Here is a 113,769-nt window from a genome sequence, read left to right as displayed (position 1 = left end):
GGAGCGGGAGCGGCAGCCGCGCGGCGAACCCGCCGAGGGCTGTCACCATGGCCGGGATGAGCGCGACCAGGCCCAGCACCACCAGAACACCGGCGGGGAGGAGAAACGCGTCGGCGAGCGCGCCGTACGAGCGCCCGCGGCGCAGCGCGTACACGGTCGCGGCAAGCCCGCCCACCAGCAAGAGAACTGCCACCACGGGAAGCCGGGCACGCCGCGAGCCGGCGAGCACGCCACGCCGGGCACCACGCGGGGCGGCGCCGGCTGCCGCGCTGTCGCTCATGTTGTCTCCCGCGTTGTTCTCGCGGTCGGCCAACACGCAGGCCGGGTCCTGGCGCGCGGCTGACACGGCGGGGACGAGGGCCGCGACGAGCGCTCCCGCCACGCCGAGTGCCGTCACGCCGAGCACCGGGCCCCAGGGCACGTCCACCGGGCCGGACGGGCCCAGCAGCCGCTTGAGCAGCGGCATGAGCGCCAGCGTGCCGCCGGTGCCGAGCGCCGCGCCGAGCAGGGCGGCCACACCGCCCAGCACCAGCCCGTCGGCCAGCACGATCGCCTTCAGATGGCGGGCGGAACCGCCTTGCGCGGCGATCAGCGCCAGTTCCCTGCGCCTGCGCCGCAGCCCGACGGCGAAGGCCGGGCCCGTCAGCAGGGCCATCTCCATCACGACCAGCACCACCATGGCGGCGAGCGTCATCAGGGCGGGCGTGCCGAGTGCACGCTTCAACGGGTCACCGTACGCGCCGGCCACAGGCGGGCCGGTCAGCACGGCACGGGAGGTCACGAGCATGCCGACGCCGTTCAGCCGCCGCACGTCCTCCCACAGGACCGGCCGCGCGGAGTCGGCGAGCCACCCGGGACCGTGCCCGCCGCGCTTGTCCAGCAGGAGCGTGTGCTGGAGGCCGACCACCTCCCGGATCTTCAGGTTGTGCGGGTGCTCGACCACGCCGACCACGCGGACCCGCCGGTCCCGGGCCGTCACGGTGATCGTGTCGCCGACGCGCAGGCCCAGCTCCCGGGCCAGGGCAGGTGTCACGGCCACCTCACCCGCGGAGGCGGGGAAACGCCCCTCGGTCAGGAGGCGGATGCCATGGGTCATCGGGTCGCGCAGGTCCAGCTCCAGCGCGCTGACCTCCTGGTAGCGATCGGTGTCGCGGATCTCCACCGATCCCACGTCATAGGGGATGAGCCGGGCGTCCAGCAGCGCGGTCACCTCGTCCGCGCTCCGCACCGCGGCGTCCCTCGCGGAGCTCCCGGACTCCAGGGAGAACCGGCCATGCACGGGCTGGGTGACGCGGCCGTCGTGGGCCGTGGTGACGATCCGCGCGTCGGCGGCGCCCAGCTCGGCCGTGATGTCCTCGCCGGGTGCGACGTCCACGGTGGCGTCGTAGGTGAGCAGGGCGGTGAAGACCAGCACGGGCAGCCCGATCATGACCATGACGAGCGCGGTGCGGCCCTTGGCTCGCAGCGCCTCCCTGCGGGACAGGCGCAGCGCCGCCAGGAACGCGCTCATCTCGCGGTCTCCATGAGTTCCGCGGTCGAGTCGGCCACCCGGCCGTCGCGCAGGTAGACCACGCGGTCGGCCCAGGCCGCGTAGCGCGGCTCGTGCGTCACCAGCAGCACGGCCGCGCCCGCGTCGCACCGCTCGCGCAACAGCCGCAGGATGTCGTCGCCCGTCGCGGTGTCGAGCGCGCCGGTCGGCTCGTCGGCCAGTAACAGGCGTCGCTCGCCGACCAACGCCCTGGCTATCGCCACCCGCTGGCGCTGGCCGCCGGACAGCTCGCCGGGAAAGCGACCGGCCACCTTGCCCGCGCCCACCTCGCATAGCACGGCCTCGGCCTCCTCGCGGGCCCGCCCGGCGCGTACGCCGTCGAGTTCGCGCGGCAGCATGACGTTCTCGGCGGCGGTCAGCGACGGGATCAGGTTCAGGTCCTGGAACACGTACCCGACGCGGCCGCGCCGCAGCGCGGCCAGGTCACGCACCGAGGCCAGATCGGCGCCCTCGACGGACACGCTCCCCGAGGTGGGCCGGTCGAGCCCGCCGGCCAGGTTGAGCAGGGTGGACTTGCCGGACCCGGACGGGCCCATCACGGCCAGCAGCTCGCCGCGTCCCACCGCCAGGGTGACGCCGCGCAGCGCGCGCACGTCCCCGAAGGCGCGGACGACCTCCCGCATCTCCAACACGCTCATGCGTTCCTCTCCTTGAGTACGGCCTCGCAGTGGTCCAGCCAGCGCTGTTCCGCCTCGGCCTTGAAGATCATGGAATCCAGGACGAGCCGCTGGGCGGCCCCGTCCGTGGCGCCGCGCTTGGCCCTGGTCAGCTCCTGCAGCGCGCGCATGGTGGCCATGCACTGCGCGAGGATCACCTCGGCCACGTCCACGTCGGCGGCGGCGACCGCCATGGCGATCTTGATGACCAGCTCGTCCCTGGGCCGGTCGGTCTGGCCGACAGGGGTGGCGAACCACGTCGACAGCTCCTCCCGGCCCGCCTCGCTGATCGCGTAGAGGGTGCGGCCCTGCTCGTCGGCGCCGCCTGGGGCGACCACTCCGTCGCGTTCCAGGCGGGAGAGCGTCGTGTAGACCTGGCCGATGTTCAGGGGCCAGGTCGCACCCGTGGACGCCTCGAACTCCACCCTGAGCTGGTAGCCGTAGCGTGGCCCGTTGCTCAGGAGGGCGAGCAGTCCGTGTCTGATCGACATGGATACTCAGTATGCATACTCGGTATGCTCCCAGCAACAGATCCGCGTATTCTGGACAGCGCGCGCTCTTCAGGCCGATACTCGGAGGATGAGCTCGACGCCTCGACCGTTCCGCGCGTCTGACGATGAGCGGGACCGCGCGATCGACGAGCTCCGGGAGCGCGCCGTCGAGGGGCGGCTCTCTCACGACACCTTCGTGGTGCGCGTGGACCAGGCATTGCGCGCCCGCAACCAGCAGGAGCTCGACGCGCTCGTCGCCGACCTGCCGCGGCGGCCGACGTTCCGGGAGCGGGCGACGCGCGCGCTCACCGGCGCGGTGTCGGCCGTCTCCGACTTCACCACCGCCCTGCAGTCCGCCTGGCGCAAGCCCCGGCTGCCCCGCCTGGCCCTGCCCGACGACCGCCGGCGGTTCGTGGTCGGCCGCGGCTCGGCCTGCGACCTGGTCCTGGCGGACCTGACGGTCTCCCGCGTCCACGCCGAGCTACGCCGCGAGGACGACGGCGGGTGGATGCTGGCCGACCTCGGCTCGCTCAACGGCACCCGGCTCAACGGCTGGCGGCTGCTCGCCCCGGCCCGGGTCAGGGCGGGCGACGAGGTCGCGTTCGGCGACTGCGGCTTCCTGGTGAGCGACGAGGGCCCGTAGCCCCGTCTCCGTAAATATACGGATATTTGCGGATTACACCGTGCGCCGGTCGGCCTCATGATCACAGGCGAGACCCTGTCGCATCCCCTTGGAGACCCCCTATGCGGCGCACCTCAGCATCCCTCGTCGCGGGCGCGCTCGTCGCGGCCCTCGCCTGGGCGTCCGGCCCCTCCTCCCCCGCGGTCGCCCTCGACCCCACGCCCGGCGTGGCCGACCTGACCCAGGACCTCAACCAGATACTCGCCGACTCCCGGCTGACCATCGCCCAGGCCGGCGTGATGGTCAGGAGCGCGGCCAACGGCGAGGAGCTGTACTCGACCGACGCGGGCAAGCTCCTGGTGCCGGCGTCCAACGCCAAGCTGTTCACCTCGGCCGCGGCGGCGGAGGTGCTCGGCCTCGACTACCGGTTCACCACCGGCGTGCTGAGCTCGGGACGCAGGTCCGGCCCGGTGCTCAACGGCGACCTAGTGCTGCGCGGCACCGGCGACCCGACTCTGCTGGCCGAGGACTACGACGCGCTGGCCGCCGAGGTCGCCGCCAAGGGCGTCAGGCTCGTCACCGGCAAGCTGGTGGCCGACGACACCTGGTTCGACGACGTACGGCTCGGCCAGGACTGGGCGTGGGACGACGAGACGGCGTACTACGCGGCCCCCATCTCCGCACTCACCGCCTCCCCCGACCGCGACTACGACGCGGGCTCGGTGATCGTCTCCGTCGCGCCCGACGGCGACGGCGTCAAGGTGTCCACGACGCCCGAGACCTCCTACCTGAAGATCGTGAACAACGCCCGTGCGGGCTCGGCCACCGACGTCCTCATCGAGCGCAGGCACGGCACGAGGACCGTGGTCATCACCGGCACGGTCGCGTCCTCGTACAGCGAATACGTCTCGGTGGACGACCCGGCCGCCTACGCCGCGACGCTGTTCCGCGACGCGCTGGGCAAGCGCGGCGTGCGGGTGCTGGGCAAGACCGTGGCCGGCGCGGCCCCCGAGGGCGCCGCGGAGCTGGCGAAGAGGGAGTCGATGCCGCTGAGCGAGCTGCTCGTGCCTTTCATGAAGCTGAGCAACAACATCCACGCCGAGATCCTCACCAAGGCCATGGGACGCAAGGTCGCCGGCCGGGGCACCTGGGAGGCGGGGCTCAAGGCGAGCTCCGACTTCGCCCGCGCCAACGGCGTGCAGGTGCTCAACCTGCGCGACGGCTCCGGCCTGTCGCGCCGCGACGGCATCACCCCCTCCTCTATCGCGCAACTGCTCATCGGCGTGCGCGACGAGCCCTGGTATCAGACCTGGTACGACTCGCTGCCGGTCGCGGGCGACGCCGACCGGTTCGTCGGCGGCACGCTGCGCAGCCGGATGCGGAACACCCCGGCGGCCGGCAACGTGCGCGCCAAGACGGGGTCGCTGACCGGCGTCACCGCGCTCTCGGGGTACGTGACGAGCGCCGACGGGGAGCCGCTGGTGTTCTCCATCATGCTGAACCAGTATCTGTCGTCCGCGCCCAGGGACATCGAGGACAAGATCGCGGTCCGGCTCGCGCAGTTCTCCAGGACCGCGCCGGTGGACGCCGCGGTCCAGCTCAAGTCGGCCACCCAGGAAGGACCCGACCTGGAGTGCTCGTGGCTCAAGCCCGTGCAGTGCTAGCACGACCGCTTCGCTGACCGGGTGCGCCTCACGGGGCGCACCCGGATTTTTTTCCGCCCTGACGCGTGGACGTGGAGCTGGGTTTACCGAGGTCACCGGGTTAATTGTTACGATTGCGACACGCGGAACTCAAGATATAGACGCGTTTTTCAGGACATAGCAGACGTATACGGGCCAGAATGCGGTCTCGACGCAGCGTCTCACCTCATCGGAGGACAGCAATGCGCAGACGGCTCCAGGCACTGGCCTGCCTCGGAAGTCTCGCGGCGATGAGCATCCCCGCGTCGAGCCCCGCCTCCGCGTCCCAGACGGCCCGGCCCACGCGCACCCAGACGGCACCAGCGCAGTCCGCCCAGACGGTCCGCGCGGTCCAGGCGGAACAGGCGGGTCTCGCGGGCCGGGCGGCCCAGCGGTCCGCGACGACCCAGGAGCCCCCGACGCAGATGGCGCAGGCGGTGCGGATCGCCCGGAGCTTGCCGGCCACCGGCGAGGCGGGTGAAGCGCTTGAATCGGCGGGGGCGGCGTGCCGGGTCCTGGTCGCCAGGCCGGTCGTGGACGCCGGCGGGATGCTCAGAGCCGCGGCCACGCGGACCGGCTGCGACGACCCCGCCCGGCTCCGCGTACGGGTCAAGCAAGCCGTCACCGGCCCCGACCGCACCCTGAAGAGCGGCTCCCGGGTGCTGCGGAACGGCAGCGTCTCGCTCAGGCTGCGCTGCTCCGCCACCCCGCGCCGCTACTACGTCACGGCCCTGGACTACACGGGCGGCTCCGGCTCCTCACGCACCGTGTCGCTGTCCTGCGGCGGATCGGCCAGAACCGGTCAAGGCGCCTCGACCGCCGAGTCCGAGGTCGTCAGGCTCACCAACCAGGCCCGCGCCCGCAACGGCTGCCGGCCGCTGACACACGATCCCCAGCTCCGCAGGGCGGCCGAAAGGCACTCGGCGGACATGGCGACCCGGGGCTACTTCGACCACACCGGCAGGAACGGCAGCTCCGTGGGCGACCGCATCCGCGCCGCCGGCTTCTCCCCGGTCCGCGCCTGGGGCGAGAACATCGCCATGGGCCAGAGCACCGCCGCCCAGGTGGTGCGCGGCTGGCTCGACAGCCCCGGACACCGCCAGAACATCATGAACTGCTCCTTCACCCACATCGGCGTCGGCCACCACTCCAGAGGCCCTCACTGGACCCAGGTCTTCGCCACCCACTGAGCCGATCCACCAAGGCCACCCGCTGAAACCATCCACTGAGCCCATCGGCCGGCCCGTCACCCCGAGCCGGTTACCACCGCATCCGGCGCTCCCTTCCGGCGGGTCCGGCCACACCTCCCTCTGCGTCGAACCGTGGCCGGGCCCGCACCCGGGCCGTACTCCAGGCGCGTAAGGGCTGGTCGAGCGTCCGGACGCCGAGCACCGTCACCGACGCGCGCAGCGTGCGGTCCCGAACCTTCGGCATGGTCACCGTGGGCGCAGACGAAAGGCCTCGTACGGTGACAGGCACGCCGGGCGGGGGGTGGAAGCAGCGGGGAGAACGGCGGCGCGGCTGCCAAATCGACCGGTGAACCCGGAGGAACAACCCCGCTCCGCGGGGGTCTCACGAGATCTCGCACGGCGCACGGCTCGCGCGGGGAAAGAACAACGCCCTCAGGTCGCGCGGGGAAGGAGCCGCAGTGAAGGGGCGTGGGTGGAGGAACGTGGAGGACCAACGGGGAAAGGTCCCGTAAAACGGTGGTGGGGCCCACCTCGTCGCCGAGATGGGCCCCCCAGTGCTCCCGCTAGCCCGAGCGGCGGGCCGTGAGGATGTCGAGGACGTCGTTGAGGACGTCGACATCGACGAGGTCGTTGTCGGAACCGTTGTTGGTCCACTCGCCGTCCTGCGACCTGTTGTACCTGATGTCGTCGCCCTCGCCATCGTCGTGGTACGTGCTGACCAGTACCGGCGCGGTGCTGTAGCTCTGGGCGAGCGCGGGAGCGCCGCCCAGCATGACCATCCCGCCGATCAGGCCGGCCAGGACAAGTCCCGTCTTGTACATCGGATCTCCTCTGTTACCTCTTGACTACTCTCCGTGGTAGCGGTCCAAGTCTCCCCGATGGCCAGACCGAGCACACGCCGGATTCCCTTCCTTGACGTGGGAGGGAGTGTCTCTTAGGTGAACCTCGACGAAGGCGGGGGCGGTCATGGCGTTCCGTGTACCGCCGCAGGGTGCCGGCGTGGCACCGCGGCCGGTGATCCTGACCGGCGCCGACTCTGGCGATTGCCGCAAACGACGCGACCCCGGCGGGGAGGATCACTCCCGCCGGGGTCGCGTGAGGGCGTCGCGCGACGCCCGGGAGGCTCAGGCCTTGAGCCAGCTCATCATCGGGCGGAGCTCGGCGCCGGTCTTCTCGATCGGGTCGTTCTCCAGCTCCTCACGGTGGCGCTGGAACTCCTTCTGGCCGCCGTCGAACTCCTCCACCAGCTCGCGGGCGAACCTGCCGTCCTGGATCTCGGCGAGGATCTCGCGCATCGCCCGGCGGGTCTCTTCGGTGACGACGCGCGGGCCGCGGGTGTAGCCGCCGTACTCGGCGGTGTCGGACACCGACCAGTACATCTTCGAGATGCCGCCCTCGTACATGAGGTCGACGATGAGCTTCATCTCGTGCAGGCACTCGAAGTAGGCGACCTCCGGCTGGTAGCCCGCCTCGATGAGGGTCTCGAAGCCGGCCTTGATCAGCTCGGAGACGCCGCCGCACAGCACGGCCTGCTCGCCGAACAGGTCGGTCTCGGTCTCCTCGGTGAACGTGGTCCTGAGCGCGCCGGCGCGGGTGCCGCCGATGCCCTTGGCGTACGAGAGCGCCAGGGCGAGGGCGTCGCCGGAGGCGTCCTTCTCGACGGCCACGAGGCAGGGCACGCCGCGTCCCGCCTCGAACTGGCGGCGCACCAGGTGGCCGGGGCCCTTGGGGGCGACCATGCACACGTCGACGCCCTCGGGCGCCTCGATGAGGCCGTAGCGGATGTTGAGCCCGTGGCCGAAGAAGAGCGCGTCGCCCTCCTTGAGGTTCGGCGCGACGTGCTCGGCGTACAGGTGGCGCTGGACGTGGTCCGGCGCGAGGATCATGGTGAGGTCGGCCTCCTTGACCGCCTCGGCGGGGGTGACCACCCGCAGCCCGTCGTTCTCGGCCTTCTCGCGGCTCTTGGAGCCCTCGGGGAGGCCGACCCGCACGTCCACGCCGGAGTCACGCAGGGAGAGCGCGTGGGCGTGGCCCTGGCTGCCGTACCCCAGCACGGCCACACGGCGCCCCTGGATGATCGACAGGTCGGCCTGGTCGTCGTAGAAGATCTCGGTCACGTGCGAAAAACCTTTCAGGCGGTACGGTCCAGTGCCCTGAGGGACCGGTCAGTGATGGAACGGGCGCCGCGGCCGATGGCCACCATGCCCGACTGGACGAGCTCTTTGATCCCGAACGGTTCGAGCACCTTGACGAAGGCGTCGAGCTTGTCGGGGGTGCCGGTGACCTCGATGGTCACGGCGTCGGCCGCGACGTCGATGCAGCGGGCGCGGAAGAGCTGGACGAGCTCCAGGACGTGCGAGCGGCTGTCGGCGTCGGCCTTGACCTTGATCAGCGTCAGCTCGCGCTGCACCGACTGGGACGGGTCGAGCTCCACGATCTTGAGCACGTTCACCAGCTTGTTGAGCTGTTTGGTGACCTGCTCCAGCGGCAGCTGGTCGACGCTGACGACGATCGTCATGCGGGAGATGTCGTCGTGCTCGGTGGGGCCGACGGCCAGCGAGTCGATGTTGAAACCACGCCGGCTGAACAGCGCGGACACCCGCGCCAGGACACCCGGCTTGTTCTCCACGAGCACGGACAGCGTGTGTCTGCTCATTCCTCGTTCTCCCACGTAGGCGCCATGTCACGGGCGATCTTGATGTCGTCGTTGCTCGTCCCGGCCGCGACCATGGGCCAGACCATGGCGTCCTGGTGGACGACGAAGTCGATCACCACCGGGACGTCGTTGATCTCCATGGCCTTCTTGATGGTCGCGTCGACGTCCTCGGGACGCTCACATCTCAGGCCAACACAACCATAGGCGTCCGCCAGCTTGACGAAGTCGGGGATCCGGCGCGTCGCCTGCAGGTCGGTGTTGGAGTAGCGCTGGTCGTAGAAGAGGGTCTGCCACTGGCGGACCATGCCGAGATTGCCGTTGTTGATGACGGCGATCTTGATCGGCACCCCTTCCAGGGCGCACGTGGCCAGCTCCTGGTTGGTCATCTGGAAGCAGCCGTCGCCGTCGATGGCCCACACCACGGCGTCGGGGACGCCCATCTTGGCGCCCATCGCCGCCGGGACGGCGAAGCCCATGGTGCCGGCGCCACCGGAGTTGATGAACGCGCCGGGACGCTCGTGCGCGATGAACTGGGCGGCCCACATCTGGTGCTGGCCGACCCCGGCCACGTAGTAGGCGTCGGGCCCGGCGATGGCGCTCAGCCGCCGCATCACGTACTGCGGGGCCAGCGAGCCGTCGTCGAACTCGTCGTAGCCGAGCGGGTAGGTCTCCTTGTAGCCGTTGAGCATCGTCCACCAGTCGGCGTAGTCGCCCTGCTGGCCTGACGCCTCCACGGCGGCGGTCAGGTCGCTGATGACCTCCTTGCAGTCGCCGACGATCGGCACGTCGGCGTGGCGGTTCTTGGAGATCTCCGCGGGGTCGATGTCGGCGTGCACGATCTTGGCGTACGGGGCGAAGGTGGAGAGCTGCCCGGTGACCCGGTCGTCGAAGCGGACGCCCAGGCCGATGATCAGGTCGGCCTGCTGCAGGGCGCCCACCGCGGCGACCGTGCCGTGCATGCCGGGCATGCCGAGGTGCTGCGGGTGGCTGTCGGGGAACGTGCCGCGCGCCATCAGCGTGGTGACCACCGGGATGCCGGTCAGCTCGGCCAGGCGGTACAGCTCCTCGGAGGCGCGGGCCTTGTGCACGCCGCCGCCGACGTAGAGCACGGGCCGCCGCGACTCGGCCATCAGCTTGGCCGCCTCGCGGATCTGCTTGGAGTGCGGCCGGGTGACCGGGCGGTAGCCGGGCAGCTGCATGACCGGCGGCCAGGTGAACGTGGTCTCCGACTGCAGCGCGTCCTTGGCGATGTCGACCAGCACGGGGCCGGGGCGGCCGCTGGCGGCGATGTGGAAGGCCTCGGCGATCGTCCTCGCGATGTCGGCCGCGTCGGTGATGAGGAAGTTGTGCTTGGTGATCGGCATGGTGATGCCGGAGATGTCGGCCTCCTGGAAGGCGTCCGTGCCGATGGCCGCGCTGGCCACCTGCCCGGTGATCGCCACGATCGGCACGGAGTCCATGTAGGCGTCGGCGATCGGGGTCACCAGGTTGGTCGCCCCCGGCCCGCTCGTCGCCATGCACACGCCGACCTTGCCGGTGGCCTGGGCGTATCCCTCGGCCGCATGGCCGGCGCCCTGCTCGTGCCGTACGAGCACATGCCGGACCTTGATCGAGTCGTACAGCGGATCGTAGGCGGGGAGGATGGCGCCGCCAGGGATCCCGAACACGGTGTCGACTCCCACGTGCTCCAGCGCCCTGACCAGGGCCTGTGCACCTGTCATCCGTTCGGTCATCGGCTCGTTCCTTGTGTGATCACACGTGAGGACATAAAAAATGCCCCTCCCCACGAGAAGTGGGAGCGGGGCGGCGCGCAGGTCGGAGTGCTTCGCTAACGGCCTGCGCGCCGGCGAAGTACTACGAGAATCTCACTGCGAAGCATGGATTACACCATAGCCGCTACGAACGCCCTAGTGTCAACTTGGTGGGACACAGGTCTCATACGGTGAGACTGGTTCTTCTCAGCGAGTCGACGCCCCTGGCCGCCATCGGCCGGGCCACGAGGAAGCCCTGACCGCGCGTGCAGCCCATCTCGCGCAGCAGGTCGAGCTGCTCCGGCCGCTCGATGCCCTCGGCCACCACGACGAGCCCGAGGTCGTGGCCGAGCCGCACGATGGTCCGGGTGAGCAGGGTCAGCGTGTCGTCCTGGCCGAGCCCGGACACGAACGACGGGTCGATCTTGATCATGTCGACCGGGAGCTGCCGCAGGAACGCCAGTGAGGCGTAACCGGTGCCGAAGTCGTCGATGGCCAGCCGCACCCCGAGGGCGCGCAGTTCGGACAGCCGTTTGACGGTCTCGTCGGCATCCTCGACGAGCATCTCCTCGATCACCTCGAGGGTCAGCGCGGAGGCGGGCAGCCCGCTGTCGGCCAGCGCCTCCTCGACCACCTGGACGAACCTGGGGGCGGTGATCTGGCGGGCGGACAGGTTGAGCGACAGCCCGATGTCCCATGACTCGGCCCGCCAGGCGGCCACCTCGCGGCACGCCTCGCGCAGGATCCACTCCCCCAGCGGCACGATGAGGCCGGTGTCCTCGGCCGGGCCGAGGAACTGGTCGGGCGGCACGAACGTGGAGCCGCGGCACCACCGCACCAGCGCCTCGACCGCGGTCACCCGGGAGGTCGCCAGGTCGACGACGGGTTGGTACTCGATCGCGAACTGGTGCTCGATCAACGCCCGCTGCAGGTCGGCGGCGAGCTCCAGCCTGCGGACCACGTCGGCGTGCATCTGCGCGGCGAACACCTCGACCCGGCGTCCGCCGAGCTCCTTGGCCCGCGCCATGGCGACGTCGGCGTTGCGGATCAGGTCGCCGGCGGGCACGTCGTCCTCGGCGAAGGCGACCCCGACGCTGCCGGTGAGCGCCACGTCGCGGTCGGCCACCCGGAACGGCTCCTGCGAGACCGCGCGCAGCAGCCGCTCGGCCAGGTCGACGGCGAGCTGCGCGTCGCCGCCGGTCTCGATGAGCACCGCGAACTCGTCGCCGCCCCACCGGGCGAGCGTGTCGTCGGGGCGCACCGCGCCGCGCAGCCTGCGCGCGGCCTGGCCGAGGAGGTAGTCGCCGCTGGCGTGGCCGACGGAGTCGTTGACGGAGGTGAACCCGTCGAGGTCGAGGAAGATCACCGCTACGTGCCCGGAGCCGCCGAGCATCTCGCGGGTGCGCTCCTCGAAGTAGGCGCGGTTGGGCAGTCCGGTGACACCGTCGTGGAAGGTCAGGTGGGCGACCTGGTTGCGCAGCGCCTCCTCGTCGCTGATGTCGCGGGTGGTCACCAGGATCTGGTCCTCGCCGGTGGCGTGGCGGGTGGCGACGGACTCGGTGGGCCGCCAGGTGCCGTCGGCGGCGCGCACCCGGCAGGCGATGAGGCAGGCGCCGGGGGCGGGCTCGTCCTCGTCGTCGAGGCCCATCGCGCGTAGCGACGACTGGATCTGCGGCACGTCCTCGGGGTGGATGTAGTCGAAGATCGAGCCGCCGACGATCTCCTCAGGGCGGTAGCCGTAGGTCTCCTCCACCCCGGCCCCGATCTCGTGCACGGTGCCGTCGTAATCGCAGATGAGCACCACGTCGCCGGTGCTCTCGGCCAGGTCGCGCAGCTGCCTCTCGCCGCGCGAGAGCAGCGTGCGCAGCCGCAGGTTGACTCCCGCCAGCACGAACAGGCGCAGCAGCAGGAGCAGCACCATCGAGGCGGCGATCACCACGACGCCGGTGACGGGCGGCTCCTGCCCCCCGCTCGACAGGTGGATGACCATGATCACCGTGGCCACGCCGACCAGCGCCAGCGGCAGCAGCGCGACGAGGCTGCCCATGACAGGCCAGGCCGTGGCCTCCCGCGGCCGGGCCCACGGGACGGCGCTCAGCAGCAGGAAGGCGGCGGGCGCGAGCGCCAGGCTCCAGCCGGGCTGCCCGCCGCCGTCGAGCCTGGCAACCGCGCCGGCCATGGTGAAGGTCGTGGTGGCCGCGAGCACGCACAGGCCCGCCACGCCGAGCGGCAGCGCCACCGCCCGTCCGGTGACGATGGACGGCACGACCGTGCACGTCACGAGCAGCGCGAGCATGGGCGGCAGCATCGAGAAGGTGAACAGCGCCGGGTCGGCGGTGGCGTCGTAGACGTGGCGCAGCGCGACGACCCACCCGATGACGAACAGCGCCGCGGCGCACAGGTAGGAGTCGGTGACGTGGCGGAGCACGACGAGGGCGGGCGGGCGGCGCCCGCCGGCGATGAGCGCGCCCCCGCCGATCAGCACGGTGCCGATCAGCACGAGCAGGTCGGCGAAGCTGACCATCAGGCTGGAGCTGTCGGTGAGCGGGCGCACGGCCACGCCGACGGCCCAGAAGGCGGCGCCGCCGCCCATCCAGCGGACGCCGTGCGCCATGGACCGGCGCTCGCCCGGCCGCCCGGAGGCGAGCAGCAGCGACGCGGCGGCGAGCATGGCCGCGCAGAATCCGGCGATCGCGCCGATGGGGAGGGCCGGGCCGCCCGCAAGGAGCGCAGCCGCGACCCCGGCCGCGCCGATCGCCGCTCCGGCGGTCAGCGATGCCCGTGGATCACGCCAGCGGATCACAGTCGTTGCCATCCCGTCCTCGAAACCTGCTCCCGTGGCCGCCGAAACCCGGCGCGTCCACATCGCCAGTGTGTGCGGTCACGGGTGCGCGGGTGGTGACAACGCCGATGTCGTCACCGATCTGATAACCACACGGACCAATTGCCACCAATTTTTCCTTGACGAGGAGTCAGGAAACCTTGGATAGAAGCAACGGTACGCACCGAAGGTCACGACCCAGCCACGGTCCGGATTCTCCTCAGTACGCGTCGGTGATGACGTTGTCGAGCGGCTCGCCGCGGAGGTAGCGAGTCATTTGCGCGTGGATGAGCTTGAGCATGCGCCGGACGGAGGCGGGCGTGCTGCCGGCCACGTGCGGAGTGATCAGCACGCCGGGCGCGGTCCACAGGGGATGGTCCTCGGGCAGCGGCTCCGGCGCGGTCACGTCGAGGGCCGCCCGCAGCCTGCCCGCCTTCAGCTCGGCGACCAGGGCGCCGGTGTCGACCACCGTGCCCCTGGCGGCGTTGACCAGCACGGCGCCGTCCTTCATGCGCGCCAGGAACGCGGCGTCGACCAGGCCGGTGGTCGCCGGGGTGGAGGGCACGAGCAGCACGACCGCGTCGGCGAAGGGCAGCAGGTCGGCCAGCTCGTCCATGCCGTGGACCGGCCCGTACTCGGTGTCGCGGGCGGTTCTGGCGACCCGTACGATCTCCACCTCGAAACCGGCCAGGCGGCGCTCCAGCGCGGCGCCGATGGAGCCGTAGCCGATGATCAGCACGGTGGAGTCGGCGAGCACGCCGGTCTGGCGGTAGGTCCACTCCCCGCGCCGCTGGGCCTCGGCGAACTCGGGGAACTCGCGGACGACCGCGATCATCGCGCCGGCCGCCCACTCGGCGGTGCCGGCGTCGTGCACGCCGCGCGCGTTGCACAGCACGACGCCCTCGGGCAGGTGGGGCCGGTAGGCGTCCACGCCCGCGGTGACGGTCTGGAGCAGGCGCAGCGAACGCATGCGGGCCAGGATCCCGGGCACGTCGGGGACGAGCATGAGAGGCGGGACCCAGACCTCGACGTCCTCGATCCCGGCCGGCTCCGGCACCTCGCGGTGGAACACCGCGCACTCGACGCCGGGCAGCTCGGACAGGACTTCGGCGACGGCGTCGGAGGGCACCCAGATCTTCATGCGGGAAACCTTAAGGGTCGGGGGCCAGTATGGAACACATGAGGCGCATCTGGATGATCATGTTGCTGGCGGTGCTGACGGCCTGTTCCGGCGCGGGCGGGGTGGCGACGACGCCCACGGCCTCCGTCGTTCCCGAGCGGTCCCCGGGCGAGCCGACGACGGTGGCGGAGAACCTCGAGGTGCCGTGGTCGATCGCGTTCCTGCCCGGCGGCGACGCGCTGGTGACCGAGCGCGACACCGGCCGGCTGGTCCGCCTGGACGGCTCCGGCCGGGTCACCGAGGTGGCCAGGATCGAGGGGGTGGTCCCCGACGGCGAGGGCGGGCTGATGGGTCTGGCGGTCAAGGACGACCGGCTGTTCGTGTACTACACGGCCGCCGACGACAACCGGATCGTGCGCTACCGGTTCGACGGCGCCACGCTGTCCGACCCCCGGGTGATCGTCGAGGGCATCCCGAAGGGGGGCATCCACAACGGCGGCAGGCTGGCCTTCGGCCCCGACGGCCACCTGTACGCGAGCACCGGCGAGATCGGCGACCGGGAGCTCGCGCAGCGGCGCGACTCGCTGGCGGGCAAGATCCTGCGCATGACCCCCGACGGCGAGCCCGCCCCGGGCAACCCGTTCGGCACGCTCGTCTACAGCCTCGGCCACCGCAACGTGCAGGGACTCGCCTGGGACGAGCGGGGCAGGCTGTACGCGTCCGAGTTCGGCGCCAACACCTTCGACGAGGTCAACCTGATCAAGCCGGGCGGCAACTACGGCTGGCCCGAGGTCGAGGGGCGGGGCGACAACCCGGAGTTCGAGAACCCGATCGTCACCTGGGACACCTCCGAGGCGTCACCGTCCGGGCTGGCCTACGCGAACGGCTCGCTGTGGATGGGCGCGCTGCGCGGCGAGCGCCTGTGGCAGATCCCGCTGGCCGAGGACGGCGCCCCCGGCACGCCCGTCGCCCACTACTCCGGCGTCCACGGCAGGCTGCGCGCGGTCGCCCAGAGCCCCGGCGGCGAGCTCTGGGTGGGCACCAGCAACAGGGACGGCAGGGGCGACGTGCGCGCCGGCGACGACCGGATCATCGCCGTGACGCCGTGACCGGTCAGCCTCCGGACGCGCAGACGACCTCGGCCCGCGGACGGTACTTGGTGGTCAGCTTCTTGTCGCGCTTGACCACCTTGCCGCCCTCGTAGAAGACCCGGGTGACGTCGATGGTGAAGCCCTGCTGGCCCGGCACGGGCTGGCAGTCGGCGGCGTCGCTGGTCTCGCGGCGGAACGGGGTGAAGTCCCGCTTCTCCGACTCGACGGCCTCGACCTTCTCGTACCGCCTGGTGCTGTAGAGGGCGACGGTGACCGACGTGCCGGTGGACGACGCCTTGATCAGCACGCCGTGGTCGGAGTCGTTGCGCCACTTCAGGTCGAGGTCCGGATAGAGCAGCGCGGCGTCGCGGCCGGCCGGGAAGCGGGACGAGTGGTAGTCCATCGGCGTGTGCGCGACGTCGACGAAGCCGCCGAAGAAGACGGCGTTGTAGAGGGTGGTGGCGAGCTGGGAGGCGCCGCCGCCCATGATGGTGACCAGCCGGCCGCCGACGACCTGCGGCGCGGGCACGTAACCGCCCTCGGCGGTGCGCTCGCCGATCACGTCGTTGAGCGAGAACGTCTGGCCCGGCCTGACCAGGTGGCCGTCCAGGTCCGCGGCCATCTGCCGGATGTTGGTGACCCGCGGCTGGCAGCAGTCGAACTCGGAGGTGAACGAGCCCACGGCCTCCTTGATGCCGAGCCCGCTCACCTCTTCGGTGGTGACGTCGGGGGGCGCGGCCGACAGGGTGACCGGGAGGACCCGCTCGCCGCCGCGCCGCAGCAGGGCGGCCACGTCGCGGCTGAGGCGCCTCTCGTCGACGCCGCGTCCGGCGCGGGAGGGGATGAGCCGGGCCCGGCCGTCGACGATCTCGTACGTGGCGTCGCGGGGCGCCTGGGCGGCGTCCACCAGGACGGTCTCCACCGGGCGGAGCGCCTGGGCGGCGTCGAACTCGGGCGTCAGCGCGCCGTCACCGTCGGGGTCGGCGACGAAGGTCAGGCTGGCCGCGATGGTCTCCGGGGCGAGCTGGGCCTGCTTGCCGTCGAGGGTCAGCGTGATCGGGCCCTCGACGGCCCGGATCGCCTGGGTCCTGGCCCGGTTCACGGCCGCCCGGGTGGTGGTGGGCTCGGCCGGCTTGAGCGAGAGTGACGCCTTGCCGGCGCCGGTGAGGAAGGCGTCGCTGATCGCCTTGACGGCTTCGCCCCGGTCGAGCAGGGCGCCGCCGCGCGGCTGGGTGACGACGGGCCGCAGGCCCTTGAACGTCACCTTGCCCTCCACCGGCGGCTGGTCGACGGTCTCGGCCAGCCCTTCGACGGTCCGGGAGAGCTGGGAGGCGTCGACCGTGACCTTGGGCTCCAGCTCGGTGGTGCCGGTCAGCCCCCGCCACACCTCGGCTGGGCTGGGGAAGCCGCTGGGCACCTGGTTGATCGTGCTGACCACGTCCAGTTCCAGGCCCGCCTCGTCGGGCTGGATGGTGTCCTCGTAGTCGCCGACGCGCACCACGACGGGCTTGCTGAGGTCGGCGGCCAGTTCGTTGCGGAGCTTCTCGGCCGCCTGGGTGACGGTCAGGCCGCCGATGTCGACGCCGGCGACGCGGGTGCCGCGCAGCACCGAGCCGGACATGAGAACGGCCGGCACCAGGTAGGCCAGCAGGGCGACGAGGAGCACCAGCACGCCGACGGCGGGCAGCAGCCGGCGGCGGCGGGACGGCTCGCCATCGGTGAAGGAGGGCGGCGGTGACGGGTCGGTGAAGGCCGGCGACGGCTCCTCGCGGACCGGCCACGGCTGTGACTCGGGCGCCGCCGACGGCAGCGCGCCGTTGCCCGCGGGTGGCCGGCCGGCGGGCCGCGTCTCCTGGCGTCCGGTCGTGGGACCGAAGATGTCCCTGGACACACCGGGAGGAAGGCCCTCCACCTTGGGTTTGCGGGAGGTGGCGCGCTGGGGTAACGGCACCGAGGCGAACGGGTCGGTCGGCGATTCGATCGGTCCGGCGTTACGCACGCCTCAATCTCCTCCCGCTCCGCAGCCACTTCTCAGGAAACAGTAAGGCACGCGGGTCCGGATATGTCACGGGATAAGGCTACGGAAGTGTGTCAGCCGATCCAGCGGTATCGGTGTTCCGGCCTGCCCGCCGTCCCGTACCTCGGCCGCAGTTCCGCCCGGCCCGTCCCGCAGAGGTACTCCAGATAACGGCGGGCGCTCACCCGCGACAACCCCGTCAGCGCGGCCGTCTCCACGGCCGACAGGTCGCGGCCGGCCTCCCGCAGCGCCTGGGCGACCAGCGCGCAGGTCGCCGGCGACAGGCCCTTGGGCAGCGTACGGGGGACGCCGGAGACGCCGAACAGCCGGTCCACGTCGTCCTGGCGGGCCTCCGGGCCGATGGCGTTCAGCTGCCTGCGGGTGTGGGCGTACTGCTGGAGCCGTTCGGTGAGCGCGGCGGCGGCGAACGGCTTGATCAGGTAGTTGACCGCCCCGCCGCGCATGGCCTCCCTGACCGTCGGCACGTCGCGGGCGGCGCTGATGACGAGCACGTCGACGCCGCTGAGCGCCTTCAGCACCGCCAGACCGGACATGTCGGGCAGGTAGAGGTCGAGCAGGACGAGGTCGGGCCTGACCTCGTCCGCGGCGGCGATCGCGGCGGCCCCGCTGTGGGCGGTGGCCACCACCTCGAACCCGGGCACCCTGGAGACGTAGCCGCCGTGGATGCGGGCCACCATGAAGTCGTCGTCCACGACCAGGACCCGGATGTCGCTCACGTCGCCGCCTCGGCGGGCAGCAGGGCGGTGAACACCGCGCCGCCGGAGTTGCGAACCTTCACCCAGCCGCCTCGGCGCAGGCACGCCTGCCGGGTGAGCGCCAGCCCGAGCCCGCGCGGCCCGGAACGGGCCGCCTTGGTGGTGAACCCCTCCCGGAAGACCTCCTCCACCAGCTCGGGCGTGATCCCGGGCCCCGAGTCGCGCACCCGCACGCGCAGCCCGCCGGCGTCGGCCACGACCGAGACCTCGATCGTGCCGCCGCCGCCGTCGAGCGCGTCGATGGCGTTGGCCACCAGGTTGCCGACGACCAGGACGGCGTCCTGCGGGTCGCCGAGCACCCCCTCGGGCACCGCGGAGTCGTCGGACAGCACCAGGCGGGCGCCGCGCTCGGCCGCCTCGGCCGACTTGGCCAGCAGCAGCGCTGCCAGCGTGGGATCGCCGATCCGCTCGCGCAGCTCACCGGCCCGCACGCCGGGGGTGGTGCTGGTGATGAACGCGATGGCCGCCTCGTGCTCGCCCAGCTCCAGCAGCCCGACCACGGTGTGCATCCGGTTGGCGAACTCGTGCGCCTGGGCCCGCAGCGCCTCCGTCGCGCTGCTGGTCGACTCCAGCTCGCGGGCCAGCCGGACCAGCTCCGTGCGGTCGCGCAGGGTGATCACCCAGCCGCTCTGCCGGCCGCGTACGGACACCGGGGTGCGGTTGAGCACCAGCACCCGGTCGCCGTGCAGGACCACCCGGTCCTCGCCCTGGTCGGCGCCGCCGAGCACATCGCGCATGCGGGCGGAGACCGGCATCCTCGTCAGGTCGTCGCCGACGTCGCCGAGCAGCTCGCGGGCGGCGTCGTTGACCAGCGTCACGCGGCCGTCGAGGTCGAGCGCGAGCACGCCCTCCTTGACGCCGTGCAGCACGCCCTCGCGCTGCTCCAGCAGGGCGGCGATCTCGCGCGGCTCCAGCCCGAACGTCTGCCTGCGCACCCTGGCGGTGATCAGCGCGGCCGCGCCGAGCCCGGCCACCAGCACGGCCACCGCGGTCCACAGCAGCGGCGGCAGCGCGGCCGCCACCTCGCCGATGACCGTGGTCTCCAGCACGCCGACCGAGACCAGGCCGATGACGTCGCCGTACTCGTCGCGGACCGGGGTCTTGCCCCGCACCGTGGTGCCGATGGTGCCCTTCTGCGTGCCGACCCAGTCGTCGCCGGTGGTGAGCACGTAGCTGCCGTCGGTCGACAGCCTGTGGCGGATGAGCGAGGCGTTGGGGTGGGCGTAACGGACCTGGTCGGTGTTGGCGATCACCACGTAGTCGGCGCCGGTGGTCTGCTGCACGCTCAGCGCGAGCGGCTGCAGCACGCTCTCCGGACGCCGCAGCTTGAACGCCTCGCGCACCTGCGGCAGGGCCGCGACCGACTGGGCGATGGCCAGGGCGCGCTGCTCGTAGCGGGAGTCGTACTGGTTGCGGGTGTGCTGTGCCCACACAGCGGCGGTGCTCCCGACGGCGAGCAGCACGATCGCCGTCTGGAGCGCGAACAGCTGGGTGCCGAGTCTCACGCAGCACATGGAAACAGCGCCAGGTCACGGCCCGGTCGCGACCGATACGACCATTACGAACGCTACCTGCGCAGTCTCGACGCGGCGGCTCCCGGCCCGCACGATCCAGGGTCCAGAGATGTGAGAACCCCCTGGAGTGATTCATGCGTATGCGCGTCCTCGCCGCTCTCGCGGCGCTCTCCCTCGCCGCGCTGACCGGCTGCGGCGGCAGCGGCGGCGCCGGCACCAGCACCCTGCGCATCATGGCCCCCGCCTCGCCCGGCGGTGGCTGGGACCAGACGTCCCGCACCGCGGAGCAGGCGTTGAAGTCCGTGATGCCGGACCGCGGGGTCGAGGTCTTCAACGTCCCCGGCGCCGGCGGCACGATCGGGCTGGCCCAGCTCGCCGGCGAGAAGGGCAACGGCAACCTGCTGATGACGATGGGCCTGGTCATGGTCGGCGCCATCGAGCAGAACAAGTCCAAGGTCACGCTCGCGGAGACGACCCCGATCGCCAAGCTGACCGAGGAGTACGAGATCGTCGTCGTTCCGGCGCAGTCCCCGCTCACCTCGCTGCAGGACCTGGTGGCCGCCTGGAAGGCGGACCCGGCGAAGGTGTCGGTCGCGGGCGGCTCCGCCGGCGGCACCGACCACATCGTGGCCGGGCTCATGGCCAAGGCCGCGGGCATCGACCCCAAGCAGGTCAACTACATCGCGCACTCCGGCGGCGGCGAGGCGCTCAACGCGCTGCTCGGCGGCAAGGTGACCATCGGCGTCTCGGGCGTCGGCGAGTTCGCCGAGCACGTCAAGTCCGGCAAGCTGCGGGCGCTCGGCGTCACCTCGGGCGAGCGGCTGCCCGCGCTGGACGCGCCCACACTCAAGGAGGGCGGCCTGGACGTGGAGCTGGCCAACTGGCGCGGTTTCGTGGCCCCCGGCGGGCTCGCCGACGCCGACAAGAAGGCGCTGACCGACCTGGTGACCCAGATGCACGCCTCGCAGCCCTGGAAGGACGCGGTGGCCAAGAACGGCTGGATCGACTCGTTCATGACCGGCCAGGAGTTCGCCGACTACCTGCGGTCCGAGGAGACCCGGGTCAAGGGCATCATCGCCGAAATGGGGCTCGTGTCCTGATGTCCTCTCCTGAGGAGGCCGCGGACAAGCGTGGCCGGTGGCGGCCCGAACTGGGGCTGGCGCTCGTGGTGCTGGGCCTCGGCGTGCTCGTCGTCGTGGGCACGCTCGACGTGTCGGCAGCGGCCTCCCGGCTCGGGCCGGGGCCGCGGTTCTTCCCCATGCTGGTCGGCGGCGCGATGATCCTGATCGGCCTGTTCTACGTGGCCGACGTGCTGCGCGGCGGGCACGGCGACCCAGAGGAGAGCGAGGACGTGGACGCCGCCGCGCCCGCCGACTGGCGCGGCGTCGGCCTGGTCAGCGGCGTCTTCCTGGCCTTCACCGCGGTGCTGGACGTGCTCGGCTGGGTCATCGCGGGAAGCCTGCTGTTCTTCGGCCTGTCGGTGGCGCTCGGCGCCGAGCACAGGCTCCGCGCCGCCGTGATCGCGATGGTGCTCGCGACCGGCACGTACCTGGTGTTCGTCAAGGGGCTGGGCGTCACACTGCCCGCCGGGCTGCTGTCGGGGGTGATCTGAGTGGAGTCCCTGGGGCTGCTGCTCGACGGGTTCGCCGCCGCGCTCACGCCCGTCAACCTGCTGTACGCGCTCGTCGGCGTCACACTCGGCACCCTGGTCGGCGTGCTGCCCGGCATCGGGCCCGCGATGACCGTGGCCCTGCTGCTGCCGATCACCTTCACGGTGCCGCCGGCCAGCGCGTTCATCATGTTCGCCGGCATCTACTACGGCGGCATGTACGGCGGCTCGACCACCTCCATCCTGCTCAACACGCCCGGCGAGTCCTCCTCCATGATCACCGCGTTGGAGGGCAACAAGATGGCCAGGCGCGGGCGGGCCGCGCAGGCGCTGGCCACCGCGGCCATCGGCTCGTTCGTGGCGGGCACGATCGCCACCGCGCTGCTGGTGTTCGCGGCGCCGGTCGTGGTCGACTTCGCCATCTCCTTCGGCCCCGAGGACTACTTCGCGCTGGCGGTCCTGGCCTTCACCGCGGTGTCGTCGGTGCTGTCCCGGTCGGTCGTGCGCGGGCTGGCCTCGCTCGGGCTGGGCCTGGCGATCGGGCTCGTCGGCATCGACCAGCAGACCGGGCAGGCCCGGCTCACGCTGGGTATCCCGCAGCTCCTCGACGGCATCGACGTGGTGATCGTGGCGGTCGGGCTGTTCGCGGTGGGCGAGGCGCTGTACGTGGCCTCGCGGCTGCGGCACGCCCCGCCGGACGTGGTGCCGGTGGGCAGGGCCTGGATGGGCCGCTCCGACTGGGGGCGGTCGTGGCGGCCGTGGCTGCGCGGCACCGCGCTCGGCTTCCCGTTCGGCGCGCTGCCGGGCGGCGGCGCCGAGATCCCCACGTTCCTGTCGTACGCGGCCGAGAAGAAGCTGGCGCGCGGGGTGGCGCGGGAGGAGTACGGCAGGGGCGCGATCGAGGGCGTGGCCGGGCCGGAGGCCGCCAACAACGCCTCGGCCGCGGGCACGCTCGTGCCGCTGCTCACGCTCGGGCTGCCGACCTCCGCCACCGCCGCGATCATGCTGGCGGCCTTCCAGCAGTACGGGCTGCAGCCCGGGCCGCAGCTCTTCGACCACAACCCGGCCCTGGTGTGGGCCATGATCGCGTCGCTGTTCATCGGCAACGCCATGCTGCTCGTGCTCAACCTGCCGCTCGCCCCGCTCTGGGCCAAGCTGCTGCGGATCCCGCGCCCGTACCTCTATGCCGGGATCATCATGTTCGCCGCGCTCGGCGTCTACGCGCTGAACGCCAGCGCGGTGGACCTCGTGGTGCTGTTCCTGCTGGGTCTGCTCGGGTTCGCCATGCGGCGGTTCGGGCTGCCGATCGCGCCGGCGGTGATCGGCATGATCCTCGGGCCGATGGCGGAGATCCAGCTCCGCCGGGCGCTGGCCATCGGCGCCGGCGACGTGACGGTGCTGGTGCGCAGCCCGGTCGCGGCGGCGCTGCTCGTGCTGGCGCTGCTGGCCCTGCTGACGCCGCTGCTCCGCCGTCACATGGCCCGGCGGCGGATGCCGCCGCTGCCGGTCTCGCGGGAGGATTGACCGCCCCGGCCCCGGTGACGCCCGGGGCCGGGCCGACCGCTTGAGACCGGCCGTGTCACGCCGTCGGAGCGGCCTGGCGGGCCGCCCCGGCCGGCGCGCCGCTGGACGGCGCGCCCACGGCCCGGCGCACGATCAGCAGCCCGGACGCCGCCATGACCAGGGCCGCGGCGAACACCGTCCAGTACGCCGAGTCCGTCGCGGTGAACAGCGCGGCGGTGACGGCGACCGCGGTCACCGAGAACACCGACTCGCCCAGCTGCAGCGCCGCGCTGTTCTCGCCCTGCTCGGCGGGGGCCGACAACTCCAGCGTGAGCACCGACAGCGTCGGGTAGATCAGCCCCATCCCGAACCCGGCCGCGATCCACGCCGGGTAGGCCAGCGCCAGCGGCACCCCGGGGATCGCCACCGCCCCCATCGCCAGGATGCCGGCCGACAGCGCCGCCGAGCCCAGCCACAGGTTCGTGCCACGGCCGAACACCTCACGCCCCTGCAGCCAGGAGGCGAACGACCAGGTCAGCGCCCCACCGGTGAGCGCGATCCCGGCCGTGAAGGGCGACATGCCGCGCTCGTCGTGCAGCATGAGCGGCACCATCACCTCGGCCGCGAAGAACGCCCCGGTGGCCAGCCCGCGCAGCCCCACCACCGCGGGCAGTCCCCTGACCGCCCTGAGCGTCCCGGCGGGCAGCAGCCTGGGCAGCGCCACCGCCAGCACCAGCAGGCCGATCGCCAGCAGCGGGAACCGGTCGTCGCTCCCGTACTGCATGAGGACCGCGGCCACGGCCGTCACCGCGGCCCACGCGATCTTGCCCAGGAGTCCCCGGGCCTGGGCGGCGTGGCCGCCGTGCACCGGCTGCCCGGCCAGCCCGCGCACCAGCACCAGCCCGGCCGCCACCGTCAGGAACGGCACCAGCAGGAACACCCAGCGCCACCCCACGGTCTCCGTGATCAGGCCGACGACCGCGGGCCCCACCATGGACGGCACCACCCACGCGGTGGCGAACAGCGAGAACACCCGTGGGTGCAGTTCCTCGGGATAGACCCTGGCCACCACCACGTACAGCGCCACGTTCACCAGCGCCCCGCCGAACCCCTGGATCAGCCGCCCGGCGATCAGCACCTCCATGACGGGCGCCAGCCCCGCCAGCGTCAGCCCGCCGATGAACGCGGCCACGCCGGTCCACAGCGGCGCGAGCGGCCCGCGCAGGTCGGCCCACCGGCCGCCGAGCACCGTGCCCACCACCCCGGCCGCCAGCGCGCTGCTGAACGCCAGCCCGTACAGCTCCCGGCCGCCCAGCTCGGCCGCCACGACCGGCATCGCGACCGCGACCGCCACGTATTCGAAGGCCACCAGTGACACCATCGCCACCAGGCCCGCCGTCAATGCGGATGTCTTCTTCACAGCACGGAACCGTAGGGCACGGCCCGGGCCGGCCGCCTCCAGCGCCGGTCCTAGGTCCCGCCCGGCAGATCGTCCTAGGCCGCACGCCCCAAGGCCCGCACGCCCCAAGGCCCGCGCGCCCCAAGGCCCGCGCGCCACGGCCCCGCGGCCCGGGGCGGGCGGCGGGGCCGTGAGCGGCCGGAGCCATCGGCTGGAGTTATTCGGAGACGCCGAGCTTCTCCAGGATGAGCCGGCGGGCCTGGGCCGCGTCGGCCTTGCCCCGGCTGGCCTTCATCACGCCGCCCACGAGCGCGCCGACGGCGGCGATCTTGCCGGAGCGCACCTTGTCGGCGGCGTCGGCGTTGCTCGCCAGCACCTCGTCGATCATGGCCGACAGCTCGCCCTCGTCGTTGACGATCTTCAGGCCGCGCCGGTCGACCACCTCGTCGGGGGAGCCCTCGCCGTCGAGCACGCCCTCCAGCACCTCACGGGCCAGCTTGTCGTTGAGCGCCCCGGAGGCGACCAGCTCGGTCACCCGGGCCACCTGGGAGGGCGTGATCGGCAGGTCGGCCAGCGCCCGGCCGGACTCGTTGGCGCGGCGGGCCAGCTCGCCCATCCACCACTTGCGCGCGTCGGCCGCGGGCGCGCCCGCGGTGACCGTGGCCTCCACCAGGTCGATGGCGTCGGCGTTGTGCATGGCCTGCATGTCGAGGTCGGACAGCCCCCACTCGGCCTGCAGCCGCTTGCGCTTGACCGACGGCAGCTCGGGCAGGGCCGCCTTCAGCTCCGCCACCCAGGTCGAGTCCGGCGCGATCGGCACCAGGTCGGGCTCGGGGAAGTAGCGGTAGTCCTGCGCCTCCTCCTTGGACCGGCCGGACGTGGTGGTGCCGGTGTCCTCGTGGAAGTGGCGGGTCTCCTGCACGATCCGGCCGCCGTCGGCGAGGATCGCGGCCTGCCGCTCGATCTCGCCGCGCACCGCGCGCTCGACGCTGCGCAGCGAGTTGACGTTCTTGGTCTCGGTACGGGTGCCCCACTCGGAAGAGCCGCGGGGCATGAGCGAGACGTTCACGTCGCAGCGCAGCGAGCCCTCCTCCATGCGCACGTCGGAGACGCCCAGCGAGCGCATGATCTCCCGCAGCTCGGTCACGTATGCCTTGGCCACCTCGGGCGCGAGCCGGTCGGTGCCGGGGATCGGCTTGGTGACGATCTCGACCAGCGGGATGCCGGCCCGGTTGTAGTCGACGATCGAGTAGTCGGCGCCGTGGATGCGGCCCGTGGCGCCGCCCACGTGGGTGGACTTGCCGGTGTCCTCCTCCAGGTGGACCCGCTCGATCTCGATCCGCACGGTCTCACCGCCGACCTCCAGGTCGAGGTAGCCGTCGAAGCAGAGCGGCTCGTCGTACTGGGAGATCTGGTAGTTCTTCGGCATGTCCGGATAGAAGTAGTTCTTCCGGGCGAAGCGGCACCATTCGGCGATCGAGCAGTTCAGCGCGAGGCCGATCCTGATCGTGGACTCGATCGCCTTCGCGTTGGCCACGGGCAACGACCCCGGCAGCGCCAGGCAGGTCGGGCAGACCTGCGAGTTGGGCGGCGCCCCGAACGTGGTCTTGCAGCCGCAGAACATCTTCGACTCGGTGCCCAGCTCGACGTGCGTCTCCAGCCCGAGCACCGGCTCGAAGCGCTCGAGCGCCTCGTCGTACGGCATGGCCGTCTCGACAGTCATGATGCAGTCCTTCGTTCAAATCGTCGCGTTCGAAACATCAACCGGCCGCTCACAAGAAGCCCTCGCTTCTCAGCACCCGCGTGGTCGCTTCGACCCACACTCCGTAAGCCGGAAGCTGGGCGAGCGTTTCAAGAGAGACGTGGTCACCGGCGAAGGCGAAGTACTCGCCGACCTCACGATGGGCGATCCCGGCCAGCACCTTTGGCCGGGGGGCGAAGTCCGTGAGGGCACGGAGCTGACGCGCGATGACCCTGCCGAGGAAGACCTCGTCGGTGTCGCCCTCGGCGACCAGCCCTGGCACGAGAGGCCGGCTCATGGCGGCCCCCCCACCGTGCTGAGATAGGCGCGCACCTGCCTGGGCGACACGAACGTGCCCGGCTCGCCCTCGTTCCGCACCGGCTTGGCCACCGTGACCCGCGAGCGCGGGCCGCCACCGCCGGTGCGCCAGGCCGAGTCGAGGAAGACGAGCGCGCCCGGCGCCGACTGGTAGAGCGCGGACACGGCCACCGGCGAGTGCGTGGTCAAGATCACTTGACGCCAGGCGTTCCCCGTCGCACCGACCCGCCGGGCCAGCCGCCGCAGCAGCTCCCCGAGCCTGCTCGGGTGGAGGCCGTTCTCGACCTCCTCCACCATGAGCAGCCCGGACGACGCCTGGTCGTACAGCGCGGCCAGGAGCGCCAGCACTCTCAGGGTCCCGTCGGAGGCCAACCGGCCCGGCACCGGCTCGTGGTCGACCAGGATGTCGAACGACCACTCCTCCTGACTCTCGTCTAGCACCGGCCTGACCCCGGTCACGTCGGGCACCAGCGCGGACAGATCCACCATGAGGTCGTCCAGTTCGCCGGTGTCCGCCATGCGCCCGAGCACCGCGGCCAGGTTTCCGGCGTTCTCGGCGAGCGGCCGACGGTCGAAGGCGGTCACCGGCCTTCGCATCGCGGCCGGCTCCGGCACGTGGAAATGCCAGGAGGCGGCCTCCTTCGGCCAGATCTTCTGCACCGCGTCCAGGGGGAAGGCCAGCGCGTCCAGCAGGTTGGACTTCCCGCTCGAGTTCGGCCCGACCAGCGCGAGGAACGGCGGCACGTCGAGCTCGAAGTCCAGGAAGGACTTGAACCCGTCGATCTCGATCCGAGTCAGCACGCCGCCGTCCCCCTTCCCTAGAGCGCCGGGGCCTTGGCCAGGAGGCTGCCGCCCCAGCGGCTCTCCAGGGCCCGCTCCACGGCGGCGCCGACGCGGTAGCAGCGGTCGTCGCCCAGCACCGGGGCCATGATCTGCAGTCCGACCGGCAGGCCGTCCTCGTCGGCCAGGCCGCACGGCACCGAGATGGCCGCGTTGCCGGTCAGGTTGGACGGGATCGTGTAGAGGTCGGCGAGGTACATCGCCATCGGGTCGTCGGCCCGCTCCCCGATCGGGAACGCCGTCGTCGGCGTCGTCGGCGAGATCAGCACGTCGACCTGGTGGTAGGCGGCCTCGAACTCGCGCGAGATGACCGTGCGGACCTTCTGCGCCTGCCCGTAGTAGGCGTCGTAGTAGCCGCTCGACAGCGCGTACGTCCCCAGCATGATGCGCCGCTTGACCTCGGGGCCGAACCCGGCGGCCCGGGTCAGCGCCATGACCTCCTCGGCGCTGCGCTCGCCGTCGTCGCCGACGCGCAGGCCGTAGCGCATCGCGTCGAAGCGGGCCAGGTTGGAGGAGCACTCGGACGGCGCGATCAGGTAGTAGGCCGGCAGGGCGCTGGCGAACGACGGGCAGGACACCTCGACGACCTTGGCGCCGAGCGACTCCAGGAGCTGGACCGTCTCGTTGAAGCGCGCCAGCACGCCGGGCTGGGCGCCCTCGCCCTCGGCGAACTCCTTGACGACGCCGATCCGCATGCCGGAGACGTCGCCGTGGCGCGCGGCCTCGACGACGGAGGGCACAGGCGCGTCGATGGAGGTGGAGTCCATCGCGTCGTGGCCGGAGAACGTCTCGTGCAGCAGCGCCGCGTCGAGCACGTTGCGGGCGAACGGGCCGGGCGTGTCGAGCGAGCTGGCGAACGCGATCAGGCCGTAGCGGGACGAGCCGCCGTAGGTCGGCTTCATGCCGACGATGCCGGTGACGGCGGCAGGCTGGCGGATCGAGCCGCCGGTGTCGGTGCCGGTCGCCAGCGGCGCCTCGTACGCGGCCACGGCGGCGCTGGAGCCGCCCGACGAGCCGCCGGGCACCCGGGTCAGGTCCCACGGGTTGCAGGTGACGTGGTAGGCCGAGTTCTCGGTGGAGGAGCCCATGGCGAACTCGTCCAGGTTGGTCTTGCCCAGGATGACCAGGCCGGCCTCGCGCAGCCGCCGGGTGACGGTCGCGTCGTAGGGCGGGCGCCAGCCTTCGAGGATCTTGGACGCGGCCGTGGTCGGCATGTCGCGGGTGGCGAAGATGTCCTTGTGCGCGATGGGCACCCCGGCCAGCGGCCCGAGCCTCTCCCCGGCCCGCAGCCTGGCGTCGACGGCCCCCGCCTGCTCCAGCGTGGTCTCACGGTCGACGTGCAGGAACGCCTTGACCTGAGGCTCCACCTCCGCCATCCGGTCGAGATGGGCCTCGGCCACCTCGGTCGCCGTCACCTCGCGAGCGGCGATCATCGCGCCGAGCTCGGCCGCGGTCTTGCGGATCAGGCTCATGCCTCCTCCCCGAGGATGCGCGGCACCCGGAAGCGGTCGTCCTCGACGGCGGGAGCCCCGGAGAGGGCCTGCTCGGGCGTCAGAGACTGTCGCACCTCGTCGGGACGGAAGACGTTGGTCAGAGGCAGAGCGTGCGACGATGGCGGCACGTCCCCGGCGGCGACCTCGGCCACCTTCGCGACCGACTCGATGATGGCATCGAGCTGCGTGGCGTAGTGGTCGAGCTCGTCGTCGGTGAGCGCCAGCCTGGACAACCGGGCCAGATGCGCGACCTCGTCGCGGGTTATGGCGGACATGAGTCGTTGAACCCGTTTCGTGGATGGAGTTGGGACACTCACATCCTAGGGGCGTCGACGGATCGCCTCAGAATCGTTAACCACCTGGAAACACGCGCCGTGTCGCGGGCCGGTCAGACGCTCTGGGTCACCTCGGGCCGCAGGCCGTGGCCGAGCTCCTGGACGGCCGCGAGGCGCTCGCGGAGCCAGGCGGTGGCGTCGGCGGCCGGCATCGGCTCGCAGAACAGCCACCCCTGACCCAGGTCGCAGCCGATCTCGGCGAGGCGCAGGGCGACCGCCTCGGACTCGACGCCCTCCGCCACGGAGCGCAGCCCCAGCGAGCGGACCAGGTCGACGATGGAGCGGACGATGCGGTCGTCGGCGGCGGAGTCGGCCATGCGGCGCACGAAGGAGGAGTCGATCTTCACTTCGGAGATCGCCAGCCGCTGCAGCCGGATGAGCGAGGAGTAGCCGGTGCCGAAGTCGTCGAGCGCGAGCGGCACCCCCAGCGCGGCCAGCGCCTTGATGGTCTCCTGGGTGTACGCCTGCTCGCCGGTCAGAATGCGCTCCGTGACCTCCAGCTGGATGGCCGCCGGCGGCAGCCTGAGCCTGGCCAGCCCGGCTTCGAGCTGCTCGGGCAGGGCGTGGCCGAGCAGGTCGCGGGCGGAGATGTTGACTGAGATCTGCACCCGCAGGCCGGTGTGCCACCAGCGGGCGGCCTGCTCCAGCGCCTCTTCGATGACGTACGCGGTGAGCTGGCGCATGAGGTAGGACTGCTCGGCCAGCGGGATGAAGTCGGACGGCCCGATCGCCCCGTGGATCGGATGGCGCCAGCGCAGCAGCGCCTCGACCCCGTACACGGCGCCCCCGGCTCCCCCGGCTCCCCCGGCGTCACCGGCCAGGGCGACCTTGGGCTGGTAGTGCAGGCACAGCTCGCCGCCGTCGATCGCGCGGCGCAGGTCGCCCAGCAGGTTGAGCCGCTCGGGCGAGTTGCGGTCCTTGTCCGGCTGGTAGATCTCGACGCCGGTGCGGCCCTCCTTGGCCAGGTACATCGCCACGTCTGCGCGCTGGAGCAGCAGCTCGAAGTCGGGCGCGTGGTCGGGGAAGAGGGCGATGCCGACGGAGCCGTCGAGGTCGAACGACATGCCTTCGAGCCGCACCGGCTCGGTGAGGGCGGCCCGCAGCCGGGCGGCCACCTCGCGGGCGGCGTGCGCGTCCCTGATGGACGGCAGCAGCACGGCGAACTCGTCGCCGCCGAGCCGCGCCACCACGTCGCCCGGCCGCACCGAGTGGGTGAGCCGGTGGGCGACGAGCTGCAGCAGCCGGTCGCCGACCGGGTGGCCCATCGTGTCGTTGACCTCCTTGAACCGGTCGAGGTCGATGAGGAACAGGCCGACCCGCTCGTCCTGGCGGGACTCGGCCAGCGCCTCCTCGGTGCTGACGATGAGCATCTTGCGGTTGGGCAGCCCGGTCAGCTCGTCGTGCAGCGCCTGGTGGTCGCGGCGCATGGAGAGCGTGGCGGTGAAGTAGACGGCCGCGAGCGGGGCCACGAAGAGCGGCACCAGCCCGGGTGAGTGGTTCATCACGACGACGACCAGCGGGGCCAGCCCGAGGAGTCCGGCGTACACCAGGGCCTGCGGGCCGACCGAGGCGCGCAGCACCCGCAGGATGGACCGGCGTTCGTGCAGCGCGACGGCGCCGCAGACGAGGGCGGCCCTGATGGTGAAGTAGGCGAGGCCGGACAGCACGATGGCGGGCAGGTCGTCGCCGCTCGGCACCCACGGCACGGCGGGGCTGGGCACGTGGCCGAACGCGCCGATCACGACGGCCGCGGCGGTGAGCGCGAGCGTGGACTGGGCGACGTTGAACATCGCCCGGTGCCAGGCCTTGCGGGTGACCATCGCGTTGACGGTGATGGCCACGGCCTGCATGAGCACCGCCACGGGCAGCCCGAAGTAGAGCAGGACCGCGAAGGTGAACATGGCCGAGGGGTACGTGCCGCCCACCGCGGTCGCGGAGGACACCATGACCGGCCGCAGCTCGCCCAGGATCACCAGCACGGCGAGCATCCAGAACAGCGGCGTGCGGACGAGCTCCGTCGACGGGCCCGGATCGAGCCTCAGCACGGCCACGAGGAGGGCGGTGAAGCCGATCACGGTGACGCCCGCGAGGAACGCCCACAGAGGCGTGCCGGCGCGCGGCCCGGTGTCGCGAGTGTCGGTTGGGTCAGTCATCGTAACGAAACCCCCATTAGGTCCCTATGGGAGGGTACGACCATAACCCACTTCGTGAAGCCAAGTGCGTACGTTCCGTCACATCTCCTCCCCGGCAGACACCCACCCTCCGTAGTTACCTGGTCAACGCCCTGTATCCGCAGAAACTTCCCGACAATTACGGTTCGGGGGTGACCGCCAGCTCCGCCGCCGCCTTGGGCCCGCGGTCGAGCAGGACCGCGAAGCCCTCGCCGGTCAGGATCGGGACGCCGAGGCTCACCGCCTTGTCGTACTTGGACCCGGCGTTCTCGCCGGCGATCAGGAACGAGGTCTTCTTCGACACCGAGCCGGTCACCTTGCCGCCCCTGGCCGTCAGCGCCGCGCCCGCCTCGTCGCGGGTGTGGGCGGGGAGTGTGCCGGTGACCACGAACGTCAGCCCCGCCAGCGTCTGGGGCAGCTCGGAGACGGCCGGCGCCTCCTCCTCCATCCGGACGCCCGCGGCCCGCCACCGCTCCACGATCTCGCGGTGCCAGTCGACCTGGAACCACTCCCTGATGGTGACCGCCATCCGGGGGCCGATGTCCTCGACCGCGGCCAGCTCCTCCTCCGTGGCGTTCATGACGGCGTCGATGGAGCGCAGCTCGGCGGCGAGCTTCTGTGCGGTGGGCGGGCCGACGTGGCGGATCGACAGCGCGACCAGCACCCGCCAGAGCGGCGCCTCCCGCTTGACCCGGTCGAGCTCGGCGATGAGCTGGTGGGCGGCCTGGCTGGGGTTGCCGTCGGCGTTGGAGAACAGCGAGACGATCTTCTGCTCGCCGGTCCTGGGGTCGAGCTTGGGCAGGCCGGACTCCTGGTCGCGGACCACCGACCTGATCGGCGCCAGCCTCTCGATCGTGAGGTCGAACAGGTCGGCCTCGGTGCGCACCGCCGGCTCCAGCGGCGGCACCGGCTGGGTGAGCGCGGTCGCGGCGACGTAGCCCAGGCCGCGGATGTCGAGCGCGTTGCGGTGGGCGGCGAAGTAGAGGCGCTCGCGGATCTGCGCGGGGCAGCCGCGGGCGTTGGGACAGCGCAGGTCGGCGTCGCCCTCCTGCTCGTAGGCCAGCTCGGTGCCGCACTCGGGGCAGTGGGTAGGCATGACGAACGGCCGCTCGGCGCCGTCGCGCAGGGCGGTGACCGGCCCGATGATCTCGGGGATCACGTCACCGGCCTTGCGCAGGATGACCGTGTCGCCGATGAGCACGCCCTTCTTGGCCACCACGGCGGCGTTGTGGAGCGTCGCCCGGGTGACCGTCGAGCCGGACACCACCACCGGCTCCATCACCCCGAACGGCGTCACCCTGCCGGTGCGGCCCACGCCGACGTGGATGTCGAGCAGCCTGGTGTTGACCTCCTGGGGAGGGTACTTGTAGGCGATGGCCCAGCGCGGCGCCCGCGAGGTCGAGCCCAGCTCCCGCTGGACGCGGAACCGGTCGACCTTCACCACCACGCCGTCGATCTCGTAGGCGGGGTCGTGGCGGTGCTCGCGGTAGTGCTCGATGTAGGCGTCGACCTCGTCGACGCCGTCCACCACCCGGTAGAGGTCGCTCACCGGCAGCCCGAACGCGCGCAGCCGGTCGTAGACCTGCGACTGCGACTGCGGCTCCGCCGCGCCCTCCCAGACGCCCACGCCGTGGACCAGCATGCGCAGCGGCCGCCTGGCGGTGACGCGCGGGTCCTTCTGCCGCAGCGTGCCGGCGGCGGAGTTGCGCGGGTTGGCGAACGGCGGCTTGCCCTCCTCGACGAGCTGCTCGTTGAGCCGCTTGAAGTCCTCGACCGGGATGTAGACCTCCCCGCGCACCTCGACCAGGCTGGGGACGTCGTCGCCGGTGAGCCGGTGCGGGATGTCCCTGATGGTGCGCACGTTGGCGGTCACGTCGTCGCCGATCCGCCCGTCGCCGCGGGTGGCGCCGCGCTCCAGCCTGCCGTCGCGGTAGACCAGCGCGATGGCCAGCCCGTCGATCTTCAGCTCGCAGAGGTAGGGGCCGGGATCGCCTTCGGCCAGCCGCTCCGCCCTGGCCTGCCAGGCGGCCATGCCTTCGGCGTCGAAGACGTTGTCGAGGCTCTCCATCCTGGCCAGGTGGCGGACCTTGGCGAACTCCCCAGAGACCGGAGCGCCGACCTTCTGCGTGGGCGAGTCGGGCGTCTGCAGCTCCGGGTGGGCCTTCTCCAGCCCCAGCAGCTCGTTGAACCAGGTGTCGAACTGCGCGTCGCTGACGGTCGGCGCGTCCTCCACGTAGTAGCGGTAGCGCGCCTCCTCGACCAGCTCGCTCAGCTCGGCGTGCCGCTCCCGCGCCGCCGCGGGCGCCTCCTCAAGCTCGCTCGGCTCGCTCACGGCGTCTCCTTCCCGTACGGACCCCCAGGCAGAACGGTATCGCGGAGGACCGTCAATCCTTGAGGTCGCGGGCGGGGTCGTCCTTGACCACCTGGGCGGCCTCCCTGCAGGCGGCGAGCGCGGCCCTGGCGTAGCGGGGCGAGGCGGCGGCGAGCCCGCAGGCCGGGCTGAGCACGACCTTCCCCGCCAGGTCCTCGGGCGCGAAGCCGAGCCGCCGCCACAGCTCCAGCGCGGGCCTGGCGACCGCCACCGGGCCGGGCAGCCGCGTGTCGGTGGCGGGCACCACGCCCAGGAGCAGCCCGACGCCCGCCTCCACGAGCTCCCCGATCGCCTCCTCGTCCCTGCGCCTGATCAGTGACGCGTCCGCGGACACCGCCCGCACCCCGGCCCGGCGCAGCAGCGCGTACGGCACGGAAGAGGCGCAGCAGTGGACCACCGGCTCGGGGAAGGCGCGCAGCGACTCCTCCACCCGCCACTCCTCCACGGCGGCCAGCCGGCCGAACCCCGAGGCGGTCGGCACCGTGCCCGCGAGCACGCCGGGCAGGCCGGGCTCGTCGAGCTGGAGCACGAGGTCGGTGACGCCGGGCATGCGCCGGCGCACCTCGGCGCAGTGGTCGGCGACGCCCTGCGCGAGCGAGGCGGCCAGGTCGCGCACCGCGCCCGGGTCGGACAGGACCTTGTCGCCGTGGCGCAGCTCGATCGCCCCCGCGAGCGTCCACGGCCCGCAGACCTGGAGCTTCAGCGGCCCCTCGTAGCCGTGGCCGACCTCCTCCAGGCCGTCGAGGTCGCGCCGCAGGTGGTCGACGGCGCGCCGGTGGTCGCGTCCCGGCCGCCCGGCCAGCCGCCACCCGGACGGCTGCACCTCCACGGGCAGGTCGACGAGGAGCCCCGCCGTCCGCCCCACCATGTCGGCGCCGACCCCGCGCGCGGGCAGCTCCGGCAGGTAGGGCAGCCCCGGCACCTCCCCGAACACGACCCGCAGCGCCTCAAGATGATCGTCACCTGGGTGCGATCCGACCCCAGTGGCTTCCCACGTCAACATGGGCACCAGCGTAGGCTCTGCGGAATGAAGCTCACGAAGTACGGGCACGCCTGCGTACGCCTGGAGAAGGACGGCAAGGTCCTGGTCGTCGACCCCGGCGCGTTCACCCGCGATCCGGTGCTCGACGGCGCCGACGCGGTGCTCATCACCCACGAGCACTTCGACCATCTGGACGTCGACAGGCTCGCCGCCGCCTCCCCCGGCCTGGAGGTGTGGACGTGCGAGGCCGTCGCGGCCAAGCTCGCCGACCTGCCGGTGACGGTCAACGTGGTACGGCACGGCGACGACTTCGAGGCGGCCGGTTTCCGGGTGGACGTGGTCGGTGAGTGGCACGCCAAGAACCATCCCGACCTGGCCATCGTGCAGAACGTCGGATTCATGCTCGACGGCGCGCTGTTCTACCCGGGCGACGCGCTCACCGTGCCCGACGCCGAGGTGGAGACGCTGCTGGTGCCGACCAACGCGCCGTGGCTGAAACTCGTGGAGATGGTCGAGTACCTGCGCGCGGTCCGGCCCTCGCGGGCGTTCTCCACGCATGACGGACTGCTCAACGACCTCGGGCTCGGCCTGGTGGACAACTGGCTGCGGATGGAGTCGGAGAAGCAGGGGGCCGAGATGCGCCGCGTCCCCGTAGGCGACTCGGTCGAGCTCTAGGCCGCTCTAGGCCGCCGACGCGATCGTGGCCGATCCGATGACGGTCGGTCCCGAGTAGAGCACCGCGGCCTGCCCGGCCGCGACGCCGGTGGCCGGCCGGTCGAGCTCGATGACCAGGCCGCCGTCGCGCTCCTCGAACGCGCACCCGTAGACCTCGCCGTGCGCGCGCAGCTGCACGGTGAGATCGTCGCGGACCTCCGGGCCGTTCCACACCGGGCGCAGGCAGGAGATCCGGGTGACCTCCAGCGCCGAACGCGGCCCGACGGTGACGGTGTTGGACACCGGCTCGATCGACAGCACGTAGCGGGGCCTGCCGTCGGGGGCTGGCCGGTCGATGCGCAGGCCCTTGCGCTGGCCCACGGTGAACCCGTGAGCGCCCGGGTGGCTGCCGACCACCGCGCCGGACTCGTCGACGATCGGCCCTTCGGCCGCGCCGAGCCGCTCGGCCAGGAAGCCGCGGGTGTCGCCGTCGGCGATGAAGCAGATGTCGTGGCTGTCGGGCTTGTCGGCGACGGTCAGCCCGCGCCGGGCGGCCTCCGCGCGCACCTCGGCCTTGGTCGAGTCGCCCAGCGGGAAGATGGCGTGGCCGAGCTGCTCGCGGGTCAGGACCCCGAGCACGTACGACTGGTCCTTGGCCGGGTCGGCGCTGCGGGACAGCACGCCGTCGACGAGCCTGGCGTGGTGGCCGGTGGCGACCGCGTCGAAGCCCAGCGCCAGCGCCCGGTCGAGCACCGCGGCGAACTTGATCTTCTCGTTGCACCGCAGGCACGGGTTGGGCGTGCGGCCGGCCGCGTACTCGGCCACGAAGTCGTCGATCACGTCACGCTGGAACCGCTCGGCCATGTCCCAGATGTAGAACGGGATGCCGATGACGTCGGCCGCCCGCCTGGCGTCGCGCGAGTCCTCGATCGTGCAGCAGCCCCTGGCCCCGGTGCGGTGGGACTGGGGGTTGGCGGACAGGGCGAGGTGGACACCAGTGACGTCGTGACCGGCCTCGGCGATCCGGGCGGCGGCCACGGCGGAGTCGACGCCGCCCGACATGGCGGCAAGCACACGCAGTCCCATGACCGTTCCAGCGTACTGTCCGCGCGGAGATGCCGGCGCAGTGCCCGGGCGACGCGGGTGACGACCGGGGCCCGGGGTCTGCGAGGATTCAGCCATGCGACTGTTCGGGCGCAAGAGCGATGACGGGGGTGCCGACCCGGCTGAGCGGGTGGCGGGGTTCTGGCAGTGGTGGGAGAGCGCCAGGCCGGAGCTGGACGCGGCGGTCGCGGCCGGAGAGCGCGACAAGCAGGCGGAGCTGCTCGGCCCCGCGGTGGCGGCGATCCACCCCGACCTGGTGTGGGAGCTGGCCCCGGGCACGGAGGCGGCGCACGCGCTGGTCGTGACGGCCGCGGGCGACGCCGAGCTGCGCCCGCTGGCGCACCGCTGGGCCCGCGCGGCGCCGCCCGCCGACCTGCTGTGGGAGTTCCATCCGTCGCGCCGGGCGAGCGCCAGGCCCGGCGACCTGACGCTGGAGGCGGGCGGGCTCGCGTTCGGGCTCGACAAGCTGGTGCTGGGGCTGCGGGTGCCGCGCGGGGGGCTGCGGGTGGACGTGTCCGCGTACCACCCGGTCTTCGGCGAGCTGGACGAGGACGCCCGGATGGACGCCACGCTGCTGGCGCTCGACCGGCTGCTGGGCGAGGACGACGTGGCCCGGTGGGTGGGCGAGATCACCCCTGCCGCGTCGGCGCCGATCGACGCCGTGCCCGCCGTCCACCTGCCCGCGGTGGTGGCCGACGTGGCCGCCGACCACGAGACCGGCCAGTGGGCCACGCTGGAGGGCCGGACGGCGACCGGCGCCCCGCTGGCCGCCGCCACCCGCTACCCGCTGCGTCCCGTCGACCATCCGCTGCTGGACCAGCACATCGCCGTCACGCTGCCGTACCGCGACAAGGACGGCGGCGGCCTGCCCGTGGGCGGGTCGCTCGCCGCGCTGCGCGCGTTCGAGGAGCGGCTGGACGAGCGGCTGCGCGCGCTGGGCGAGGAGGCGGTGCTGGCCGCCCACCTGAGCGCCGAGCGCCGCCGCGTCATGCACGTGTACGCGACCGCGGAGAGCGGCGCCGCCGCCGCGATCAAGGAGCTGGCGGCCACCTGGAAGGAGGGCAGGGCGCGGGTGGACGTGAGCGCCGACCCGGCCTGGAGCGCGGTCGCGCCCTTCCTGGCCTGAGTCCTCCGTCCCGTCGCGGGCGCTCAGCCGAGGCCGGCGCGGCGGGCGCGGTCGACGGCGGCGGGCAGCACCTCGACGAGCCGGTCGACGTCGGCCTGGGTGGAGGTGTGGCCCAGCGAGAAGCGCAGCGAGCCTCTGGCCGCCGCCGCGTCGGCGCCCATCGCCAGCAGCACGTGGGACGGCTGCGCCACCCCCGCCGAGCAGGCGGAGCCGGTCGAGCACTCCACCCCTCTGGCGTCGAGCAGCATGAGCAGCGCGTCGCCCTCGCAGCCGGGGAAGGAGAAGTGGGCGTTGCCCGGCAGGCGGTGGTCGGGGTCGCCGTTGAGCACCACCCCGGGCACGGCGTGGCGGACGCGGGCGATGAGGTCGTCGCGGAGCGCCGTCAGGTGGCGGTGCTGGGCCGTCTGCTCCTTGACCGCGGTGCGGACCGCGGCGGCCAGCCCGGCGATGGCGGGCGCGTCGAGGGTGCCGGAGCGCACGTCGCGCTCCTGGCCGCCGCCGTGCTGCACGGAGACCGGCGTCACGCCGCGGGCCAGCAGCAGCGCGCCGACGCCCATGGGGCCGCCGATCTTGTGGCCGGTCAGGGTGAGCGCGTCGGCGCCGGACTCGGCGAACGACACGGGCAGCTGGCCGATCGCCTGCACCGCGTCGGTGTGGAACGGGACGCCGTGGTCGCGGGCGATGGCCGCCAGGAGGTGGATCGGCTGGATCGTGCCGACCTCGTTGTTGGCCCACATGACGCTGACCAGGGCGACACCGCCGGGGTCGCGTTCGATGGCGGCGCGCAGCGTGTCGGGGGCGACCCTGCCGTGCTCGTCGACCTCCAGCAGCTCGACCTCGGCGCCCTGGCTGTCGGCCAGCCACCGGGCGGGGTCGAGGGCGGCGTGGTGCTCGACCGAGCTGATCAGGACGCGCTTCCTGGGGTGACGGGCCCAGAACATGCCCTTGATCGCGAGGTTGTCGGCCTCGGTGCCGCCCGAGGTGAACACGACCTCGCTGGGCCGGGCGCCGAGCGCGTCGGCGATCGTCTCGCGCGACTCCTCCACCACTTTGCGCGCCTCGCGCCCGGTGGCGTGCAGGGAGGAGGCGTTGCCGACCCGGCCGAGTTGCTCCGTCATGGCCTCGATGGCTTCCGGAAGCATCGGCGTGGTCGCCGCGTGATCGAGATACGCCGACGGTCTGCTCACCCCGCAAGGGTATCTTGTTTGCCACTGTACCGTCCGGACGGTACAGTAAGACGCATGAGACGTGACGAGCTACTGGACGCGGCAGAAGACCTGCTCAGCGACCTCGGCTCGACCGCGCTCACCCTCTCCGCGGTGGCCGACCGGGCCGGCGTGAGCAAGGGCGGGCTGCTCTACCACTTCTCCACCAAGGAGGCCCTGATCAAGGCCATGGTGGAGCGTCTGGTCGCCGAGTTCGACGACCTGGTGGCCGCCCAGCCCGACGCCACCTACACCGAGCGCTACCTCGGCGCCACGCTCGCCGCCGTCCGCTCGGGCCGGCTGCGACGCTGGGCCGTCGTCACGGGCGCGTCCGGCAACACCTACCTGCTGGCGCCGCTGCGCGAGGCGATGGCCCGCTGGCATCGCGAGGGCCTGGCCGACGAGCCCGACCTGGTGGCGTCGCAGATCGTACGCCTGGCCTGCGAGGGTCTCTGGGACGTGGCCAGCCACGACCCGTCGCTCAACGGCGACGACGAGCTGCGCGAGCTCGACACCCGGTTGAGAGCCCTGCTGAAACCCCCTTCATGAGGTCCCGGGCTGTCAGTGTCCGGCCGCGGCCGTTACGGCCGGTCCGGTAGGACGCGCTCCCAGGAGACAGCACCGGGCCGCGTGCGCGGCGGACGGACTCCGTCCGCGCCCCGGGGCGTCGTACCGCCTTTCACGGAAGCGGCGGGTCAGCGACTCCGGCCCGGAGGCGTGCCCTCTCCCCTTTCCAGGCCCGGCTACGGCCGGGTCTTACTTCTGCCCTTTTGAATGAACGCTTCTGCGAGGTATGCCCACATGAACCGTGATCTGAGGATCGCGCGCTACGGCGCCGTTCTCACCTTCGCCCTCGCCGGCCTCATGGTCGGCACCATGACCGTGCGCATCCCCGCGCTGACCGACAAGCTCGGCCTGTCCGAGTCGGAGGTCGGAACCGTCCTGCTCGCCTGGGGCCTGGGCGCGCTGGTGAGCATGCAGTCGATGCGCCGCGTGATGGCCAGGGCCGGCAGCCGCACCGTGCTGCGCGTCGGCGGCCCGCTGACGGCGCTCTCCCTGGTCGCTGTGGCCCTCATGCCGAACCTCCCCACGCTGCTGGCCGCGTCAGCGGTCTTCGGCATGGCGTTCGGCCTGTTCGACATCGCGATGAACGCCCAGGGCTCCACCGTCGAACGCGCCCACGGCCGGCCGCTGATGAACGGCATGCACGCCGGCTGGTGCGTCGGCGCCATGGCCGCCGGCGCGACGGGCAGCGTGTCGATCGCCCTGGGCCTGTCCTTCACCGCGAACCTGGTGCTGGTCAGCCTGATCTCGCTGCCCGTCCTCTCGGTGCTCGGCCGGGCGTACCTGCCGGACGCCCCCGCGCCCGAGGCCACCGCGGGGCCGCGCCGCCGGATGCCGCCGGTCGTGTACCTGCTGGGCGCGCTGGCCTTCTTCGCGTTCATGGTCGAGGGCGTGGTCGCCGACTGGAACGGCCTCTACATGCGCGACACTCTGGGGGCGCCGGAGGCGCTGGCCGCCCTGGGCTACCCGATCTTCGAGGCGGGCATGCTGATCGGCCGGCTCACCGGTGACCGGCTGCGCTCGCGGTTCGGGGTACGGGGCATGCTGACGGTCGCGGGGCTGGCCACGGCCGTCTTCTTCGGCGTGGTGCTGGCCGCCCCGGTGCCCGCGGTGGCGCTGGCCGCGGTGTTCTTCGTGGGTCTCGGCGTCGCGACGATCTCGCCGATGACGCTCTCGCTGGCCGGCACCGCCACCTCCACCCCCGGCCCGGCGATCGCCCAGGCGGGCGCGATGGGCTACGCGGGGCTGCTGCTCGGGCCGGTCGCGATCGGCTTCCTGTCGGACGCGACCTCGCTGCGCACCGCGCTCGGCCTGGCCGTCGTCCTCGGCCTGCTGATCGCCGTGGCCGCCCGCCTGCTGCCGCGCGAGGAGCCCACAGTGATCATCCCGCTGCGGCCCGCCGGAGAGAAGCAGCCCTTGGCCGCCTGACCGCCCCCGAGGTGCCCCCGGCTCGGCGGAACCCGAGGAGAACGGGAGACGGCGCCGCACAGGAGTGCGGCGCCGTCGTCCCTCATGCGAGCGGAGTCGTTACTTGCGCTTGTCGACCTCTTCGGTGAGCTGCGGGACCACCTGGTGGAGGTCGCCCACGATGCCGTAGTCGGCGAGCTCGAAGATCGGCGCCTCCGGGTCCTTGTTGATCGCCACGATGGTCTTGGCGGTCTGCATGCCGGCCCGGTGCTGGATGGCGCCGGAGATCCCGGCCGCGATGTAGAGCTGCGGCGAGACGGTCTTGCCGGTCTGGCCCACCTGGAACTGGTGCGGGTACCAGCCGGCGTCCGTGGCGGCGCGGGAGGCGCCCACGGCCGCGCCCAGGGCGTCGGCCAGGCCCTCGATGACCGAGAAGTTCTCGGCCGAGCCCACGCCACGGCCGCCGGAGACCACGATCGCGGCCTCGGTCAGCTCGGGGCGGGCGCCCTTCTCCTGCTTGACCCGCTCGACGATGCGGGCGGACTTGGCGGCGTCGGACAGCGAGACCGACACCTCCTCCTCCGCGCCGGCGCCGGCGGCGGCCTCGGGGGCGGTGGAGTTGGGGCGCACGGCCACGATCGGGGTGCCCCTGCTCACCTTGGACTGGACGTTCACGCCGCCGCCGAAGATGGACTGCTCGGCCACGAAGCCGTCGCCGAGGCCCACGGCGTCGGTGATGACGCCCGAGTCGATCTTGACCGCCAGCCGGCCGGCCACTTCCTTGCCCTCGGCGGTCGCGGCTACCAGCACGGCCGCGGCGGACTTGTCGGCGACGAGCTGGGCGAGCAGCTCGGCCTTGGGCCCGACCACGTAACCGGTGATCTCCTCGGACCCGGCCACGTAGATCTTCTCGGCGCCGTACTCGGCCAGCTTGGCCTTGGCGTCCGGGGTGTAGCCGGGGCCCGCCCAGACCGCGGCGGGCGTGCCGAGCCCGCGGGCCAGGGTCAGCAGCTCCAGCGTGACCTTCTTGACCTCGCCGTCGACCTGCTCGACGAGAACGAGAATCTCCGACATATCAGTAAAACCCCCGTTCTCAGATGAACTTCTTGGACGCGAGGAACTCGGCGACCTTGGCGCCGCCGTCGCCCTCGTCCTTGACGACCGTGCCGGCGGCGCGCGGCGGGGCCTGGGCGAAGTCGACGACCTGCGACCAGGAGGAGTCGAGGCCCACCTGGGCGGCGTCGATCTCGGCGTCGGCCACGCCCAGCGTCTCGACCGGCTTCTTCTTGGCCGCCATGATGCCCTTGAAGGACGGGTAGCGCGGCTCGTTGATCTTCTCGACCACGGAGACGACGGCGGGCAGCGAGGCCTCGACCCGGTCGAAACCGTAGTCGGTGATCCGCTGGATCTTGATGGACGAGCCGTCGATCTCGACCTTGTTGGCCAGGGTGAGCTGCGGCGCGCCGAGTCGCTCGGCGAGCATCGCGGGCAGCACGCCGGTGCGCGCGTCGGTGGACTCCGAGCCCAGGATGACCAGGTCGAACCCGATCTTCTTCAGGGCCTGCGCCATGGCGTGGGAGGTGCCCAGCGCGTCGGAGCCGTGCAGCGCGTCGTCCAGGAGGTGGACGGCCTTGTCGGCGCCCATGGCCAGGGCCTTGCGGATGGTCTCGGTGGCCTTGCCCGGACCCATGGTGAGGACGGTCACCTCACCGCCGTGGGCCTCCTTGAGCTTGAGCGCCTCCTCGACGGCGTACTCGTCGAGCTCGTTCACCACGCCGTCGACCGCGTCGCGGTCGAGGGTCTTGTCATCGGACCTCAGCTTGCGCTCGGTCGCCGTGTCGGGGACCTGCTTCACGCAGACGACAATGTTCATGGCCGGTGGCCGACCTCCCATGTTCGCGTGCGCCGCCGCGAGCGGTCGGCGCCGGATGTCCTGTCCAGACTGCCAGGGCCCCATCGGCGTGATGACAGCGGGTGCCCCGACGCCATGTTACCCACGGGTAGCTTACGCGCGAAGATACGGTTCCGCGCGCAACCCCTCCCCTGCCCACCATACCGAGCTTTGTTCCGCTGGTTCAGCGCGGCCCTGGTCACCCGCCTCAGGCGGTGAACAGGAACACCAGGCCGAGAACCAGCGCCGTGCCCGCGAACAACGCCAGCACGGGAGTGCTGAAGAACGCGCTCAGCCCCACCGCCAGCCCCACCGCCCCGGCCACGCCCAAGGCGTCCGCGACGACCCTGCCCTTGGTGAGAGGGCCGCGCGAGAACAGCGCGAACCCCGCGTCCACCACGACTGCCAGGGAGAACGTCGCGAGCAGGAACAGCGCCACCTCCGGCAGCGGCTCGGTGGTCGCGGCCGTGAGCAGCGCCACGAACACCGCCGAGCCGGCCAGCCAGCGCCTGCGCACCTTCTCCCGGTGGCGCGCCCTGGCCTCCTCCGCCGAGCGCTCGCGACCTGCCCTGGCGGGCTGCCACGCGCGCGTCTCCATGTGGTGGACATCACGGCCGGAACCGCGCGCCGTACCCGCCGGGAGCCGGGACAGCCGGCGTGGCCGCTCCGTCACCTCGACGCCCAGCCGCGCGCACACGTCGGCGGCCGACGGCCGCGCCGCCGGATCGGTGGCCAGGCACTGGGCCAGCAGCGGCTCCAGCCAGCCGGGCACGCCCTCCAGGTCGGGCTCGTGGTGGACGACGCGGTAGGCGACCGCCGACGCCGGCCCCGTCCCGTACGGGTGACGCCCGGTGGCGGCGTAGGCCAGCGTCGCGCCGAAGGAGAACACGTCGGCCGCCGGGCCCGCCTCCCCGCCCTCCAGCACCTCCGGGGCTAAATAGCCGGGGGTGCCGACCACCGCGCCGGAGGCCGTGACGGACAGCGAGTCGAGCGCGTGCGCGATGCCGAAGTCGATGACGACCGGCCCGCCCTCGCTCATCATCACGTTGGCCGGCTTGAGATCGCGGTGCACCACCCCCGCGCCGTGCATGGCCGCCAGCGCCTCGGCCAGCCCCGCGGCCAGCGGGCGCAGCTCGGCCACCGGCACGGGCACCGCGCTGAGCGGCCTGCCCTGCACGTAGCGGGTGACGAGGTAGGGCCGGTCGACGTCGAGCGAGGCGTCGAGCACCTCCGCGACGTTCCTGCCGCCCACCCGCCGCATGGTCTCGACCTCGCGGGCCAGCCGGGCCAGCGCCGCCGAGTCGGCCGCGACGTGCGGGTGGAGCACCTTGACCGCGACCGTGCGGCCCTCGGGGTCGAGGGCCAGATGCACTGCGCCGAACCCGCCCGATCCCAGCCGGGACAGGAGCTGGTACGGGCCGAGGTGCTCGCTCATACCCCTACTTCTCCCCACGACGGCCGCGGGGGACACTCACGACCAGGGTGACAGGAAGCCCAGCCCCAGCTCCCTCATGAGGTCGTCGACCAGGCCGGTGATCAGCCCCGTCGCGCCGTCCTGGGCGCGGGTGGTCAGCTCCTCGATGACGGTCTCGGGAGCCCGCCACGGCTCCCACGACGGCGTGCCGCCCACCGCGTACATCACCGCGAACAGCGCGACCGTGCCCATCACCAGGGCCGCCACCGAGGCCGCTCCCGGCGAACGCAGCACGCCGGTGAGCGTGCGGGTGACCGCCTTGCGCGGCGCGCCGCCGCCGGGCAGCACGAACAGGCCGGCCACGAACGCACCCGCCGCGTAGGCGGCCGCCTCGTTCACCCCCATCCCGCCGCCCCAGCGCAGCACGCCCCAGACGCACACGCCGAACAGGATCGCCAGCGGCACCTGCACCACGCTCACCAGCGCGGCCTTGACCAGCGCCCACGGCGTGCCGACCAGCACCAGCAGCGGGTCGGCGGCGCTGCTGCCGCGCACCTGGCGCCGCTGCACCATGTCGCCGAACAGGTTCTCGCCCACCCGCAGCACCAGCGCCAGCACGATGGCGATCGCGCTCACCATGACCGGCATCATCACCGCGAGCGCGACCAGCGTGACCAGGGCGAGCAGCGCGACGAACTGGCTGCCCACGAGATACCGCTTGCGCTCGCCGGACGGCGTGTGGGCGGGCGGCGGCGCGTAGGAGCGGGGCTTCGGCTGGGCCTGGGCCCGCTGCTGCGGCTGCGCGTACGGGGGCGGCGGCGCGGGATAGCCCGCGACCCGCTGGTCGGGCCACGGCGGCCGGGCCGTGACCGGCGCGGGCACGTACGGCGGCGGCTTCTCCTCGCGGGACGGCCGGCTCGGCCGCTCGTACTGGACGGGCGGCAGCAGGTCGGAGAAGTTCTCCATGACCTTCGTACGGCCGAACAGCCGCTTGGTCATCCCCTGCCGCTCCTCGGGCGGGGACTCGTTGAACGTGGTGACCGCCGGGTCCAGCGCCCTGGCCATGCGCAGCAGCTCGCGGGCGTCGGGCCGGGCCTCGGGGTCGACCTGGAGCGCGCGGGTCAGCCAGCCGCGCAGCCACGCGGGCGCCTTGTCGAGCTGCGCCCGCCCTTCCATGATGTTGAAGCACACCGCCTCGAACGAGCCGGTGCCGAACGGCGGCACCCCGGTCGCGGCGAAGAACACCGTCGAGGCCAGCGAGTGCACGTCCGCCCGCTGCGTGATCTCGCTGTCCCGGATGATCTCCGGCGCCAGATAGCCCGGCGTGCCGACGAACATGCCCGTCTGGGTCAGCCGGGTGGCGTTGACCAGGTGGGCGATGCCGAAGTCGATGACCAGCGGCTCGCCGTCGACGAGCATCACGTTGGACGGCTTGAAGTCGCGGTGGATCACGTCCGCCGCGTGGATGGCGACCAGCGCCTGGCACAGTCCCTGCGCGAGCCTGATGAGCTCACGCGCGCCGAGCGGCCCGTCGGACAGCACGGTCTCCTCGAGCGTGCGGCCCGGCGCGAACCGGGTCACCACGTACGGCTGGCCCCCCACCAGCTCCGCGTCGAGCACCTCGGCGACGTGCGGGCTGCGCACCCGGCGCATCGTCTCGACCTCGCGGGTGAGCCGGTCGCGCGCCTTCAGGTCGGCGGCCACGTGCGGATGCAGGACCTTGATGGCGACCTCGCGGCCGTCACCGTCGATGCCGAGGTGCACCACGCCCATGCCGCCTTCGCCGATCTTCCTGACCAGCCGGTACGGGCCGAGCCGCTCTGGCGTCTGGGTGTTGCCCGCGCTCATCGCCATCGTCCCCGTGTCATCCCCCCGTGTCCCCCTTCAGCTCTTTCAGCAGATCGACCACGGGCTCGACGTTCACCGGAGTCCATATGGCTCTCCTCGCGTTGTCCCCGAATGTGCCGTAAGCGAGGATCAGCGAGAGTGCGGCCACCGCCGCGAGCGCTCCCGCCATCACCATCGCCGCTGTTCTCGAGGGTACGAGCGATGAGAGCGTCCTGCGCATCTGACGCCCCGGGCCCTCGACCCCGGGACCCGCGCACACCGTCCACAGCGCCACCGCCGCGCCCCAGGCCAGCGCGTTGTCCGGGCTCATGCCGGCCGCCACCGTGAGCAGGAGCGTCACGGGCAGGCCGAGGATGAGCGCGTACAGGCCCAGGGCGAGCGTGATGCCCGCCGACTTGGCCAGCGCCTTCGGATGGGCGAACACCCTGACCACGTCCAGCGCGGCGGCGCCCGTCGAGCGGCGGGCGGTCAGCTCCGGCTGGGCCAGGTCGGCGGCGCGCAGCAGCACGGCGACCGGCAGCGCCACCACGGCCACCAGCACGGGCGCCCGCGCGGCCAGCACGATCATGACGACGAGCAGCATCGCGCCCGCGACCCCGTACGCTGCCGAGCGCTGCAGCGCCTGGCCGGGGCGGGCGCCGGGGATGAACGGCTCCCGCTTGGTCTGCGGGTCGGGAGGGTACTGGGCCTGCGGCGGGATGTAGGGAGGCGGCGGCACGGGGGCGCCCCTGCCGTAGTCGGGGGCCTCGGGACGCACCCTCCTGGTGGGCACGTCCTGCGCCTCCGGCCGCACCCGCCGGGTCGGCACGTCGGCCTCCGGCACGTGCTGCCCTGCCGGGGCCTGCTGCTGCCAGGGGGCGGGCGGCTGGGCGTCGCGCTGCATCTGGCGCAGCTCCTCCGGGCTCACCCTGCGGGTCGGCCACGGGTCGCCCTCTCCGGGCAGCAGGGAGACGTACTGCTGGTCGGAGGCCGGGGGCGGGACGCGGGGGTCATGCCCTTCGACGAGCTTGCGCGGCGTCACGGCGGGTGTTGAGACCTCCCACGCGGGCTTGTCGCCGCCGCCCGTGCCGCTGAGCAGGCTCTGCGCCGGTCCCTGCGGCCCGCCGCCCGATCCGTACGGGGCGCCCGCGCCCTGCGACCCGCCGCCCGGGAGGACGGACTGAGGGCCGCTGCCGGCGGGGAAGGCGGACTGGGGGCCGCTGCCGGGAAACGCGGACTGGGGGCCGCCGGCGGGGAAGGCGGACTGAGGGCCGCTACCGGCCGGCGGGACGGAGGGCACGCCGCGGAGCCCGCCGGGCGCGGGCGTGGTGGGCCCTTCGTACGGAGGCCGCACGGTCGCGTCGGGGTGTGGCACCGTGGAGATCTCGTCGGGGACCGGCAGCCCCGCCTTGGGCATCAGCCTGGCCACCTGCTCGGCCAGCTCCGCCGCCTTCGGCCGCTTGGCGGGGTTGCGCTGGAAGGCGGCCTTGAGCAGCGGCTGGAGCGCCGCCGGGGCGGCCGCCACGTCGGCCTTCCCCGCGGTGATGTTGTAGAACACCATCTCCAGCGTGCCCTTGCCGAACGGCGGCTGGCCGGTGCCGGCGTAGAGCAGCGTGCCGGCCCAGGCGTGCACGTCGACCTCGGGCCCGGCCTCCTGCCCTTCGATGATCTCGGGCGCGAGGTAGCCGGGGGTGCCGATGAACATGCCGGTCTGGGTCAGCCGGGTCGCGTCGACCGCCTGCGCGATGCCGAAGTCGATCAGGACCGGCTCGCCGTCGAGGATCAGCACGTTGCCCGGCTTGAGGTCGCGGTGGATCACCCCGACCGAGTGGACGGCGGCGAGCGCGGCGGCCACCCCGTGGCCGACCTTGAGCAGCGCGGGCAGGTCGAGCGGGCCGTCGTCCTTGACGATCTCGTCGAGCGAGCGGCCGGCGACGTAACGGGTGACGATGTAGGGGCGGTGGCCGGTCACGTCGGCGTCGATCACCTCGGCGATGTACGCGCTGCGCACCCGCCGCATGGTCTCGACCTCGCGCGAGAGCCGGCGCCTGGCGACCTCGTCACCGGCGACCTCGGCGCGCAGGACCTTGACCGCCACCTGCCGTCCCTGGGGATCGACGGCGAGATGGACAACGCCCATGCCGCCCTCGCCGAGCCGTCTGAGCAGCCGGTAGGGCCCTAGTCGGTCATCGTTCATGGCATGAAGCACCATATCGGCTTAATCCCCGCCCACGAGATGAACCACGAGGCCACATTCCCACTCGTACAACGTCCAGATCGGGGTCATTGGTTTCCCCTCCAACGGTCTCGGTTCGGAAACGGGCCTGCCGCCTGCGTCTCACCTCCCGACCGATCGGTCACCGCCCCGCGGCGCCGTCAGACGGTCAGGGAGAGCACCTCCGCTCCCTTCAGCCCGGCCAGGGCGGCTCCTGGGACGGCGAGCTTGGACCGGCGCACGCCGCTGCCGATGACCACCTCGGGATGCTCGGCGACCCGGGTGTCGACCAGGATCGGCCAGTCGGCGGGCAGGCCGATCGGGGTGATGCCGCCGTACTCCATCCCGGTGAGTTCGACCGCCTCGTCCATCGGGGCGAAGCTGGCCTTGCGGGCGGCCAGATGCCGCCGCACCACGCCGTTGACGTCGGCCCGCGTCGTGGCCAGGACCATGCAGGCGGCGTAGCGGACCTCGGCGCCGCGCCTGCCGGCGACGACCACGCAGTTGGCCGAAACGTCCATGGCCACGCCGTAGCGCTCGCAGAACGCGGCCGTGTCGGCCAGCTCAGGGTCGATCTCCGCGACCCGCGCCCCCTCCACCTGTCCGATCGCCCGCGCCACCGGGTCGGCCAGCAGGTCGGTCCGGCCGGCGGCCGGAACCCAGTGCAACGTCATCCCATCTCCTCGGTCGCTCCTCCCAGGACCCTACGTCGGTCCCGCGAGCAGCGGGTGGCGTCACGATGACTGCAGCACGCGTTTGTGCAGCTCAGTGACGACGCCACGGGCTGATTCCATCGCTCCGGCCAGCCAGGCGGTCAGCCGGGTGAGCCAGTCGCCCGCGAAGTAGACCCTCCCGCTGGGACGTTGCAGAAGAGTGAAGGACGAATCAAAGGCGGGCCAGCTCGCCCAGCCGCCCTGGATGTGCTCCTGCCGCTCCCAGGCGATGGAGACGGAGGACAGGACGCCGGTGCGGTACTTCTCGCCGTGGACCTTCTTGCCCTGGGTGAGCGCGCGGCGGCGGCGGTCGTCGGGGGTGAGCGCGCCGTACAGCTCGGCGTCCGGCCCGTGGTTGTAGTAGCCGACCAGGACGCCGCGCTCGCCGTGGTAGCCGTACGAGGGGTACCAGATGCGGGCGATGTCCAGGTCGGTCTCGGTGACGCCGCCGTAGATCCGGTCCTCCAGCTCCCACCAGCGGCGCTCGTACTCCAGGCCGATCTTCCCGGTGGACATGGGCGTGGGCAGCCGCAGCGCGGCGGTGACGTCCGCGCCGAGGTTGTGCGGGATCTTGGCGAGCAGGTGGGGCGGCAGGGTGGCGATGCAGTAGTCGGCCTTGATCCGGCCGCCGTCCCAGGTGACCTCGACCCCGTCGGGCAGGTCGGTGATCCGGGTGACCTTGGCGCCGGTGGTGATCCGGTCCGCGCCGATAGCCTCCACCAGTCTGGTGACGATCGTGTCCGTGCCGCCGACGACCTGGAACATGGGGCTGGCCTGGTCGTGGCCGAAGTCGTTGGTGATGGCCCTGCCGGTGCCCGCGGCGAGCACCTGAGCGAGGCTGCCGGGCTGGGGGAACGGGACGCCCTCGTCCAGGCCCGGGTAGTCGAAGAAGCCGCGGCGGGGGGAGCCCTCGTAGTCGAGTTCGGGGCCCAGGTCGCCGAAGCGGCGCAGGAAAGTGAGCAGGCGTTCCCTGTCGTCGGCGGTGAGCTTGCGGTCGAGCGCGCCGGTGTCGGTGGCCTTGGCGAGCAGTTCGGCGACATATCCGTACATGTCGGCGCGGGCGGTGCGCTGGCGCACCGACTGGCCGTTGGTGTGGATGTACGCCTGGGCGTTCCTGTTGACGAACGTCTCGATGGGGACGCCCAGCTCACGGCAGTAGTCCAGGGTCACCATCCACTGCGCGATCCGGGCCGGCCCGGCGTTGAAGTACAGGCCCTCGCCCAGCTTGACCTCCTGGGCGGGGCCGTTCAGCTCGGTCAGCCGGTCGCCGCCGCGCAGGGTGAGGTTGCGCCCGCCGGCCTTGGCCCTGGCCTCAAGCAGCGTGCAGTCGTAGCCCGCCTTGCCCAGCTCGTAGGCGGCGGTCAGCCCCGTCACGCCGGCGCCGAGTATCACCACCTTGGCCGCGCCGCGCCCCCGCAGGGAGAAGTCGCCCGGCCTGGGCGGGGTGAAGGTCTTGTCCTGCCCGTCGGGGGCCAGCCCGAGCGCGCCCATGGCGGCGTACATGGCGCCGGCGCCGCCCGCGGCCCCGATCCCCACCAGCAGCCCGCGCCTGGTCAGCTCCGCGCCTTCCATGCCACCCGCCTCCAGCCCTGGCCGCGCTGTCGAACCGGCGCGACGTCACGAACCCGCCCATGCTGCCGCCCCGGACCCCGGACCGGCCGATCCCGAACCGGCCCGGAGCCCTGCGAACGCTGGAACCCTACGACTCCCCGCCGCCGGTCCTCACGCGAGGGCCCTCACCCGTACGGGCCGCTGCCGCACGCCACCTGACCGCCGATCGTCGCGAAGACGCCGAAGAGCGCCATGATCTGCGTGAAGTCGTCCGTCGTGAACTCGGTGTGCCGCGACCCCACCGTCTTCACCCCGGGAATCAGCGCCACGGCCGCCGCGATGGCCGTCGAGTTCCACTCAACCCCCAGCGTGTACGGAGGATCGACGGTGTAGGGCGTGAAGTCGGTCAACCGGTTGAGCGCCCTGGCCATGGCCTCACGGATCCGTCCCTGGGCCACGCGCGGCGGCAGCAGCTCGGCGGAGAACTTGTCGATCCCCTTCTTGACCGCCACCGTCTCCACGTCGCCGAGCAGCTCGCGGGCCTCCTCGCCGACGGCCTCGTCACCGGTGACCAGCACCACCGGCACACCGTGGAACCCGGCGCAGGCGGCCACCACCCGCGTCTCCCCGGCGACCTCGCCGTTGAGGTAGACGTTCTGGATCTCCTTGCCCATCCACGTGTGGTTGAGCACCCCGTGGCTCACCCCGGCCCGCGCGTGATAGCCGACGAAGGCGGCGGCCTGGAAGGACCCGTCGAGCCCCTGCGCCATCCGCTGCGCCTTGCCCGGCCCCCTGATCAGGGTCGCCCTCGGGTCCAGCAGGTCGATCCGCAGGTTCTTGGTCGAGCCGTGGGCGTCGTTGACCAGGACCTTCCCGGCGCCCGCGGCGAACGCCCCCTCGACGGCGGCGTTCGCGTCGGCCGTCATCAGCTCGCAGCCGCGCTCGTACCCGCGCTTGCCCGCGTGCATCTCCTCGGGGTCGGTCAGGCCGGTGACCCCTTCCATGTCGACGGAAAGGTAGACCTTCATACGCTCACTCCCTCGCTGATCACCGGGCGAGACGCTATCGGGTTCAGGAGCCCCAGGTCTCCACGCGGTGGATCTCCTTCTCCGTCATGAGCCCGACCTGGGCGGTCATGAAGGAGACGGCCTGAGCACGCCACGGCTCCGGGATCTCGGCGAGCGCCGGGGGGTAGCAGTGGTCGAGCCAGCTGGTCGACTCCTCACTGGCCTCGAAGTACTCCAGGCAGTCGGCGAAGAGGGTGTCCTCGATCCCGGGGATGCGGGCCAGGCCGTACTCGACCATCTCCTGCCCCCCGTACGGCGGCGGGCGGAGCCACTTCCTGGCGCGCGGGTGGTCGGCGGTGAGCGGGGTGTCGAGCGGGCGGCGCTCGACGGCGGCCTGGATGAGCTCCTTGTAGAGGCACTTGGCGCAGGTCCGGCAGGGGCCGCCGGTGCCCTGGAGGCACCAGCGGACCTGCGCGGCCAGCTCCGAGCCCAGCGCCAGGCGCATGGTGACGGCCTCGCTCACGCCGCCGACGGGCAGGACGATGTGCACGCCCGCCGCGGCGAAGAGCCGGCCCCACATCCCGTGCGGGGCCCACATGGGGTTGTCGGGGGTGAAGCGGTGCAGGTAGCGGCCGCCGCCGAGCCAGCGCGAGCCGATCTCGTACCCGAAGGCCAGCCCGCCCAGGCCCAGCCGGTCGGCGTTGAGCAGCGCGCCGGCCGCCACCGCGTGGTGCTCCGGGTAGCCGGGGCGGGGCTCGGCCAGCGTGTACTCCAGGTCGGAGCGCACCTCGGTGAGCGGCCGGCCCGTCTGGCGGGCGAGCCTGGCCAGGACGTCGGAGCGGTAGTGCGGCCACCGGTTCGGCACCCGGGGGTGCGGCGCCCGGCGGAAGTGGACGAACGGGGCGTCGGGATAGACCACGGCCGCCGCCACGGAGTCGGCTCCGCCGCTGTACGAGATCGCCAGCGTGCCGCCGGCGGGCCGGGGGTCCGCGCCGACCGGGCCGGCCTCGACGCCCCAGCCGTCGTGGAGCGCCCGCGCGAGCTCGGCGGAGACGGCCCGGTCGAAGACGATCCGCCGCCTGGTCCAGGGCGCGACGACGGTCCAGGCGGCGACCGCGAACAGGTCGGGGTGGGCGTCGTCCGGCACGTTCGTGATCGTGCAGGAGTTCGTGGCCAGCTTGACGGGATACCCGTCGGCGGCCTTGCCGGTGATCTCGTCCTCGGGATCAAGCCGGAACGTGAGGGTGCCTGCGGCCCAGGTCACGCGCACGGCTGCTGGTCCTCACGCGGACGGGACGCGACGCCCGTGGAGGTGCGGTCCCTGAGGTCGTCGATCGCCTGCCAGATGAGGACCTCGTTCTGCAGCAGGCCGTCGAGGGCCTGGGCGGTCTCCCTGGCCAGGCGGTGGGCGTCGCCGGCGAGCCGCTGGGCGTCCGCGACCCCGGCCTGCGCCTTGTCGGGCGGCTGCCGCTTGACGGCGGTGCGCAGGCGTTCGACCTCGCCCTGGAGGGCGGCCATCTCGCGACGCAGCGTCCGCACCTCCCAGAGGGCGTCCCTGATGTCCTGGCGATGGTCCGCGATGGAGATGTACCGGGAATCGAACCACGAACGCACGGCCTGACGCAGCCGCGCGGGAACGAGGACGCGCTTCATGAAAATTCACCATAGTCGTTTGCATCCCGCCCATCTGGGCCCGGACCGGGCTGTGGCTGGATCGGTATGGGTCCGGCATCGATTCGTCCCGGGCCGGCTCCTGACACAGGTGTTGACGAAGCCGCTTGCGCCCTTTACGTTTCCGGCTGGCGACGAAATATATCGTCGCGATTCCGAAAAGTTTCGGAGGCGCCATGTTACGCGGCGTTGTCGCGGTCACCCTGCTCGGACTCACCGGCGTGAGCCCCGCGCCGCACCACGGGGACCCGCCGGCCGTCACCGTCCGGGAACACATCCGCCACCAGGAGATCGACGGGTTCGGCATCTCCCAGGCCTTCAGGCGCAACGAGCTGCTGGAGGCGCTCACGCCCGCCCAGCGGCGCGAGATCCTCGACCTGTGGTTCCACCCGCGCAAGGGCGCGGGCCTGAGCATCCTGCGCCTGGGCATCGGCTCCTCGCCGGCCGGCAGCCCGTACGACCACATGGTCTCCCACCAGCCGGAAGACCCCGGCGGCCCGGACGCCCGGCCGCGCTACGTCTGGGACGGCGACGACAACAGCCAGGTGTGGGTCGCCAAGGAGGCACAGCGCTACGGCGTCGAGCGGTTCTACGCCAACGCCTGGAGCGCGCCCGGCTACATGAAGGACAACGGCGACGACAAGAACGGCGGCACGCTCAAGCCGGAGTGGGCCGAGGCGTACGCCCGCTACCTGGTCGACTACACCAGGTTCTACAAGAAGGAAGGCATCAGGATCACCGACCTGGCCTTCACCAACGAGCCCGACTACACCGCCGTGTACGCCTCCATGCGCTTCACCCCCGAGCAGGCCGCCGCGTTCGTCAAGGTGCTCGGCCCGATCGCCCGGGGCATGAACGTGGTCTGCTGCGACTCCTTCGGCTGGGACGAGGCGCGCGCCTACACCCGGGCCATCGAGGCGGACCCGGAGGCCCGCCGCTGGGTCAAGGTCCACACCGGTCACACGTACGCCAGCCCCGTGGACGGCCCGCTGCCCACCGGCCGCAAGGTCTGGATGTCGGAGTGGAACCCCGACGGCACCACCTGGAACGAGAACTGGGACGACGGCAGCGGCTACGACGGCATGACGATCGCCCTGGCCGTGCACGACGCGCTGACGCTCGGCCGGGCCAACGCCTACGTCTACTGGTTCGGCGCCTCACGCGGCGCGACCAGGGCGCTGATGCAGATCGACGACACCGCCGGCACCTACCGGGTGGCCAAGCGGTTCTGGGCGCTGGCCGCGTACGGCAGGTTCATCCGGCCGGGCGCGGTCCGGGTCGACGCCGCGAGCGGGAACCCGGCGCTGAAGGTCTCCGCCTTCCGCAACCGTGACGGGTCCACGGTCACGCAGGTGATCAACACCGGCGCCGAGCCGGTCGTCTGGCACGGCGTGCGCGGGCGGGCGACCGCGTACCTGACCGACAGCACGCACGACCTCGCCCCCGTCCCCACCACCGGCGGGAGCGTCACGCTCCAGCCGCGCTCGCTCACCACCGTCGTCGTCGGAGGCCATCGATGAGATCCCGGCTCGTCGCGCTCGCACTGGTGCTCGCCGTGCCCGCGCTCGCCCTGCCCGCGTCCGCCGCCCCCAGCGGGCAGGACGCCCCCAAGGGCCACCACCACGTGCGCGACCTGCGCGACCTGGCCCGCAAGAACGGCATCAGGATCGGCAGCGCGGTGGACGCGGCCGTGCTGCGGTCCGAGGCCGACTACCGCCGGGTGCTCAACCGCGAGTTCACCCACGTCACCGCCGAGAACGCGATGAAGTGGGAGAGCGTCGAGCCCGAGCGCGGCGTCTTCACCTGGGACGACGCGGACGCGGTGGTCGAGAACGCACGCCGCAACGGTCAGAAGGTGCGCGGCCACACGCTGATCTGGCACAACCAGCTCCCCGCCTGGCTGACCAGCGGCGTGGCGGACGGCTCGATCGGCCCGGCCGAGCTCAGGACGATCCTGCGCGACCACATCCGCACCCAGGTCGGCCGCTACAAGGGCAAGATCAGGGCCTGGGACGTGGCCAACGAGGTGGTCGACGACGAGGGCAACCTGCGGCAGAGCATCTGGCTGGAGCACCTCGGCCCCGGCTACCTCGCCGACGCCTTCCGCTGGGCCCGCCAGGCCGACCCGCGCGCCAAGCTCTACCTGAACGACTACAACGTCGAGTGGAACCAGGGGAAGATCGACCGTTACCTGGCCCTGGTCAAGGAGCTGCAGGCGCAGCGGGTGCCGATCGACGGCATGGGCTTCCAGGGCCACCTGGGCATCCAGTACGACTACCCCGCCGGCTGGGCCGACGTCATGCGGAGTTTCGCTGACCTGGGCCTGGAGATCGCGGTCACCGAGATGGACGTGCGCATGGTGCTGCCCGTCACGCCCGAGAAGCTCGCCACCCAGGCCGAGTACTACAGCAGGGCGCTGGCCGACTGCCTGAGCGTCAAGGCCTGCCGCGAGTTCACCGTATGGGGCTTCACCGACCGGCACTCGTGGGTCCCGGGCTGGTTCGAGGGTGAGGGCGCGGCCTGCATCCTCGACGAGGACCTGCGGCCCAAGCCCGCCTACCACGCCCTGCTGGCGACCAGGCGGCGTTAGCGCCCGGTGAAGGTGGGGGTGGACTTCTCGGCGAAGGCCGTCATGCCGTTCTTCGCGTCCTCCGTCGCGAACAGGCCGGAGAAGTGGAGCCGCTCGATCTCCAGGCCGGTGTCGAGGTCCACCTCCAGCCCCCGGTCGACGGCCTGCTTGGCGGCCCGCAGCGCGATCGCCGGGCCGCCGGTGAAGGTGGCGGCCCAGTCGAGGGCGGCCTGGTGGACCTCGGCGTCGGGCACGACCCGGTCGACCAGGCCGATGGCCAGCGCCTCGGCGGCGGACACGTGGCGGCCGCTGTAGATCAGGTCCTTGGCCCGGGACGGGCCGATCAGACGCGGCAGCCTCTGGGTGCCGCCGGCGCCGGGGATGATGCCGAGCTGGATCTCAGGCTGGCCCAGCTTGGCGGACTCCCCGGCGACCCGGAAGTCGGCGCACAGGGCGAGCTCGCAGCCGCCGCCGAGCGCGTATCCCGTGATCGCGGCGATGACCGGCTTGCCGACGCGGGCCACGGCGGTGAAGCAGTCCTGGAGGGTGCGCGAGTGGGCCGACATGTCGGCGTACGACATGACGGCCATCTCCTTGATGTCGGCGCCCGCGGCGAACACCCGCTCGCCGCCGTAGATCACCACGGCGCCAACCCCCGGGTCGGCGTCCACCTGGCGGGCCGCCTCGGCGATCTCCAGCTGCACCTGGGCGTTGAGCGCGTTCATCTTCGGACGGTCCAGTCGGATCGTGGCGATCTGGTCGGCCACCTCGACGCGTACGTACTCAGCCATGCTGCGCACCCTATCGCCCGCCTGTTCACCGGCCCCGGGAGGTCCGCACCGGGGAAAGGGTGAAGAATTCCTTCGCAAAGCTATCGCCAGAGAAGGAAAATGTTGAGACGCTGACTCCGTTCCGAACAGCCCCTCACAAGGAGCGGCACATGCGCAGAGCGCTGGCGATCGCCGCGGTCGCCATCCTGCCCTTAGTCGACGTCACGGCCGCGCGGGCCGCCGAGCCGGGCGACCGCCAGGCGGCCTTCTCGGCCGCCGCCGAGGAGTTCCAGGTCCCCGAGAGCGTCCTGCTCGGCGTCTCCTACCTCGAGTCACGCTGGGACTCCCACGCCGGGACGCCCAGCAACAACGCGGGCTTCGGCCCCATGCACCTGACCGACGCGGCCGCGTACTCCGGCTCGAACCACCACGGGGAGAGCCCGGAGGACCCGCGCGGCGACGAGAGCAGGCAGGCCCTCCCGCCCGCCGAGGCCCCGGAGGCGCCGGAGATCCCCGCCGCGCTGCGCACCCTGGAGCGGGCCGCCGAACTGACCGGCGAGAGCCGCGACCGGCTGCGCGCCGACCCGGCCGCCAACATCAGGGGCGGCGCCGCGCTGCTCGCCGACTACCAGAAGTCGATCGGCGCGCCGCTCAGCGACGACCCCGGCCAGTGGTACGGCGCGGTCGCCAAGTACTCGGGCGCCGACCAGGAGGAGGCCGCCCGGTTCTTCGCCGACGAGGTGTTCGCCACGATCGAGTCGGGCGAGCGGCGGGTCACCGACGACGGCCACCGGGTCACCCTCGACCCCGTCACCGGCCTGGACAAGGTGACGGCCTGGCTGAAGAAGCTCGGGCTGCGCCCGCCGCGCCGCGACGGCGTCGAGTGCCCGCCCACCGTGTCCTGCGAGTGGATCCCGGCCGGGTACGCCGAACTGCCCGGCGGCGGCTACGGCAACCACGACCTGGCGGACCGCCCGGCCTCACAGAAGATCGACTACATCGTCATCCACGACATGGAGGGCTACTTCGGCCCGTCGATCGGGCTGGTGAAGGACCCGGCCTACCGGGCGAGCTGGCACTACTCGCTGCGCTCGTCCGACGGGCACATCGCCCAGCACATCAGGCCGAGGACGTCGGCTGGCAGGCCGGCAACTGGTACATCAACGCCAAGTCCATCGGGCTGGAGCACGAGGGATTCCTCGCCGAGGGCCACACCTGGTACACCGAGGCGATGTACCGGACGTCGGCCAGGCTGGTGCGCTACCTGGCGCTGCGGCACGGCGTGCCGCTGGACCGGGCGCACATCATCGGCCACGACAACGTGCCCGGCACCCTCCCGACCACGGTGCGCGGCATGCACGAGGACCCCGGCCCGTTCTGGGACTGGGCGCACTACTTCAAGCTGCTCGGCGCCCCGCTGCACCCGTTCGGCGGCCCCCGCTCCGGCGCGGTCATGATCAGGCCCGACTTCGAGACCAACAAGCCGTATTTCTACGGCTGCGACCGGCAGAACCCCGAGGCCGCCTGCCCGCCGCTGCCCGCGCACACCGTCTGGCTGCGCACCGAGCCGCGCGAGGACGCGCCGCTGGTCAAGGACATCGGCAAGCACCCCACGGGCGAGTCGCTCTACAGCGTGTACGACCACAGCGCGCGGGCCAGCACCGGCCAGCGGTACGCGGTGGCCGGCCGGCAGGGCGACTGGACCGCGATCTGGTATCTCGGCCAGAAGGCGTGGTTCCACAACCCGGCCTCCGCCCCGACCGCCGTGCCGTCGATGGGGCTCGTGGTCACGCCCAGGCCGGGCCTGGCGACGGTCCCGGTGTACGGCAGGGCCTACCCGGAGCAGGAGGCCTACCCCGAGGGCGTCCCGTACCAGGCGGTCACGCCGCTGCAGTACGCCTTCTCGGCGGGCGAGACGTACACCCTGGCCGGACCGGCGGCGGCCGAGTACTACCGCGCGGTCACCTTCGACCCGGCAGGCCACCAGGTGGTCAGGGGCAGGACGAAGTATCTGCAGATCCAGTTCGGGCACCGGATCATGTTCGTCAAGGCTGACGACGTGCGGGTGACGTTCTCCGGGTGAACTCCGAGACCGCGCGTTTGGTGCGGGCCAGCGCCTCCTGCGAGGAGTCGTAGGTGCGCTGGGCCACGCCGACGAACACGCAGTCGACGACGAGGAGCTGGCTGATGCGGCTGGCCAGGGCGCCGGGACGGAACTCCGTCTCGCGCCCGGCCGAGATGAGCACGTGCTCGGCCAGCTCCGCGATGGACGAGCGGGGGTTGTTGGTGATGGCGACGGTCGTCGCTCCGGCCTCCCCCGCCCGCCGCAGCGGCTCGATCACGTCGGGCGTCTCGCCCGACGTGCTGATGCCGATGGCCACGTCGCCATCCTGGAGCAGGACGGCGCTGGTCAGCGCCAGGTGGGCGTCCTGGAAGGCGTGGCTGGACAGGCCGATGCGCAGCAGCTTCTGCGCCATGTCCTCGGCCACCAGCCCGGAGGCGCTCACCCCGTAGGCGTCGACGCGGCGGGCGCCGGCGATGGCGTCGACCACCAGGCCGAGCCGCTCGGAGGTGAGCTGGGCGACCGTGTCGTTGATCGCCTCGGACTCGGCCCTGGCGACCTTCTGGATGACCTCGGACAGCGGGTCGTCGGGGGCCAGGTCACCGGGCACCAGCCGGTCGGGCTGGGCGGCGGCCGCCGCCAGCGCCAGCCGCAGCTGCGGGTAGCCGGCGAAGCCGAGCAGCCTGGCGGTGCGCACGATCGTGGCCTCGCTCGTGCCCGACGCCGCCGACAGCTCCGTGATCGTGCTGCGGGCGACCGTCGCCGGATCCTCCAGGATCAGCTGGGCGACGGTCCGGGCAGCGGGCGTCAGGGACGGCAGCACCCCACGGACCGTTGCCACCAGGGTGTCGGCTCGCATGCCGGTGCCGGTGTCGTCCACGCCCCCGATTATGCCGCTGGTCGAGCCTATTTCCACACCGTGTGATCAGCGGAGCGTGCCGTTCGTCATGCCGACCGGTTCCTCGGGCACGGCCATGAGCCCCACCTCGGCCCGCGCCGCCACCAGAGGATGGTTCGGCACGACCCTGACGGTGTAGCCGAAGGCGCCGGTCCGGCTGAGCGGAACCACCCCGGTGTAGTGGGCCCGGCCGTCGTCGTCGACCCCGCCGGCGGTCAGCTCGACGTAATCCGGATGGATCAGCTCGTCGTGCGGTCCGACCTTGCCGTACGCGGCCTCCACCAGCACGTCGCCGGGCCCCAGGTCGCCGAGCGTGATCGTGGCCCGCAGCTCCAGCGCGGCCCCCACCTCGGGGGTGTCGCCGACGCCGGAGGCCTCCACGTGCTCCACGCGCACGCCCGGCCACTCCTTGGTGACCTTGAGCCGCCAGTCGGCGAACGCCCGCGCGGACGCGTACCCGTCGGCGGACAGCGCCCGCGCGGCCCTGGCGGCCGGCAGGTAGAGGTCCACCACGTAGTCGCGGAGCATCCGCCCGGCCAGCACCTTGGGCCCGAGCGAGGCGAGCGTGTGCTTGACCATCTCCATCCAGCGGCGGGGCAGCCCGTCGGCGGCCCGGTCGTAGAAGCGGTCGGACACCTCGTGCTCGATCAGGTCGTAGAGCGCGGCGGCCTCCAGCTCGTCACGCCGGTCGGGGTCGGTCACGCCGTCGGCCGTGGGGATGGCCCAGCCGTTGGTGCCGTCGTACCACTCGTCCCACCAGCCGTCGCGGATGGACAGGTTGAGCCCGCCGTTGAGCGCCGACTTCATGCCGGACGTGCCGGACGCCTCCAGCGGGCGCAGCGGGTTGTTGAGCCACACGTCGCAGCCCTGCACCAGCAGCTGGGCCAGGGCCATGTCGTAGTCGGGCAGGAAGACGAGGCGGTGGCGCACCTCGGGCCGGTCGGCGAACTTGACGATCTGCTGGATGAGCTTCTTGCCGCCCTCGTCGGCGGGGTGGGCCTTGCCGGCGATCAGGATCTGCACCGGCTTCTCGGGGTCGAGCAGCAGCTCGGTCAGCCGCTCGGGGTCGCTGAGCATGAGCGTGAGCCGCTTGTAGGAGGGCACCCGGCGGGCGAACCCGATCGTCAGCACCTCCGGGTCCAGCACGTCGTCGATCCAGCCCAGCTCGGCCGGCGAGGCGCCGCGGTCGAGCCACGACCGGCGCAGCCGCTCCCGCGCGCCCTCCACCAGGCGGCGCCGGAGCGTGCGCCTGATCTCCCAGATCTCGGCGTCGGAGATCTTCTGCACGCCCTCCCAGCCGCGCGCCCGCTCCAGCAGCGACGGCAGCTCGCGTCCGGCCAGCTCCATGAACTCGCGGCCGACCCAGGTGGGCGCGTGCACGCCGTTGGTGATCGAGCCGATCGGGACCTCGTCGACGTCGAAGCCCGGCCACAGGTCCTGGAACATCTCGCGGCTGACCTCACCGTGCAGCCGGGAGACGCCGTTGACGCGCTGGGCCAGCCGCATGCCCATGACGGCCATGTTGAACCGGCCGGGGTCGGACTCGGCGCCGAGCGCCAGAATGCGCTCGACGGGCACGGTCGGCCAGGCGTTGTCGCCGCCGAACTGCCGGGCGATCATGTCGACGGGGAACCGGTCGATGCCGGCGGGCACCGGGGTGTGGGTGGTGAAGACCGTGCCGGCCCGCACCGCCTCCAGCGCCTCGTCGAAGGAGAGCCTCGACTCGGTCAGCTCGCGGATGCGCTCCAGGCCCAGGAAGCCCGCGTGGCCCTCGTTGGTGTGGAACACCTCGGGTTCGGGGCTGCCGGTGATGCGGCAGAAGGCGCGGATGGCGCGCACCCCGCCCACGCCGAGCAGGAGCTCCTGCATCAGCCGGTGGTCGCTGCCGCCGCCGTAGAGCCGGTCGGTGACGTCGCGGGCGGCGCTGTCGTTGTCGGCCACGTCGGAGTCGAGCAGCAGCAGCGGCACCCGCCCGACCTGCGCCACCCACACCTGGGCGTGCAGCACCCGCTCGCCCGGCAGGGAGATGCGGACCTTGACCGGGGCGCCGTCGGGCTCCTTGAGCAGGCTCAGCGGCAGGCCGCCCGCGTCGAGCGACGGGTAGTGCTCCAGCTGCCAGCCCTCGGGCGAGAGGGACTGGGTGAAGTAGCCGTGCCGGTAGAGCAGGCCGACCGCGAGGATGGGCACGCCCAGGTCGCTGGCGGCCTTGAGGTGGTCGCCGGCCAGGATGCCCAGGCCGCCCGAGTACTGCGGCAGGGCGGCGGCGATGCCGTACTCGGGGGAGAAGTAGGCGATGGCCCGCGCCGCGTCGGGCAGCGTCTGGTACCACCGCGGCGCGGTCATGTACTCGCGCAGGTCGTCGGCCGCGTCGGCGAGGCGTCGCCGGAAGCGGCGGTCGGCGGCCAGCTCGGCCAGCCGGTCGGGCCCCACGGCGCCGAGCAGGGCGACAGGGTCGTGACCCACCTGCTCCCAGAGGACGGGGTCGACCTCGGCGAAGAGATCCAGTGTCTCTGGGTGCCACGACCAGCGCAGATTGTGGACGAGCTCGCCGAGTGCGGCCAGCTCCGCGGGCAGGACGGTCCGGACGGTGAACCGGCGGATAGCTCTCACAATAGGAACCCTACGGGCTAGGAGGAACGTCTCTTTCCTTCACCCCCAGCCCGGGCGTTCAAACCCCTTCCGGGACGAAGCATGAATGAGGACTATCGGGGCAACTTTCTCCACTGTCAGGTGTTCCCGGGGACACTCGGGAGGTCTATCCACTGCTGCCCGCAATCCACGTGCAAGGATCGATCCTGCCAGGAAAGCCTCCGGCGGTACCGAGTGCCGTCGCAACCCTGAAATGCGATGATCGGACGAATTCCCATCACGGACATCTCCCCCGTCGTCGACTGCGGGCAGTGGCCCGCCAAGGCGGTCGCAGGCGAGACCTTCGAGGTCTCGGCGACCGTGTTCCGGGAGGGCCATGACGCCGTGGCCGCCGGAGTCGTGCTCACCGCGCCCGACGGGCAGCGGGCCCGGCTGAGACCGATGCGCGAGACCGCCCCCGGCACCGACCGGTGGGCCGTGGACGTCTGCCTGCCGAGCGAGGGCGACTGGCTCTTCCGCGTGGAGGCCTGGAGCGACCCCGTCGCGAGCTGGCTGCACGACGCCGAGATCAAGATCCCGCGCGGCCTCGACACCGACCTCATGTGCGAGGAGGGCGCCCGGCTGTTCGAGCGCGCGGCCAAGGCCGTGCGGCAGGCCGACTGCCCGGCCCCGAACGGCGGCGAGAGCGCCTGCGGACACCGGGCGGCCCTGCTCGGCGTCGCGGCCAAGCTCCGCGACGCCGACCTCGACCCGCGGGCCCGGCTGTCGATCGCGCAGTTGCCCGAGACCGCCTCGCTGCTGGCGGCCCACCCGCTGCGCGACCTGATCACCAGGGCCAAGCAGTACAAGGTGCGGGTGGCCAGGCGGCGGGCCCTCTACGGATCCTGGTACGAGTTCTTCCCGCGCTCGGAAGGGGCCGTGGTCAGCGACTCTGTCATCAGCAAATCCGGAAATTTCCAGACTGCGGCCAAGCGTCTGCCCGCCATCGCCAAGATGGGCTTCGACGTCGTCTACCTGCCGCCCATCCATCCGATCGGCCACACCTACCGCAAGGGCCGCAACAACACGCTCAGCCCCGAGCCCGACGAGCCCGGCTCGCCGTGGGCCATCGGCTCGGAGGACGGCGGGCACGACGCCGTCCATCCCGACCTCGGCACCATCGAGGACTTCGACGACTTCGTCGGCCGCACCCGTGAGCTCGGCATGGAGGTGGCGCTCGACTTCGCCCTGCAGTGCTCCCCCGACCACCCGTGGGTCAAGGAGCATCCCGAGTGGTTCACCATCCGCGCCGACGGCACCATCGCCTACGCCGAGAACCCGCCCAAGAAGTACCAGGACATCTACCCGCTCAACTTCGACAGGGACCCCGAGGGCCTGTACGCGGAGATCAAGCGGGTGCTGCGCCACTGGATGGACCACGGCGTGCGGATCTTCCGGGTCGACAACCCGCACACCAAGCCGGTGGGGTTCTGGGAGCGGCTCCTGGCCGACATCCACGCCACCGACCCGGACGTGCTGTTCCTCTCGGAGGCGTTCACCCGGCCGCCGATGCTGCGCACGCTGGCCAAGGTCGGCTTCCACCAGTCCTACACGTACTACACGTGGAAGAACTCCAAGTGGGACGTCGAGGACTACCTCATGGAGCTGGCCCACGCCACGTCCCATTACCTGCGGCCCAACCTGTTCGTCAACACGCCGGACATCCTGCACGAGTACCTCCAGCACGGCGGGGTGCCCGCGTTCAAGATCCGGGCCGCGCTGGCGGCGCTGGCCTCACCGACGTGGGGGGTGTACTCGGGGTACGAACTCGCGGAGAACGTTCCGGTGCGCCCGGGAAGCGAGGAATACCTCGACAGCGAGAAATATCAGTACCGGCCGCGCGACTGGGCGGGCGCGGAACGGGAAGGCCGCAGCCTGGCGCCCTTCATCACCCGCCTGAATTTGTTCCGAAGAGCCCATCCGGCGCTTCAGGAATTGCGTAACCTACGGTTCCACAGGGTCGACCAGCCGGACATCGTCTGCTTCTCGAAGCGGCTTTCCGGCGCCTACGACACTGCCACCCGACGGCACGGACTGGGCGACGTCGTCATAGCGGTGATCAACCTCGATCCGCACCACACCCACGAGGCCACCGTCGACCTCGACCTGCCCGCCCTCGGGCTCGACTGGAACGCCGAGTTCGTGGTGGACGACGAGCTCTCCGGCGAGTCGTACCGTTGGAGGCAGAACAACTACGTGCGGCTCGACCCTCACATCCAGCCGGCCCACATTCTCACCGTGCGAGCCTCACCACGGTAGAGCTGAATTCAGCGGGGAGTCTTCAACTGTGTGTGCAAGCGCCTCCCTCATGAGCCCCGGAGAGGAGAGCTCATGAGCTCCACACCCATTCCCAACACCTTCGACGACGAGAAACCCCGCGATCCGTACTGGTATCGGCGCGCCGTCTTCTACGAGGTGCTGATCAGGGGTTTCGCCGACTCCAACGGCGACGGCACGGGTGACATCCGCGGCCTCATCGACAAGCTCGACTACCTCCAGTGGCTCGGCGTGGACTGTCTCTGGCTGCTCCCGCTGTACGAGTCCCCGCTGCGCGACGGCGGCTATGACATCGCCGACTTCATGAAGATCCTCCCGGAGTTCGGTGATCTGGGGGACTTCGTACGGCTGGTGGAGGAGGCGCACAAGCGCGGCATGCGGGTCATCGCCGACCTGGTGATGAACCACACCAGCGACGCCCACCCCTGGTTCCAGGCGTCCCGGCACGATCCCGAGGGACCGTTCGGCGACTTCTACGTCTGGTCCGACACCGACACGGGCTACTCCGACGCCCGGATCATCTTCATCGACACCGAGACGTCCAACTGGACCTACGACCCGGTGCGCGGCCAGTACTACTGGCACCGGTTCTTCCACCACCAGCCGGACCTCAACTACGAGAACCCCGCGGTGCAGGACGCGATGCTGGAGGTCCTGCGCTTCTGGCTGGACCTGGGCATCGACGGGTTCCGGCTGGACGCGGTGCCGTACCTCTTCGAGGAGGAGGGCACCAACTGCGAGAACCTCCCCAGGACGCACGAGTACCTCAAGCGGGTGCGGGCCGAGGTCGACCGGATCTACCCGGACCGGGTGCTGCTGGCCGAGGCCAACCAGTGGCCGTCGGACGTGGTGGAGTACTTCGGCGACCCGGTGGGCGGCGGGGACGAATGCCACATGGCCTTCCATTTTCCGCTGATGCCGCGCATCTTCATGGCGGTCCGCAGGGAGTCTCGTTACCCCATTTCCGAAATTTTGGCCCAAACGCCGAAAATTCCGGAAAACTGCCAGTGGGGAATCTTCCTCCGCAACCATGACGAACTCACCCTCGAAATGGTCACGGACGAAGAGCGCGACTACATGTACGCCGAGTACGCCAAGGACCCCCGCATGCGGGCGAACGTCGGCATCCGCCGCCGGCTGGCCCCCCTGCTGGAGAACGACCGCAACCAGATCGAGCTGTTCACCGCCCTGCTGCTCTCGCTGCCCGGCTCGCCGGTGCTCTACTACGGCGACGAGATCGGCATGGGCGACAACATCTGGCTCGGCGACCGCGACGGCGTCCGCACGCCCATGCAGTGGGACCCCGACCGCAACGCCGGGTTCTCCGACTGCGACCCCGGCCGTCTCTACCTGCCGGTCATCATGGACCCGATCTACGGCTACCAGGGGCTCAACGTCGAGGCCCAGCAGAAGAACGCCGCCTCGCTGCTCCACTGGACCCGCCGGATGATCGAGATCCGCAAGCGCCACCCGGTGTTCGGGCTGGGCGAGTTCGCCGAGCTCAACTCCTCCAACCCGAGCGTGCTCGCGTTCGTCCGGGAGCTGGGCGACGACCGCATGCTCTGCGTGAACAATCTGTCCCGCTTCCCGCAGCCGGTGGAGCTCGACCTGCGCCGCTTCGTCGGCGTGTCGCCGGTGGAGACGATGGGCGGCGTGCCATTTCCCCCAATTGGGGAACTTCCGTATCTTTTGACGCTTCCTGGGCATGGGTTCTACTGGTTCACCTTGCCGCCGGTCCGCACCCAGGAGGAATAGGACGTGCTGGACGAGCTCCTTGCCGCATGGATCACCCGCCAACGCTGGTTCGGCGGCAAGGGGCGCCCGATCGACTCACTGTCGGTCGAGTCCGACGTGCTCCTCGAAGCCGGAGACCCGAGCCTGCGCCACCTGGTCGTGTCGGTGCGCCAGGAAGGGTCCCACGAGCGATACCAGCTCCCGCTCGGCCTGCGCAGGGAGCTCCCCGACACCCTCACCCACGCCTACATCGGGCCGTACCACGCCGAAGACGGCGAATGGGCGGCCTACGACGCCGTCCACGACCACGAGCTGACCCACTGGATGCTGCAGTCCATGGCGGACGACGCCGACCGGGCGGGCGTGCGCTTCCGCCGCCTGCCCGACGTCGCGATCGACACCACGCAGCGCAGCCTCGTGCTCGGCGCCGAACAGTCCAACACCTCACTGGTGTTCGGCGAGGAGTACATCTGCAAGCTCTTCCGCCGGCTCGTCCCCGGCGTCAACCCCGAACTGGAGATCACCACCGCGCTGGCGGCCCGGCACGCGCCGCACATCGCGCAGCCGTACGGGTGGATCGAGACCGACCTCGACGGCGTCCCGACCACACTGGCGATCATGCAGGAGTACCTGTCGAACTCCACCGACGGCTGGGACCTGGCGCTCACCAGCGTGCGCGACCTGTACAACTCGCTGCCCGGCCTGCCCGCGGCGGACGCCGGCGGCGACTTCGCCGCCGAGGCCAACCGGCTCGGCGCGGCCACCGCCCGCGTCCACCACGAACTGCGCGAGGCGTTCGACACCGGCGTGATGGATCCGCCCGAGGTCAAGCGCATGGTCGAGGACTTCAGGCGGCAGCTCGGCCAGGCTGTGGCCGAGGTGCCCGAACTGCGCGCGTACGTGCCCGCGGTGGAGCGGGCCTACCACCGGGCCGAGGAACTGACCGCCGAACTCCCCGTCCAGCGCGTGCACGGCGACTTCCACCTCGGCCAGGTCATGCGCACCACCACCGACTGGGTGGTGCTCGACTTCGAGGGCGAGCCCGGCCGGCCGCTCGCCGAACGCCGTGCCCTCTCCTCGCCGCTGCGCGACGTGGCCGGCATGCTGCGCTCGTTCGACTACGCCTCCCGGCACCTGCTCGCCGGCCACGCCGAGGCGGCCCGCCTGGAGCCGAAGGCCGAGGAGTGGACCAAGCGCAACAGGGCCGCGTTCCTGGAGGGCTACGCGGAGGGCGGCGGCGTCATCACCCCGGCCGACGCGGCGCTGCTGCGCGCCTTCGAGCTGTCTAAGGCGGTCTACGAGGTCATGTACGAGGCCCGCAACCGCCCGGCCTGGATCTCGATCCCACTGGCGGCCTTCCGCTAGACCCGGCGCGGCCTATGTCGCACCACGCACCACAGCGGAAGGCGTTCGACCGAGTCGATGGCCGCCGGTCGGCGCCGCGCTGGATCGCCTCTCCTATGGCTACGCCGTCTCCGGTGTCGCTCCGCTCGAACCGGCCAGGAGTGCCCCGGGTCACCTGCGCCAGAACAGGTGGTGGGTGACGCCGCTCGGGCTGGGGACGATCTCCAGGTGGTAGCGGTCGCGCAGGTCGTCGGGTGACTCCCAGAGCCGCAGTCCGGTTCCGAGCTTCACCGGTGAGACCGCCACGTGCAGGGTGTCGACGAGGTCGGCCTCCAGGAACTCCCGGATGGTGGTGACGCCGCCGCCGAGGCGGACGTCCTTGCCTCCCGCCGCCGCGCGCGCCCTGTCCAGGACGGTGGCCGGGTCGCCGCCGACGAAGTGGAAGGTGGTGTCGGAGAGCGTGAAGGAGGGGCGTTCGTGGTGGGTCATGACGAACACCGGGGTGTGGAACGGGGGCTCGTCGCCCCACCAGCCGCGCCACTCGTGGTCCTGCCAGGGGCCGCGCTGGGGGCCGAACTTGTTGCGGCCCATGATCTCGGCGCCGATGTCGTTGGTGAAGTCGCGGGTGAAGTAGTCGTCGAGGCCGCGGCTCCCGCCGGGTTCGGTGCGGTTGGGCCAGCTCGCCGTGGCGCCGGCCCAGGCGAACATCGCGCCCGGGTCGATGTCGCCGCCGAACGGGCGTTCGAGGCTCTGGTCGGCGCCGGCGCCGATCCCGTCGCTGGAGACGGTGAAGTTCTGCACTCTCAGCAGCTGGGCCATGGGTCCTCCTCAGGGGTCGTACCACTCCGTCGAGACCTTGGTCGGAGCCGAGGCGCCCGGATTGACGAAACGGGCCGTACCTGCGCTTATTTTTCTATAAACCCAAGATTCCGCACTTTCGGTGATTGTCGGGGTGAATGCGGGCAGTGCCACAGATGGACGGTCGCCATAGGGCAGTGTTGGGAGCATGCCGATGAGGACAGAGCTCGACCGCCTCGCGGGCGGGGCGCATCATGATCCGCACTCCGTGCTGGGTGCCCACCTGGGGCCGAACGGGACGACCTTCCGTGCGCTCCGCCCGCTCGCAGAACAGGTCCGGGTGGTGCTGGAGGACGGCACCGCACACGATCTGAGACATGTGGCCCATGGCGTGTTCGAGACCACGGTCTCCGGTTTGGACAAGGTTCCCGCCTACACCTTGAGCGTCCGTTACCCCGGCGGTGAGGCGTACGAGACGCGCGACCCGTACCGGCACTGGCCGACGCTGGGCGAGGTCGACCTGCACCTGATCGGCGAGGGGCGGCACGAGCGGCTCTGGGAGGTCCTCGGCGCCCGGGTGATGGAGCACCAGGACGTGCCCGGCACGGCGTTCGCCGTCTGGGCCCCGAACGCCCGCGGCGTCCGCGTGATCGGCGACTTCAACCACTGGGACGGCACCGCCCACCCGATGCGCTCGCTGGGCCGCTCGGGCGTGTGGGAGCTGTTCGTCCCCGGCGTCGACGCCGGCGAACGCTACAAGTACCAGGTGCTGGGCGCCGACGGCGTGTGGCGCGACAAGGCCGACCCGATGGCGCGCCGGACCGAGCTGCCGCCGCAGACCGCCTCGGTCGTGGAGCGGTCGCGGTACACCTGGCAGGACGAGGAGTGGATGGCCGAGCGGGCCGAGGGGCAGCCGCGCAACGGGCCGGTGAGCATCTACGAGGTGCACCTGGGTTCGTGGCGGCCCGGCCTGTCCTATCTGGAGCTGGCGGACCAGCTCTCCGCGTACGTGGCCGACCTGGGCTTCACGCATGTGGAGCTGCTGCCGGTGGCCGAGCACCCGTTCGGCGGGTCGTGGGGCTACCAGGTGACCTCCTACTACGCGCCGACGGCCCGTTTCGGCACGCCTGACGAGTTCCGCGCGTTCGTGGACCGGATGCACCAGAAGGGCATCGGGGTGCTGCTGGACTGGGTGCCCGCGCACTTCCCGATGGACGACTGGGCGCTGGCCCGGTTCGACGGCACCCCGCTGTACGAGCACGCCGACCCGGCCAGGGGCGAGCACCCCGACTGGGGCACGTACGTGTTCGACTTCGGCCGCCGCGAGGTGCGCAACTTCCTGGTCGCCAACGCGCTCTACTGGCTCCAGGAGTTCCACATCGACGGCCTGCGGGTGGACGCGGTGGCCTCGATGCTCTACCTGGACTACTCGCGGCGCGAGGGCGAGTGGACGCCCAACGTCTACGGCGGCAGGGAGAATCTCGACGCGGTCGAGTTCCTCAAGGAGATGAACGCCGTCTGCTACCGGGAGGCCCCCGGCATCATGACCGTGGCGGAGGAGTCCACCGCGTGGCCGGGTGTGTCGCGGCCGGTGCACCTGGGCGGGCTCGGCTTCGGGTTCAAGTGGAACATGGGCTGGATGCACGACACGCTGGAGTATCTCCGGCACGAGCCGGTCTTCCGGCAGTACCACCATCACCAGATGACGTTCTCGCTCATCTACGCCTACTCGGAGAACTACGTCCTGCCGCTCTCCCATGACGAGGTGGTGCACGGCAAGGGCTCGCTCCTGGGCAAGATGCCCGGCGACGAGTGGCAGCGCTTCGCCCAGCTGCGCGCTCTGCTGGCGTTCATGTGGGCGCATCCGGGCAAGCAGCTGCTGTTCATGGGCGGGGAGTTCGGCCAGGGCTCGGAGTGGTCGGAGGAGCGCGGGCTCGACTGGTGGGTGCTGGAGTTCGACGGCCATCAGGGCGTGCAGAAGCTGGTACGCGACCTCAACCGGTTCTACAAGGACACCCCGGCGCTGTGGGAGCAGGACACGCGGCCCGAGGGCTTCCGGTGGATCGACGCGGACGACGCGCCGGGCAACACGTTCTCCTTCGTCCGTTACGCCCGGGACGGGTCCGCGGTGGCGTGCGTGGCCAACTTCAGCGGCGGGACGCACGAGAACTACCGGATCGGGCTCCCGTACGGAGGGCGGTGGACCGAGGCGGTCAACACCGACGCCTACGAGTACTGGGGCAGCGGGGTGGGCAATCTGGGCGCGGTGGAGGCGGTCGAGGAGCCGTGGCACGGCCTGCCGTACTCCACGACGCTGCGGGTGCCGCCGCTGGGTGCGGTCTGGCTGCGGTCTCCCGCCTCCTGACAGGCGGCTGAAAGTTCGGTGAGAAAGCGGGATCAGGGCCTGTGCCGTCCGGATAAATCACCCTAAACTCCGAGATCATGTCTCTTCGGAGGAAGCTGGTGCGACTTCGCCCCCTGATCGCCACCGCGATCATGCTGGCGCTGCTCCCCGCGGCGCCGGCGTTCGCCGACGATCCCACGCCGACACCGTCCCCCAGCGCCGCCGCGAGCGCCGAAGAGAAGATCGAGGAGGGCTTAGCGGTCGACGGCGGCACCGTGCGCGCCATCGTCGAGCTGACCGACCCCGGCCAGCACGCCCCGGTGGCGGGCAAGGCCGCCGCCGACAGCGTCGAGGTGCTGCTGCAGCCGCAGAGCCAGCCGTTCATGGTGGTCGAGGGCACGGCGGAAGAACTGGCCGCGCTCGCCGAGGACCCCCGGGTCACCTCCATCCACCGCGACCGCGCCTACCCGCCCGCCCTGGCCTCCAGCATCAAGCAGATCGGGGCCGACCAGGCGCACGCCGCCGGCCACACCGGGGCCGGGCAGAACGTCGCCATCCTGGACACCGGCATCGACCTGGACCACCCGTTCCTGGGGAACCGGGTGGTGGCCGAGGCGTGCTTCTCCGCCGTGGACGCGAGCACGGAGTCGCTCTGCCCCAACGGCGAGCCCAGCCAGACCGGCCGCGGCGCGGCCGACGCCACCACCGCCAAGTGCCTGCTCGACGGGGTCAACCTGTGCGACCACGGCACGCACGTGGCCGGTATCGCCGCCGGCACCGGCGGGGTCGCGCCCGGCGCGGGCATCATCGCGGTGCAGGTGTTCAGCCGGGTCAACGACGAGGACCTGTGCGGGGCGGCCGCCTGCCTGCTGGCGTACGAGTCGTCGCTGCGGCTGGCCCTGGACCACGTGGCCTCGCTCACCGAGCCGATCGCGGCGGTGAACCTGAGCCTCGGCGGCATGCCGTACCAGACCACCTGCGACGACAGCGAGGAGGGACAGATCTTCAAGCCGAAGATCGACGCCCTGCTCGCCAGGAACATCGCCACCGTGGTCGCGGCCGGCAACGAGTACTTCGAGGGCGCCTCGTTCCCCGCCTGCATCAGCTCCGCCGTGTCCGTCGGCGCCAACGACGACGGCGACGCCATCGCCGACTTCTCCAACCGGGGCGCGCTGCTCGACCTGTTCGCGCCCGGCGTGGACATCGAGTCGTCGGTGCCGGACGACCAGATGACCGTCTACAGCGGCACGTCCATGGCCACCCCGCACGTGGCGGGCGCGCTGGCGCTGCTGAAGGCGCAGTCGCCGCAGACGCCGATGCCTGAGCTGATCGCCAAGCTCGTCGCCACCGGCAGGCCGTACGTCTACCAGGTCGGCGGCGCCGAGGTGCGCACGCCGCGGCTGGACGTGGCGGCGGCGGTGACCGGCAGCGCGCCGCAGCCGGACGTCAGCCAGAGCCCGCCGACCGCCCCCAACCCGACGGACCCGGGCCCCACAGACCCCGACCCGACCGACCCCGACCCGACCGACCCGGACCCGACCGACCCCGACCCTGCCGATCCGGAACCGTCCGGCCCGACGCCCCAGCCGGAGCCGTCGCAGGACCCGACGCCGGTGCCGCTGCCCACCGTCACCGTCACGGTCACGATCACCGTCACCCCGACCCCGCCCGCGAAGGCGGCGCCGGTCTGCACCCGGGGCACCGCGGGCAAGCGGCTGACCGCCAAGCAGTGGGCCAAGGAGATCCACCGCGGCAGCGGCACGATGAGCGACGAGACGCTCGGCTGCTACCTCAAGCTCGTGGGCAAGGCCAGCAAGGTGTTCCCCGAAGTGACCAAGGCCTCGTCGCTGGGCAAGGCGTACCGGGTGCTCAAGAGCACCAGGACGGCCAAGCGGAAGCTCGACAGCGCGCTGCTGGCAGGCTGGCTCAACTGGGCGCACGGCTCGAACGGCACCAAGACCCTCGGCTCCGCGGAGAAGGTGCGGCTGTCGAAGAAGTCGACGGGAGCCTCGCTCAAGAAGGCCGCCGCCAAGGTGATCAAATCCCGGTAAAGGGCTGGGCAACCGAGGCGTCACGGACGACGCGACCGGGGAGCAATCCGCCGTGCCGTCCGCTCGACGCCCTCGGAGGAACCAGTGGGATCTCGCTCCGCGCTCGCCTGCGCGCTCGCCCTGACCGCGGTGCTGGCCGCGCCCGCGGGACACGCGGGCGCCCGGGACGGCGCTCCGGACGGCGTGCGGGGCGAGGCCTCGGGTGACGCGTCGGACGGCGCTCCACGGCGGGCTCCACAGGCCGCTCCCCGGAATGCTCCACGGAGCGCCGAGGACGGTGACGGGCCCAAGGTCGGCCGGGGCCTGACCGCGCGGGTCCGCGCCGAGCGGAGGGTCCGCTCCATCGTCGAGCTGCGGCCCGGTCATCCGGTGGGCGGCGTCGCCACGGACGTCGAGCGCGCCTCGCCGGGGTCCAGGGTGCTGGAGATGTCCGCCTCGGCCGGCTTCCTCGTCGCCGAGGTCGACGCCGCCGCGCTGGCCGAGCTCCGCAGGGACCGCCGGGTCAGGGCCGTGTACGCCGACCGGCTGAGCGTGCCGTTCCTGGCCGAGAGCACCAGGGTGATCGGCTCCGACGACGCGAACGCGGCCGGCTGGACGGGCCGCGGCGCCACCGTCGCCGTCCTGGACCTGGGCGTCGACGGCGACCATCCCTTTCTGACCGGCCGCATCGTGGACCAGGCCTGCTTCTCCACCACCGACCCGACGACCGGGGCCGTCTCCCTGTGCCCGAACGGCCGCGACACCCAGACCGGCCCAGGAGCCGCGAACAGCTCGATCAGGCGCTGCATGGCGGGCGGCGTCAACCAGTGCGGCCACGGCACCCACGTGGCCGGCATTGCGGCCGGCCGGTTCGCGCCCGGCGCCCCGGCGAACGGGGTCGCCCCCGGCGCCTCGATCCTGCCCGTCCAGGTCTTCAGCCGCCTCGACTCCCCGGCGGGATGCGCGCAGGTCGGCGCGGGGACGCCCTGCTTCGTCAGCTACACCTCCGACCAGAAGCTGGCGCTGGAGTACGTCGCGCGCGTGGCCAGGAGGCACAACGTGGCCTCGGTGAACATGAGCTTCGGCGGGTCCGGCCCGTACGAGCGGCACTGCGACGCCGACCCGGAGGCGGGGGCGCTCAAGGGCGAGTTCGACGCGCTGGTGGGCCTCGGCGTCGCGCCCGTGGTGGCGGCCGGCAACGGGGGGCGCGCCGGCGTCTCGGCGCCGGCCTGCGTCTCCAGCGCCGTCGCGGTGGGCGCCACCGACGACGCCGACCAGATCGCCGCCTTCTCGAACCGGGGGCGGCTGCTGGACCTGTTCGCCCCGGGCGTGGCGATCACATCCTCGGTGCCGGACGACTCGTACGGGACCATGAGCGGCACCTCCATGTCCACGCCGCACGTGGCGGGCGCGTTCGCGGTGATGCGGCAGGCGTACCCGGCGCTCGACCCGGCGCGGGCCCTGCGGCGGCTGCAGGAGACCGGCCGGCCGGTCGCGGGCGGCGGCCCCGTGCGACGCCTCGACGTGGGGCGCGCGACCGCGACCGCCGCTCCGCGCTGAGCGGTCACCTCGGCATGAGCCGTCCCTACTTGGCATGAGTTGGACACACGCGTCCGACTTGCGCCGCTTAGGGTGGCTCTATGGACGCAGGTAAGGCGATCTTCGATACCGTTGAAAAACTCCGGCAGCGACGTACCGCGCCGCTCGTGCTCGAACTCGACCTCACGGAGGGACTGACTGAGGGACCGCCCGCCGACCCGCTCGCCGCGCTGATGTCCATGCGCAAGCCCCGCCTCTCCGACGTGCTGGCCGGGCTGAAGCGAGCACGGCAGGACTCACGGGTCAAGGCGCTGATCGTGAAGATCGGCGGCAATCCGATCGGGCTGGCGACCGTGCAGGAGCTGCGCCAGGCCGTCGTCCAGTTCCGCGCCTCCGGCAAGCAGACCGTGGCCTTCGCCGAGACGTTCGGCGAGTTCGGCGCCGGGACCGTCCCCTACTTCCTGGCCAGCGCGTTCGAGCGGGTCTACCTGCAGCCGAGCGGCGACGTGGGCCTGACCGGCGTGGTCCTGGAGCAGCGCTTCCTGAAGAACGCGCTGGGCAAGCTCGGCGTCGACTACCAGGTCGGCCAGCGCCACGAGTACAAGACCGCGGCCAACACCTTCACCCAGGACCACATGACCGAGCCGCACCGCGAGTCGATGGCCCGCATCGTGGAGTCGGTGACCGAGCAGCTCGTCGCGGGCATCGCCGAGGGCCGGCGGCTCGACCCCGCCAAGGTGCGCGAGCTGATCGACCGCGGCCCGTTCATCGGCGCCGAGGCGCTGGAGGCCGGCCTGGTCGACGGCCTGGCCTACCGGGACGAGGTGTACGACGAGGTCAAGCGGTCCGCCGGCGCGGACGCCCACCTGCAGTACGTGTCCCGCTACCACCGGGCGTCGGCCGTCAAGAAGCTCCCCCAGCCGACCGCCGACGGCATCGCGCTCGTGCACGGCAGCGGCGCGATCCGCACCGGCCGCAGCGGCCGCGGCCCGCTCGGCGGGGGCGGCGCGATGGGCTCCGACACGATCAGCGCCGCACTGCGCGCCGCCCGCCGCGACCAGCACGTCAAGGCCGTGGTGTTCCGGGTCGACAGCCCCGGCGGCTCGTACGTGGCCTCCGACACGGTGTGGCGTGAGGTGGTGCTGACGCGCGAGGTCAAGCCCGTGATCGTGTCGATGGGCGACGTGGCTGCCTCCGGCGGCTACTTCGTCGCGATGGCCGCCGACGTGATCATGGCCCAGCCGGGCACCCTCACCGGGTCGATCGGCGTCCTGGGCGGCAAGCCGGTGCTGTCCGAGCTGATGGGGAAGATCGGCGTGGACACCGAGCAGGTCTCCGAGGGGGCCAACGCCGGCATGTTCTCCACCAGCCGGGCCTTCTCCCCCGAGCAGTGGGACCGGGTCAACGCCTGGCTGGACCGGATCTACGACGACTTCGTGGGCAAGGTGGCCCAGGCCCGCGACCTGAGCCGCGAGCGCGCCCACGAGCTGGCCCGAGGCCGCGTGTGGACGGGCGCCGACGCCCGCGAGCGCGGCCTGGTGGACGAGCTGGGCGGCCTGGAGGACGCGCTGCTGCTGGCCAGGAAGCGGGTCGGCCTGGCGGAGGAGGCCCCGGTCCGGGTCTACCCGAAGCTCAACCCGCTGGAGCGCCTGCGCGGCCCCGAGTCGAGCGAGGACAAGGCCGCGGCCCTGGCCCGGGTGCGCCTGGACGCCTGGGGCCCGCTGGCCCGGCTCTCCGCCGAGCTCGGCCTCCCGGCGATCGGCCCGCTCGCGCTCCCCGCGTGGTACCGGATCCGCTAGGCGCTCACCGAGCGGTAGCGGCCGCGCAGGCGGATGAGCGGCCGCAGGCCCGGGGTGACGTAGTCGACGCTGAGCACCCGGGCCACGAACAGGGTATGGTCGCCGGCCGGCACCACCTGCGCGGTCTCCGCCTCCAGCGCCGCGACGCCGCCGTCGAGCACGATCGCGTCCGAGTACGCGCCGCGGTGGTGCGGGGCGCCCGCCACGAGATGGCGGGCGCTCGGCCGGCCCGCGGCCGCGAACCGGCTCGCCATCGCCGCCTGTCCTGACGACAGCAGCGAGCACGCCCACCGGTCGCGGCGCAGCAGCACCTCGCTGAGGTAGCCCCGGCTGCCCAGGCTCACGAGCACCAGCGGCGGATCGAGCGACACGGACATCAGCGCGGAGATGGTGACGCCCAGGTCGTCGCGGTCGTCGCGCACGGTGACGACCGACACGCCCGCCGCGAGCTGCCCCATCGCGTCGGTGAACTCGCTCACCGCCGGGCCCCCCGGGAGCCGGGGAGCCTGGCGGGCGGGAGCGTCAGCCCAGGCCGTTCGAGGTCAGCCATTCCTCGGCCACCGTGGCGGGCTCGTCCTTGTTGACGGAGATCTTCTGCATCATCTCCAGCAGCGAGTCCGTCGTCAGCTTGGCGGACACGCCGTTGAGCGTGGTCCGGACCGTGTCGTCCGCCGTGGCCTTGTGGACCAGCGGGGTGACGTTCTGCGCCGGGAAGATGTTCTTGGTGTCCTCCAGCGGCGTCAGCTCGTTGACGGTCATCTTCGGGTCGGTGCTGAAGACGTTGCCCACCTGGATGGAGCCGTCCTTGATGGCGTCGGCCGTCGTCGGCCCGGTGGGCTTCCACTCCTTGAACTCGATCCCGTACACGTCCTTGAAGCGCTGCTCCCACCGCTCCTTGAACTCCGGCGGGCCGCCCACCACCCAGTCCTTGGAGACCTTGGCCAGGTCGTCCATGGTGGCGACCTCGGCGGCGGACTTCTTGGTGACCGAGAGGGTGTCCTTGTCCTCGGCGGGCGAGGAGTCGAGCACCTCCAGCTCCGGCGGCAGCTTCTCCTTCAGCGCCGCGTTGATCTCCTCGGCGGTGGCGGCCGTGCTCTCCTTGTCGACGTAGGCGAGCAGGTTGCCGTTGTACTCGGGAACGACCGACAGCCCGCCGCTCTTCACCTGGTCGTAGACGACCTCGCGGCTGCCGATCCTGGGCTTCTCCTCGACCTTGACGCCCTTGGCCTCCAGCGCCTGGGCGTAGATCGACGCGAGCAGCACGCTCTCGTCGAAGTCGAACGACCCGATCACGACCGTCCCCCCGCCGGAAGCCGTACCGCCCGGCGTCGCGGCCGTGGTCTGCAGCGGGTTGTCACCACCGCCGCCGCCACAGCCGGCCAGCGCGAGCGCCGCGGTCAGGAGCACCGCCGCGGTGCCGAACATGCGTCTCATCAGTTGTTTCCCCTTCTAGCGGGAGGTTGCACCACTGTCACGTACCTTCAGCCGCCGGCTCACCCCCGGAGAGACGGTCACCCTCTGCACGAGGGTGAAACCGACCTGCACCACGAGCGCGAACAGCACAATCAACACAGAACCCCCGAAAACGCTCGCGTAATCCTGTGTCGCGAAACCGTCGATGACGAACCGGCCGAGCCCGCCCAGTCCGGTGTAGGCCGCGACCGTGGTGGTCGCGACCACCTGGATGGCCGAGAGCCGGAGCCCCAGCAGGATCAGCGGCAGCGCCACCGGCACCAGCACCTTCCCCAGCACCTGCCCGCCACGCAGCCCCATCCCGTACGCGGCGTCGCGCAGCTCGGGGTCGACCCCCCTGATCCCCTCGAAGGTGTTGACCAGGATCGGCGGCACGGCCAGCAGCACCAGCGGAATGATCACCGGCCAGATCGACGCGGTGCCCAGCAGCAGCACGAACAGCACCAGCGCGCCCAGCGTGGGGATCGCCCGGGCCAGGTTGGCCGAGACCACCACGACCAGGTGGCCCCGGCCCGTGTGGCCGATCAGCAGGCCGAGCGGCACCGCGACCAGCATGGCCAGGAAGAGCGCCAGCGCCGAGAACTCCAGGTGCTCCAGCAGCCGCACCGGGATCCCGTACGGCCCGGACCAGCGCTCGGGGGCGCCGAAGAAGTCGATCAGCCAGTTCACGTCGCCCTCCTCGCCCGTTCCCAGGGGGTGAGCAGCCGTTGCGCGAGCACCAGCAGCCCGTCGGCGACCAGCGCCAGCAGCACGATGAGCCCGATGCCGACCACGACCGGCGGCAGGAACGGGTTCTGGTAGGCGCGGGTGAACAGCATGCCGAGCCCGCCCTGCCCGATCAGCGCGCCCACGCTGACCAGGCTGATGCTGGAGACGGCCACCACCCGCAGCCCGGCGATCACGACCGGCGCGGCGATCGGCAGCTCCACCCGGACCAGCCGGCGCAGCGGCGTGAAGCCCATGGCCACGGCCGACTGGCGGACGTGGTCGGGCACCGCGCCGATGCCGTCGACCACGGCGGGGATGAGCACGGCCATCGCGTAGAAGGTCAGCGGAATGATCACGGTGACGGGTGAGAGCCCGGTGACCGAGATCAGCATCATGAACAGCGGCAGCGACGGCAGCGCGTAGAGCACGTTGAACAGGGCCGAGGTGGGCTGGTAGAGCAGCCGCCACCGGATGCAGGCCAGCCCGAGCGGCAGGGCCAGCGCCAGCCCGGCGACGACGGGCACCAGCGACATCAGGAGGTGGTCGCCGAGCAGGTCCTTGATGCTGCCGGCGCGCCCGGTGTCCCAGTTGCGGGCGATCCACTCCCACAGGGAAGGGGGGCCGTCACCCATCGGCGGCCTCCGTCAGCGCCTCGTCGAGCGCCTGCCGGGTGGCCACGCCGACGACCTTGCCGTGCTCGTCCACCGCCACCGCGTGGCCGGACGGCGACAGCAGGGCCGCGTCCAGCGCCGCGCGCATCGAGTCGCGGCCGTGGCGGTAGGTGCCCGCGGGCTCCGGCTGCCCCGGCCGGCCGCGCGCCAGCCAGCCGACCGGCCGCCCGTCGGAGCCGACCACGAGCAGCCACGGCTGGTCGCCGTGCCCATCCCCGTGCCCGTCCCCGTGCCCGTCGGCGCCCTCCGTGACGGTCAGGTCGGTACGCAGCCGCAGCCGGTCGGTGGAGATGAACTGCAGGCGGCGGATGCCCCGGTCACGGCCGAGGAACTCGCGCACGAAGTCGTCGGCCGGCTCGGTCAGCAGCGTCTTGGGGTCGGCGAGCTGCGCCAGCGTGCCGCCCACCCGCAGCACCGCCACCTGGTCGCCCAGCTTGATCGCCTCGTCGATGTCGTGGGTGACGAACACGATGGTCTTGTTCAGCTCGGCCTGGAGCCTGATCAGCTCGTCCTGCAGGCTCGTGCGGACCACCGGGTCGACCGCGCTGAACGGCTCGTCCATGAGCAGCACGGGCGGGTCGGCGGCCAGCGCCCTGGCCACCCCGACCCGCTGCTGCTGCCCGCCGGACAGCTGGAACGGGTAGCGCTCGGCCAGCCCGGGATCGAGCCCGACGCGCTCCAGCAGCTCCATGGCCCGGCCGCGGGCCCGCTTGCGGTCCCAGCCGAGCAGGTACGGGACGGTGGCGATGTTGTCGACCACCTTGCGGTGCGGGAACAGGCCCGCCTGCTGGATCACGTACCCGATGCCGCGACGCAGCACGGGAGGGTCGACGCTCTGCACGGGAGCGCCGTCGAGCAGGATCCGGCCCTCGCTGGGGTCGATCATCCGGTTGATCATCCGGAGCGACGTCGTCTTGCCGCATCCCGACGGCCCGACGAGCACGGTGATCTCCCCCGTGCGCGCCTCAAGGCTCAGCGCGTCCACCGCGACGGTCCCGTCCGGATAGCGCTTGGTGACAGCGTCGAAAGTGATCACGCGCGACCTCCCGCATCGAGCAGGGCCGCGACCCCCTGCCACGACCGCCACATGATCTCTCGAACCCACAGACTACGGCGATCCATCCCGGTCTGGGGCATCGGGTCCGAACTGAACCGCTTCACTGACCTGCGATTCCCCAGGAATTCGCCGCCCGGTAGTGCGCTTCACTTGGGATTGTTGGCATGATTGCCTCCACAATCTCCAGACTCACCGGCGCACCCCCCTTCCCCCCAGCGTCCGCCTTGCCAGCAAGAGGAACCGGTCACCGTGACACACCCGCTCACCGGTCAGCGCTCCCGTCGCGAGCAGATCGCCGAGCTCTACGACAGTCACGCCGCCGGGCTGTTCGTCTACTGTGCCGATCAGCTCGGCGACCCCGGCTCGACAGCCGACGTCCTGGTGTCCGTCCTCACCAGCGCGCCGGAGGACCCTCCGCGAGCCGCCCTGTACGCGTTCGCCCGCCGGGAGATCCACCGGCGCGACGTGGTCTACGCGCCGCCGGTGGTCGACCCGCTGGTCGATCCCGCCTCCGCGCTGGTCGAGCGGATCCTGCGCGAGCTGCGGCCGCAGCAGCGCGAGGTGCTCGTGCTCAGCCACGTCTGCGGGCTCGGCCTCGACGAGCTGGCCTGGGTGCTCGACGTGGCGCCCGACACGGCCGAGGAGCTGTCGCTCAGCGCGGCCCACCGGTTCCGGCAGATCCTCACCATGGCGCTGGCCGCGACCGAGGGGCACGTCTCCAAGCCGATGGCCGACGTCTACGGCGCGCTGTCGGTCGCGCCGCTGCGCGACGTGCTCGGCCGCCTGCCATGGCCGGAGCCGCCGGGGACGCTCCGCATCCACCTGGCCGGCTCGCACACCGCCGATCCGGCGCCGCTGTTCGTCAGGCCGCGCTGGCCCGTGCCGCCGGCCTGGCCGCAGCCGCTCGGCGAGGCCGACCCGGCGACCACGACCGGCCTGTTCCCCCGCGACCTGCTCGCACCGCCGCCGGCGTCCCGCGTCCCCGAGCACGACGCGACCACGGCGCCGATGCCGAAGTACCGCGAGTCCGTGCCGGAGGGCCCCGCCCGGCCCTTCACCGGCGCACGCCCGGGCCCGTCGTCCCTGGCCCCCTTCGAGAACCCGGCGTCCCTCTCCCACCCGCCGTCCACCCCCTTCGAAGCCTTCCGCCCCCGCCGCCCGTCCCACCCCGGACCACACCAGCCCGGACCGACGGCCGGCCCGCCCCGGCTCGGGCCAACTCAGCACGGGCTCTCCCCCGATGGGCCGGGACGGCCGACGCCGCGCGGCGCGAGGCCCGGCATGGGTGAGCCGCTGCTGTCGGCGCCTGCCTTCCTGACCGGGGATGACGTGCTCGACGCGCCCCCGGTGGTCCCGAACCCCGCCGCCCCGGCACCGCCGGTGACCGCGAACCCGCAGGCCACGGCGCCGGCGACCGGTGACTTCCTGGTCCACCAGGGGCAGGTCCGCGAGGCGGGGCCGCTGTTCACCCCGCGCACCCCACCCAAGGAGCCGGTCTACCGCATGCCGTCTCCTCCGGTCGCCCCGCCCGCGCCCGACCGGCGCCAACCGCCGGCCGAGGACCCCTGGCCGGACTCCACCACGACCGGCCCCCTCCCGGGCGGACCTCTCACGGGCGACTCCCGTACGAGCGGATCTGTCACAGGCGGATCTGTCACGGGCGGGTCTGTCACGGGTGGGTCTGTCACGGGCGGGTCCCGTACGGACGGGACTGTCACGGGCGGGTCCCGTACGGACGGGACTGTCACGGGCGGGTCCCGTACGGACGGGACTGTCACGGGCGGCTCCCTCACGGGCGGGTCCGTGACGGGTGGTCTCCTCGTGGGCGGCTCCCGTACGGAGGGCGGGTCCCGGACGGCGAAGGCCGGCACGGCGGGTGGCGCGCAGATGGATGCGCCGCCGGCCAATTCACGCCTCACCCCGGAGCCGGATTCGCCGCAGGCCGGGACCACCCGCAGGCCGGACCCCCTGGCGACGAAGCCGCGCCCCGCCCGCAAGCCCTCAGCGTCGAAGGGACGCCGCCCGCACCCCGCCAAGGGCAGGAAGAAGCGGCGCAATCGTCACCACGACTGGGCGTGGGAGCTGGCGGGCTTCCTGATCTGCGTGGCCATCGCGATGATCGTCTTCTTCTCGGTCCCGATGATCATCAAGCCGTGACCCCGCGGGACCCGTCGAACGCGGCCGGTCAGCGAGGCGGCCTGGGCAGGCCGAGGCCGAGCATGGTGATCAGCTCCCGCTGCACCTCGTTGACGCCGCCGCCGAAGGTGAGCACCAGGCCGCCCTTGACGCCCCGGTCGATCGTCTCCATCAGCCCGGCCGTCTCCGGGTCGGCCGGGTCGCCGTGGCGGGCCAGGATCTCGCCCGCCAGCCGTCCCGCCTCCTGCATCCGCTCCGAGGCGTAGATCTTGGTGGCCGAGGCGTCGGGCGCGCCCAGCCAGCCGAGGTCCATGCTCGCCGCGACCTGCCAGTTCAGCAGCTCGTTCGTACGGAAGAAGGCCCGGATCCGGCCGAGCGCGCGGCGCACGTCCGGCTGGTCGGCCGCGCCCGTCCTGCGTGCCCAGGCCAGCAGGCGGTCGTAGGTCTGGCCGAGGCTTCCGGCGGGGCCGAGCGTCACGCGTTCGTGGTTGAGCTGGTTGACGATCAGGTCCCAGCCCTTGCCCACCTCGCCGACCACCATGTCGGCCGGGACGCGGACGTCGGTGTAGTAGGTGGCGTTCGTGTGGTGGCGGCCGTCCATGGTGGTGATCGGCGTCCAGGAGAAGCCGGGGTCGTCCGTGGACACGATCATCATGGTGATGCCGCGGTGTTTCCTCGCCTCGGGGTCGGTGCGGGCGGCCAGCCAGATGTACTGGGCGTGGTGGGCGCCGCTGGTGAAGATCTTCTGGCCGTTCACCACGTAGTGGTCGCCGTCCAGCACCGCCGTGGTGCGGAGCGAGGCGAGGTCGGTGCCGGCCTCGGGCTCGGTGTAGCCGATCGCGAAGTGGCACTCGCCCGCCAGGATGCTCGGCAGGAACCGCTCCTTCTGCTCCCGCGTCCCGTACTGCATGATCGTCGGCGCGACCGTCTGCACCGAGATGAGCGGGTACGGGACGCCGGCGCGGGCGATCTCGTTGGCGAAGATCTGCTGCTCGATGGGGCCGAGGCCGGCGCCGCCGTACTCCTTCGGCCAGCCGAGGCCGAGCTTGCCGTCGCGGCCGAGGCGGCGGCAGTGCGCCATGTACGCCTCGCCGAACGGGTCCTCGGCGATCTTCGCGCGCTCCTCCCCGGTCAGGCAGGCCGCGAAGTACGCGCGCAGATCCTCCTGGAGCCGGCGCTGGCCGGGGGTCAGGTCGATGAGCATCAGGCGAGCGCTCCGATCAGGTCGAGCTGCGCGTCGGCGCCGCCGAGCAGGTGCGCCAGGTGCTTGGCGTGCGCGAAGTAGCGGTGCAGCGGGTACGTCACGTCCAGCCCCAGGCCGCCGTGCAGGTGCTGGCAGGTGTAGAGGGCGCGGGCCGCCTCGGTCGTGTGGTACCCGGCCAGCGCCACGTCCTCCTCGGCGGGCAGTCCCTCGGCCAGCCGCCAGGCGCCGGACCACAGGGCCACGTCGAGCGCCCGAGCCGTGATGTAGACGTCGGCGACCTGTGTGGTGACGGCCTGGAACTCGGCCAGCGCCCGGCCGAACTGCCGGCGGTTCCTGACGTGGTCGACGGTCAGGCGCAGCGCCCCGGCGAGCACCCCTGACGCCTGCGCGGCCACGGCCACGGTGTGCAGCAGGCGCATCCCCGCCACCGCCTCGGGCCCGGCGACCCGCTCGGCCGGGGCGGCGTCGAACGTCACCGTCGCGACGGCCTCCCCCGTCGAGGCGAACTCGGACACCGCGACCACGGCGTCGGCCTCACCCTCCGAGACGGACGCCGGGGCGGTCGCTCCGGCCGTCGCGGCGTCGCCGGGGGCGCGGATCAGGAAGAGGCCCTCGTCGGCGGTCACCAGCAGGTCGCCCTCCGGGTAGGCGACGCCGCACTTGCGGCCGGTCAGCACCCAGCCGTCCGTCTTCCGCTCGGCGGTGGTGGCGGGCGGGTCGGCCAGGGCCCTGCCCGGCTCCCTGATGGCGACCGTGGAGACGGCGGCGCCGGTCAGCCGTCTCTGCTGGTCCGGGTTGCCGTACCGGCTCGCGGCGAGCGTGCTCACCAGGGTGGCGGCCAGCGGGCCCGGCGCCGCCCGCGCGCCGGCCTCACGCAGCACCACCGCCATCTCGACCGGTCCCAGCCCCGCGCCGCCCGCGCTCTCGGGCACGCAGATCGCCGTCAGGCCCGCCGCGCGCAGCGCCTGCCACAGGCCGGGGTCGTACGGCGCGCCGCCGCGTTCGTGCGCCTCCAGCCGTTCCTGGCTCGCCTCCTTGGCCAGCAGGCCGGCGGCCAGCTCACGCAGGGCTTCCTGGGTCTCGTCCAGGCCGAAGTCCATCCGTGCCTCCACCAAGCGCTCGGTCAACCGAAAACTAGAACAGATTCCAATATGTGTCCAGCGCTGATTAATCCGAATAACTCTCGATATATCCATGAAACGCCGGAGACATGCACTGATAGGCCTTCTTTGTGACTCGCGAGTAACAAGCCGGGGCGTCGGGAAATCAGATAACGTGTTCTTATGCGCACTCCGCAGGCGGCCCTTCAGGGAGCCATCGCCGCACCCCCCACCACCCCCGAGAGGACCATGGAGCACGACCTCACCGCCGACGGGCTCCCGTCCGGCGGCCCCCTACCGGGCGGACAGGGCGCCCGATCGCGCAGCCAGCACCAGCGCCGCAAGCGCATCGTCCAGGCCGCCGCGGCCCTCGCCTCGCGCGGCGGGGTCGAGGCCATGCAGATGCGCACCGTCGCCGAGCGGGCGGGCGTGGCGCTCGGCACCCTCTACCGCTACTTCCCGTCCAAGATGGATCTCGTCGTGGCGGTCGTCGGCGAGGAGATCGACCTGCTGGAGAGCAGCATCGAGCGCCGTCCGCCGAGCGCGGACACCGCGTCGGGGCGCGCGGTCGACGTGCTGATGCGGGCCACCCGGGGGCTCATGCGCGAGCCCGAGCTGGCCGACGCGCTCATCCGCTCGCTCATCCTCGCCGACGACGTCGAGATCCCCCTCGGCGACCGCATGGCCGGCCTCCTGCTCCGCGTCTCCACCGGTGGCCTCACCCCCGAGCAGGCCACCGAGGAGCAGCTCGCCCTGGCGGGCTCGCTGGCGAGCGTCTGGGTCCAGGAGCTCCTGGAGATCCTCCGCGGCCGGCGCACCCACGACCAGATCCAGCGGCGCATCGAGATCGCCGCCTCCCGCCTGCTCGGCGACATCTGACGCTGCCCGGTCCGGCGTTGGCCGGATCTTTGCGGATGTTGGCTTCCCGGCCGCTCGCCCGTACACCCGTCGGAGGCGCAAGCTGGTCGGCATGAGAATGCTCGCGATCACCCAGGACTCGCTCGGCGGGCCCGAGGTGCTGAAGGTGACGGAAACCGACAGGCCGGTGCCCGGCCCGACCGAGGTGCTGGTACGGGTGGAGGCCACCTCGGTCAACCCGACCGACTGGAAGACACGCGCCACCGGCGGGCTGCTGGGCGCGCCGCCGTTCACCCTCGGGCACGACGTCTCCGGCGTGGTGGAGGACTCCGGGATCGGCCAGGTCCTGTACGCGCCGGGCGACGAGGTCTTCGGCATGCTGCGCTACCCCTTCGGCAACGGCGCCTACGCCCAGTACGTCACGGCGCCGTCCCGTCACTTCGTCCGCAAGCCGCCCGCCGCCGACCACGTGGAGGCGGCCGCCGTCCCGCTCGCCGCGCTGACCGCGTGGCAGGCGCTGGTCGACGTCGCCGGGCTCAAAGAGGGCCAGCGCGTCCTGGTGCACGCGGCGGCCGGCGGGGTGGGCCACTTCGCGGTGCAGATCGCCAAGGCGCGCGGCGCGCACGTGATCGGCACCGCGAGCGCGGGCAAGCACGAGTTCCTGCGCCGGCTCGGCGCGGACGAGCTCGTCGACTACCGCGCCGTCGACTTCGCCGAGACGGTACGCGACGTGGACGTGGTGCTGGACGGCATCGCCGGCGACTACGGGCATCGCTCGCTGCGCGTCCTGCGCCCCGGCGGCACGCTCGTCACGCTCGCCCTGTCGGCGATGGACGAGGCGGTGCACGACGAGGCGGCCGCGCTGGGCATCAGGTCGGCGGCCATGCTGGTGGAGCCGGACCACGCCGCCATGCGCACGCTGGCGGCGCTGATGGAGGCGGGGAGGCTGCGCGCTGAGGTGGCCGCCGTCCTGCCGCTGACGGAGGCGGCCAAGGCGCACGAGCTCGGCGAGACCGGCCGCACCACGGGCAAGATCGTTCTCACGGTGCCGCACTGATCGCGCCACGCCCCCGGCCGGACGCGCCCGGGGGCGTTGCCGCAGAGGGCGCCGGAGATCTGTCGGTGCCGTCGTCTATATAGGAGGGATGACCGAAAGGCCATCTCACGAGGAGTTCCTCCGGCAGGCCGACCCGATGCGCCGGGAGTTGCTCGCCCACTGTTACCGCATGATGGGCTCGGTGCACGACGCCGAGGACCTGGTGCAGGAGACCTACCTGCGGGCCTGGCGCCACTATGAGGGGTTCGAGGGGCGTTCGTCCCTGCGCACGTGGCTCTACCGCATCGCCACCACGCAGTGCCTGACCGCGCTCGACAGCCGGGGGCGCCGGCCGCTGCCGACCGGGCTGGGCGCGCCGGCGTCGGAGCCGACCGCGCCGCTGGTGGAGCGGCACGAGGTGCCGTGGCTGGAGCCGGTCCCCGACGGGATGGTGGGCGCGGGCGGCGACGACCCGGCCGCCATCGTGACCGCCCGCGAGAGCATCCGGCTCGCGCTCGTCGCGGCCCTGCAGCACCTGCCGCCGCGCCAGCGGGCGGTGCTGGTCCTGCGCGACGTGCTCAAGTGGCGGGCCGCCGAGGTGGCCGAGGTGCTCGACACCACGACCACGGCCGTCAACAGCGTGCTGCAGCGCGCCCGCGCCCAGTTGGAGCAGGTCGCGCCGAGCCTCGACGACCGGCCGCGGCCGCTCACTCCTGAGCAGCGCGAGCAGCTCGACCGCTACGTCGAGGCGTTCGAGTCCTACGACGTCAGGGCGATCGTCGAGCTGTTCACCAAGGACGCGGTCTTCGAGATGCCCCCCTACGACGGGTGGTACCAGGGCGCGGAAGACATCGCCCGGCTCGTGCAAGCGCAGTGCCCCGCAGAGGCGCCTGAGGATCTGCGGCTGGTTCCGGCACGGGCCAACGGGCAGGAGGCGTTCGCCCTCTATCTGCGCGAGGGCGACGCCTATCGGGAGTTCGCGGTGCAGGTGCTCGACTTCGACGGGCCGCAGGTCAGCCATGTCGCGATGTTCTTCGAGCCGGGCATGTTCGCACGGTTCGGGCTGCCGGCCTCGATGCCGGCCAGGGCTTCCGGATCAAAGTAGAACAAGTTACAGTCGCGACCAGAGTAACGTTCTGGAGGCGAATGTGCGCACCCCCGTCATCGTCGAGGCCGTCCGCACCCCGATCGGCAAGCGCGGCGGCCGGTTGGCCGGGCTGAAACCGCAGCAGGTGCTCGCCACCGCGCTCAACGGCCTGATCGGACGGGCCGGGATCGACGCCGCGCTGGTGGACCAGGTGTTCGCGGGGTGCGTGACCCAGGCGGGCGAGCAGGGCGGCCACGTCGGCAGGCACGCCTGGCTCTACGCCGGTCTCCCCTATCAGACGGGCGTGACCACCGTCGACGCCCAGTGCGGCTCCTCCCAGCAGGCGGTGCACCTCGCGGCGGCGATGATCGCGGCCGGGGCAATGGACGTCGGCGTGGGCTGCGGCGTCGAGGTGATGAGCCGGGCTCCACTCGGCAGCAACGTGCTGCCCGCCGACCCGCGGCCCGACGACTGGACCATCGACCTGCCCGACCAGTTCACCGCCGCCGAGCGGATCGCCAGGCGGCGAGGGCTCACCCGCGAGCGGCTCGACTGGTTCGGCGCCCGGTCACAGCAGCGGGCCGCCAAGGCGTGGTCCGACGGACGGTTCGAGCGGGAGATCGTCCCGGTCGGCGACGTCACCAGGGACGAGGGCCTGCGCGAGACCACGGTCGAAGGGCTGGCCCGGCTCAAGCCGGTGCTGGGCGAGGCCGGGCTGCACACCGCCGGCACCTCCTCGCAGATCTCCGACGGCGCCGCCGCCGTGCTGCTGATGAGCAGGGAGGCCGCCGCGCGCCACGGGCTGCGCCCCCGGGCGCGGATCCTGGCCCAGACGCTCGTCGGCGCGGAGCCGTACTATCACCTGGACGGGCCCGTGGACGCGACCGCGAAGGCGCTGGCGGCGGCCGGGATGAGCGTCGGCGACATCGACCTGTTCGAGGTCAACGAGGCGTTCGCGTCGGTGGCGCTGTCCTGGGCCCACGTGCACGAGCCCGACCTCGACCGGGTCAACGTCAACGGCGGCGCGATCGCGCTCGGCCACCCGGTCGGGGCGACGGGGGCGCGGCTGATCACCACGGCGCTGCACGAGCTCGAGCGGTCCGACCGCTCGACGGCGCTGGTGACCATGTGCGCGGGCGGCGCGCTGGCCACGGCCACGATCATCGAGCGCGTCGCGTGACCCGCTCCAGGACCGCACGCCGTGCGTACGCCGAGCAGCGCCCGCTGGACCTCGGCTTCGGGGTGTGGAGCGTGCCCGTGCCGATCCCCGGCAACCCGCTCGGCTATACGCTCGTGTACGCGATCGAGTCCCCGCGCGGGCCGGTGCTGGTGGACGCTGGATGGAACCACCCGGAGGCGTGGGCGGCCCTGCGTGACGGGCTCGCGGTGGCGGGGATCGACGTGGCGGCGGTGCACGGGGTGGTCGTCACCCACTTCCACCCCGACCACGCCGGGCTGGCCGGGCAGGTGCGGGAGGCTTCGGGCGCCTGGATCGCCATGCACGAGGCGGACGCGGCCCTCGTCGACATGATGAACGGCGTCGCCCCGGACGTCCGCGGCGCCTTCCAGACCGACATGCTGCGCCGGGCCGGGGCGCCCTCGGAGGACGTGCCCGACGTGATGCCCTCCGACGGCAGGCAGCGGCCACCCGCGCCGGCCGATCGGCGGCTGCGCGACGGCGACCTGGTCGACCTGCCGGGCAGGAAGCTGCGGGTGGTGCACACACCCGGCCACACTCCGGGCCACGTCTGCCTGCACCTGGAGGACGCCGACCACCTCTTCACCGGCGACCACGTCCTTCCCGGCATCACCCCGCACATCGGGATATATCCCTTCGACCGGGACGACATCGACCCGCTGGGCGACTTCCTGGAGTCCCTGGACAAGGTCGGCACGCTGGGAGACCTGGGCGCTCTGCCCGCGCATGAGTGGACTTTTCCGGATGTGGCCGCGCGAGCCGCTGAGATCCGTCTCCATCACGAGGAGAAGCTCGACCGGCTCCACGCCCTGCTGGCCGAACGCGCGGAGCCGCTGACCATCTGGGAGACCGCCGCGGAGATGACCTGGAACCGGCCCTGGTCCGAGCTGCCGCCGATGCTGCGCGGCATGGCGGCCGGCGAGGCCGCCGCCCACCTGCGCGCCCTGGAGGTCCGCGGGGCGCTCCGCCGCCTCCCGGGAGGCGATCCGGTACGTTTCCAAGCCCTGGAGTCCTGGACACCCGGGGCCCGGGGAGAGAACGGCGGCGGTCACCGGCGCGACCTCCCCTGACCGTCCCCGTCCGGGCCGGTCAGCCGGCCGCTCAGCCGGGAGGCCGCCGGTGAACGCCGCCGTCCGCCTCAGGACGCGTACGGCTCGGAATGGGCCGCCGACAGGCCGATGTCGCTCTCCGGAGCGTCGGGGCCGGGACGGCGGCGCTCCTCCCAGTCCACGACCTCGGCCTTCGCCGGGGCGGTGATGATCAAGTGCTCGCCCCAGCCGGAGTAGCGGGTGTCGATGGTGCGGTAGGCGCCCGACCTGGCCCGCTCGGTGGTCGAGAGCCGCACGGGCAGGCCGCGGGCGTCGGTCCAGAGCCGCCAGGAGACGGCGGTCTTGGCGTAGGCGCCGCGGGGGGCGCCGTCGAAGAGCCCGCCGTAGTAGCCCTTGGCGGCCGCGTACAGCTGGGCGTAGGTGATCGTGCCCTGGTAGAGGTGGCCGCCGGAGACCGCCTTGGCGCGCTTGCCCTTGAGCGCGGTCTTGAGCACGGCCGGGTCGAACACGTTGATCGTCTGCTTGCTGGCCACGGCGAGCGCCAGGTTGGGGTGGCTGTCGTCCTGCCTCGTCCGGACCCAGAGCTTGTCCTTGGGCAGGAACTCGGCGACGGCCTCGCCGGTGGTGTAGACGGACGTGCCCACGGCGGCCCGCTGGCCAGGCTTGCTGCCCTGACCGTCGCCGCTTCGGGAGTCGGAGGCGTCCTCGACGTCCGCCCACGAGGCGACCGGCCCGGTCGGGGCGAGCTGGATGCCGCTGTGGTAGCGCGTCCGGATGGACGCCTGGCTGGTCACGGTCCGCGACACCTCGGCGACGCGCACGCCGCGCTCGGGCCGCAGCTGCGCCTTGACGGCCTGCGCCGGGTCGGGTGCCGCCTGGGCCGCGGCGGGGGCGGCGAGCAGGGTTGCGGCCAGCGCGACGGCCGCGGGAAGGATCCAACGCCTCATGATTCTGCAGTCCTAGGGAGGGGGATGCTGAGGAGATCATCTTTCCAGAACCGGGACCGGGTTCGCTCACGCATGGGCGAAGTCGGGTAGGACGCCAGTGTGGCTGACAAACTCAACCAATACAGGAGCAAACGCAACGCCAGCCGTACCCCCGAACCCGTCCCCGAGGAGCCCCCGGAGCCGCGCGGCGGGGCTTCCTTCGTCATCCAGGAGCACCACGCCCGATCCCTGCACTGGGACCTGCGCCTGGAACGCGACGGCGTCCTGGTCTCCTGGGCCATCCCCCGGGGCCTGCCGGCCGACCCCGCCACCAACCACCTGGCCGTGCACACCGAGGACCATCCGATGGAGTACCTCACCTTCCACGGCGAGATCCCCCAGGGCGAGTACGGCGGCGGCGCCATGACGATCTGGGACCAGGGCACGTACGAGACCGAGAAGTGGTCGGAGCGCGAGGTCAAGATCGTGCTGCACGGCTCACGCGCCGAGGGCCGGTTCGTACTGTTCCGGACGAACGGCAAGAACTGGATGATCCACCGCATGGACCCCCCGTCCCGTGACCCGCTGCCGGACGTCACGCCCATGCTCCCCGTCCGCCGCTCGCGCCCGCCGCGCGACGCCGCCGCCTACGCGTACGAGTTCGCCTGGGGCGGACGCCGCCTGCTGGTCCCGATCGAGGGCGGCCGCACCGCCGCCGCCCGCGAGCACCCGTGGCTGCGGGCGCTCGCGGAGTCGTTCGGCAGCCGCACCGCCCTCCTGGACGGCGAGCTCACCACCCTCTCGGGCGCCGAGCTGCTGGTCTTCTACGACCTGCTGTACGACGACGGCCGGACGCTGCTGGACGAGCCGTACGAGGTCCGCCGGGCGGCCCTGGAAGCGCTGGACCTGTCCGCCCCCCGCTGGCAGACCTCCCCCTCCTGGCCCGGCGACGCCCGGCCGGTCCTTACGGCGGCACGCGAGCAGGGCCTGCCCGGCGTGGTCGCCAAACGCCTCGACTCCCCCTACGAGCCGGGCGAGTCGGCGGCCTGGCTGTTCATCCCGTCCTGACGCCGGACCAGGACGGCGAGGGCGAGCGCCACCAGCAGCGCGCTCACCCACAGCGGCGAGCGGAACCCGTAGCCGGCGCCGATGGCGAGACCGCCCAGCCAGGGGCCGAGCGCCGCGCCGACGTTGAACGCCGCCGTGGCGAACGCGCCGCCCAGCGTCGGCGCGCCCGAGGCGGCGTAGAGGACTTGGGAGATCAGCGTCGAGCCGACGGCGAACGCGAGCGTCCCCTGGACGAGGACGAGCACGACCGTCGCCACCGGGCTCCCGGCGGTCAGCGCGAACACCACCCACCCGGCGAGCAGCGCCGCCCCGCCCAGGACCAGCAGCCGCGCGGGCCGTACGTCGGCGACCCGGCCGGCGACGGTGACGCCGGCGAACGAACCGAGGCCGAAGAGCGCCAGCACGGCGGGCACCCACGCCGTGCCCATCCCCGCCACGTCGGTGACGATCGGCGCGAGGTAGGTGTAGGCGCAGAAGGTCGCCCCGTTCACCAGCGCGCCGAGCAGCAGCGTCACCAGCAGGCGCCGGTCGCGCAGCGCCCCGAGCTCCGGTCGCGCCCCACCCTCACGGGAGACGACGGCCGGAGAGGCGGGCACCGACCTGAGTATCGCGGCGAACGCGGGCGCCGACACCAGGGCGACCGCCCAGAACGCCGACCGCCACCCCCACACCTGGCCGAGCAGCGCCCCCGCGGGCACTCCGACGACGCAGGCGGCGGTGACCCCGCCGAGCAGGACGGCGGTGGCGCGTCCCTTGGCGTCCGGCGCGACCAGGCCGGTGGCCGCCGACAGCGCCACGGCCAGGAACCCGGCGTTGGCGAGCGCCCCGACGACCCGCGTCAGCAGCAGGACGTCGAAGCTCGTGGTGACCGCGCCGAGGACGTGCACGAGCAGGAAGACCGCCAGGAACGCCAGCAGCGCGCGCCGCCGGGGCCAGCGCAGGCTCAGGATCGCCATCAGCGGCGCGCCGACGATCATCCCGACGGCGAACGCCGAGGTGAGTCGACCGGCTTCCGGGATGGTCACGCCCAGGTCCTGGGCGACGCCCGGCACCAGGCCGGACAGCATGAACTCGGACGTGCCCATGGCGAACACGGCCAGCCCGAGCAGGTAGACGAAGAAAGGCATGAAGAGGCTCCGCACCCAGAGAGGGATCGACAGGAAAGCGGGGCCGGTGATCCGGTGGTCTCTTTACGCCACCGGACGACCGGTGGCTACCGTCTTGACGCCTCTGGGCTGGACACGTCCGGCAACCTAACAACGGGCGTCCTGCGATGCCAACCGAATATCCGCGTGACCCACGTGCCTGCCGGACGCGCCGGCCGGGAGCGGGTCCCGGCCGGCGCTCCGTGGTCAGCGGAGGTGGCGGGCGAAGAACCGCAGCGTGCTGTCCAGCTCGAACGCCGGAATCTCCGCGTGCTTGCCGGGGTTGGCGTGCAGCGTCTTCTCGGCCGAGCCCAGGGCGTCGAACAGGGCCAGGCCCTGGGCCCTGGGCACCCGCTCGTCGTCCCACTGCACCAGGAACTCCACCGGGACGGTGATCCGCCTGGCGTCCTCGGCCGCTGACAGCGCCCCGCCCAACCCGAGGACCGCCGCCCGGACCCGGGGCTCGGCGGCGACGAACGGGACGCCGAGGCCGCAGCCCAGCGACACACCCCAGTAGCCCACCGGGCCGGCGCCGACGTGGTCGAGCTTCTGGACCGCGTCCAGGACCGCCCGCCACTCCCGGACGGTCTGGCGGGCCACGAGGGCCTGGAAGGAGGCGATCAGCGGAGCCAGTTCCTCTCCGGCGTCCGCGCGGGCCTGGTTCTCGGTCGCGATCCGGTCGTACTCCTCGTCCTTCGGCCGGTCCCCATGGCCGGGCACATCGACCGCCACCACCGCGTAACCGCACTCGGCCACGAAGCGGCCCGCACGGAACACGATGCCGGGAGCCTTCTTGTGCTGGCCGCCGCCGTGGCCCATCAGGACGAGAGGACGGGGACCGGTGGCGTCTTCCGGCGTCCACAGCACGCCGGGGATCTCACCGAGGGTGAAGAGCTGTTCGGAGACGCCGTCGGACGACGTCTCGGAGGTGAAGCGCATAGCGTTTCGGGCCTTTCAGGATGCCTTCTCCGGGCACTCCCTGGACCATGCGAGGGAGGGAGCCCCGACCTGTCACAGCGTTGATCGGTCTCACCTCCTCAGCTCGCAGCGGCGCATGCCGCCGCCGAACCTACCACGGAGGGCTTCCCCGTTCGAGCGCGCCGACCGACCATTCCACCGGCCTGCCCGGCGTGGTCGCCAAACGCCTCGACTCCCCTAAGCCGATCCCGATGGTTTCGCCGAAGCTCCCGGCACGATGGTCATCGACGAGATCCAACGGGCGCCCGAGTCGCTGCTCGCCATCAAGGCTCAGGTCGACGCCGACCAACGCCCTGGCCGCTACCTGCTGACCGGCTCCTCCCGCCTTCAGACGGACCGGCTCTCCACCATGCGTCCGGCGTCTCACGTACGGACTATGCCGCTCGCCTGATACGAGGAGGTTTCCCCGAAAGCGTGGCCCGGTCGAGCGGGAGAAGAAGTCAACGGTTCTTCGAATCGTATGTGAGCAGCCTGATCTCTCGAGACGTCCGTCAGCTCTCGGAGATCCAGCGTATGCCTGAGGCGCGCAACCTGCTGAAGGTGATCGCAGCACGCTCGGGCCAGCTTCTGAAGGCCAACGCCTTGAGCCTGGGCAACCGCGTCGTCGGCATGCCCAAGGTGGCCTTCGTGGACTCAGGCGTCGCGGCGAATCTCCTCGGCACGGACACGCGCGGGCTGGTCCGCCCCGGCAGCATGTTCGGACCCTTGCTCGAAGGATTCGTGCTCATGGAGATCGCACGCCAGCTGACCTGGGCCGAAGAGAGCGTGGATCTGTTCCCCTATCGGACCAAGGACCAGGTCGAGGTCGACGCGGTTGTCGAAAACCGGCAGGGACGCGTGGGGGGATCGGATGCGGGCGATGCCGGTGAGCGCGTTGTGGGAGGTTGGCTGAGTGCATATATCCGAAATATCCGCGGATCGGCCGGGCCTGATCGATCTGCAAAGAGCCGCCTACCGCATCGAGGCGGAGATCATCGGCGATGACCGCATCCCGCCGCTGCACGAGACATCGGAGGAATTGCGGGCCCAGCCGCTCATCTGGCTGGGCGCGTTCGACGACGACGGCACGCTGCTCGGGGCCGTGGCCTGGCAGGAGACCGCCGAGGAGGTGGACCTCGACCGGCTCATGGTGGACCCAGGCGCGCACCGCCGAGGCGTCGGGCTGGCGCTGGTGAAGGAGGTCATGGCCAGGGCCGGCGAGCGCGGGGTCGTGGTCTCCACCGGGCGGGACAACACGCCTGCCAGGACGCTGTACGAGCGACTCGGGTTCACACTGACCGGCGAGGCCGAGCCGGTGCCGGGGCTGTGGGTGGTGCACTACTCCTCGTGAAGCAGGCCCTCGGCGCGCAGTTCGGACCAGAGCGCGCCGGGGACGGGCTGCTCCACCGACGCGGCGTTGGTCTTGACCTCGCCGGGCGAGCGCGCGCCGAGGACGATCGCCGCCGTCGCCGGGTGCAGCAGCGGGAAGGCCATCGCGGCCCGCGGGAGCGTCACCCCGTGGGCCGCGCAGACCGAGGCGATCCGCCGGGCCCGGTCCAGCAGCTCCGGCGGGGCGGGCGCGTAGTCGAAGGTGCCCGACGGGTCGGGGGTCGCGAGGATGCCGCTGTTGAAGACCCCTGCCGCCAGCACCCGGACGCCCCGTGCGGCGCAGGCGTCCAGGAGCGGCAGGCCCGACTGGTCGAGCAGGGTGTAGCGGCCGGCGAGCATGACCACGTCGATGTCCGTTTCCCGGACGAATCTCGACGGCGCCCGCCACTGGTTCATGCCGACCCCGATGGCCTGGACGACCCCCTGCGCACGCAGGTCGGCCAGTGCCGGGTACGCCTCCGAGAGCGCCTGTTCGACGTGGTCGTCCGGGTCGTGGATGAGCGCGAGGTCGACGCCCGGCAGCCCGAGCCGCTCCAGCGACTCCTCCAGCGAGCGGAGCACGCCGTCGCGGGAGAAGTCCCACACCCGCTCGACGTCACCCGGCACGTCGAAGCCCTGGGAGTCACGGCCGCCGCGGGACGAGGGCACCAGCAGCCGGCCGACCTTGGTCGAGAGCACGTACCCGGACCTGTCGCGGAGCGCCGCGCCCAGGCGGCGTTCCGACAGGCCGAGCCCGTAGTGCGGCGCGGTGTCGAACAGGCGCACCCCGCTCTCCCAGGCCGCGTCGACGGTGGCGCGGGCCTGCTCGTCGCCGACCGCCGAGAACAGGTTGCCGATGGGCGCCGTCCCCAGCCCGACGCGGGGCAGGGCGATCATGCCGGCTCCCCGACCGGCTCGGCGTGCCCGCGGTCGCCGGCCGTCTTCATCGGGGGCCGCGCGGCGGGAGCCTGAGTCCCTGCATGCCGCCGTCGACGGCCAGGACCGTGCCGGTGGTCGCGCCGGACTCGGGGCCGGCCAGGTAGGCGATCGCCGCGGCGACCTCCCCGGCGCTGACCAGGCGGCCCATCGGCTGCCTGGCCTCCAGCGCGGCCCGCTCGGCCGCGGGGTCGTCGGCGGCGTCGAGCAGCCGGGTGACCCAGGGGGTGTCGGCGGTGCCCGGGTTGACGCAGTTGACCCGGATGCCCTCGTGCAGGTGGTCGGCGGCCATGGCCAGCGTGAGCGACTGCACCGCGCCCTTGGTGGCGCTGTAGAGGGCGCGCCGCGGCAGGCCGGCGGTGGCCGCGACCGAGCAGGTGTTGACGATCGAGGCCTGCTCCGACCTGCGCAGGTACGGCAGCGCGGCGCGGGTGACGCGGACCAGGCCGAGCACGTTCACCTCGAACACCCGGCGCCACTCCGCGTCCGGGTTGTCCTCGATCGTGCCCTGCGCTCCGATGCCGGCGTTGTTGACCAGCACGTCGACGCCGCCGAGCCGCTCGGCCGCCTCGGCGACGGCCCGGCGCACCTCGGCGTCGTCGGTGATGTCCGCCCTGATGCCGATCAGCGGCTCGCCCGGCGGGTTCAGGTCGAGGCAGGCGACCCGCATGCCGCGCTCGGCGAGCAGGGTGGCCGTGGCCAGGCCGATGCCGGAGCCGCCGCCGGTCACGATGGCGCTGAGGTTCACGCGTTCCTCCAGACGTCTCCGCCGGGGTAGGTGTGGGCGGCGATCGACTCGGCGCGCATCTCCGAGCTGAACCCGGGGGCCGACGGAACGAGGTAGCGGCCGTTCTCGATCACCACCGGGTCGGTGAAGTGCTCGTGCAGGTGGTCCACGTACTCGATCACCCGGTTCTCCATGGTCCCGGTGACCGCCACGTAGTCGAACATCGACAGGTGCCGCACCAGCTCGCAGAGCCCCACGCCGCCGGCGTGCGGGCACACCGGCACCCCGAACCGGGCCGCGAGCAGCAGGATCGCGAGGTTCTCGTTGACCCCGCCGACCCGGGTGGCGTCGATCTGGAGGTACGAGATCGCGCCGGCCTGGAGCAGCTGCTTGAACACGACGCGGTTCTGCACGTGCTCGCCGGTCGCGACCGGGACGGGCCTGATGCCCTCGGCGATGGCGGCGTGGCCGAGCACGTCGTCCGGACTGGTCGGCTCCTCCACCCAGTGCGGCGCGAACGGCTTGAGCGCGGTCACCCATGCGATGGCCTCGGCGACGTCCCAGCGCTGGTTGGCGTCGACGGCGATCGGGTAATCGGGCCCGCACACCTCCCGGGCCACGGCGAGGCGGCGCAGGTCGTCGGCGAGGTCGGCGCCGACCTTGAGCTTGATCTGGCCGAAGCCCTGGTCGAGCGCCTCCCGGCAGAGGCGGCGCAGCTTGTCGTCGTCGTAGCCGAGCCAGCCGGGGGAGGTGGTGTAGGCGGGGTAGCCGACCTTTTCGAGGTGTTCGATGCGCTCCCGCTTCCCCTTTTCCCCATTTTTCAGGATCTGAAGGGCTTCGTCCGGCGTCATGGCATCGCTCAGGTACCGGAAGTCGACCAGGCCGATGATCTCCTCCGGCGACATCTCCGCCAGCAGCAGCCAGAGCGGCCTGCCCGCCCGCCTGGCCTTGAGATCCCACAGGGCGTTGACCACGGCCGAGATCGCCATGTGCATGACGCCCTTCTCCGGCCCCAGCCAGCGCAGCTGCGAGTCCTGGACCAGCTCCTTGTAGAGCGCGCCCAGGTCCTCGGCGTCGCGGCCGACCACGTACGGCTCCAGCGCGGCGATCGCGCCGGTCTGCACGTCGTTGCCGCGCCCGATGGTGAACGCGAACCCGTGCCCGGCGTGCCCGTCGTCGGTCCTGAGCACCACGTACGCGGCCGAGTAGTCGGGGTCGGGGTTCATCGCGTCGGAACCGTCCAGCTCCCGCGAGGTCGGGAAACGCACGTCGTACGTCTCCATCCCGACGATCCGGTACGGGCCCGAGCCCCGCGCGGTCGTCATCCCTCGCCCACCGGCCGATCCCGGGCGGCGGGTCGTCCTGCTCGAAGCCGCTTCACTCCGCGTCCCTCGCTCACCTCGGACGTCCGGCCTTTCGCATGCTGAAGGCGATTTCGGGCGCGTGTCAAGAGCCCTCACCGCGCGGGTGAGAGCAGGGCCGCAGGTTTGCCGCCCGGCTCGCCGGTCATCTTGACGGTCGTACAGGCACGTAATAGAACACGTTTCAGTGGGCTTCGTCAGCGACTGCTCGATCAAGAGGGTGAGCCGGGTGCACATCGACCTCGTCGACCAGGACCTCTACGCCGCCACCGGGCCTCCGCACGAGCAGTTCGCCTGGCTCAGGCAGCATGATCCGGTGCACCGGCACGAGGGCGAGCCCGGGTTCTGGGCCGTCACCCGCTACGAGGACGTGGTGCACGTCTCGCGCCACTCCGAGCTGTTCTCGTCGGCGCGGAAGCTGGCCCTGTTCAACGAGATGCCCGAGGAGCAGCGGGCGCTGCAACGCCTGATGATGCTCAACCAGGACCCGCCCGAGCACACCCGCCGCCGCTCCCTGGTCAACCGGGGCTTCACCCCCCGCGCCATCGGGGCGCTCGAACAGCACATCCGCGACATCTGCGATGACCTGCTGGACCAGCTCGGCACCGAGGCCGACTTCGTCACCGAGGTCGCCGCTCCCCTTCCGCTCTACGTGATCTGCGAGCTGCTCGGCGCCCCCGTCGAGGACCGTGACAAGATCTTCAACTGGTCCAACCGCATGATCGGCGCCCAGGACCCCGACTACGCCGCCTCCCCCGAGGAAGGCAGCGCCGCCGCCGCCGAGGTGTACGCCTACGCCAACGAGCTGGCGGCCAAGCGCCGCGCCAACCCGCGCGAGGACATCGTCACCAAGCTCCTGCAGACGGACGAGAACGGCGAGACACTGTCGGAGGACGAGTTCGACCTCTTCGTCCTCCTGCTGGTGGTGGCCGGCAACGAGACCACCCGCAACGCGGCCTCCGGCGGCATGCTCGCCCTGTTCGAGCATCCCGACCAGTGGGACCGCCTAGTCGCCGACCCCTCGCTGGCCGCCACGGCCGCCGACGAGATCGTCCGCTGGGTCTCCCCCGTCAACCTCTTCCGCCGCACCTCCACCCGCGACCAGGTCCTCGGCGGCCAGGCCATCAAGGAGGACGACAAGGTCGTCGTCTTCTACGGCTCCGCCAACCGCGACCCCTCGGTCTTCCCCGACCCCGAGGTCTTCGACATCGGCCGCGACCCCAACCCGCAGATCGGCTTCGGCGGCGGCGGCGCCCACTTCTGCCTCGGCAACCACCTGGCCAAGCTGGAGCTCCGGATCCTGTTCGAGCAGCTCGCCCGCCGCCACCCCCGCCTCCGCCAGACCGGCCCGGCCCGCCGCCTGCGCTCCAACTTCATCAACGGCATCAAGGAACTCCCGGTCGCCATGACCTGACGAGCCCCGCCCGTCGCCGCCGGCTGACGGGTGCTACCCGTACGACCTGCGGCGGTGGGAAGTGCGGGGGCGGCGGGTGGCGCGGATGCGGGCGAGGAGCCGCACCATGCCCTCGGGGCCCGGCTGCCACCCGCGCTCGATCAGGGCGTTCGCCACGATCTCCAGGAGGTCGGCGGCCCGGCCGGGGATGACGTCGGGGCCCGCGACGATGACGCGCCAGCCGTGGCGGCGCAGCTCCTCGCGGCGTCGTTCGTCGTCGTGGCGGTCGGCGGGGGTGGTGTGATGCTCGCGGCCGTCGTACTCGACCGCGACCTGGTACGCCTCCCACCCGAGGTCCAGGCGGACGTGGCGGCCTCCGGGGAGAGCGACGCGGAGCTGCGTCGCGGGTCTGGGCAGCCCGCAGCCGGCCAGCATCACCCTCAGCCAGCTCTCCCGCGGTGACGCGGCCCGTCGGTCGGCGAGGCCCAGCACGGTCCTGGCGCGGCCGGAAAGGGTGCGGTGCCACAGCGGGTCGAGGTCGAGGCCCCGGCGGAGGAACTGGTCCAGCACCACCACGGCCTCCGCCCTGGGCAGCCAGTGGGCGCAGTCGAAGGCCGTGCGGTCGGGGGTGGTGACGCGGATCCCGTCCCGGTAAGTGACGTCCCCGGCGGGCAGCAGCCCTGTGTGGACGACCCAACCGGGAATCTCCAGCCCTTCCGGAGCGATCAGCTCCAGCACCCGGCCCGCCCCGGGCCGGTGCAGAAGCTCCACGCCCCAGACCCGCGCCGCCGCCGCCCGGCACACCACCGCCTGAGGCAGCGCCCGCGTGACCCGCCGCGCCCGGACCAGGAAGACGGTCCTCTCCCGCCGCCGCCGGCGCTTCAGCACCTGTGTGCGGCTGTCCCACACGTCGTCATCGAACGGATGAGGGGCGTCCTTCGACGCCGGCCCGGTGACCAAGCCGGAGGCGGGCCCGAGCTGGGTCCCGGGAACGAACGGGGACCCGGAGACTGATGCGGGTGCGGGACCTACCGGAACGGACCCGGGGATGGAGGCGGTCATGGGTCGAGCTTGAGGGAGACGGCCTGCGCAGGCGGCAGCCGAACGGGGTTCTGTGGATGACCGGGCACTGGTCGGCAAGTACCGTGAGTTTCCCCTGGGGATGACCGACGCCTCCGTCATGGCGGCAGCCGACATGGCGATGGACGGCGTATCGGCCGGGGCGAGGCGGGAGCGCTGTCAGCCGCCTTGTCGGCGGGTCAGGGGTGCAGGGAGAGGCCCTTGAGGGTTTTGTCGACGGCGTTCCTGGGGCCGTACACCGCGAGGCCGACGAGTTGGAGGTCGGGCGCCGCCACCGCGCGTACGGCGGCGCGGTTGTCGGCGTCGTGGCCCGTCTTGAACATCTCCTCGATGTAGACCGCCACCCGGAGCCCTCGGGCCAGGGCCCTGTCGTGGACGGCGGTCAGGGAGGCGGCCGTGTAGACGAGCACCGGCTGGCGGAACATCGGCAGGTAGGCGTTCCCGGACCCGTCCTCGTACGGCTCGCCGATCGTCTCCGGCATGCCGCCGGCGACGGCGCTGGCGAGGAAGGCGGTGACGTTCAGTTTCTGCCAGACGGCCAGGTCCTCACGGACCACGATGCCGATCTTCGTGTCGAAACGCATGGCGTCCAGGGTGCCGCCGCCGTCACTGCCCGGTCTTGAACGCTGGTGCGGCCCGGCTCGTAGGATCGGGGGGTGGCACGCGACTGGTCCCGCTACTGGAGGTCCGCCGACCGGCCGATCGAGGCCATGCACGCCCACTTCGCGCGCCACGTCTACCACCGGCACAGTCATGAGACGTACTCGTTCGGCATGACCGAGGACGGCGCGCAGTCGTTCACCTGCCGGGGGGCGGCGCACACGAGCATCCCGGGCATGGTCATGGCCTTCAATCCCGACGACCCGCACGACGGCCGGGCCGCCGACGCGCTCGGGTTCACCTATCGGATCGTGCATCTGGGCCCCGGCCTGGTGTCGGAGGTGCTCGGCGACCTGGCGGGCCGGCCGACGGGGCTGCCGCTGTTCGCCGAGCCGGTGGTGTACGACCCGGCGCTCGCCGCCGCGCTGCGGGCGCTGCACGCGGCCCTGCTCGGCGGGGCGCCGGCGCTGCGCCGCGAGGAGTTGCTCGCCGCCACGGTGGGGGCGATGGTACGGCGGGCGGCCACGAGGCCGGTCGCCGCGACGGCCGCCTCCAGCGGGGTGGCGGCGCGGGCCGGGGCGCTGCTGCGTGAGCGTTTCCTGGACGACCTGTCCATCGACGACCTGGCCCGGGAGGCCGGCACCAGCAGGTTCGCCGTCTACCGGGCGTTCCGGGCGGCCTATGGGATGGCGCCCAGCGACTACCAACGCCTGCTCAGGCTCAGGGAGGCGCGCCGGCTGATCGCGGGCGGGACCCCGATCGGCGAGGTGGCGGCACTCACCGGGTTCGCCGACCAGAGCCATCTGACGCGCTGGTTCGGCCGCTGCTTCGGGCTCACGCCTGCCGCCTACCGCGCCGCCGCGGCCTGACCCGGGACGCGGTCAGGGCCAGGAGGACTCCTGGTCGGGGTCGCCGCCGTCGGTCAGCAGGCGCAGGTCCGACTCGACCATCATGGCCACCAGCTCGTCGAACGACACCTTCGGCTCCCAGCCGAGCTGCACTCTGGCCTTCTTCGGGTCCGCGCACAGCAGGTCGACCTCGGCCGGCCGGTGCAGCGACTGGTCGGTGACCACGTACCGCTCCCAGTCGAGCCCCGCCGCCGCGAACGCGGCCTCGGCCAGCTCCCTGACGGACTTCATCCGCCCGGTGCCGATCACGTAGTCCTCCGGCCTGGCGGCCTGGAGCATGAGGTGCATGGCCCGCACGTAGTCGCCGGCGAACCCCCAGTCGCGCCGCGCCTCCAGGTTGCCCAGCCGCAGCTCGTCGGCGAGGCCGAGCTTGATGCGGGCCACGCCGAGCGAGACCTTGCGGGTGACGAACTCGGCGCCGCGGCGGGGCGACTCGTGGTTGAACAAGATGCCGGAGACCGCGAACATCCCGTACGACTCGCGGTAGTTCTGCGTGAGGAAGTGCCCGTACGCCTTGGCGACCCCGTAGGGGGAACGCGGGTGGAAGCCGGTGCTCTCGTTCTGCGGCGTCTCGCTGACCTGGCCGAACATCTCCGAGGACGAGGCCTGGTAGAACCGGATCTGCCCGCCGGAGGGGCGCCCGCCGCGCGACACGCCGGAGCACACCCGGATGGCCTCCAGCACGCGCAGCACGCCCATCCCGGTGACCTCGGCCGTCAGCTCCGCCTGCTCCCATGACATCGGCACGAACGAGATCGCGCCGAGGTTGTAGACCTCGTCCGGCTGAACGCGTTCCACCGCGGAGATCAGCGAGCCCTGGTCCAGCAGGTCGCCCCGGACGAGACGGACGTCGGCGAGGAGTTTGCGGATGCGCGACACGCGCGGGTTGGCCTGGCCTCGGGCCAGCCCCCACACCTCGTAGCCCTGATCGAGCAGGTGCTCCGCCAAATAGGAACCGTCCTGGCCGGTGATGCCGGTGATCAGAGCGCGCCTGGCCAAGGGTCCTCCAACTCTCGCCTACCCGGGGATACTATCTAGAACACGTTCCACCGAACAACGCTCGGTCGGGGCGATGCCGCAGTTCGCACGGGCTGTCCATGCGACTGTGAACCATTCCAGATGACTTACCGAATGGTAGCCTTCTCGGACTAAGGTCATCTTTCACGGTACACGCCCGTGTTCCGGGCCTACCGGCGGAGAAAGGGGTGTCCGTGAGCACGGACTCGCTGCGGATCGCGCTGCTGTCCTACCGCAGCAAGCCCACCTGCGGCGGCCAGGGCGTCTATCTTCGCCACCTGAGCCGCGAGCTGGTCGCACTCGGCCACCACGTCGAGGTGTTCTCCGGCCAGCCGTACCCGGAGCTGGACGAGGGCGTCGTCCTGCGCGAGGTGCCCAGCCTCGACCTCTACCGCGACGAGGACCCGTTCCGCACCCCCGGGCTCTCCGAGTACCGCGACTGGATCGACCTCCTGGAGGTCGGCACCATGTGGACCGCGGGCTTCCCCGAGCCGCTGACCTTCACCCTGCGCGCCTACCGCGAGCTGAAGAAGCGCGTCGGCGACTTCGACGTGGTGCAGGACAACCAGACCCTCGGCTACGGCCTGCTCGGCATCCAGAAGCTGTTCCCGGTGGTCGGCACCATCCACCACCCGATCAGCGTGGACCGGCGCATCGAGCTGGAGGCCGCCAAGGGGGTCAAGAAGCTGACCATGCGCCGGTGGTACGGGTTCGTGAAGATGCAGGCCAAGGTCGCGCCCCGGCTCAACCCCATCCTGACCGTCAGCGAGTCGTCGCTGGCCGACATCCACCGCGACTTCAACGTGCCGCAGGCCAACATGCGCCTGATCCCGCTCGGCGTCGACACCCGCTACTTCCACCCGCGGCCGGACAAGCCACGCCGCAAGGGCTCGATCGTGGCCGTGGCCAGCGCCGACTCCCCGATGAAGGGCGTCGCCACGCTGCTGCGGGCCGTCGCCAAGCTGGCCACCGAGCGGGACGTCAACCTCACCGTGGTGAGCAAGCCGACTCCGGGCGGGCCCACCGAGCGGCTCGTCCAGGAGCTGTCGCTGCGGGACCGGGTCCGGTTCGTCCACGGCATCTCGGACGACGAGCTGGGCGAGCTGATCGCCACCTCGGAGATCTCCGTCGTCCCGTCGCTGTACGAGGGGTTCTCGCTGCCCGCCGTCGAGCACATGGCCTGCGGCAGGCCGCTGGTGGCCAGCCGTACGGGAGCGCTGCCGGAGGTGGTGGGCGACGCCGCCGTCCAGGTCGCGCCGGGCGACGCCGAGGAGCTGGCCGCGGTGCTGCTCCGGCTGCACGATTCCCCCGAGGAGCGTGAGCGGGTGGGCCGGGCCGGATACGACCGGGTCATGGAGCGCTACACCTGGCACGTGGTGGCCAAGAAGACCGTCGAGGCCTACCGGGAGGCCATCGCGGCCCGCCGGCCCTCCTGACGACCTGTCCCGACCGCCCGTTCACCGACCCCCCGTTTCCGACCGCCCGTTCCGACGACAAGGAGATCGTTCTCGTGCTGACCGTCGACTTCGACCGGCTGCCCGTGGGCCGCGGGGTGCGTGTGCTCGACCTGGGGTGCGGCGGTGGCCGGCACGCCTTCGAGGTGCTGCGCCGCGGTGCCGACGTGGTCGCCTTCGACATGGACCAGGCCGAGCTCGACAGCGTGGCGTCCATGTTCGCGGCGATGGACAAGGCGGGCGAGGTGCCGGACGGGGCCGCCGGCGAGACCGTCCAGGGCACGGCGCTCGACATGCCGTTCGAGGACGCGAGCTTCGACCGGGTGATCGCGGCCGAGGTGCTGGAGCACATCCCGGACGACATGGCGGCGATGCGGGAGATCTTCCGGGTGCTCAGGCCGGGTGGCACGGCCGCGATCACGGTGCCGAGCTTCCTGCCCGAGCGGATCTGCTGGGCGCTGGACGAGGACTACCACACCGCCCCCGGCGGGCACGTGCGGATCTACACGCTGGCCGAGCTGTCGGCCAAGCTCAAGTCCACCGGGTTCGTCATCGGCCCGCACCACCACGCCCACGGCCTGCACGCGCCGTACTGGTGGATCAAGTGCGCCGTCGGCGTCAACAACGACGACCACCCGCTCGCGAAGGCGTACCACGAGCTGCTCGTGTGGGACATCATGAAGCGCCCGCCTGCGACCCGGATCGCCGAGGCGCTGCTGAACCCGATCATCGGCAAGAGCGTCGTGCTCTACGTGCGAAAGCCCGAGGCGTGATCTCGCGCGAGCAGGTCGCGCAGACCGCCGGGAGCATCGTGGCCATCCAGCAGGACGACGGCGGCGTGCCCTGGCCGGAGGGGCACGTCGACGCGTGGAACCACGTCGAGTGCCTGATGGCCATGGCCGTCGCCGGGCTGCGCGAGCCGGTCGGGCGGGGCTACGCCTGGCTGGCCGCCCACCAGCGCGAGGACGGCTCCTGGCCGATGAAGGTGACCGGCGGGGTCGCGGTGGAGCGGGGCGGCGAGTCCAACCACGCCGCCTACATCGCGGTCGGGCTCTGGCACCACTGGCTGGTGACGGGCGACCGGGCGCTCGCCGAGGAACACTGGCCGATGGCCAAGGCGGCGCTCGACTACGTGGTGGGGCTGCAGACCGAGCGCGGTGAGATCGTCTGGGAGCGGGACGCGCACGGCCGGGCGGCCACGTACGCGCTGCTCACCGGCTGCGCCTCCATCCATCAGGGGCTGCGCTGCGGGGTGCTGCTCGCCGACGGGCTGGGCGACCCGCAGCCGCACTGGGAGCTGGCCGCCGACCGGCTGGCGCACGTGCTGGCCGCGCATCCCGAGGCGTTCGCCGACAAGAGCCGCTACTCCATGGACTGGTACTACCCCGTGCTCGGCGGCGCGGTGCGCGGCCCGGCCGCGGTCGAGCTGCTGGAGCGGGAGTGGGGCACGTTCGTGGTTCCCGGGCTGGGCATCCGCTGCGTGTCGGACCAGCCGTGGGTGACGGGCGCGGAGACGTGCGAGCTGGCGCTGGCCCTGGACGCGCTCGGCGACCGCGAGCGCGCGAGCGCGCTCTTCGCCGACATGCAGCACCTGCGGCACGAGGACGGCTCGTACTGGACGGGCTGGCAGTTCGCCAACCGCAAGCACTTCCCGTACGAGCGGTCCGGCTACACGGCCGCCGCGGTGGTCCTCGCGGCGGACGCCCTGCTGGGGTTCACCGGCGGGTGCGGGATCTTCCGCGACGTGGCCGCGCCGTCCGGCCTCACCGGCCGTCCCGAACTGTGCGGCTGTACGCCCGCGCGAGCGTGACGCGCAAGCGGCTTTGCCGCTTCTTTGCGGGCGAGGCCCGTGCGGCTCCGTGAAAGCGCCCAATGCGGTTACTAGCTTCGGGAGCGACCGTACGAGGCGTCTTCGGGGGAAGCGTGGGCGACACGGGCACAACATCGTTCTTGGAGCACGTCGGAACCGAGCTGGTGATGCGCCCGGCCCGAGGATGGCGGCGGCTGCTGTGGAAGGATCCGAGCGAATCGGACCTGAGCAGGCGGAGGTTCCGGCTCACGCGGCCGGCGTCCCGGGCCGTCGTCGAACGCGCGGAAGGGGCGTACCTCTCCGGGTTCAACGCGGTCGTCTCGCGGCAGGCCGAGCGGATCGAGGACCTCCCGCACGACCTGCGGGCCTTCGCCTACGAGGGGGCGGGAGCCGCGTGCGCGGTGCTCGACCTGATCACCCTGGCCCGGGGCCGGCGCCTGCGCGAGCTGCTGGCCGGCCCTGCCGCGCGCCACGCGTTCGCCGTGCATCTGGGCGCGGGCCGCGGCTACGCCACGCTGCGCCTGCGCCCGGTGCGGGCCGCCGGGCGGACGCACCCGCTGCTGCGATGGCTGGCGCTGGACGGGTTCGGCTTCCAGTGGAGCATGGCGCGGGCCGACCGGATGGTGGGCGAGCGGGCCATGCCCGGCGTGCTGTCGCGGGCCCAGTGCGCGCTGTTCGACCAGGGGCTGGGCCGGCTGCTCTGGTATCACGACTGCGCCTCGCCGGACGACGTGGCGGCCAGGGTCGCCGCCTACCCGGTGGCGCGGCGGGCGGCGCTGTGGAGCGGCGTGGGCTTCGCCGCCGCCTACACGGGCGGGGCCGAGGCCGACGAGCTGTGGTGGCTGACCGAGCACGCGGGCGCCGACGGCTTCCGCGCCCATCTGGCGCAGGGCTGCGCGTTCGCCGTGGCGGCCAGGGCGCAGGCGGGGCCGCTGCCGGACCACGTGGCGCAGGCGGCGCCGATCCTGGCGGGCGGCACGGCCGAGGAGGCCGCCGGCTGGACGGACCGGGCGCTGCCGGCGCTGGGCCCGGAGCCGTACGGCGACGGGGAGTTCCTGGCCTGGCAGGCGCACACCCGCCGGCTCTGGACGCGGCGCCACCAGCCGACCTGACACCACACCGCCGCACCAGGCCGCGCCGCAGCCGGGGAGCCGGTCGCGTCAGAGCCCGTCGCAGGGCTCAGATGCCGTCGCCGACGCGTCGCAGGACGCGCAGCGAGCCCGTCACGCTCACCTCGGCGAACGCGCCGGAGTCCAGGGCCCGCAGGTAGACCCGGTAGGGGGCCTGCCCGCCGTCGGCGGGGTCGGGGTAGACGTCGTGGAACACCAGCGCCCCTCCGGGCATGACGTGCGGCGCCCAGCCCTCGTAGTCGCGGGTCACCGGCTCCTCGGAGTGTCCGCCGTCGATGAAGAGCATGCCCAGCGGCGTCGCCCACAGCCTCGCCACCCGGTCGGACTGCCCGACGATCGCGATCACCTCGTCCTCCAGCCCGGCGGCGGCGATCGTGGCGCGGAAGGTCGGCAGCGAGTCCATCTTGCCGAAGCGGTGGTCGACCAGCGTCGGGTCGTGGTGGGCCCAGCCGGGCTGGATCTCCTCGGAGCCGCGGTGGTGGTCGACGGTGACGACCACGGAGCCGGTCTCGCGGGCGGCGGCGCCGAGGTAGATCGCGGACTTGCCGCAGTAGGTGCCGATCTCGCAGATGGGGCCGCGCGGCCCGTACTCCCGAGCCGCCTCGTACAGGGCGAGGCCCTCCTGCGGGGGCATGAAGCCCTTGGCGTGCGCAGCCGCGTAGAGCAGCTCGGGAGGCATCGTCATGCCCAGCACCCTAACGGCACCGAACAATATTCGGGCCTCCTCTTGCCCGGCATAATGCAACCTGTTCTACTTGGCAGCGTGAACCAGCGCACTCGCATCGCCATGTCGGAGGACGAGGTCGCCACGCTGCTGGAAGAGGGACGGAAGCTCCAGCTGGCCACCATCAACCCCGACGGCACACCGCACCTCGTGACCATGTTCTACGGCCTCGACCAGGGCCGGATCACCTTCTGGACGTACGCCAAGTCACAGAAGGCCCGCAACCTGTCACGCGATCCGCGGGTGAGCTGCCTGGTCGAGCAGGGCGACGAGTACAGCGAGCTGCGCGGGGTGCTGGTGTACGGGCGCGTCACGCCGCTCGGCGGCCAGGAGGACGTGCTGGACGTCGGCATGAAGGTCGCGCGCCGGATGACGCCCGGCGTCGCGGACGACCAGTTGCGCCCCTACGTCGAGCACACCGGGCGCAAGCGGCTCGCATACGTGGTCGAACCTGACAGAGTGGTCTCATGGGATCACCGGAGAATCACGTGAAAGTCAGCGTCGACGAGCTGGTGTGCGAGGCCAACGCCGTGTGCATGGGCCTGGCTCCCGAGGTCTTCGAACTCGACGACGACGACCAGCTCCACATCCTGCTCCCCGAACCGCCCCCCGAGATGCTGGACCGCGTCCGCCACGCGGTGCGGTCCTGCCCCAAAGCCGCCCTCTCCCTTGAGGATTAGCCGGAGGAGGAACCCATGCGCGCCGCGCTCCTGCACGCCGTAGGCGACGACAAGCTGGACATCCGCGACGACGTCACGCTGGCCCCCGTCGGGCCGGGCGACGTCCGCGTACGGATCAAGGCGACGGGTGTCTGCCACTCGGACCTGTCGGCCATGACCGGCGTGCTGCCGCAACCCGTGCCGCTGATCCCCGGCCACGAGGGCGCGGGCGAGGTGGTGGAGGTCGGCGAGCACGTCGGCTCGGTCAAACCGGGCGACCACGTCGTGATCAGCTGGCGTCCCGCCTGCCAGGAATGCGACCTGTGCCTGGGCGGCCAGCCGTTCCTGTGCATGAAGTACATCATCGAGTCGTTCACCAAGGGCAACTTCCGCTTCGGCGCCGGCACCACCGCCTTCGGCATGGCCGGCTGCGGCACCTGGGCCGAGGAGATCGTGGTGCCGTCCGTGGGCGTCGTGCGCATCGACCCGGAGGTGCCGTGGGAGGCGGCGGCCCTGATCGGCTGCGGCATCACCACCGGCGTGGGCGCCGCGATCAACACCGCCAGGGTGCGCCCCGGCTCCACGGTCGCGGTGATCGGCTGCGGCGGCGTCGGCCTTTCCGTGATCCAGGGAGCGCGCATCTCGGGCGCCCGCACGATCCTCGCCGTCGACCCGCTGGAGTCCAAGCACGCCCTGGCCAAGAAGGTCGGCGCCACCCACGCGGTATCCCCGGACGAGGTCCCCGCGGCGCTCGCCGAGCTCACCGGCGGCAGCGGCTTCGACTACGGCTTCGAGGTCGTCGGCAAGTCGGCCACCATCCAGTCGGCCTGGCAGCTCACCCGCGCGGGCGGCGACGTGATCGTGGTCGGCGCGGGCGCGGCCGACGACATGGTCTCGATCTCCGCGTTCAGCCTGCTCTTCGAGGGCAAGAAGCTGCTGTCGAGCCTGTACGGGGAGGCGGACGTCCGCCATGACTTCCCGTACTTCGCCAAGCTCTACAAGGCCGGCCGGCTCGACCTGGAGTCGCTGATCAGCTCCCGGATCAAGCTGGCCGACCTCAACGACGCGGTGACCGCGCTCAAGAGCGGCGAGGTGCTGCGCCAGATCGTGGTGATGGACTAGGCGCTTCCCGCGCTCCCACCGGTGCCCCCGCCGGTGCCCCCGCCGTGCGCCCAGAGGTCGCGCAGCAGCGCGACCTCTGCGCCGTGGTGGATGACCTCCCGGTTGATGTGCAGCACCAGCGTGGCCATCGGCCGGTCGGCGTACGGCCCCTCGGCGGGTCCGCACGGCCGCGCCAGCCCTTCCGCGTCGAGCGACAGGACCCCCTTCGACCAGCGCGCGTACCCCTCGTCGAGCTGCTCCAGCGCCCCCGCCGCCGTCGCCGCGTACCGGTGGGTCCGGTAGTCGGACGGCGGGCCGCCGAAGTGGCTGTGCGCACGGGCGCCGAAGACGCCGACGACGAGGTGCGCCAGCCGCCAGGCGATCGTGGTCACCGGCTCGGGTTCCGGAGGCGGGTAGGCCCAGTCGATGGGGTCATCGGCGCCCGGGTGGATCGTCCACGCCCCGGGCGCCGGCTCCCACAGGTACTCCTCGTCGGTGAGCCCGTCGAGGCGGGGCCGGAGCTGGTTGGTCCAGTGCCAGTCGAGCTGATCGTGCAGTTCGCGGGTCCAGTCCATCCGCACATTCAACCCAGCCGCGGGGCGCGGCTCAACCGTGCGCGGAGTGGGTGGCGCCGGCCGGACACCTCACCCGGGGGTTCCACGGCTCGAACATGCCGTTCGGGTTCTCCTTGAAGATCCACAGGTGCAGGTCGTAGTGGACGGGCATGCCGTCCAGGTGCGGCCCCATCGGCCCCTGGAACTCGTGGCCCAGCAGCGTGGGCCGGTCGTCGGCCGTGGCCATGCGCTGGTCCCTGTCCGCCCGGAAGTACTCGACCGCGCCCAGCGTCCGGCCGCCGCCGCCGTCGGGGACGTAGACGAGGATCTCGGGGCGCAGCAGCTCGATCTTCGGGTCGTCGATCAGCCGCTGGTTGGCGTAGTGGTATCCCATGGCGCCCAGCCGCTCGTCACCGGGCAGCTTGTACGGGAACTCCCAGCAACTGTCGGTCCTCTTGTACCCGTGCCTCTCGGCCACCCGGGGATCCTTGAACTTGGCCGTCTCCCGGCGCAGCCGTTCGAGCCAGCCGGAGGGGCGCGGGGGGACGGTCCGGTCCGCCGCGACGCCTCCCGCGGGGGCCGCCGCGGTGGCGGGCAGGGCGAGGACGGAGGCCGCGCACGCGGCGGCCAGGAGCATGGACGCGATTGTTCTCATGCCCCTTGTCATCCGCTGCCGACCCTCACGCCAAACACGTTCGGCGATCAATTGTTCACCGAGAGCGACAGGCGGCGAGGATCCCGGGACCGGGGCCCTCGCCGCCTGGAGGGTCAGCCGCTGCTGAAGGCCGCGTCGAACGCCGTCGCCGGCGGGGTGATGGAGTTCATGGTCCGGATGTACGACAGCGCCTCTCTGGCCCCGTCGAGCCGGTCCATCCCGGCGTCCTCCCACTCGATCGAGATCGGTCCCTCGTACCCGATGGAGTTGAGCGCGCGGAAGCAGTCCTCCCACGGCACGTCGCCGCGGCCGGTGGAGACGAAGTCCCAGCCGCGCCGCATGTCGGCCCACGGCAGGTGCGACGACAGGCGGCCCCGGCGGCCGTCGCCGACGCGGACCCGGGTGTCCTTGCAGTCGACGTGGTAGATACGGTCGGCGAAGTCGAGGATGAACGCCACCGGATCGAGGTCCTGCCACACCATGTGGGACGGGTCCCAGTTGAGCCCGAACGCGGGCCGGTGGCCGATGGCCTCCAGGGTGCGCACGGTGGTGTGGTAGTCGTAGGCGATCTCGCTCGGATGCACCTCCAGCGCGAACCGGACGCCGACCTCGTCGAACACGTCCATGATCGGGTTCCACCGGTCGGCGAAGTCCTGGTAGCCGGCGTCCACCATGGCGGCGGGCACGGGCGGGAACATCGCGACGGTGTGCCAGATGGACGAGCCGGTGAAGCCGACCACGGTGTCGACGCCGAGCAGGGCGGCGGCCCTGGCGGTGTTCTTCATCTCCTCGGCCGCGGCCTGCCGCACCGACTCGGGGTCGCCGTTCCCCCAGATCCGGGCGGGCAGGATGGCCTTGTGCCGCTCGTCGATGGGGTGGTCGCAGACGGCCTGGCCCACGAGGTGGTGGGAGATGGTCCACACCTTCAGGCCGTGCTTGTCGAGCTGGGCGCGCTTCTGCTCGACGTACGACGGGTCGGAGACGGCCTGGGCCACGTCGAAGTGGTCGCCGGAGCAGGCGATCTCCAGGCCGTCGTAGCCCCAGTCGGCGGCGAGCCGGCACACCTCCTCGAACGGCAGGTCGGCCCACTGGCCGGTGAACAGGGTGACGGGTCTCATCAGTCCTCCACGGTGATGTAGCGGCTGCCGTCGGCCGCGCTCCGCTCGACGGCATCCAGCACGCGCTGGACGCGCAGGCCGTCGGCGAACGAGGGCGTCGGGTCGGCGCCCGTGCCGATGGCCTCCAGGAAGTCCTTGATCTCGTGGGTGAACGTGTGCTCGTAGCCGAGGCCGTGGCCGGGCGGCCACCACGCGCCCACGTACGGATGGTCGGGCTCGGTGACGAGGAGCCGCTCGAAGCCGCGCCCGCCGTCACTGACCCACAGCTCGTTCATCGCCTCGAAGTCGAAGGCGAGGCTGCCGAGCGAGCCGTTGAGCTCGATGCGCAGCGCGTTCTTGCGGCCGGTGGCGAACCGGGTGGCCTCGAACGAGCCGAGCGCCCCGCCCGAGAACCGCCCGATGAACAGGGCGGCGTCGTCGACCGTGACGGGACCCGTGCCGGAGCCGCCGCTGGCGGCCAGGCCGGCCGAGCCTTCGGCGAGGGGCCGTTCCTTGACGAACGTCTCGGTGATCGCCGAGACGCCGACGAGGTGCTGCCCGGCGATGAACTGGGCGGCGTCGATGATGTGGGCGCCGATGTCGCCGAGCGCGCCGGAGCCTGCCTTGTCCTTGCGCAGCCGCCACACCAGCGGGAAGTCCGGGTCGACGATCCAGTCCTGGAGGTACTGGGCGCGCACGTGGCGGATCTCGCCGAGCCGTCCCTCCTCGACCATGCGGCGGGCCAGCGCGATGGCGGGCGCCCGCCGGTAGTTGAACGCCACCATGCTCCTGCCGGTGGCCGAGGCCGCCGCGGCCGTCATGGCCTCGGCCTCGGCCACGCTGTTGGCCAGCGGTTTCTCACAGATGACGTGCTTGCCGGCGCGAAGTGCGGCGATGGCGATCTCGGCGTGCGTGTCGCCGGGCGTGCAGATGTCGACGACGTCGACGTCCGCCCGCCCGACCACCTCCCGCCAGTCGGTCACCGCCTCGTCCCAGCCGAGCCGCTCGGCCGCCGCCTCGGTGGCCTCCTTCGACCGCCCCGCGATGACGCGCATGCGCGGCTGGACGGGGAGGTCGAAGAAGGCGGCGACGTTGCGCCAGGCCTGGGAGTGGACGCGGCCCATGAAGGCATAGCCGATCATGCCGACGCCGACGGTTCTGTCTGACATGCAACCCCCGATCAGGATTCGAAGCCGAGTGGCAGATACTGCTCGACGTTCTCCTTGGTAATGGTCTCGGACGCGAGGGTGATCGACTGGGGAACCTGGTTCTCCACGAGATCACTCATGCCCTTCCCTTGGGCGATCAGACGGGCGAGCTTGATGGCGGAGGAGGCCATGGTGGGGCTGTAGGTGACGGTCGCCTTCAGGACCGAGTTGTCGTTCTGGATCTCCCGCATGGCGTTGGCCGAGCCGGCGCCGCCGACCATGATGAACTCGTTGCGTCCCGCCTCGGAGATCGCGGCGAGCACGCCGACGCCCTGGTCGTCGTCGTGGTTCCAGAGCGCGTCGATCTTGCTGTGCGCCTGGAGCAGCGAGGTGGCCACCTCGTTGCCGGTCTCGACGGTGAACTGCGCGTCCTGCTGGGCGGTGACCTTGAACCCGTACGTCTTGAGCGCGTCGGCGAAGCCCTTGCTGCGGTCCTGGGTGAGCGGGAGGGTGGCGATGCCCTGGATCTCCAGGA

Annotated in this window: 99 protein-coding genes and 1 pseudogene (2 of these 100 only partly in view); 41 read left to right on the top strand and 59 right to left on the bottom strand. The window is 72.1% G+C overall.

Features of this window, described 5'->3' with window-relative positions:
- The 3 genes in view from ACQEUU_RS32340 to ACQEUU_RS32330 are tightly spaced (each overlapping or abutting the next) and all read right to left on the bottom strand, a layout consistent with a single transcriptional unit that may run on beyond the window.
- Positions 1 to 1,510: the 5' portion of an FtsX-like permease family protein gene (locus ACQEUU_RS32340; RefSeq protein WP_433072945.1), read on the bottom strand. 1,130 nt of this gene lie to the left of the window's left edge; only the first 1,510 of its 2,640 coding nucleotides appear in the window; the start codon lies at positions 1,508 to 1,510; its stop codon lies off the left edge, out of view.
- Positions 1,507 to 2,187, bottom strand: coding sequence for an ABC transporter ATP-binding protein (locus ACQEUU_RS32335; RefSeq protein WP_433072943.1), 681 nt, complete (start codon positions 2,185 to 2,187; stop codon positions 1,507 to 1,509). Before ACQEUU_RS32335 ends, ACQEUU_RS32340 begins: the two co-directional genes overlap by 4 nt.
- On the bottom strand, positions 2,184 to 2,696 hold the full coding sequence (locus ACQEUU_RS32330; RefSeq protein WP_433072941.1) for a PadR family transcriptional regulator: 513 nt from the start codon (positions 2,694 to 2,696) through the stop codon (positions 2,184 to 2,186). Before ACQEUU_RS32330 ends, ACQEUU_RS32335 begins: the two co-directional genes overlap by 4 nt.
- An 88-nt stretch (positions 2,697 to 2,784) precedes the next feature.
- On the opposite strand from ACQEUU_RS32330, the gene ACQEUU_RS32325 reads away from it, so the two are divergent.
- The 3 genes from ACQEUU_RS32325 to ACQEUU_RS32315 all read left to right on the top strand — a co-directional run bounded on the left by ACQEUU_RS32325 (position 2,785) and on the right by ACQEUU_RS32315 (position 6,190).
- Positions 2,785 to 3,339: an FHA domain-containing protein gene (locus ACQEUU_RS32325; protein WP_433072939.1), complete on the top strand. Its 555-nt coding sequence runs from the start codon at positions 2,785 to 2,787 to the stop codon at positions 3,337 to 3,339.
- A 101-nt stretch (positions 3,340 to 3,440) separates the two neighbouring features.
- Complete coding sequence (gene dacB, locus ACQEUU_RS32320) at positions 3,441 to 4,982, top strand: D-alanyl-D-alanine carboxypeptidase/D-alanyl-D-alanine endopeptidase (RefSeq protein ID WP_433072937.1); 1,542 nt, start codon at positions 3,441 to 3,443, stop codon at positions 4,980 to 4,982.
- Positions 4,983 to 5,203: 221 nt separating this feature from the next.
- Positions 5,204 to 6,190 (top strand): CAP domain-containing protein, encoded by a 987-nt coding sequence (locus ACQEUU_RS32315; protein ID WP_433072935.1) that lies wholly within the window; start codon positions 5,204 to 5,206, stop codon positions 6,188 to 6,190.
- 563 nt (positions 6,191 to 6,753) lie between these two features.
- Here ACQEUU_RS32315 and ACQEUU_RS32310 read toward each other — a convergent pair.
- The 6 genes from ACQEUU_RS32310 to ACQEUU_RS32285 form a co-directional block, all read right to left on the bottom strand.
- Positions 6,754 to 7,011 (bottom strand): hypothetical protein, encoded by a 258-nt coding sequence (locus tag ACQEUU_RS32310; RefSeq protein ID WP_433072933.1) that lies wholly within the window; start codon positions 7,009 to 7,011, stop codon positions 6,754 to 6,756.
- 303 nt (positions 7,012 to 7,314) lie between these two features.
- A complete protein-coding gene (gene ilvC / locus ACQEUU_RS32305; RefSeq protein ID WP_433074456.1) occupies positions 7,315 to 8,298 on the bottom strand; it encodes a ketol-acid reductoisomerase in 984 nt (327 codons plus the stop codon).
- Positions 8,299 to 8,321: 23 nt separating this feature from the next.
- Entirely contained in the window at positions 8,322 to 8,846 is a 525-nt protein-coding gene (gene ilvN / locus ACQEUU_RS32300) for an acetolactate synthase small subunit (protein WP_270157441.1), read from the bottom strand.
- Positions 8,843 to 10,579: an acetolactate synthase large subunit gene (locus tag ACQEUU_RS32295; protein WP_433072931.1), complete on the bottom strand. Its 1,737-nt coding sequence runs from the start codon at positions 10,577 to 10,579 to the stop codon at positions 8,843 to 8,845. The genes ilvN and ACQEUU_RS32295 overlap by 4 nt, the downstream gene beginning before the upstream one ends.
- 202 nt (positions 10,580 to 10,781) lie before the next feature.
- The gene (locus tag ACQEUU_RS32290; protein ID WP_433072929.1) at positions 10,782 to 13,412 is read right to left on the bottom strand and encodes a putative bifunctional diguanylate cyclase/phosphodiesterase; all 2,631 of its coding nucleotides are present in this window, start codon (positions 13,410 to 13,412) and stop codon (positions 10,782 to 10,784) included.
- Between the two features lie 226 nt (positions 13,413 to 13,638).
- Positions 13,639 to 14,559: a 2-hydroxyacid dehydrogenase gene (locus ACQEUU_RS32285; protein ID WP_433072927.1), complete on the bottom strand. Its 921-nt coding sequence runs from the start codon at positions 14,557 to 14,559 to the stop codon at positions 13,639 to 13,641.
- Between the two features lie 38 nt (positions 14,560 to 14,597).
- On the opposite strand from ACQEUU_RS32285, the gene ACQEUU_RS32280 reads away from it, so the two are divergent.
- The gene (locus ACQEUU_RS32280) at positions 14,598 to 15,647 is read left to right on the top strand and encodes a PQQ-dependent sugar dehydrogenase (RefSeq protein ID WP_433072925.1); all 1,050 of its coding nucleotides are present in this window, start codon (positions 14,598 to 14,600) and stop codon (positions 15,645 to 15,647) included.
- A gap of 4 nt (positions 15,648 to 15,651) precedes the next feature.
- Here ACQEUU_RS32280 and ACQEUU_RS32275 read toward each other — a convergent pair whose 3' ends face one another.
- From ACQEUU_RS32275 to ACQEUU_RS32265, 3 genes are all read right to left on the bottom strand, one after another.
- Entirely contained in the window at positions 15,652 to 17,628 is a 1,977-nt protein-coding gene (locus ACQEUU_RS32275; protein ID WP_433072923.1) for a VanW family protein, read from the bottom strand.
- Between the two features lie 92 nt (positions 17,629 to 17,720).
- Positions 17,721 to 18,383 (bottom strand): response regulator, encoded by a 663-nt coding sequence (locus tag ACQEUU_RS32270; protein WP_433072921.1) that lies wholly within the window; start codon positions 18,381 to 18,383, stop codon positions 17,721 to 17,723.
- Positions 18,380 to 19,927, bottom strand: coding sequence for an ATP-binding protein (locus ACQEUU_RS32265; RefSeq protein ID WP_433072919.1), 1,548 nt, complete (start codon positions 19,925 to 19,927; stop codon positions 18,380 to 18,382). The genes ACQEUU_RS32270 and ACQEUU_RS32265 overlap by 4 nt, the downstream gene beginning before the upstream one ends.
- A 143-nt stretch (positions 19,928 to 20,070) precedes the next feature.
- Between ACQEUU_RS32265 and ACQEUU_RS32260 the strand changes: the two genes are divergently transcribed.
- The 3 genes from ACQEUU_RS32260 to ACQEUU_RS32250 are packed head-to-tail and all read left to right on the top strand — an operon-like array spanning position 20,071 to position 23,069.
- Positions 20,071 to 21,036: a tripartite tricarboxylate transporter substrate binding protein gene (locus ACQEUU_RS32260; RefSeq protein ID WP_433072917.1), complete on the top strand. Its 966-nt coding sequence runs from the start codon at positions 20,071 to 20,073 to the stop codon at positions 21,034 to 21,036.
- Positions 21,036 to 21,548, top strand: a complete 513-nt coding sequence (locus ACQEUU_RS32255; protein ID WP_433072915.1) for a tripartite tricarboxylate transporter TctB family protein — start codon at positions 21,036 to 21,038, stop codon at positions 21,546 to 21,548. Before ACQEUU_RS32260 ends, ACQEUU_RS32255 begins: the two co-directional genes overlap by 1 nt.
- Positions 21,549 to 23,069, top strand: a complete 1,521-nt coding sequence (locus ACQEUU_RS32250; protein WP_433072913.1) for a tripartite tricarboxylate transporter permease — start codon at positions 21,549 to 21,551, stop codon at positions 23,067 to 23,069. It abuts the gene before it with no gap.
- Positions 23,070 to 23,124: 55 nt separating this feature from the next.
- On the opposite strand, the gene ACQEUU_RS32245 is transcribed toward ACQEUU_RS32250, so the two are convergent.
- The 9 genes from ACQEUU_RS32245 to ACQEUU_RS32205 form a co-directional block, all read right to left on the bottom strand.
- On the bottom strand, positions 23,125 to 24,468 hold the full coding sequence (locus tag ACQEUU_RS32245) for an MFS transporter (RefSeq protein ID WP_433072911.1): 1,344 nt from the start codon (positions 24,466 to 24,468) through the stop codon (positions 23,125 to 23,127).
- A 196-nt stretch (positions 24,469 to 24,664) separates the two neighbouring features.
- Positions 24,665 to 26,170, bottom strand: a complete 1,506-nt coding sequence (gatB, locus tag ACQEUU_RS32240; protein ID WP_433072909.1) for an Asp-tRNA(Asn)/Glu-tRNA(Gln) amidotransferase subunit GatB — start codon at positions 26,168 to 26,170, stop codon at positions 24,665 to 24,667.
- A 49-nt stretch (positions 26,171 to 26,219) separates the two neighbouring features.
- Complete coding sequence (locus tag ACQEUU_RS32235; protein WP_433072907.1) at positions 26,220 to 26,486, bottom strand: hypothetical protein; 267 nt, start codon at positions 26,484 to 26,486, stop codon at positions 26,220 to 26,222.
- Complete coding sequence (locus tag ACQEUU_RS32230; protein WP_433072905.1) at positions 26,483 to 27,307, bottom strand: AAA family ATPase; 825 nt, start codon at positions 27,305 to 27,307, stop codon at positions 26,483 to 26,485. The genes ACQEUU_RS32235 and ACQEUU_RS32230 overlap by 4 nt, the downstream gene beginning before the upstream one ends.
- 17 nt (positions 27,308 to 27,324) lie before the next feature.
- On the bottom strand, positions 27,325 to 28,818 hold the full coding sequence (gatA, locus tag ACQEUU_RS32225) for an Asp-tRNA(Asn)/Glu-tRNA(Gln) amidotransferase subunit GatA (protein ID WP_433072903.1): 1,494 nt from the start codon (positions 28,816 to 28,818) through the stop codon (positions 27,325 to 27,327).
- Positions 28,815 to 29,114: an Asp-tRNA(Asn)/Glu-tRNA(Gln) amidotransferase subunit GatC gene (gene gatC / locus ACQEUU_RS32220; RefSeq protein WP_433072901.1), complete on the bottom strand. Its 300-nt coding sequence runs from the start codon at positions 29,112 to 29,114 to the stop codon at positions 28,815 to 28,817. Before gatC ends, gatA begins: the two co-directional genes overlap by 4 nt.
- A gap of 113 nt (positions 29,115 to 29,227) precedes the next feature.
- The gene (locus tag ACQEUU_RS32215) at positions 29,228 to 31,327 is read right to left on the bottom strand and encodes a putative bifunctional diguanylate cyclase/phosphodiesterase (protein ID WP_433072899.1); all 2,100 of its coding nucleotides are present in this window, start codon (positions 31,325 to 31,327) and stop codon (positions 29,228 to 29,230) included.
- A 157-nt stretch (positions 31,328 to 31,484) separates the two neighbouring features.
- Complete coding sequence (ligA, locus tag ACQEUU_RS32210; protein ID WP_433072897.1) at positions 31,485 to 33,677, bottom strand: NAD-dependent DNA ligase LigA; 2,193 nt, start codon at positions 33,675 to 33,677, stop codon at positions 31,485 to 31,487.
- Positions 33,678 to 33,729: 52 nt separating this feature from the next.
- A complete protein-coding gene (locus ACQEUU_RS32205) occupies positions 33,730 to 34,719 on the bottom strand; it encodes a methionine synthase (RefSeq protein ID WP_433072895.1) in 990 nt (329 codons plus the stop codon).
- A gap of 24 nt (positions 34,720 to 34,743) precedes the next feature.
- On the opposite strand from ACQEUU_RS32205, the gene ACQEUU_RS32200 reads away from it, so the two are divergent.
- Positions 34,744 to 35,373, top strand: a complete 630-nt coding sequence (locus ACQEUU_RS32200; RefSeq protein ID WP_433072893.1) for an MBL fold metallo-hydrolase — start codon at positions 34,744 to 34,746, stop codon at positions 35,371 to 35,373.
- 6 nt (positions 35,374 to 35,379) lie between these two features.
- On the opposite strand, the gene mnmA is transcribed toward ACQEUU_RS32200, so the two are convergent.
- Positions 35,380 to 36,438: a tRNA 2-thiouridine(34) synthase MnmA gene (mnmA, locus tag ACQEUU_RS32195; protein WP_433072891.1), complete on the bottom strand. Its 1,059-nt coding sequence runs from the start codon at positions 36,436 to 36,438 to the stop codon at positions 35,380 to 35,382.
- Between the two features lie 94 nt (positions 36,439 to 36,532).
- Between mnmA and ACQEUU_RS32190 the strand changes: the two genes are divergently transcribed.
- Positions 36,533 to 37,582, top strand: a complete 1,050-nt coding sequence (locus ACQEUU_RS32190) for a DUF695 domain-containing protein (RefSeq protein ID WP_433072889.1) — start codon at positions 36,533 to 36,535, stop codon at positions 37,580 to 37,582.
- A 23-nt stretch (positions 37,583 to 37,605) separates the two neighbouring features.
- Here ACQEUU_RS32190 and ACQEUU_RS32185 read toward each other — a convergent pair whose 3' ends face one another.
- Positions 37,606 to 38,769 (bottom strand): cysteine desulfurase family protein, encoded by a 1,164-nt coding sequence (locus tag ACQEUU_RS32185; RefSeq protein WP_433072887.1) that lies wholly within the window; start codon positions 38,767 to 38,769, stop codon positions 37,606 to 37,608.
- 54 nt (positions 38,770 to 38,823) lie between these two features.
- On the opposite strand from ACQEUU_RS32185, the gene ACQEUU_RS32180 reads away from it, so the two are divergent.
- A complete protein-coding gene (locus tag ACQEUU_RS32180; RefSeq protein ID WP_433072885.1) occupies positions 38,824 to 39,336 on the top strand; it encodes a TetR/AcrR family transcriptional regulator in 513 nt (170 codons plus the stop codon).
- Between the two features lie 252 nt (positions 39,337 to 39,588).
- The gene (locus tag ACQEUU_RS32175; RefSeq protein ID WP_433072883.1) at positions 39,589 to 40,779 is read left to right on the top strand and encodes an MFS transporter; all 1,191 of its coding nucleotides are present in this window, start codon (positions 39,589 to 39,591) and stop codon (positions 40,777 to 40,779) included.
- Positions 40,780 to 40,878: 99 nt separating this feature from the next.
- Here the strand turns inward: ACQEUU_RS32175 and ACQEUU_RS32170 are convergent, their stop codons facing one another.
- The 10 genes from ACQEUU_RS32170 to ACQEUU_RS32125 form a co-directional block, all read right to left on the bottom strand.
- Positions 40,879 to 41,832, bottom strand: a complete 954-nt coding sequence (locus tag ACQEUU_RS32170) for an electron transfer flavoprotein subunit alpha/FixB family protein (protein WP_433072881.1) — start codon at positions 41,830 to 41,832, stop codon at positions 40,879 to 40,881.
- 19 nt (positions 41,833 to 41,851) lie between these two features.
- A complete protein-coding gene (locus ACQEUU_RS32165) occupies positions 41,852 to 42,631 on the bottom strand; it encodes an electron transfer flavoprotein subunit beta/FixA family protein (protein WP_433072879.1) in 780 nt (259 codons plus the stop codon).
- Positions 42,632 to 42,857: 226 nt separating this feature from the next.
- Positions 42,858 to 44,084, bottom strand: coding sequence for a serine/threonine-protein kinase (locus ACQEUU_RS32160; protein ID WP_433072877.1), 1,227 nt, complete (start codon positions 44,082 to 44,084; stop codon positions 42,858 to 42,860).
- A 36-nt stretch (positions 44,085 to 44,120) separates the two neighbouring features.
- Positions 44,121 to 45,911: a serine/threonine-protein kinase gene (locus ACQEUU_RS32155; RefSeq protein ID WP_433072875.1), complete on the bottom strand. Its 1,791-nt coding sequence runs from the start codon at positions 45,909 to 45,911 to the stop codon at positions 44,121 to 44,123.
- 16 nt (positions 45,912 to 45,927) lie between these two features.
- Positions 45,928 to 48,087 (bottom strand): protein kinase domain-containing protein, encoded by a 2,160-nt coding sequence (locus ACQEUU_RS32150; RefSeq protein ID WP_433072873.1) that lies wholly within the window; start codon positions 48,085 to 48,087, stop codon positions 45,928 to 45,930.
- Positions 48,088 to 48,266: 179 nt separating this feature from the next.
- Positions 48,267 to 48,779, bottom strand: a complete 513-nt coding sequence (locus tag ACQEUU_RS32145; RefSeq protein ID WP_433072871.1) for a YbaK/EbsC family protein — start codon at positions 48,777 to 48,779, stop codon at positions 48,267 to 48,269.
- 60 nt (positions 48,780 to 48,839) lie between these two features.
- Positions 48,840 to 50,390 (bottom strand): flavin monoamine oxidase family protein, encoded by a 1,551-nt coding sequence (locus tag ACQEUU_RS32140; RefSeq protein WP_433072869.1) that lies wholly within the window; start codon positions 50,388 to 50,390, stop codon positions 48,840 to 48,842.
- A gap of 164 nt (positions 50,391 to 50,554) precedes the next feature.
- Positions 50,555 to 51,397, bottom strand: coding sequence for a M55 family metallopeptidase (locus tag ACQEUU_RS32135; protein ID WP_433072867.1), 843 nt, complete (start codon positions 51,395 to 51,397; stop codon positions 50,555 to 50,557).
- Positions 51,398 to 51,440: 43 nt separating this feature from the next.
- Positions 51,441 to 52,646, bottom strand: a complete 1,206-nt coding sequence (locus tag ACQEUU_RS32130; RefSeq protein ID WP_433072865.1) for a DUF6395 domain-containing protein — start codon at positions 52,644 to 52,646, stop codon at positions 51,441 to 51,443.
- The gene (locus tag ACQEUU_RS32125; RefSeq protein WP_433072863.1) at positions 52,637 to 53,029 is read right to left on the bottom strand and encodes a hypothetical protein; all 393 of its coding nucleotides are present in this window, start codon (positions 53,027 to 53,029) and stop codon (positions 52,637 to 52,639) included. Before ACQEUU_RS32125 ends, ACQEUU_RS32130 begins: the two co-directional genes overlap by 10 nt.
- Before the next feature lie 194 nt (positions 53,030 to 53,223).
- On the opposite strand from ACQEUU_RS32125, the gene ACQEUU_RS32120 reads away from it, so the two are divergent.
- Both ACQEUU_RS32120 and ACQEUU_RS32115 read left to right on the top strand, forming a co-directional pair.
- On the top strand, positions 53,224 to 54,567 hold the full coding sequence (locus tag ACQEUU_RS32120) for a glycoside hydrolase family 30 protein (protein WP_433072861.1): 1,344 nt from the start codon (positions 53,224 to 53,226) through the stop codon (positions 54,565 to 54,567).
- Positions 54,564 to 55,637: an endo-1,4-beta-xylanase gene (locus tag ACQEUU_RS32115; protein WP_433072858.1), complete on the top strand. Its 1,074-nt coding sequence runs from the start codon at positions 54,564 to 54,566 to the stop codon at positions 55,635 to 55,637. Before ACQEUU_RS32120 ends, ACQEUU_RS32115 begins: the two co-directional genes overlap by 4 nt.
- On the opposite strand, the gene ACQEUU_RS32110 is transcribed toward ACQEUU_RS32115, so the two are convergent.
- Entirely contained in the window at positions 55,634 to 56,407 is a 774-nt protein-coding gene (locus tag ACQEUU_RS32110) for an enoyl-CoA hydratase/isomerase family protein (RefSeq protein ID WP_433072856.1), read from the bottom strand. The genes ACQEUU_RS32115 and ACQEUU_RS32110 overlap by 4 nt on opposite strands.
- A gap of 649 nt (positions 56,408 to 57,056) precedes the next feature.
- On the opposite strand from ACQEUU_RS32110, the pseudogene ACQEUU_RS32105 reads away from it, so the two are divergent.
- A pseudogene (locus tag ACQEUU_RS32105) lies at positions 57,057 to 57,701 on the top strand (N-acetylmuramoyl-L-alanine amidase); the annotation flags it as partial.
- A gap of 39 nt (positions 57,702 to 57,740) precedes the next feature.
- The gene (locus ACQEUU_RS32100; protein WP_433074521.1) at positions 57,741 to 58,469 is read left to right on the top strand and encodes a hypothetical protein; all 729 of its coding nucleotides are present in this window, start codon (positions 57,741 to 57,743) and stop codon (positions 58,467 to 58,469) included.
- Here ACQEUU_RS32100 and ACQEUU_RS32095 read toward each other — a convergent pair.
- Entirely contained in the window at positions 58,432 to 59,328 is an 897-nt protein-coding gene (locus ACQEUU_RS32095) for a MurR/RpiR family transcriptional regulator (protein ID WP_433072854.1), read from the bottom strand. The two genes, ACQEUU_RS32100 and ACQEUU_RS32095, sit on opposite strands and share 38 nt — an antisense overlap.
- Positions 59,329 to 59,373: 45 nt before the next feature.
- On the bottom strand, positions 59,374 to 61,956 hold the full coding sequence (gene glgP / locus ACQEUU_RS32090) for an alpha-glucan family phosphorylase (protein ID WP_433072852.1): 2,583 nt from the start codon (positions 61,954 to 61,956) through the stop codon (positions 59,374 to 59,376).
- Positions 61,957 to 62,193: 237 nt separating this feature from the next.
- Here glgP and ACQEUU_RS32085 point away from each other — a divergent pair, with 237 nt between their 5' ends.
- The 3 genes from ACQEUU_RS32085 (at position 62,194) to ACQEUU_RS32075 (ending at position 67,350) form a co-directional block, all read left to right on the top strand.
- Complete coding sequence (locus ACQEUU_RS32085; protein WP_433072850.1) at positions 62,194 to 64,233, top strand: alpha-1,4-glucan--maltose-1-phosphate maltosyltransferase; 2,040 nt, start codon at positions 62,194 to 62,196, stop codon at positions 64,231 to 64,233.
- Positions 64,234 to 64,305: 72 nt separating this feature from the next.
- A complete protein-coding gene (treS, locus tag ACQEUU_RS32080; RefSeq protein ID WP_270156163.1) occupies positions 64,306 to 66,006 on the top strand; it encodes a maltose alpha-D-glucosyltransferase in 1,701 nt (566 codons plus the stop codon).
- Positions 66,007 to 66,009: 3 nt separating this feature from the next.
- Positions 66,010 to 67,350 (top strand): maltokinase N-terminal cap-like domain-containing protein, encoded by a 1,341-nt coding sequence (locus ACQEUU_RS32075; RefSeq protein ID WP_433072848.1) that lies wholly within the window; start codon positions 66,010 to 66,012, stop codon positions 67,348 to 67,350.
- A 150-nt stretch (positions 67,351 to 67,500) separates the two neighbouring features.
- On the opposite strand, the gene ACQEUU_RS32070 is transcribed toward ACQEUU_RS32075, so the two are convergent.
- A complete protein-coding gene (locus ACQEUU_RS32070; protein WP_433072847.1) occupies positions 67,501 to 68,148 on the bottom strand; it encodes a dihydrofolate reductase family protein in 648 nt (215 codons plus the stop codon).
- Positions 68,149 to 68,341: 193 nt separating this feature from the next.
- On the opposite strand from ACQEUU_RS32070, the gene glgB reads away from it, so the two are divergent.
- From glgB to sppA, 4 genes are all read left to right on the top strand, one after another.
- Positions 68,342 to 70,492 carry a 1,4-alpha-glucan branching protein GlgB gene (glgB, locus tag ACQEUU_RS32065; protein WP_433072845.1) on the top strand — a complete coding sequence of 717 codons (2,151 nt, stop codon included), beginning with the start codon at positions 68,342 to 68,344 and terminating at the stop codon, positions 70,490 to 70,492.
- A gap of 77 nt (positions 70,493 to 70,569) precedes the next feature.
- Positions 70,570 to 72,522, top strand: coding sequence for a S8 family peptidase (locus ACQEUU_RS32060; protein ID WP_433072843.1), 1,953 nt, complete (start codon positions 70,570 to 70,572; stop codon positions 72,520 to 72,522).
- Positions 72,523 to 72,606: 84 nt separating this feature from the next.
- The gene (locus tag ACQEUU_RS32055; protein ID WP_433072841.1) at positions 72,607 to 74,061 is read left to right on the top strand and encodes a S8 family peptidase; all 1,455 of its coding nucleotides are present in this window, start codon (positions 72,607 to 72,609) and stop codon (positions 74,059 to 74,061) included.
- Between the two features lie 80 nt (positions 74,062 to 74,141).
- Positions 74,142 to 75,839, top strand: a complete 1,698-nt coding sequence (gene sppA / locus ACQEUU_RS32050) for a signal peptide peptidase SppA (RefSeq protein ID WP_433072839.1) — start codon at positions 74,142 to 74,144, stop codon at positions 75,837 to 75,839.
- Here the strand turns inward: sppA and ACQEUU_RS32045 are convergent.
- The 5 genes from ACQEUU_RS32045 to ACQEUU_RS32025 are packed head-to-tail and all read right to left on the bottom strand — an operon-like array spanning position 75,836 to position 79,727.
- Positions 75,836 to 76,318 (bottom strand): flavin reductase family protein, encoded by a 483-nt coding sequence (locus ACQEUU_RS32045; RefSeq protein WP_433072837.1) that lies wholly within the window; start codon positions 76,316 to 76,318, stop codon positions 75,836 to 75,838. The genes sppA and ACQEUU_RS32045 overlap by 4 nt on opposite strands.
- Positions 76,319 to 76,361: 43 nt before the next feature.
- Positions 76,362 to 77,273 carry an ABC transporter substrate-binding protein gene (locus ACQEUU_RS32040; protein ID WP_433072835.1) on the bottom strand — a complete coding sequence of 304 codons (912 nt, stop codon included), beginning with the start codon at positions 77,271 to 77,273 and terminating at the stop codon, positions 76,362 to 76,364.
- Between the two features lie 15 nt (positions 77,274 to 77,288).
- Entirely contained in the window at positions 77,289 to 77,981 is a 693-nt protein-coding gene (locus tag ACQEUU_RS32035; RefSeq protein WP_433072833.1) for an ABC transporter permease, read from the bottom strand.
- Positions 77,978 to 78,652: an ABC transporter permease gene (locus tag ACQEUU_RS32030; RefSeq protein WP_433072831.1), complete on the bottom strand. Its 675-nt coding sequence runs from the start codon at positions 78,650 to 78,652 to the stop codon at positions 77,978 to 77,980. The genes ACQEUU_RS32035 and ACQEUU_RS32030 overlap by 4 nt, the downstream gene beginning before the upstream one ends.
- The gene (locus tag ACQEUU_RS32025; protein WP_433072829.1) at positions 78,645 to 79,727 is read right to left on the bottom strand and encodes an ABC transporter ATP-binding protein; all 1,083 of its coding nucleotides are present in this window, start codon (positions 79,725 to 79,727) and stop codon (positions 78,645 to 78,647) included. The genes ACQEUU_RS32030 and ACQEUU_RS32025 overlap by 8 nt, the downstream gene beginning before the upstream one ends.
- Before the next feature lie 270 nt (positions 79,728 to 79,997).
- On the opposite strand from ACQEUU_RS32025, the gene ACQEUU_RS32020 reads away from it, so the two are divergent.
- Positions 79,998 to 81,905 (top strand): hypothetical protein, encoded by a 1,908-nt coding sequence (locus ACQEUU_RS32020; protein ID WP_433072827.1) that lies wholly within the window; start codon positions 79,998 to 80,000, stop codon positions 81,903 to 81,905.
- Between the two features lie 28 nt (positions 81,906 to 81,933).
- On the opposite strand, the gene ACQEUU_RS32015 is transcribed toward ACQEUU_RS32020, so the two are convergent.
- Positions 81,934 to 83,088: an acyl-CoA dehydrogenase family protein gene (locus tag ACQEUU_RS32015; RefSeq protein WP_433072825.1), complete on the bottom strand. Its 1,155-nt coding sequence runs from the start codon at positions 83,086 to 83,088 to the stop codon at positions 81,934 to 81,936.
- Entirely contained in the window at positions 83,088 to 84,215 is a 1,128-nt protein-coding gene (locus ACQEUU_RS32010) for an acyl-CoA dehydrogenase family protein (RefSeq protein ID WP_433072823.1), read from the bottom strand. Before ACQEUU_RS32010 ends, ACQEUU_RS32015 begins: the two co-directional genes overlap by 1 nt.
- Positions 84,216 to 84,437: 222 nt before the next feature.
- Between ACQEUU_RS32010 and ACQEUU_RS32005 the strand changes: the two genes are divergently transcribed.
- From ACQEUU_RS32005 to ACQEUU_RS31985, 5 genes are all read left to right on the top strand, one after another.
- Positions 84,438 to 85,067 carry a TetR family transcriptional regulator gene (locus ACQEUU_RS32005; protein ID WP_433074453.1) on the top strand — a complete coding sequence of 210 codons (630 nt, stop codon included), beginning with the start codon at positions 84,438 to 84,440 and terminating at the stop codon, positions 85,065 to 85,067.
- Between the two features lie 97 nt (positions 85,068 to 85,164).
- Positions 85,165 to 86,103 carry an NADP-dependent oxidoreductase gene (locus ACQEUU_RS32000; RefSeq protein WP_433074450.1) on the top strand — a complete coding sequence of 313 codons (939 nt, stop codon included), beginning with the start codon at positions 85,165 to 85,167 and terminating at the stop codon, positions 86,101 to 86,103.
- 88 nt (positions 86,104 to 86,191) lie between these two features.
- A complete protein-coding gene (locus tag ACQEUU_RS31995) occupies positions 86,192 to 87,187 on the top strand; it encodes a sigma-70 family RNA polymerase sigma factor (RefSeq protein WP_433072821.1) in 996 nt (331 codons plus the stop codon).
- Positions 87,188 to 87,230: 43 nt separating this feature from the next.
- On the top strand, positions 87,231 to 88,349 hold the full coding sequence (locus ACQEUU_RS31990; protein ID WP_433072819.1) for a steroid 3-ketoacyl-CoA thiolase: 1,119 nt from the start codon (positions 87,231 to 87,233) through the stop codon (positions 88,347 to 88,349).
- Positions 88,346 to 89,437 (top strand): MBL fold metallo-hydrolase, encoded by a 1,092-nt coding sequence (locus ACQEUU_RS31985; RefSeq protein WP_433072817.1) that lies wholly within the window; start codon positions 88,346 to 88,348, stop codon positions 89,435 to 89,437. Before ACQEUU_RS31990 ends, ACQEUU_RS31985 begins: the two co-directional genes overlap by 4 nt.
- 68 nt (positions 89,438 to 89,505) lie before the next feature.
- On the opposite strand, the gene ACQEUU_RS31980 is transcribed toward ACQEUU_RS31985, so the two are convergent.
- Positions 89,506 to 90,363, bottom strand: a complete 858-nt coding sequence (locus tag ACQEUU_RS31980) for a hypothetical protein (RefSeq protein ID WP_433072815.1) — start codon at positions 90,361 to 90,363, stop codon at positions 89,506 to 89,508.
- Positions 90,364 to 90,462: 99 nt separating this feature from the next.
- Here ACQEUU_RS31980 and ACQEUU_RS31975 point away from each other — a divergent pair, with 99 nt between their 5' ends.
- Positions 90,463 to 91,410, top strand: coding sequence for a DNA polymerase ligase N-terminal domain-containing protein (locus tag ACQEUU_RS31975; protein WP_433072813.1), 948 nt, complete (start codon positions 90,463 to 90,465; stop codon positions 91,408 to 91,410).
- Here the strand turns inward: ACQEUU_RS31975 and ACQEUU_RS31970 are convergent.
- Both ACQEUU_RS31970 and ACQEUU_RS31965 read right to left on the bottom strand, forming a co-directional pair.
- Entirely contained in the window at positions 91,365 to 92,537 is a 1,173-nt protein-coding gene (locus tag ACQEUU_RS31970; protein ID WP_433072811.1) for a Cmx/CmrA family chloramphenicol efflux MFS transporter, read from the bottom strand. The genes ACQEUU_RS31975 and ACQEUU_RS31970 overlap by 46 nt on opposite strands.
- Before the next feature lie 225 nt (positions 92,538 to 92,762).
- Positions 92,763 to 93,494: a dienelactone hydrolase family protein gene (locus tag ACQEUU_RS31965; RefSeq protein ID WP_433072809.1), complete on the bottom strand. Its 732-nt coding sequence runs from the start codon at positions 93,492 to 93,494 to the stop codon at positions 92,763 to 92,765.
- Between the two features lie 256 nt (positions 93,495 to 93,750).
- On the opposite strand from ACQEUU_RS31965, the gene ACQEUU_RS31960 reads away from it, so the two are divergent.
- The 3 genes from ACQEUU_RS31960 (at position 93,751) to ACQEUU_RS31950 (ending at position 94,863) form a co-directional block, all read left to right on the top strand.
- A complete protein-coding gene (locus ACQEUU_RS31960; protein ID WP_433072807.1) occupies positions 93,751 to 93,924 on the top strand; it encodes an AAA family ATPase in 174 nt (57 codons plus the stop codon).
- Between the two features lie 71 nt (positions 93,925 to 93,995).
- Positions 93,996 to 94,517 carry a DUF4143 domain-containing protein gene (locus ACQEUU_RS31955; RefSeq protein WP_433072805.1) on the top strand — a complete coding sequence of 174 codons (522 nt, stop codon included), beginning with the start codon at positions 93,996 to 93,998 and terminating at the stop codon, positions 94,515 to 94,517.
- On the top strand, positions 94,426 to 94,863 hold the full coding sequence (locus ACQEUU_RS31950; RefSeq protein WP_433072803.1) for a GNAT family N-acetyltransferase: 438 nt from the start codon (positions 94,426 to 94,428) through the stop codon (positions 94,861 to 94,863). The genes ACQEUU_RS31955 and ACQEUU_RS31950 overlap by 92 nt, the downstream gene beginning before the upstream one ends.
- Here the strand turns inward: ACQEUU_RS31950 and ACQEUU_RS31945 are convergent.
- From ACQEUU_RS31945 to ACQEUU_RS31935, 3 genes are read right to left on the bottom strand one after another with little or no spacing between them, the layout of a single operon-like run.
- Complete coding sequence (locus ACQEUU_RS31945; RefSeq protein WP_433072801.1) at positions 94,851 to 95,777, bottom strand: aldo/keto reductase; 927 nt, start codon at positions 95,775 to 95,777, stop codon at positions 94,851 to 94,853. The two genes, ACQEUU_RS31950 and ACQEUU_RS31945, sit on opposite strands and share 13 nt — an antisense overlap.
- A 46-nt stretch (positions 95,778 to 95,823) precedes the next feature.
- Entirely contained in the window at positions 95,824 to 96,564 is a 741-nt protein-coding gene (locus ACQEUU_RS31940; protein WP_433072800.1) for an SDR family NAD(P)-dependent oxidoreductase, read from the bottom strand.
- Entirely contained in the window at positions 96,561 to 97,868 is a 1,308-nt protein-coding gene (locus ACQEUU_RS31935; RefSeq protein WP_433072799.1) for an L-fuconate dehydratase, read from the bottom strand. The genes ACQEUU_RS31940 and ACQEUU_RS31935 overlap by 4 nt, the downstream gene beginning before the upstream one ends.
- Positions 97,869 to 98,091: 223 nt before the next feature.
- Between ACQEUU_RS31935 and ACQEUU_RS31930 the strand changes: the two genes are divergently transcribed.
- Complete coding sequence (locus ACQEUU_RS31930; RefSeq protein WP_433072798.1) at positions 98,092 to 99,318, top strand: cytochrome P450; 1,227 nt, start codon at positions 98,092 to 98,094, stop codon at positions 99,316 to 99,318.
- A gap of 33 nt (positions 99,319 to 99,351) precedes the next feature.
- On the opposite strand, the gene ACQEUU_RS31925 is transcribed toward ACQEUU_RS31930, so the two are convergent.
- Together ACQEUU_RS31925 and ACQEUU_RS31920 are read right to left on the bottom strand one after the other, a co-directional pair.
- Positions 99,352 to 100,206 (bottom strand): hypothetical protein, encoded by an 855-nt coding sequence (locus ACQEUU_RS31925; protein ID WP_433072797.1) that lies wholly within the window; start codon positions 100,204 to 100,206, stop codon positions 99,352 to 99,354.
- Between the two features lie 350 nt (positions 100,207 to 100,556).
- Positions 100,557 to 100,961, bottom strand: a complete 405-nt coding sequence (locus ACQEUU_RS31920) for a DUF2000 family protein (RefSeq protein WP_433072796.1) — start codon at positions 100,959 to 100,961, stop codon at positions 100,557 to 100,559.
- A 72-nt stretch (positions 100,962 to 101,033) separates the two neighbouring features.
- Between ACQEUU_RS31920 and ACQEUU_RS31915 the strand changes: the two genes are divergently transcribed.
- The gene (locus ACQEUU_RS31915; protein ID WP_433072795.1) at positions 101,034 to 101,846 is read left to right on the top strand and encodes an AraC family transcriptional regulator; all 813 of its coding nucleotides are present in this window, start codon (positions 101,034 to 101,036) and stop codon (positions 101,844 to 101,846) included.
- A gap of 12 nt (positions 101,847 to 101,858) precedes the next feature.
- Here the strand turns inward: ACQEUU_RS31915 and ACQEUU_RS31910 are convergent, their stop codons facing one another.
- Positions 101,859 to 102,884, bottom strand: a complete 1,026-nt coding sequence (locus ACQEUU_RS31910; protein ID WP_433072794.1) for a GDP-mannose 4,6-dehydratase — start codon at positions 102,882 to 102,884, stop codon at positions 101,859 to 101,861.
- Between the two features lie 212 nt (positions 102,885 to 103,096).
- On the opposite strand from ACQEUU_RS31910, the gene ACQEUU_RS31905 reads away from it, so the two are divergent.
- From ACQEUU_RS31905 to ACQEUU_RS31890, 4 genes are all read left to right on the top strand, one after another.
- A complete protein-coding gene (locus ACQEUU_RS31905; RefSeq protein WP_433072793.1) occupies positions 103,097 to 104,338 on the top strand; it encodes a glycosyltransferase family 4 protein in 1,242 nt (413 codons plus the stop codon).
- A gap of 74 nt (positions 104,339 to 104,412) precedes the next feature.
- Positions 104,413 to 105,129, top strand: coding sequence for a class I SAM-dependent methyltransferase (locus ACQEUU_RS31900; RefSeq protein ID WP_433072792.1), 717 nt, complete (start codon positions 104,413 to 104,415; stop codon positions 105,127 to 105,129).
- Positions 105,126 to 106,166, top strand: a complete 1,041-nt coding sequence (locus ACQEUU_RS31895) for a prenyltransferase (RefSeq protein WP_433072791.1) — start codon at positions 105,126 to 105,128, stop codon at positions 106,164 to 106,166. Before ACQEUU_RS31900 ends, ACQEUU_RS31895 begins: the two co-directional genes overlap by 4 nt.
- A gap of 140 nt (positions 106,167 to 106,306) precedes the next feature.
- Positions 106,307 to 107,278, top strand: a complete 972-nt coding sequence (locus tag ACQEUU_RS31890; RefSeq protein ID WP_433072790.1) for a DUF1702 family protein — start codon at positions 106,307 to 106,309, stop codon at positions 107,276 to 107,278.
- A gap of 67 nt (positions 107,279 to 107,345) precedes the next feature.
- Here ACQEUU_RS31890 and ACQEUU_RS31885 read toward each other — a convergent pair whose 3' ends face one another.
- Entirely contained in the window at positions 107,346 to 107,975 is a 630-nt protein-coding gene (locus ACQEUU_RS31885) for a class I SAM-dependent methyltransferase (protein WP_433074447.1), read from the bottom strand.
- An 84-nt stretch (positions 107,976 to 108,059) separates the two neighbouring features.
- Between ACQEUU_RS31885 and ACQEUU_RS31880 the strand changes: the two genes are divergently transcribed.
- The 3 genes from ACQEUU_RS31880 to ACQEUU_RS31870 are packed head-to-tail and all read left to right on the top strand — an operon-like array spanning position 108,060 to position 109,801.
- Complete coding sequence (locus tag ACQEUU_RS31880; protein WP_433072789.1) at positions 108,060 to 108,512, top strand: pyridoxamine 5'-phosphate oxidase family protein; 453 nt, start codon at positions 108,060 to 108,062, stop codon at positions 108,510 to 108,512.
- Complete coding sequence (locus ACQEUU_RS31875) at positions 108,509 to 108,700, top strand: ferredoxin (RefSeq protein WP_148029381.1); 192 nt, start codon at positions 108,509 to 108,511, stop codon at positions 108,698 to 108,700. The genes ACQEUU_RS31880 and ACQEUU_RS31875 overlap by 4 nt, the downstream gene beginning before the upstream one ends.
- A 15-nt stretch (positions 108,701 to 108,715) precedes the next feature.
- A complete protein-coding gene (locus ACQEUU_RS31870; protein WP_433072788.1) occupies positions 108,716 to 109,801 on the top strand; it encodes a Zn-dependent alcohol dehydrogenase in 1,086 nt (361 codons plus the stop codon).
- Here ACQEUU_RS31870 and ACQEUU_RS31865 read toward each other — a convergent pair.
- The 5 genes from ACQEUU_RS31865 to ACQEUU_RS31845 form a co-directional block, all read right to left on the bottom strand.
- Positions 109,798 to 110,355, bottom strand: a complete 558-nt coding sequence (locus ACQEUU_RS31865) for a DinB family protein (RefSeq protein ID WP_433072787.1) — start codon at positions 110,353 to 110,355, stop codon at positions 109,798 to 109,800. The two genes, ACQEUU_RS31870 and ACQEUU_RS31865, sit on opposite strands and share 4 nt — an antisense overlap.
- 31 nt (positions 110,356 to 110,386) lie before the next feature.
- Positions 110,387 to 110,989, bottom strand: coding sequence for a hypothetical protein (locus tag ACQEUU_RS31860; RefSeq protein ID WP_433072786.1), 603 nt, complete (start codon positions 110,987 to 110,989; stop codon positions 110,387 to 110,389).
- A 113-nt stretch (positions 110,990 to 111,102) separates the two neighbouring features.
- Positions 111,103 to 112,110: a sugar phosphate isomerase/epimerase family protein gene (locus ACQEUU_RS31855; protein ID WP_433074444.1), complete on the bottom strand. Its 1,008-nt coding sequence runs from the start codon at positions 112,108 to 112,110 to the stop codon at positions 111,103 to 111,105.
- Positions 112,107 to 113,255, bottom strand: coding sequence for a Gfo/Idh/MocA family protein (locus ACQEUU_RS31850; RefSeq protein WP_433072785.1), 1,149 nt, complete (start codon positions 113,253 to 113,255; stop codon positions 112,107 to 112,109). Before ACQEUU_RS31850 ends, ACQEUU_RS31855 begins: the two co-directional genes overlap by 4 nt.
- An 11-nt stretch (positions 113,256 to 113,266) precedes the next feature.
- Positions 113,267 to 113,769, bottom strand: the end of a protein-coding gene (locus tag ACQEUU_RS31845; RefSeq protein ID WP_433072784.1) for an ABC transporter substrate-binding protein. 553 nt of this gene lie beyond the right edge of the window; only the last 503 of its 1,056 coding nucleotides appear in the window; the start codon falls outside the window, past its right edge — the gene reads right to left on this strand; the stop codon is at positions 113,267 to 113,269.

Origin of the sequence: Nonomuraea sp. CA-218870 (assembly GCF_050936535.1) — a bacterium.
In the GTDB taxonomy this organism is placed as follows: domain Bacteria; phylum Actinomycetota; class Actinomycetes; order Streptosporangiales; family Streptosporangiaceae; genus Nonomuraea; species Nonomuraea corallina.
Note: the sequence above shows the minus strand (reverse complement) of the source record. Positions and strands in the feature narration are given on the sequence as shown.

Excerpts from the sequence above, each read along its gene's own strand:
- ACQEUU_RS32120 (WP_433072861.1), top strand. The coding sequence starts at position 53,224 with ATGTTACGCGGCGTTGTCGCGGTCACCCTGCTCGGACTCACCGGCGTG.
- ACQEUU_RS32190 (WP_433072889.1), top strand. The coding sequence starts at position 36,533 with ATGCGACTGTTCGGGCGCAAGAGCGATGACGGGGGTGCCGACCCGGCT.
- ACQEUU_RS32070 (WP_433072847.1), bottom strand. The coding sequence starts at position 68,148 with ATGGCCCAGCTGCTGAGAGTGCAGAACTTCACCGTCTCCAGCGACGGG.
- ACQEUU_RS32040 (WP_433072835.1), bottom strand. The coding sequence starts at position 77,273 with ATGAGACGCATGTTCGGCACCGCGGCGGTGCTCCTGACCGCGGCGCTC.
- ACQEUU_RS31970 (WP_433072811.1), bottom strand. The coding sequence starts at position 92,537 with ATGCCTTTCTTCGTCTACCTGCTCGGGCTGGCCGTGTTCGCCATGGGC.
- ACQEUU_RS31965 (WP_433072809.1), bottom strand. The coding sequence starts at position 93,494 with ATGCGCTTCACCTCCGAGACGTCGTCCGACGGCGTCTCCGAACAGCTC.
- ACQEUU_RS32165 (WP_433072879.1), bottom strand. The coding sequence starts at position 42,631 with ATGAACATTGTCGTCTGCGTGAAGCAGGTCCCCGACACGGCGACCGAG.
- dacB (WP_433072937.1), top strand. The coding sequence starts at position 3,441 with ATGCGGCGCACCTCAGCATCCCTCGTCGCGGGCGCGCTCGTCGCGGCC.
- ACQEUU_RS31920 (WP_433072796.1), bottom strand. The coding sequence starts at position 100,961 with ATGCGTTTCGACACGAAGATCGGCATCGTGGTCCGTGAGGACCTGGCC.
- ACQEUU_RS32100 (WP_433074521.1), top strand. The coding sequence starts at position 57,741 with ATGCACGAGGACCCCGGCCCGTTCTGGGACTGGGCGCACTACTTCAAG.
- ilvN (WP_270157441.1), bottom strand. The coding sequence starts at position 8,846 with ATGAGCAGACACACGCTGTCCGTGCTCGTGGAGAACAAGCCGGGTGTC.
- ACQEUU_RS32330 (WP_433072941.1), bottom strand. The coding sequence starts at position 2,696 with ATGTCGATCAGACACGGACTGCTCGCCCTCCTGAGCAACGGGCCACGC.
- treS (WP_270156163.1), top strand. The coding sequence starts at position 64,306 with ATGAGCTCCACACCCATTCCCAACACCTTCGACGACGAGAAACCCCGC.
- ACQEUU_RS32170 (WP_433072881.1), bottom strand. The coding sequence starts at position 41,832 with ATGTCGGAGATTCTCGTTCTCGTCGAGCAGGTCGACGGCGAGGTCAAG.
- ACQEUU_RS31885 (WP_433074447.1), bottom strand. The coding sequence starts at position 107,975 with ATGCCTCCCGAGCTGCTCTACGCGGCTGCGCACGCCAAGGGCTTCATG.
- ACQEUU_RS32215 (WP_433072899.1), bottom strand. The coding sequence starts at position 31,327 with ATGACTGACCCAACCGACACTCGCGACACCGGGCCGCGCGCCGGCACG.
- ACQEUU_RS31870 (WP_433072788.1), top strand. The coding sequence starts at position 108,716 with ATGCGCGCCGCGCTCCTGCACGCCGTAGGCGACGACAAGCTGGACATC.
- ACQEUU_RS32140 (WP_433072869.1), bottom strand. The coding sequence starts at position 50,390 with ATGGAAGGCGCGGAGCTGACCAGGCGCGGGCTGCTGGTGGGGATCGGG.
- ACQEUU_RS32150 (WP_433072873.1), bottom strand. The coding sequence starts at position 48,087 with ATGAACGATGACCGACTAGGGCCCTACCGGCTGCTCAGACGGCTCGGC.
- ACQEUU_RS32125 (WP_433072863.1), bottom strand. The coding sequence starts at position 53,029 with ATGAAGCGCGTCCTCGTTCCCGCGCGGCTGCGTCAGGCCGTGCGTTCG.
- gatC (WP_433072901.1), bottom strand. The coding sequence starts at position 29,114 with ATGTCCGCCATAACCCGCGACGAGGTCGCGCATCTGGCCCGGTTGTCC.
- ACQEUU_RS32110 (WP_433072856.1), bottom strand. The coding sequence starts at position 56,407 with ATGGCTGAGTACGTACGCGTCGAGGTGGCCGACCAGATCGCCACGATC.
- ACQEUU_RS31865 (WP_433072787.1), bottom strand. The coding sequence starts at position 110,355 with ATGGACTGGACCCGCGAACTGCACGATCAGCTCGACTGGCACTGGACC.
- ACQEUU_RS32255 (WP_433072915.1), top strand. The coding sequence starts at position 21,036 with ATGTCCTCTCCTGAGGAGGCCGCGGACAAGCGTGGCCGGTGGCGGCCC.
- ACQEUU_RS31935 (WP_433072799.1), bottom strand. The coding sequence starts at position 97,868 with ATGACGACCGCGCGGGGCTCGGGCCCGTACCGGATCGTCGGGATGGAG.
- glgB (WP_433072845.1), top strand. The coding sequence starts at position 68,342 with ATGAGGACAGAGCTCGACCGCCTCGCGGGCGGGGCGCATCATGATCCG.
- ACQEUU_RS32280 (WP_433072925.1), top strand. The coding sequence starts at position 14,598 with ATGAGGCGCATCTGGATGATCATGTTGCTGGCGGTGCTGACGGCCTGT.
- ACQEUU_RS32325 (WP_433072939.1), top strand. The coding sequence starts at position 2,785 with ATGAGCTCGACGCCTCGACCGTTCCGCGCGTCTGACGATGAGCGGGAC.
- ACQEUU_RS31850 (WP_433072785.1), bottom strand. The coding sequence starts at position 113,255 with ATGTCAGACAGAACCGTCGGCGTCGGCATGATCGGCTATGCCTTCATG.
- mnmA (WP_433072891.1), bottom strand. The coding sequence starts at position 36,438 with ATGGGACTGCGTGTGCTTGCCGCCATGTCGGGCGGCGTCGACTCCGCC.
- ACQEUU_RS31995 (WP_433072821.1), top strand. The coding sequence starts at position 86,192 with ATGACCGAAAGGCCATCTCACGAGGAGTTCCTCCGGCAGGCCGACCCG.
- ACQEUU_RS32205 (WP_433072895.1), bottom strand. The coding sequence starts at position 34,719 with ATGTTGACGTGGGAAGCCACTGGGGTCGGATCGCACCCAGGTGACGAT.
- ACQEUU_RS32000 (WP_433074450.1), top strand. The coding sequence starts at position 85,165 with ATGCTCGCGATCACCCAGGACTCGCTCGGCGGGCCCGAGGTGCTGAAG.
- ACQEUU_RS32235 (WP_433072907.1), bottom strand. The coding sequence starts at position 26,486 with ATGAGCCGGCCTCTCGTGCCAGGGCTGGTCGCCGAGGGCGACACCGAC.
- ACQEUU_RS31860 (WP_433072786.1), bottom strand. The coding sequence starts at position 110,989 with ATGAGAACAATCGCGTCCATGCTCCTGGCCGCCGCGTGCGCGGCCTCC.
- ACQEUU_RS32085 (WP_433072850.1), top strand. The coding sequence starts at position 62,194 with ATGATCGGACGAATTCCCATCACGGACATCTCCCCCGTCGTCGACTGC.
- ACQEUU_RS32135 (WP_433072867.1), bottom strand. The coding sequence starts at position 51,397 with ATGAAGGTCTACCTTTCCGTCGACATGGAAGGGGTCACCGGCCTGACC.
- ACQEUU_RS32030 (WP_433072831.1), bottom strand. The coding sequence starts at position 78,652 with ATGGGTGACGGCCCCCCTTCCCTGTGGGAGTGGATCGCCCGCAACTGG.
- ACQEUU_RS32015 (WP_433072825.1), bottom strand. The coding sequence starts at position 83,088 with ATGCTCATCGACCTGACCCCCGGCCAGCGCCGGCTCCAGGAGGATCTG.
- gatB (WP_433072909.1), bottom strand. The coding sequence starts at position 26,170 with ATGACTGTCGAGACGGCCATGCCGTACGACGAGGCGCTCGAGCGCTTC.
- ACQEUU_RS32060 (WP_433072843.1), top strand. The coding sequence starts at position 70,570 with ATGTCTCTTCGGAGGAAGCTGGTGCGACTTCGCCCCCTGATCGCCACC.
- ACQEUU_RS32145 (WP_433072871.1), bottom strand. The coding sequence starts at position 48,779 with ATGACGTTGCACTGGGTTCCGGCCGCCGGCCGGACCGACCTGCTGGCC.
- ACQEUU_RS32315 (WP_433072935.1), top strand. The coding sequence starts at position 5,204 with ATGCGCAGACGGCTCCAGGCACTGGCCTGCCTCGGAAGTCTCGCGGCG.
- ACQEUU_RS32290 (WP_433072929.1), bottom strand. The coding sequence starts at position 13,412 with ATGGCAACGACTGTGATCCGCTGGCGTGATCCACGGGCATCGCTGACC.
- sppA (WP_433072839.1), top strand. The coding sequence starts at position 74,142 with ATGGACGCAGGTAAGGCGATCTTCGATACCGTTGAAAAACTCCGGCAG.
- gatA (WP_433072903.1), bottom strand. The coding sequence starts at position 28,818 with ATGAGCCTGATCCGCAAGACCGCGGCCGAGCTCGGCGCGATGATCGCC.
- ACQEUU_RS32295 (WP_433072931.1), bottom strand. The coding sequence starts at position 10,579 with ATGACCGAACGGATGACAGGTGCACAGGCCCTGGTCAGGGCGCTGGAG.
- ACQEUU_RS32200 (WP_433072893.1), top strand. The coding sequence starts at position 34,744 with ATGAAGCTCACGAAGTACGGGCACGCCTGCGTACGCCTGGAGAAGGAC.
- ACQEUU_RS32310 (WP_433072933.1), bottom strand. The coding sequence starts at position 7,011 with ATGTACAAGACGGGACTTGTCCTGGCCGGCCTGATCGGCGGGATGGTC.
- ACQEUU_RS32260 (WP_433072917.1), top strand. The coding sequence starts at position 20,071 with ATGCGTATGCGCGTCCTCGCCGCTCTCGCGGCGCTCTCCCTCGCCGCG.
- ACQEUU_RS31960 (WP_433072807.1), top strand. The coding sequence starts at position 93,751 with ATGGTCATCGACGAGATCCAACGGGCGCCCGAGTCGCTGCTCGCCATC.
- ACQEUU_RS31945 (WP_433072801.1), bottom strand. The coding sequence starts at position 95,777 with ATGATCGCCCTGCCCCGCGTCGGGCTGGGGACGGCGCCCATCGGCAAC.
- ACQEUU_RS32175 (WP_433072883.1), top strand. The coding sequence starts at position 39,589 with ATGAACCGTGATCTGAGGATCGCGCGCTACGGCGCCGTTCTCACCTTC.
- ACQEUU_RS31980 (WP_433072815.1), bottom strand. The coding sequence starts at position 90,363 with ATGAGGCGTTGGATCCTTCCCGCGGCCGTCGCGCTGGCCGCAACCCTG.
- ACQEUU_RS32285 (WP_433072927.1), bottom strand. The coding sequence starts at position 14,559 with ATGAAGATCTGGGTGCCCTCCGACGCCGTCGCCGAAGTCCTGTCCGAG.
- ACQEUU_RS32335 (WP_433072943.1), bottom strand. The coding sequence starts at position 2,187 with ATGAGCGTGTTGGAGATGCGGGAGGTCGTCCGCGCCTTCGGGGACGTG.
- ACQEUU_RS32115 (WP_433072858.1), top strand. The coding sequence starts at position 54,564 with ATGAGATCCCGGCTCGTCGCGCTCGCACTGGTGCTCGCCGTGCCCGCG.
- ACQEUU_RS32160 (WP_433072877.1), bottom strand. The coding sequence starts at position 44,084 with ATGAGCGAGCACCTCGGCCCGTACCAGCTCCTGTCCCGGCTGGGATCG.
- ACQEUU_RS32005 (WP_433074453.1), top strand. The coding sequence starts at position 84,438 with ATGGAGCACGACCTCACCGCCGACGGGCTCCCGTCCGGCGGCCCCCTA.
- ACQEUU_RS32155 (WP_433072875.1), bottom strand. The coding sequence starts at position 45,911 with ATGAGCGCGGGCAACACCCAGACGCCAGAGCGGCTCGGCCCGTACCGG.
- ACQEUU_RS32180 (WP_433072885.1), top strand. The coding sequence starts at position 38,824 with ATGAGACGTGACGAGCTACTGGACGCGGCAGAAGACCTGCTCAGCGAC.